Source organism: Streptomyces sp. NPDC054813 (assembly GCF_053611365.1).
The window spans coordinates 32,617-144,092 of record NZ_JBSHAF010000007.1; the positions used below are offsets into that span (position 1 = coordinate 32,617).

General features: G+C 71.2%; 103 protein-coding genes and 5 pseudogenes (1 of these 108 running past the window's edge). 57 read left to right on the forward strand and 51 right to left on the reverse strand.

The features are described from left to right. Positions 1-107: 107 nt before the first annotated feature. Positions 108-1,583: an MFS transporter gene (locus ACWGJB_RS15635; protein WP_453380707.1), complete on the reverse strand. Its 1,476-nt coding sequence runs from the start codon at positions 1,581-1,583 to the stop codon at positions 108-110. A gap of 86 nt (positions 1,584-1,669) precedes the next feature. On the opposite strand from ACWGJB_RS15635, the gene ACWGJB_RS15640 reads away from it, so the two are divergent. Next, positions 1,670-2,062: a MarR family winged helix-turn-helix transcriptional regulator gene (locus tag ACWGJB_RS15640; RefSeq protein ID WP_453380708.1), complete on the forward strand. Its 393-nt coding sequence runs from the start codon at positions 1,670-1,672 to the stop codon at positions 2,060-2,062. A gap of 9 nt (positions 2,063-2,071) precedes the next feature. Here the strand turns inward: ACWGJB_RS15640 and ACWGJB_RS15645 are convergent, their stop codons facing one another. The 4 genes and pseudogenes from ACWGJB_RS15645 to ACWGJB_RS15660 form a co-directional block, all read right to left on the reverse strand. After that, the gene (locus ACWGJB_RS15645; protein ID WP_453380709.1) at positions 2,072-2,806 is read right to left on the reverse strand and encodes a maleylpyruvate isomerase family mycothiol-dependent enzyme; all 735 of its coding nucleotides are present in this window, start codon (positions 2,804-2,806) and stop codon (positions 2,072-2,074) included. Positions 2,807-2,941: 135 nt separating this feature from the next. Further along, on the reverse strand, positions 2,942-3,646 hold the full coding sequence (locus tag ACWGJB_RS15650) for a CPBP family intramembrane glutamic endopeptidase (RefSeq protein ID WP_453381001.1): 705 nt from the start codon (positions 3,644-3,646) through the stop codon (positions 2,942-2,944). A 23-nt stretch (positions 3,647-3,669) separates the two neighbouring features. Beyond that, positions 3,670-3,780: pseudogene (locus tag ACWGJB_RS15655) on the reverse strand (arginine deiminase family protein); the annotation flags it as partial. Continuing rightward, positions 3,764-3,994, reverse strand: a pseudogene (locus ACWGJB_RS15660) (amino acid permease); the annotation flags it as partial. The pseudogenes ACWGJB_RS15655 and ACWGJB_RS15660, both read right to left, overlap by 17 nt. A gap of 184 nt (positions 3,995-4,178) precedes the next feature. Between ACWGJB_RS15660 and ACWGJB_RS15665 the strand changes: the two are divergent. Then, complete coding sequence (locus ACWGJB_RS15665) at positions 4,179-5,861, forward strand: alpha/beta hydrolase (protein ID WP_453380710.1); 1,683 nt, start codon at positions 4,179-4,181, stop codon at positions 5,859-5,861. Between the two features lie 67 nt (positions 5,862-5,928). On the opposite strand, the gene ACWGJB_RS15670 is transcribed toward ACWGJB_RS15665, so the two are convergent. Next, positions 5,929-7,080, reverse strand: coding sequence for an MFS transporter (locus ACWGJB_RS15670; RefSeq protein ID WP_453380711.1), 1,152 nt, complete (start codon positions 7,078-7,080; stop codon positions 5,929-5,931). 124 nt (positions 7,081-7,204) lie between these two features. After that, positions 7,205-7,852: a TetR/AcrR family transcriptional regulator gene (locus ACWGJB_RS15675; protein WP_453380712.1), complete on the reverse strand. Its 648-nt coding sequence runs from the start codon at positions 7,850-7,852 to the stop codon at positions 7,205-7,207. 57 nt (positions 7,853-7,909) lie between these two features. On the opposite strand from ACWGJB_RS15675, the gene ACWGJB_RS15680 reads away from it, so the two are divergent. From ACWGJB_RS15680 to ACWGJB_RS15690, 3 genes are all read left to right on the forward strand, one after another. Next, positions 7,910-8,587: a class II aldolase/adducin family protein gene (locus ACWGJB_RS15680; protein WP_453380713.1), complete on the forward strand. Its 678-nt coding sequence runs from the start codon at positions 7,910-7,912 to the stop codon at positions 8,585-8,587. Further along, positions 8,584-9,513 carry a carbohydrate kinase family protein gene (locus ACWGJB_RS15685; protein WP_453380714.1) on the forward strand — a complete coding sequence of 310 codons (930 nt, stop codon included), beginning with the start codon at positions 8,584-8,586 and terminating at the stop codon, positions 9,511-9,513. The genes ACWGJB_RS15680 and ACWGJB_RS15685 overlap by 4 nt, the downstream gene beginning before the upstream one ends. 182 nt (positions 9,514-9,695) lie before the next feature. Next, positions 9,696-10,091: a luciferase domain-containing protein gene (locus tag ACWGJB_RS15690; protein ID WP_453380715.1), complete on the forward strand. Its 396-nt coding sequence runs from the start codon at positions 9,696-9,698 to the stop codon at positions 10,089-10,091. A gap of 70 nt (positions 10,092-10,161) precedes the next feature. Here ACWGJB_RS15690 and ACWGJB_RS15695 read toward each other — a convergent pair whose 3' ends face one another. Then, complete coding sequence (locus ACWGJB_RS15695) at positions 10,162-10,941, reverse strand: DeoR/GlpR family DNA-binding transcription regulator (protein WP_453380716.1); 780 nt, start codon at positions 10,939-10,941, stop codon at positions 10,162-10,164. A gap of 123 nt (positions 10,942-11,064) precedes the next feature. On the opposite strand from ACWGJB_RS15695, the gene ACWGJB_RS15700 reads away from it, so the two are divergent. Both ACWGJB_RS15700 and ACWGJB_RS15705 read left to right on the forward strand, forming a co-directional pair. Then, entirely contained in the window at positions 11,065-11,958 is an 894-nt protein-coding gene (locus ACWGJB_RS15700) for an SIS domain-containing protein (RefSeq protein WP_453380717.1), read from the forward strand. Between the two features lie 2 nt (positions 11,959-11,960). Continuing rightward, the gene (locus tag ACWGJB_RS15705; RefSeq protein WP_453381002.1) at positions 11,961-12,818 is read left to right on the forward strand and encodes a class II fructose-bisphosphate aldolase; all 858 of its coding nucleotides are present in this window, start codon (positions 11,961-11,963) and stop codon (positions 12,816-12,818) included. Here ACWGJB_RS15705 and ACWGJB_RS15710 read toward each other — a convergent pair. Beyond that, positions 12,805-13,935, reverse strand: a complete 1,131-nt coding sequence (locus ACWGJB_RS15710; RefSeq protein WP_453380718.1) for a methyltransferase — start codon at positions 13,933-13,935, stop codon at positions 12,805-12,807. The two genes, ACWGJB_RS15705 and ACWGJB_RS15710, sit on opposite strands and share 14 nt — an antisense overlap. A gap of 67 nt (positions 13,936-14,002) precedes the next feature. Here ACWGJB_RS15710 and ACWGJB_RS15715 point away from each other — a divergent pair, with 67 nt between their 5' ends. Continuing rightward, complete coding sequence (locus ACWGJB_RS15715) at positions 14,003-14,653, forward strand: alpha-ketoglutarate-dependent dioxygenase AlkB family protein (protein ID WP_453380719.1); 651 nt, start codon at positions 14,003-14,005, stop codon at positions 14,651-14,653. A gap of 128 nt (positions 14,654-14,781) precedes the next feature. Beyond that, entirely contained in the window at positions 14,782-16,017 is a 1,236-nt protein-coding gene (locus ACWGJB_RS15720) for an ROK family protein (protein WP_453380720.1), read from the forward strand. Between the two features lie 4 nt (positions 16,018-16,021). Here ACWGJB_RS15720 and ilvY read toward each other — a convergent pair whose 3' ends face one another. Then, on the reverse strand, positions 16,022-16,876 hold the full coding sequence (ilvY, locus tag ACWGJB_RS15725; protein ID WP_453380721.1) for an HTH-type transcriptional activator IlvY: 855 nt from the start codon (positions 16,874-16,876) through the stop codon (positions 16,022-16,024). 89 nt (positions 16,877-16,965) lie between these two features. Between ilvY and ACWGJB_RS15730 the strand changes: the two genes are divergently transcribed. Next, positions 16,966-18,438 carry a ketol-acid reductoisomerase gene (locus tag ACWGJB_RS15730; protein WP_453380722.1) on the forward strand — a complete coding sequence of 491 codons (1,473 nt, stop codon included), beginning with the start codon at positions 16,966-16,968 and terminating at the stop codon, positions 18,436-18,438. Here ACWGJB_RS15730 and ACWGJB_RS15735 read toward each other — a convergent pair. The 3 genes from ACWGJB_RS15735 to ACWGJB_RS15745 form a co-directional block, all read right to left on the reverse strand. Further along, positions 18,435-19,343, reverse strand: a complete 909-nt coding sequence (locus ACWGJB_RS15735) for a phosphotriesterase family protein (protein WP_453380723.1) — start codon at positions 19,341-19,343, stop codon at positions 18,435-18,437. The two genes, ACWGJB_RS15730 and ACWGJB_RS15735, sit on opposite strands and share 4 nt — an antisense overlap. Further along, positions 19,340-19,924: a DUF4865 family protein gene (locus ACWGJB_RS15740; protein ID WP_453380724.1), complete on the reverse strand. Its 585-nt coding sequence runs from the start codon at positions 19,922-19,924 to the stop codon at positions 19,340-19,342. Before ACWGJB_RS15740 ends, ACWGJB_RS15735 begins: the two co-directional genes overlap by 4 nt. A 65-nt stretch (positions 19,925-19,989) precedes the next feature. Continuing rightward, positions 19,990-20,559, reverse strand: coding sequence for a TetR/AcrR family transcriptional regulator (locus ACWGJB_RS15745; RefSeq protein ID WP_453380725.1), 570 nt, complete (start codon positions 20,557-20,559; stop codon positions 19,990-19,992). 166 nt (positions 20,560-20,725) lie between these two features. Here ACWGJB_RS15745 and ACWGJB_RS15750 point away from each other — a divergent pair, with 166 nt between their 5' ends. Genes ACWGJB_RS15750 through ACWGJB_RS15760 form a run of 3 tightly spaced genes read left to right on the forward strand, consistent with a single transcriptional unit; the run spans position 20,726 to position 24,320 of the window. Beyond that, complete coding sequence (locus ACWGJB_RS15750) at positions 20,726-21,016, forward strand: SHOCT domain-containing protein (protein WP_362576199.1); 291 nt, start codon at positions 20,726-20,728, stop codon at positions 21,014-21,016. Further along, a complete protein-coding gene (locus tag ACWGJB_RS15755; RefSeq protein ID WP_453380726.1) occupies positions 21,013-21,762 on the forward strand; it encodes an ABC transporter ATP-binding protein in 750 nt (249 codons plus the stop codon). Before ACWGJB_RS15750 ends, ACWGJB_RS15755 begins: the two co-directional genes overlap by 4 nt. Then, positions 21,759-24,320, forward strand: coding sequence for an ABC transporter permease (locus ACWGJB_RS15760; protein WP_453380727.1), 2,562 nt, complete (start codon positions 21,759-21,761; stop codon positions 24,318-24,320). Before ACWGJB_RS15755 ends, ACWGJB_RS15760 begins: the two co-directional genes overlap by 4 nt. Before the next feature lie 150 nt (positions 24,321-24,470). Here the strand turns inward: ACWGJB_RS15760 and ACWGJB_RS15765 are convergent. Continuing rightward, positions 24,471-25,004 (reverse strand): annotated as a pseudogene (locus ACWGJB_RS15765) (ATP-binding protein); the annotation flags it as partial. A gap of 183 nt (positions 25,005-25,187) precedes the next feature. Beyond that, on the reverse strand, positions 25,188-25,511 hold the full coding sequence (locus tag ACWGJB_RS15770; protein WP_352222870.1) for a hypothetical protein: 324 nt from the start codon (positions 25,509-25,511) through the stop codon (positions 25,188-25,190). A gap of 360 nt (positions 25,512-25,871) precedes the next feature. On the opposite strand from ACWGJB_RS15770, the gene ACWGJB_RS15775 reads away from it, so the two are divergent. Continuing rightward, complete coding sequence (locus ACWGJB_RS15775) at positions 25,872-26,996, forward strand: PLP-dependent cysteine synthase family protein (RefSeq protein ID WP_453380728.1); 1,125 nt, start codon at positions 25,872-25,874, stop codon at positions 26,994-26,996. Positions 26,997-27,114: 118 nt separating this feature from the next. On the opposite strand, the gene ACWGJB_RS15780 is transcribed toward ACWGJB_RS15775, so the two are convergent. After that, positions 27,115-27,573, reverse strand: coding sequence for an SRPBCC family protein (locus ACWGJB_RS15780; RefSeq protein ID WP_453380729.1), 459 nt, complete (start codon positions 27,571-27,573; stop codon positions 27,115-27,117). 67 nt (positions 27,574-27,640) lie between these two features. Beyond that, the gene (locus tag ACWGJB_RS15785; RefSeq protein WP_453380730.1) at positions 27,641-28,456 is read right to left on the reverse strand and encodes a DeoR/GlpR family DNA-binding transcription regulator; all 816 of its coding nucleotides are present in this window, start codon (positions 28,454-28,456) and stop codon (positions 27,641-27,643) included. 293 nt (positions 28,457-28,749) lie between these two features. Here ACWGJB_RS15785 and ACWGJB_RS15790 point away from each other — a divergent pair, with 293 nt between their 5' ends. Then, positions 28,750-31,125 carry a hypothetical protein gene (locus ACWGJB_RS15790; protein WP_453380731.1) on the forward strand — a complete coding sequence of 792 codons (2,376 nt, stop codon included), beginning with the start codon at positions 28,750-28,752 and terminating at the stop codon, positions 31,123-31,125. On the opposite strand, the gene ACWGJB_RS15795 is transcribed toward ACWGJB_RS15790, so the two are convergent. The 4 genes from ACWGJB_RS15795 to ACWGJB_RS15810 all read right to left on the reverse strand — a co-directional run bounded on the left by ACWGJB_RS15795 (position 31,126) and on the right by ACWGJB_RS15810 (position 35,626). Then, positions 31,126-33,564, reverse strand: coding sequence for a right-handed parallel beta-helix repeat-containing protein (locus ACWGJB_RS15795; RefSeq protein ID WP_453380732.1), 2,439 nt, complete (start codon positions 33,562-33,564; stop codon positions 31,126-31,128). 175 nt (positions 33,565-33,739) lie between these two features. Continuing rightward, entirely contained in the window at positions 33,740-34,345 is a 606-nt protein-coding gene (locus tag ACWGJB_RS15800; protein ID WP_453380733.1) for an Rv1733c family protein, read from the reverse strand. A 528-nt stretch (positions 34,346-34,873) separates the two neighbouring features. After that, complete coding sequence (locus tag ACWGJB_RS15805; RefSeq protein WP_453380734.1) at positions 34,874-35,128, reverse strand: MOSC N-terminal beta barrel domain-containing protein; 255 nt, start codon at positions 35,126-35,128, stop codon at positions 34,874-34,876. Between the two features lie 42 nt (positions 35,129-35,170). After that, on the reverse strand, positions 35,171-35,626 hold the full coding sequence (locus tag ACWGJB_RS15810) for a DUF6643 family protein (RefSeq protein WP_453380735.1): 456 nt from the start codon (positions 35,624-35,626) through the stop codon (positions 35,171-35,173). A 276-nt stretch (positions 35,627-35,902) separates the two neighbouring features. On the opposite strand from ACWGJB_RS15810, the gene ACWGJB_RS15815 reads away from it, so the two are divergent. After that, positions 35,903-37,237: a TerD family protein gene (locus tag ACWGJB_RS15815; protein ID WP_453381003.1), complete on the forward strand. Its 1,335-nt coding sequence runs from the start codon at positions 35,903-35,905 to the stop codon at positions 37,235-37,237. Positions 37,238-37,252: 15 nt separating this feature from the next. On the opposite strand, the gene ACWGJB_RS15820 is transcribed toward ACWGJB_RS15815, so the two are convergent. Then, on the reverse strand, positions 37,253-38,446 hold the full coding sequence (locus tag ACWGJB_RS15820) for a glycosyltransferase (protein ID WP_453380736.1): 1,194 nt from the start codon (positions 38,444-38,446) through the stop codon (positions 37,253-37,255). A 39-nt stretch (positions 38,447-38,485) separates the two neighbouring features. On the opposite strand from ACWGJB_RS15820, the gene ACWGJB_RS15825 reads away from it, so the two are divergent. Both ACWGJB_RS15825 and ACWGJB_RS15830 read left to right on the forward strand, forming a co-directional pair. After that, entirely contained in the window at positions 38,486-39,277 is a 792-nt protein-coding gene (locus tag ACWGJB_RS15825) for a glutamate racemase (RefSeq protein ID WP_453380737.1), read from the forward strand. 89 nt (positions 39,278-39,366) lie between these two features. Then, positions 39,367-39,924 (forward strand): hypothetical protein, encoded by a 558-nt coding sequence (locus ACWGJB_RS15830; protein WP_453380738.1) that lies wholly within the window; start codon positions 39,367-39,369, stop codon positions 39,922-39,924. 75 nt (positions 39,925-39,999) lie between these two features. Here ACWGJB_RS15830 and ACWGJB_RS15835 read toward each other — a convergent pair whose 3' ends face one another. Next, positions 40,000-40,245, reverse strand: a complete 246-nt coding sequence (locus tag ACWGJB_RS15835; protein ID WP_453380739.1) for a hypothetical protein — start codon at positions 40,243-40,245, stop codon at positions 40,000-40,002. Positions 40,246-40,495: 250 nt separating this feature from the next. On the opposite strand from ACWGJB_RS15835, the gene lnt reads away from it, so the two are divergent. From lnt to ACWGJB_RS15855, 4 genes are all read left to right on the forward strand, one after another. Continuing rightward, positions 40,496-42,109 carry an apolipoprotein N-acyltransferase gene (gene lnt, locus ACWGJB_RS15840; RefSeq protein WP_453380740.1) on the forward strand — a complete coding sequence of 538 codons (1,614 nt, stop codon included), beginning with the start codon at positions 40,496-40,498 and terminating at the stop codon, positions 42,107-42,109. 67 nt (positions 42,110-42,176) lie between these two features. Further along, complete coding sequence (locus ACWGJB_RS15845; RefSeq protein WP_360491558.1) at positions 42,177-42,656, forward strand: NUDIX hydrolase; 480 nt, start codon at positions 42,177-42,179, stop codon at positions 42,654-42,656. Between the two features lie 54 nt (positions 42,657-42,710). After that, the gene (locus ACWGJB_RS15850) at positions 42,711-43,523 is read left to right on the forward strand and encodes a 3-hydroxybutyrate dehydrogenase (RefSeq protein WP_453380741.1); all 813 of its coding nucleotides are present in this window, start codon (positions 42,711-42,713) and stop codon (positions 43,521-43,523) included. A 76-nt stretch (positions 43,524-43,599) separates the two neighbouring features. Further along, positions 43,600-45,567, forward strand: a complete 1,968-nt coding sequence (locus ACWGJB_RS15855) for a helix-turn-helix domain-containing protein (protein ID WP_453380742.1) — start codon at positions 43,600-43,602, stop codon at positions 45,565-45,567. A 24-nt stretch (positions 45,568-45,591) separates the two neighbouring features. Here the strand turns inward: ACWGJB_RS15855 and ACWGJB_RS15860 are convergent, their stop codons facing one another. Beyond that, on the reverse strand, positions 45,592-46,962 hold the full coding sequence (locus tag ACWGJB_RS15860; protein ID WP_453380743.1) for an MFS transporter: 1,371 nt from the start codon (positions 46,960-46,962) through the stop codon (positions 45,592-45,594). An 829-nt stretch (positions 46,963-47,791) separates the two neighbouring features. Here ACWGJB_RS15860 and ACWGJB_RS15865 point away from each other — a divergent pair. From ACWGJB_RS15865 to car, 4 genes are all read left to right on the forward strand, one after another. Beyond that, the gene (locus tag ACWGJB_RS15865; protein WP_453380744.1) at positions 47,792-48,502 is read left to right on the forward strand and encodes a peptidylprolyl isomerase; all 711 of its coding nucleotides are present in this window, start codon (positions 47,792-47,794) and stop codon (positions 48,500-48,502) included. Between the two features lie 290 nt (positions 48,503-48,792). After that, positions 48,793-49,035 (forward strand): hypothetical protein, encoded by a 243-nt coding sequence (locus ACWGJB_RS15870; RefSeq protein ID WP_453380745.1) that lies wholly within the window; start codon positions 48,793-48,795, stop codon positions 49,033-49,035. 618 nt (positions 49,036-49,653) lie between these two features. Next, positions 49,654-49,863: a DUF6243 family protein gene (locus ACWGJB_RS15875; protein ID WP_093896585.1), complete on the forward strand. Its 210-nt coding sequence runs from the start codon at positions 49,654-49,656 to the stop codon at positions 49,861-49,863. A 538-nt stretch (positions 49,864-50,401) separates the two neighbouring features. Then, positions 50,402-53,971, forward strand: a complete 3,570-nt coding sequence (gene car / locus ACWGJB_RS15880) for a carboxylic acid reductase (RefSeq protein ID WP_453380746.1) — start codon at positions 50,402-50,404, stop codon at positions 53,969-53,971. Here car and ACWGJB_RS15885 read toward each other — a convergent pair. Next, a pseudogene (locus tag ACWGJB_RS15885) lies at positions 53,961-54,314 on the reverse strand (hypothetical protein); the annotation flags it as partial. The gene car and the pseudogene ACWGJB_RS15885 sit on opposite strands and share 11 nt — an antisense overlap. A 586-nt stretch (positions 54,315-54,900) precedes the next feature. On the opposite strand from ACWGJB_RS15885, the gene ACWGJB_RS15890 reads away from it, so the two are divergent. The 8 genes from ACWGJB_RS15890 to ACWGJB_RS15925 all read left to right on the forward strand — a co-directional run bounded on the left by ACWGJB_RS15890 (position 54,901) and on the right by ACWGJB_RS15925 (position 63,340). Further along, positions 54,901-55,803, forward strand: coding sequence for a LysR family transcriptional regulator (locus ACWGJB_RS15890; RefSeq protein ID WP_453381004.1), 903 nt, complete (start codon positions 54,901-54,903; stop codon positions 55,801-55,803). Positions 55,804-56,058: 255 nt separating this feature from the next. Continuing rightward, positions 56,059-57,219 (forward strand): CaiB/BaiF CoA transferase family protein, encoded by a 1,161-nt coding sequence (locus tag ACWGJB_RS15895; protein WP_453380747.1) that lies wholly within the window; start codon positions 56,059-56,061, stop codon positions 57,217-57,219. A 31-nt stretch (positions 57,220-57,250) separates the two neighbouring features. After that, complete coding sequence (locus ACWGJB_RS15900) at positions 57,251-58,018, forward strand: crotonase/enoyl-CoA hydratase family protein (RefSeq protein WP_453380748.1); 768 nt, start codon at positions 57,251-57,253, stop codon at positions 58,016-58,018. A 1-nt stretch (position 58,019) separates the two neighbouring features. Further along, on the forward strand, positions 58,020-58,766 hold the full coding sequence (locus tag ACWGJB_RS15905) for an acetoacetate decarboxylase (protein WP_453380749.1): 747 nt from the start codon (positions 58,020-58,022) through the stop codon (positions 58,764-58,766). Next, positions 58,763-59,731 carry a 3-hydroxyacyl-CoA dehydrogenase NAD-binding domain-containing protein gene (locus ACWGJB_RS15910; protein WP_453380750.1) on the forward strand — a complete coding sequence of 323 codons (969 nt, stop codon included), beginning with the start codon at positions 58,763-58,765 and terminating at the stop codon, positions 59,729-59,731. Before ACWGJB_RS15905 ends, ACWGJB_RS15910 begins: the two co-directional genes overlap by 4 nt. Before the next feature lies 1 nt (position 59,732). Further along, entirely contained in the window at positions 59,733-60,947 is a 1,215-nt protein-coding gene (locus ACWGJB_RS15915; protein WP_453380751.1) for an acyl-CoA dehydrogenase family protein, read from the forward strand. Between the two features lie 5 nt (positions 60,948-60,952). Beyond that, positions 60,953-62,182 (forward strand): CaiB/BaiF CoA transferase family protein, encoded by a 1,230-nt coding sequence (locus ACWGJB_RS15920; RefSeq protein WP_453380752.1) that lies wholly within the window; start codon positions 60,953-60,955, stop codon positions 62,180-62,182. A gap of 486 nt (positions 62,183-62,668) precedes the next feature. Next, entirely contained in the window at positions 62,669-63,340 is a 672-nt protein-coding gene (locus ACWGJB_RS15925; RefSeq protein ID WP_453380753.1) for an enoyl-CoA hydratase-related protein, read from the forward strand. Positions 63,341-63,597: 257 nt separating this feature from the next. Here ACWGJB_RS15925 and ACWGJB_RS15930 read toward each other — a convergent pair whose 3' ends face one another. The 5 genes from ACWGJB_RS15930 to ACWGJB_RS15950 all read right to left on the reverse strand — a co-directional run bounded on the left by ACWGJB_RS15930 (position 63,598) and on the right by ACWGJB_RS15950 (position 69,840). Continuing rightward, entirely contained in the window at positions 63,598-64,560 is a 963-nt protein-coding gene (locus ACWGJB_RS15930) for a phosphotriesterase family protein (RefSeq protein WP_453380754.1), read from the reverse strand. A gap of 6 nt (positions 64,561-64,566) precedes the next feature. Beyond that, positions 64,567-65,283: an SDR family oxidoreductase gene (locus ACWGJB_RS15935; protein WP_453380755.1), complete on the reverse strand. Its 717-nt coding sequence runs from the start codon at positions 65,281-65,283 to the stop codon at positions 64,567-64,569. A 140-nt stretch (positions 65,284-65,423) separates the two neighbouring features. Beyond that, the gene (locus tag ACWGJB_RS15940; RefSeq protein WP_453380756.1) at positions 65,424-67,814 is read right to left on the reverse strand and encodes an FAD-binding and (Fe-S)-binding domain-containing protein; all 2,391 of its coding nucleotides are present in this window, start codon (positions 67,812-67,814) and stop codon (positions 65,424-65,426) included. Between the two features lie 289 nt (positions 67,815-68,103). Further along, on the reverse strand, positions 68,104-68,943 hold the full coding sequence (locus ACWGJB_RS15945; RefSeq protein WP_453380757.1) for an enoyl-CoA hydratase/isomerase family protein: 840 nt from the start codon (positions 68,941-68,943) through the stop codon (positions 68,104-68,106). Between the two features lie 51 nt (positions 68,944-68,994). Beyond that, positions 68,995-69,840, reverse strand: a complete 846-nt coding sequence (locus ACWGJB_RS15950; protein WP_453380758.1) for a fumarylacetoacetate hydrolase family protein — start codon at positions 69,838-69,840, stop codon at positions 68,995-68,997. A gap of 15 nt (positions 69,841-69,855) precedes the next feature. Between ACWGJB_RS15950 and ACWGJB_RS15955 the strand changes: the two genes are divergently transcribed. Next, positions 69,856-70,122 carry a hypothetical protein gene (locus ACWGJB_RS15955; RefSeq protein WP_453380759.1) on the forward strand — a complete coding sequence of 89 codons (267 nt, stop codon included), beginning with the start codon at positions 69,856-69,858 and terminating at the stop codon, positions 70,120-70,122. Between the two features lie 263 nt (positions 70,123-70,385). Here the strand turns inward: ACWGJB_RS15955 and ACWGJB_RS15960 are convergent, their stop codons facing one another. After that, positions 70,386-71,306: a LysR family transcriptional regulator gene (locus tag ACWGJB_RS15960; RefSeq protein WP_453381005.1), complete on the reverse strand. Its 921-nt coding sequence runs from the start codon at positions 71,304-71,306 to the stop codon at positions 70,386-70,388. A gap of 143 nt (positions 71,307-71,449) precedes the next feature. Between ACWGJB_RS15960 and ACWGJB_RS15965 the strand changes: the two genes are divergently transcribed. From ACWGJB_RS15965 to ACWGJB_RS15985, 5 genes are all read left to right on the forward strand, one after another. Next, positions 71,450-71,527, forward strand: a complete 78-nt coding sequence (locus tag ACWGJB_RS15965; protein ID WP_350786652.1) for a putative leader peptide — start codon at positions 71,450-71,452, stop codon at positions 71,525-71,527. Between the two features lie 148 nt (positions 71,528-71,675). After that, a complete protein-coding gene (sfnG, locus tag ACWGJB_RS15970; protein ID WP_453380760.1) occupies positions 71,676-72,797 on the forward strand; it encodes a dimethylsulfone monooxygenase SfnG in 1,122 nt (373 codons plus the stop codon). A gap of 59 nt (positions 72,798-72,856) precedes the next feature. Next, positions 72,857-73,411, forward strand: a complete 555-nt coding sequence (gene ssuE, locus ACWGJB_RS15975; protein ID WP_453380761.1) for an NADPH-dependent FMN reductase — start codon at positions 72,857-72,859, stop codon at positions 73,409-73,411. Between the two features lie 4 nt (positions 73,412-73,415). After that, on the forward strand, positions 73,416-74,600 hold the full coding sequence (locus ACWGJB_RS15980; RefSeq protein WP_453380762.1) for an SfnB family sulfur acquisition oxidoreductase: 1,185 nt from the start codon (positions 73,416-73,418) through the stop codon (positions 74,598-74,600). A 35-nt stretch (positions 74,601-74,635) separates the two neighbouring features. Next, complete coding sequence (locus tag ACWGJB_RS15985; protein WP_453380763.1) at positions 74,636-75,778, forward strand: LLM class flavin-dependent oxidoreductase; 1,143 nt, start codon at positions 74,636-74,638, stop codon at positions 75,776-75,778. A gap of 33 nt (positions 75,779-75,811) precedes the next feature. Here ACWGJB_RS15985 and ACWGJB_RS15990 read toward each other — a convergent pair. From ACWGJB_RS15990 to ACWGJB_RS16005, 4 genes and pseudogenes are all read right to left on the reverse strand, one after another. Further along, a pseudogene (locus ACWGJB_RS15990) lies at positions 75,812-76,033 on the reverse strand (transposase); the annotation flags it as partial. Positions 76,034-76,075: 42 nt separating this feature from the next. Then, on the reverse strand, positions 76,076-76,600 hold the full coding sequence (locus ACWGJB_RS15995; protein WP_453380764.1) for a GNAT family N-acetyltransferase: 525 nt from the start codon (positions 76,598-76,600) through the stop codon (positions 76,076-76,078). Positions 76,601-76,745: 145 nt separating this feature from the next. Next, positions 76,746-77,651 carry a 3-hydroxyacyl-CoA dehydrogenase gene (locus tag ACWGJB_RS16000; RefSeq protein WP_453380765.1) on the reverse strand — a complete coding sequence of 302 codons (906 nt, stop codon included), beginning with the start codon at positions 77,649-77,651 and terminating at the stop codon, positions 76,746-76,748. Beyond that, the gene (locus tag ACWGJB_RS16005; protein WP_453380766.1) at positions 77,651-78,640 is read right to left on the reverse strand and encodes a 3-hydroxyacyl-CoA dehydrogenase NAD-binding domain-containing protein; all 990 of its coding nucleotides are present in this window, start codon (positions 78,638-78,640) and stop codon (positions 77,651-77,653) included. The genes ACWGJB_RS16000 and ACWGJB_RS16005 overlap by 1 nt, the downstream gene beginning before the upstream one ends. A 262-nt stretch (positions 78,641-78,902) precedes the next feature. Here ACWGJB_RS16005 and ACWGJB_RS16010 point away from each other — a divergent pair, with 262 nt between their 5' ends. The 3 genes from ACWGJB_RS16010 (at position 78,903) to ACWGJB_RS16020 (ending at position 82,325) form a co-directional block, all read left to right on the forward strand. After that, positions 78,903-80,180 carry an acyl-CoA dehydrogenase family protein gene (locus tag ACWGJB_RS16010; RefSeq protein WP_453380767.1) on the forward strand — a complete coding sequence of 426 codons (1,278 nt, stop codon included), beginning with the start codon at positions 78,903-78,905 and terminating at the stop codon, positions 80,178-80,180. An 81-nt stretch (positions 80,181-80,261) separates the two neighbouring features. Further along, complete coding sequence (locus tag ACWGJB_RS16015) at positions 80,262-81,479, forward strand: CaiB/BaiF CoA transferase family protein (protein ID WP_453380768.1); 1,218 nt, start codon at positions 80,262-80,264, stop codon at positions 81,477-81,479. Between the two features lie 66 nt (positions 81,480-81,545). Continuing rightward, on the forward strand, positions 81,546-82,325 hold the full coding sequence (locus ACWGJB_RS16020) for a crotonase/enoyl-CoA hydratase family protein (protein WP_453380769.1): 780 nt from the start codon (positions 81,546-81,548) through the stop codon (positions 82,323-82,325). 31 nt (positions 82,326-82,356) lie between these two features. Here ACWGJB_RS16020 and ACWGJB_RS16025 read toward each other — a convergent pair whose 3' ends face one another. Continuing rightward, positions 82,357-83,619 carry a PucR family transcriptional regulator gene (locus tag ACWGJB_RS16025; RefSeq protein ID WP_453380770.1) on the reverse strand — a complete coding sequence of 421 codons (1,263 nt, stop codon included), beginning with the start codon at positions 83,617-83,619 and terminating at the stop codon, positions 82,357-82,359. A gap of 105 nt (positions 83,620-83,724) precedes the next feature. Between ACWGJB_RS16025 and ACWGJB_RS16030 the strand changes: the two genes are divergently transcribed. After that, entirely contained in the window at positions 83,725-85,242 is a 1,518-nt protein-coding gene (locus ACWGJB_RS16030; protein WP_453380771.1) for a long-chain-fatty-acid--CoA ligase, read from the forward strand. A 131-nt stretch (positions 85,243-85,373) separates the two neighbouring features. Further along, complete coding sequence (locus ACWGJB_RS16035) at positions 85,374-85,871, forward strand: MarR family winged helix-turn-helix transcriptional regulator (RefSeq protein WP_453380772.1); 498 nt, start codon at positions 85,374-85,376, stop codon at positions 85,869-85,871. 37 nt (positions 85,872-85,908) lie between these two features. Here ACWGJB_RS16035 and ACWGJB_RS16040 read toward each other — a convergent pair whose 3' ends face one another. After that, positions 85,909-86,355 carry a MarR family winged helix-turn-helix transcriptional regulator gene (locus tag ACWGJB_RS16040; RefSeq protein ID WP_453380773.1) on the reverse strand — a complete coding sequence of 149 codons (447 nt, stop codon included), beginning with the start codon at positions 86,353-86,355 and terminating at the stop codon, positions 85,909-85,911. A gap of 114 nt (positions 86,356-86,469) precedes the next feature. Between ACWGJB_RS16040 and ACWGJB_RS16045 the strand changes: the two genes are divergently transcribed. Next, positions 86,470-87,075, forward strand: a complete 606-nt coding sequence (locus ACWGJB_RS16045) for a non-oxidative hydroxyarylic acid decarboxylases subunit B (RefSeq protein ID WP_453380774.1) — start codon at positions 86,470-86,472, stop codon at positions 87,073-87,075. Further along, entirely contained in the window at positions 87,075-88,583 is a 1,509-nt protein-coding gene (locus ACWGJB_RS16050) for a UbiD family decarboxylase (protein ID WP_453380775.1), read from the forward strand. The genes ACWGJB_RS16045 and ACWGJB_RS16050 overlap by 1 nt, the downstream gene beginning before the upstream one ends. Positions 88,584-88,669: 86 nt before the next feature. On the opposite strand, the gene ACWGJB_RS16055 is transcribed toward ACWGJB_RS16050, so the two are convergent. The 5 genes from ACWGJB_RS16055 to ACWGJB_RS16075 all read right to left on the reverse strand — a co-directional run bounded on the left by ACWGJB_RS16055 (position 88,670) and on the right by ACWGJB_RS16075 (position 93,620). After that, positions 88,670-89,641 (reverse strand): RNA polymerase sigma factor, encoded by a 972-nt coding sequence (locus ACWGJB_RS16055; protein WP_453380776.1) that lies wholly within the window; start codon positions 89,639-89,641, stop codon positions 88,670-88,672. After that, on the reverse strand, positions 89,638-90,654 hold the full coding sequence (locus ACWGJB_RS16060) for an RNA polymerase sigma factor (RefSeq protein ID WP_453380777.1): 1,017 nt from the start codon (positions 90,652-90,654) through the stop codon (positions 89,638-89,640). Before ACWGJB_RS16060 ends, ACWGJB_RS16055 begins: the two co-directional genes overlap by 4 nt. Positions 90,655-90,761: 107 nt before the next feature. After that, positions 90,762-92,123, reverse strand: coding sequence for a carotenoid oxygenase family protein (locus tag ACWGJB_RS16065; protein WP_453380778.1), 1,362 nt, complete (start codon positions 92,121-92,123; stop codon positions 90,762-90,764). Between the two features lie 125 nt (positions 92,124-92,248). Continuing rightward, a complete protein-coding gene (locus ACWGJB_RS16070) occupies positions 92,249-92,956 on the reverse strand; it encodes an alpha/beta hydrolase (protein ID WP_453380779.1) in 708 nt (235 codons plus the stop codon). Positions 92,957-93,032: 76 nt separating this feature from the next. Then, positions 93,033-93,620 carry a hypothetical protein gene (locus ACWGJB_RS16075; protein WP_453380780.1) on the reverse strand — a complete coding sequence of 196 codons (588 nt, stop codon included), beginning with the start codon at positions 93,618-93,620 and terminating at the stop codon, positions 93,033-93,035. Between the two features lie 151 nt (positions 93,621-93,771). Between ACWGJB_RS16075 and ACWGJB_RS16080 the strand changes: the two genes are divergently transcribed. Genes ACWGJB_RS16080 through ACWGJB_RS16100 form a run of 5 tightly spaced genes read left to right on the forward strand, consistent with a single transcriptional unit; the run spans position 93,772 to position 99,002 of the window. Then, the gene (locus ACWGJB_RS16080) at positions 93,772-95,028 is read left to right on the forward strand and encodes a sensor histidine kinase (RefSeq protein WP_453380781.1); all 1,257 of its coding nucleotides are present in this window, start codon (positions 93,772-93,774) and stop codon (positions 95,026-95,028) included. Continuing rightward, a complete protein-coding gene (locus tag ACWGJB_RS16085; protein ID WP_453380782.1) occupies positions 95,025-95,744 on the forward strand; it encodes a response regulator in 720 nt (239 codons plus the stop codon). Before ACWGJB_RS16080 ends, ACWGJB_RS16085 begins: the two co-directional genes overlap by 4 nt. A 35-nt stretch (positions 95,745-95,779) precedes the next feature. Beyond that, the gene (locus ACWGJB_RS16090; RefSeq protein WP_453380783.1) at positions 95,780-96,712 is read left to right on the forward strand and encodes an ATP-binding cassette domain-containing protein; all 933 of its coding nucleotides are present in this window, start codon (positions 95,780-95,782) and stop codon (positions 96,710-96,712) included. Continuing rightward, positions 96,709-98,229, forward strand: a complete 1,521-nt coding sequence (locus ACWGJB_RS16095) for an ABC transporter permease subunit (protein ID WP_453380784.1) — start codon at positions 96,709-96,711, stop codon at positions 98,227-98,229. Before ACWGJB_RS16090 ends, ACWGJB_RS16095 begins: the two co-directional genes overlap by 4 nt. After that, complete coding sequence (locus ACWGJB_RS16100; RefSeq protein WP_453380785.1) at positions 98,226-99,002, forward strand: ABC transporter permease; 777 nt, start codon at positions 98,226-98,228, stop codon at positions 99,000-99,002. Before ACWGJB_RS16095 ends, ACWGJB_RS16100 begins: the two co-directional genes overlap by 4 nt. A 28-nt stretch (positions 99,003-99,030) precedes the next feature. On the opposite strand, the gene ACWGJB_RS16105 is transcribed toward ACWGJB_RS16100, so the two are convergent. Next, complete coding sequence (locus ACWGJB_RS16105; protein ID WP_453380786.1) at positions 99,031-99,420, reverse strand: cold-shock protein; 390 nt, start codon at positions 99,418-99,420, stop codon at positions 99,031-99,033. A gap of 260 nt (positions 99,421-99,680) precedes the next feature. Here ACWGJB_RS16105 and ACWGJB_RS16110 point away from each other — a divergent pair, with 260 nt between their 5' ends. After that, a complete protein-coding gene (locus ACWGJB_RS16110; protein ID WP_453380787.1) occupies positions 99,681-100,481 on the forward strand; it encodes an SAM-dependent methyltransferase in 801 nt (266 codons plus the stop codon). Here ACWGJB_RS16110 and ACWGJB_RS16115 read toward each other — a convergent pair. Genes ACWGJB_RS16115 through ACWGJB_RS16125 form a run of 3 tightly spaced genes read right to left on the reverse strand, consistent with a single transcriptional unit; the run spans position 100,468 to position 103,150 of the window. Then, positions 100,468-101,049, reverse strand: a complete 582-nt coding sequence (locus ACWGJB_RS16115; RefSeq protein WP_453380788.1) for an HXXEE domain-containing protein — start codon at positions 101,047-101,049, stop codon at positions 100,468-100,470. The genes ACWGJB_RS16110 and ACWGJB_RS16115 overlap by 14 nt on opposite strands. Before the next feature lie 50 nt (positions 101,050-101,099). After that, positions 101,100-102,101 (reverse strand): DUF7405 family protein, encoded by a 1,002-nt coding sequence (locus ACWGJB_RS16120; RefSeq protein WP_453380789.1) that lies wholly within the window; start codon positions 102,099-102,101, stop codon positions 101,100-101,102. 14 nt (positions 102,102-102,115) lie between these two features. Beyond that, a complete protein-coding gene (locus ACWGJB_RS16125) occupies positions 102,116-103,150 on the reverse strand; it encodes a hypothetical protein (protein WP_453380790.1) in 1,035 nt (344 codons plus the stop codon). A gap of 159 nt (positions 103,151-103,309) precedes the next feature. Between ACWGJB_RS16125 and ACWGJB_RS16130 the strand changes: the two genes are divergently transcribed. Then, the gene (locus tag ACWGJB_RS16130) at positions 103,310-103,987 is read left to right on the forward strand and encodes a TetR family transcriptional regulator (RefSeq protein ID WP_453380791.1); all 678 of its coding nucleotides are present in this window, start codon (positions 103,310-103,312) and stop codon (positions 103,985-103,987) included. A 206-nt stretch (positions 103,988-104,193) separates the two neighbouring features. Here the strand turns inward: ACWGJB_RS16130 and ACWGJB_RS16135 are convergent, their stop codons facing one another. The 5 genes from ACWGJB_RS16135 to ACWGJB_RS16155 all read right to left on the reverse strand — a co-directional run bounded on the left by ACWGJB_RS16135 (position 104,194) and on the right by ACWGJB_RS16155 (position 108,299). After that, on the reverse strand, positions 104,194-104,550 hold the full coding sequence (locus ACWGJB_RS16135) for a hypothetical protein (protein ID WP_453380792.1): 357 nt from the start codon (positions 104,548-104,550) through the stop codon (positions 104,194-104,196). A 191-nt stretch (positions 104,551-104,741) separates the two neighbouring features. After that, a complete protein-coding gene (locus ACWGJB_RS16140) occupies positions 104,742-105,881 on the reverse strand; it encodes a hypothetical protein (protein WP_453381006.1) in 1,140 nt (379 codons plus the stop codon). 122 nt (positions 105,882-106,003) lie between these two features. Beyond that, positions 106,004-107,119 carry a dolichyl-phosphate beta-glucosyltransferase gene (locus tag ACWGJB_RS16145; protein ID WP_453380793.1) on the reverse strand — a complete coding sequence of 372 codons (1,116 nt, stop codon included), beginning with the start codon at positions 107,117-107,119 and terminating at the stop codon, positions 106,004-106,006. A 102-nt stretch (positions 107,120-107,221) separates the two neighbouring features. Beyond that, complete coding sequence (locus ACWGJB_RS16150) at positions 107,222-107,767, reverse strand: hypothetical protein (RefSeq protein WP_453380794.1); 546 nt, start codon at positions 107,765-107,767, stop codon at positions 107,222-107,224. Between the two features lie 10 nt (positions 107,768-107,777). Next, positions 107,778-108,299 carry a SigE family RNA polymerase sigma factor gene (locus ACWGJB_RS16155; RefSeq protein ID WP_453380795.1) on the reverse strand — a complete coding sequence of 174 codons (522 nt, stop codon included), beginning with the start codon at positions 108,297-108,299 and terminating at the stop codon, positions 107,778-107,780. 203 nt (positions 108,300-108,502) lie between these two features. Here ACWGJB_RS16155 and ACWGJB_RS16160 point away from each other — a divergent pair, with 203 nt between their 5' ends. The 3 genes in view from ACWGJB_RS16160 to ACWGJB_RS16170 are tightly spaced (at most 41 nt apart) and all read left to right on the forward strand, a layout consistent with a single transcriptional unit that may run on beyond the window. Continuing rightward, entirely contained in the window at positions 108,503-109,993 is a 1,491-nt protein-coding gene (locus tag ACWGJB_RS16160; protein ID WP_453380796.1) for a hypothetical protein, read from the forward strand. A gap of 41 nt (positions 109,994-110,034) precedes the next feature. After that, a complete protein-coding gene (locus ACWGJB_RS16165) occupies positions 110,035-111,252 on the forward strand; it encodes an AAA family ATPase (protein ID WP_453380797.1) in 1,218 nt (405 codons plus the stop codon). Continuing rightward, a protein-coding gene (locus ACWGJB_RS16170; protein ID WP_453380798.1) for a vWA domain-containing protein crosses the window boundary here: on the forward strand, positions 111,249-111,476 show its 5' end (the start). Its footprint extends 1,014 nt past the window's final position; the window shows 228 of its 1,242 coding nt (coding positions 1-228); its start codon is at positions 111,249-111,251; its stop codon lies off the right edge, out of view. The genes ACWGJB_RS16165 and ACWGJB_RS16170 overlap by 4 nt, the downstream gene beginning before the upstream one ends.

A 111,476-nucleotide genomic window follows, 5' to 3' on the forward strand; every position in this document is an offset into this window, starting at 1 on the left:
ACGGACCACTACACCGCTGATATTAAGCGCCGCGGCGCCGGCGGCCCCCCCCCGCCCCGCGGGCCCCCCACGTTCGGAGGCGTCCCCCTAGAGCCGCGCGTCGCGCGTCAGTCGCGCACGGACACGCGCTCCGCCTCCAGGGAGGTGGACTTGGCGATCACCACGCTCTGCTGCGGCCGCTGGGCGCGCAGCCCGGTGAGCGTGATCAGGAGGCCGGCGAGGGCCACGCCCGCGACCACCATGAAGCCGGGGCGGTAGCTGTCGAGCATCGCCTGCGGGGTCGCATGCGCCGGGGCGCCCGCTGTGACCACGGCGGTCACGACCGCCAGGAAGATCGCGCCGCCCACCTGCACCGAGGTGTTGAGGAGCCCGGAGACCATGCCCTGCTCGTGGTCGTCGACCCCGTTGGTGGCCTGGATGTTGAGCGAGGGGAAGACCAGCGCGCAGGCGGCGCCGATCAGCAGCATCGAGGGCAGGATCACCGCCGCGTACACCGGGTCCAGGTCGATGCGCAGGAACAGGGCGTAGCCGAGGACCATGAACGCGAAGCCCGCCGCGATCAGCCGCGGGGTGCCGAAGCGGTCCACGATCGCACCGACCTTGGTGGAGGACACCGCCACGAGGGCGCCCGCGGGCAGGAAGGCCAGGGCGGTGTGCAGCGCCGACCAGCCGAGCAGGGACTGCATGTACAGGGTGGTCAGGAACTGGAAACCGACGTAGGAGCCGAAGAAGGCGACCGCGCCGAGCTGGGCGCGGATCTGGTTGCCGGAGCGCAGCACGCCGAGCCGGATGAGCGGGCCGGGGGAGCGGCGTTCGACCCGGACGAAGACGGTCAGCAGGACGGCGACCGCGAGGAAGGACAGCAGGGTGCGGGCCGATGCCCAGCCCACCTGCGGGGCCTCCACCACGGTGAACACCAGGAGCAGCATGGAGGCGGTGCCGAGGACCGCGCCGGGGATGTCGTAGCCGTTGTGGTCGCGTTCGCGGGCGCTGCGCGGCAGCAGCTTGAGGCCGGCGACGAGCGCGATCAGGGCGATGGGGGCGGGCAGCAGCATGGTGAGGCGCCAGCTGGCCTCGGTGAGCAGACCGGACAGCACCAGGCCCATGGAGAAGCCGGTGGCGGCGCAGGTGGTGTAGATGGCGAGGGCCCGGTTGCGCAGCGGGCCCTCCGGGAACGTGGTCGTGATGATCGAGAGGCCGGCCGGAGCGGTGAAGGCCGCGCTGAGGCCCTTGATGAAGCGGCTGGCGATGAGCAGCGGGCCCGAGTCGACCAGGCCGCCGAGCAGCGAGGCGAGGGCGAAGACACCGAGGGCCACCAGGAACACCTGGCGGCGGCCCAGCAGGTCGGCGGTTCGGCCGCCGAGCAGCAGCAGGCCGCCGTAGCCCAGGATGTAGCCGCTGACGATCCATTGCAGCGTGGAGGTCGACAGCTGCAGGTCGGAGCCGATCGAGGGCAGCGCGACGCCGACCATCGACACGTCCAGGGCGTCCAGGAACATCGCGGCGCAGAGCACCAGCAGGGTGCCCCAGAGGCGGGGAGTCCAGCGTCCCTCGGAGACAGGGGCGGTGAGCGGAGAGGTCATGCCCACAGACACTACATGCACATGCATCGAATGCAAGCGCATTTAATTACGATGCAACAATCCCGTTTCTCTGCTACGGTGCGAGGATGGCGGCGAAGAAGCCCGAGCAGGCACTCGTGGAGCAGTGGCGGGACATCCTGACCCTGCACGCGCGCACCCAGTGCGAACTCGACCGCGCCCTGCACGGCCACGGCCTGTGCGCCAGTGACTTCGAGGTCCTCGACCTGCTCTCCGACGGTCCGGCGGAGGACGGCGGCTGCAGCTACCGCGTCCAGGAGATCGCCGAGCGGGTGCACCTGAGCCAGAGTGCGCTGTCCCGGCTGGTGGCCCGACTCGAGAAGGACGGCCTGGTCGAGCGGGCCATGTGCCCGGAGGACCGGCGGGGCGTGCGGGTGGCGCTCACCGGCAAGGGGCGCGCGCTGCACGGCGAGGTGCTGCCGGTGCAGCGCGCGGTACTCACCCGGATGCTGGCCGGCTAGAGCCGCCGGTCAGATCCCGGACCTGGTCCGCCACAGGTCGGCCAGTTCCGGGTCGCCGATCATCTTCGGCACCGGTACCCGGTTCCACAGTGCCAGGTACAACTCGTCGGCGGGGCCGGAGAGTTCGGCCGTCGCGCCCGGGACCGCGCCGAGTTCCGTGACGGGCGGCTCCGCGGACAGCCTTACGGTCCAGGCCGCGTCCCGGTCCGCGGCGCGCACCTGGAGCACCCGAGGGTACTCGGAGCGGACCCGGCTGCGGGAGCGGGCGTGGAAGCCGCGCAGCAGTTCGTCGATACCGTCGACCGCGAAGTCCGTGGCGATCGGGGAGACCGGCCCGCCCCGGGCGGCCTCGGCGTCGTACCGGTGCACGGTCGTCTCATGGGCCTGGCGGCGCAGCCAGAAGGTGAGTGGTGAGGGGACGGGGGCCGGGTGGAAGGTCCAGCACGTCACGTTCGGCGGCGCACCGGCCAGGGTGTCGACGAGGATACGGTGGCCGTCCCGGAACCAGGTGGTCAACTCGGTGCCGTCGAGGTCGGGCGGGTCGGGGATGGGCCGGGGTCCGGGGTGGGCGTCGGCGACGATCCCGGCGGCCCACCGATGGATGGTGCCCGTGTGTCGCAGCAGGTCGCGCACCTGCCAGTCCGGGCAGGTCGGAACCACGGCGTCGAGGCCCGCCACCACGGCGGCCGCGGCCAGTGACCGGCCCTCCCGGTCCAGGATCTGAAGATACTCGGCAGTCTCCATGCCGCGAGTCTGCCCGATACAACCAAGCACCCGTGCGGCAGGCTCCGGCGGCCACGCGCCGGTGCGGCAGGCCCCGGCGCCCGAGCACCCGTGCGGCAGGCTCCGGCTGTGCGTACCGTGTCGGCGTGGCAAGCCCTAGCGCAGCAGGAATCCCACCGCGTAGCCCAGCGCGTTGACCGCCCAGTGCAGGGCCATCGGTGCCAGCAGGGAGCCGCTGCGGTCGCGAAGCCAGCACAGCAGACAGCCCGCCACGGCAGTGAACAGCACCGCCCCGATGTCCACCAGGACCGCCCCGGCGACCGACGGCCCGAAGACCGAACCCAGCGTCGGCTTGTCCTTGTTGAGGTTCAGCGAGGGCAGGATGTGCCAGAGACCGAACAGCACGGAGGACAGGACGGCGGCCGTCGTCGCCGCGCGCAACCGGCGCAGCAGCGCGAACAGCACCCCGCGGAAGGCGATCTCCTCCAGCAGTACGGTTCCCACCGGCACCGCCACCAGCGCCTTGAAGGCGATCTGCGCCCCGCCCAGCGCATTGGTCCGCTGGTCGGCGAACAGCCCGCGGGTGACCGGGACCAGGGCCCCGCACAGATAGACCGCCGCGACGATCCCGATCAGGGCGACCGCCCAACGCACCCCGTCCGCAAGCGTGTCCCGGCCCAGTCCCAGCTCCGCCCAGCCGCCCCCGGCCCAGAACAGCAGCGCCACCAGGACCGCCGAGGCGGCGACCGCGGTCAGCAGGATCCAGGACCGGGCCCAGCGGTTGTCCAGCAGATTGGCCGCCACCAGCACGACCACCACCGCTGCCAGAGCGGCCCGGGTGGGTAGCCGGGGGAGCGGCATCTCCGGGTCCGGGCCGGGGGGCGTCAGAACTCGACCGGGTCGCGCAGCAGCGGGCAGGTCATGCAGTGCCCGCCGCCGCGTCCCCGGCCCAGTTCGGCGCCGACGATGGTGATGACCTCGACGCGCCAGCGTCTGGAAGACCAGGGCGAGCATCAGCATGCCGGCGCCCGCGATCACCCAGGCGATCAGCGCGCCCGCCACACCGGTCTCCTCGGCGAACCGGCGCGGCAGCGAGAACACGCCGGCGCCGACCATCGAACCGACCACCATCGCGGTCAGCGTGGGCAGCGTCAGCTTGGCCGCAGGTGGCGAGGAGCGGGGACTCTCGGTCGTCCGGGCCTGGGCCATGCCCACCACGATGAGATATCCCGTACTGCTCTGCACCTTTTGTCGCCCACGAGGGCGGACTCGGTGACCTTCCGGATGCGGCGGCGGGTGCGGTGGCCGATCGTGGTCCCGAGGTGGCCAAGTGGGTGTTGCGGGCAAGGCTGTGAATCGTACGAGGGGCTGGACCCGTCGGTTGACGGAGCGGGTGCGCCGGCACGCGGGCCCCGACCGGGTGGTCCGGCGGCGGCCGTGCTGGTGCGGAATCGCCGTGGCGGTCCTGTGCTACTGCCTGTCCCTCACTCCTTCGCTGCTTCCGCGCGCCTGGTGGCTCCAGGGACTCGTCGCCGGCGTCTCGGCGGTCGTCGGCTACGCCGTCGGCGCCGTACTGGAGATGCTCGCCCGGTTTCTGCTCCGCTGGGCGGGCTTCCGCATCCGTCCGCGGGTCCGCAAGATCGTCTGGGCGGCCCTCGGGGTCCTCGGGGCCGCCGCGGTCGTCGCCGTCACCGCCTGGAGCGTCCGCTGGGAGGGGCAGGTCCGGCGCGCGGTGACCCTGCCCCCGCAGGTGGTCTGGTGGCAGTGGGCGCTGGTCCCGGTCGTCGCCGCGCTCGTCGGCACGGTGCTGCTCCTGATCGGTCGTACGGTACGGCTCGGCACCCGCCTGGTCGCCCGCCCGCTCGGCGTGCACATCCCGCACCCGGTCGCGTACGCCACCGGGGTCGCCCTCGTCGCGTTCGTGATCGTCGGCATCGTCCAGGGCTTCCTGCTGCGCGGGGCGCTGGACGCGATCGAGAGCGCCGCGTCCCTCGCCGACCAGGGCACCGCCGAGGGCGTCCACCAGCCCGAACTGCCCACCCTCTCCGGCACCCTCCGGTCCGCCGCCCACTGGGACACCCTCGGTGCCAGGGGCCGCGACTTCGTCGGTACGGCCACCACCCGCGCCGACATCACCGCCTTCACCGGCCGCCCGGCCAAGGACCCGGTACGCGTCTACGTCGGCCTGCGCACCGCCGACACCCTCGACGAACGCGCCGCCCTCGCCGTACGCGAACTCGAACGCACCGGCGGCTTCTCCCGGAAGATCCTCGCGGTGATGGGCACCACCGGCACCGGCTGGATCAACGACCAGGGCAGCAAACCCCTGGAGTACATGTGGGGCGGCGACACCGCCGAGGTCGCCATGCAGTACTCCTACCTGCCCAGCTGGGTCTCCGCGCTCACCGAGGACGAGGCCGCCGACACCGGGCGTGCCCTCTACGACGCCGTCTACGACAAGTGGCGGACCCTCCCGGCGGACTCCCGCCCCCGGCTCCTCGTCTACGGCGAGAGCCTCGGCTCCTTCTCCATGGAGTCCGCCCTCGACGGCTCCCTGTCCACGCTCACCTCGGAGACCGGCGGGGCGCTGTTCGTCGGGCCGACCTACGACAACCCCCTGTGGAAGAAGGTCACCGCGCAGCGGCAGCCGGGCAGCCCCGAGTGGCGGCCGGTGGTCGACGACGGCGCGCATGTGCGCTTCGCGCAGGTGCCGACGGACTACGGCATCCCGCCCGCGCCCTGGGGAGAGCCCCGCGCGGTCTACCTCCAGAACGGCTCCGACCCCGTCGTCTGGTGGTCACCCGCCCTCGCCTTCCACCAACCGGACTGGCTGGACCGCCCGCGCGCCCGGGACGTCTCACCGGCGATGCGCTGGTACCCGCTGCTCACGTTCTGGCAGGTGGCCTGCGATCTGGCCGGCGCGGACAGCGTGCCGGACGGATACGGTCACCGGTACGGCACCATGCCGACGAGCGCCTGGGCCGAGATCACGCAGCCACCGGGCTGGACGGCCGCCGACACGGCGCGACTGTCCGGCCTGCTGGAGTCGGTACGGGAGCCGGGCTTGCTGGACTGAGTGGCGGGCGCCTCACCACTGCGGTGCGGCGGGCGCCTCACCACTGCGGTCCCGCGCCCCCGGCCCGTCACTTGCTCGTCGCGCCTATCAGCGTGGCCGCCCCCGCCAGCACCGCCACGCTGGTCAGCGCCGTCGGCAGCGATGTCCAGTCGGCGAGGAAACCGATCGCCGGCGGGCCCAGCAGCATGCCGCCGTAGCCGAGCGTGGACGCCGTGGCGACGCCCGACGGGCCGGCCAGCGCACCCGCCCGCTCCACCGCCACCGGGAACAGGTTGGCCAGGCCCAGTCCGGTGATCGCGAAGCCGAGCAGCGTCGCCCAGATCCAGGGCGCGAGGGAACCGAGGAGCATGCCGGCCGCCGCCGTGCCGCCGCCGAAGACCACGGTCCTGGACCGCCCGAGCCGCTCCAGCAGCCGCGTTCCGCTCGCGCGGCCGATCGTCATGGCCAGCGCGAAACACGTGTAACCGGCCGCCGCGAGACCCGGCGACGCATCCAGATCCTGCCGGAGATGGAGCGCGCCCCAGTCGGCCATCGCCCCCTCGCCGTAGGCGGTGCACAGGGCGATCAGGCCGAAGACGATCACCAGGCGGCGGGTGCGGGCGTCCAGGCGGCGCGGGGCGGCGTCGGTGTGCTGCTCGGCGTGGGGGACCGGGGTGTCGTACCGCAGCAGCGTCGGGGCGGTCACGGCCGTGATGATCAGGCCGATCACGGTGAGGACGAGCAGGTGGCGGGTGGGGGAGAGGGAGCCGGCGACCAGGCCGCCGAGCCCCGCCCCGATCATGCCGCCCAGGCTGAACGCCGCGTGGAAACTCGGCATGATCGGGCGGCCCAGGGCGGCTACCAGGTCGACCGCGGCGCTGTTGAAAGCCACGTTCAGTCCGCCGTATGCCGCGCCGAACACGAGCAGTACGGCGCCGAGTGCCGCCACCGAGTGGGTGAGCGGGGGCAGCGAGACGCTCAGCGAGAGCAGGGTCGCGCAGACCAGCGTCACCGGATGGCTGCCGTACCGGCGGCAGAGCCGGCCCGTGAGGGTCATGGTGATCACGGCGCCGGCCGAGACGCCGAGCAGCGCGAGCCCCAGCGCGCCGACCGAGGCATGGGTCTGGTGCTTGATGTCGGGGATCCGGACCACCCAGCCGGCGAAGACGAAGCCGTCCATGGCGAACAGTGCGGTGATGGCGATACGCAGGCGGGTGAGGGCGGCGGTACTACCCGGCACGGCGGTGTGCGAACGGGTTTTGTTTATTAGCGGCACAAAATCAGCCTAGGAGGGTGTGCCGGGGTGTCGCAAGGGGAGTGTCGGTCGTTGTGTCGGACGCTGGGTTCCCGTCGGGCGTACCCGTTCAAGCCTCCCCGTGGTGCTCCCTGATCGCCGCCAGGTAGCCGCGGAGTATGATCTTCGCCTCGTCGAGGAGGGCCGTGTCGCCCTCGGGGTCACGGCGGAAGGCCTCCTGGGCGAGGGCGTCGGCGGCGAGGACGGCGGCGTGGCAGGCCAGGCCGAGCGTCTCGGTGTCGGTGACGACTCCGAGCGCGAGCAGTATCTCCCGCACCCCGTCGGCCATGCGGCGCTTGTGCTCGCGGTCCGCCTCGCGGGCCCGGTCGGTCAGTCCGCGGCCGAACCACAGGGCCCGGAAGCCGTGTTCGGCACGGTAGAGCGCGGCGAAGCCGTCGATGAGCACACCCACCGGGTCGTCCCAGTGCTCGGTGCCCGCGGCGCGGACGAGATCGTCCATCGCCCCTTCGAGCCGGGTGAAGTACGTCGCCGCCAGCGCGTCGATGATCGCGTCCCGGTCGGGCAGGTACTGGTACAGCGAGCCGACCGACACCTTGGCCTCCGCCGCCACCCGGGTCGTGGTCAGCGCGGGCACGCCCTCGGCGACCAGAACGCGCTCCGCGGCCTCCAGCACTCGCGCCAACCGGGCTTTACTGCGGGCCTGTTGGGGAGTTCTGCGCAGGGCGCCCCCGGTCTCCCCGGCGGTCGGCTCGCTCACTCACGGCTCCTGGATCTGAACGTGACTTTGTTTCAGGTTTACGTTACCGTCACGGCCATGACGGTCTCAAGCTCCGCGCTGATCCAGGAGCGGGTGGCGGTGGCGGACGCCTGCAGTCGTCTGGGGGCGGCTGGCCTGCTCTTCGGTACGACGGGAAACGTCAGCGTGCGGGCGGGCGATCTGGTCGCGGTCACCGCGACCGGGGCGGTGCTCGCCCGACTCACCGCCGACCAGGTGACGGTGGTCGACCTCGACGGAAAGGTCGTCGCCGGGTTCCTGCAGCCGACCTCCGAACTCGACCTGCATCTGGGGGTGTACCGGCGTTACGGCGCCGGTGCGGTCGTCCACACCCACGCGCCGGTGGCCACCGCCCTGTCCTGCGTGCTCGACGAACTGCCCTGCATCCACTACCAGTTGCTCGCCCTCGGCGGCACCGTGCGGGTCGCGCCCTACGCCACCTTCGGCACCCCGGAACTCGCCGAGTCGGTACTCACCGCGCTCGACGGCCGCAGCGCCGCGCTGGTGGCCGGCCACGGGGCGGTCACCGTCGGCCCGACCCTCGACAAGGCCGTCGAGAATGCCCTGTTGCTCGAATGGGCCTGCGACGTCTATCAGCGTGCGGCGGCGATCGGAACGCCCCGCGTCCTCGACGAGCAGCAGCAACTCGCGGTGATCGAGGCCGCGATCGCACGGAACTACGGCACCACCCGATCGCTGCGGGAGGGCAGGCCATGAGGGTCGTCACGATGGGCGTGCACGTGCTGGACGTGCTGGTGCGGCCGGTGGAGGCGATACCCGAGGGGCAGGGCGCCACGCTGGTCGAGGACATCAGGATGACGGCCGCCGGGACCGCCGGCGGCACCGCGCTCACCCTGGCCAAGCTCGGCGCCACCGTGCAGAGCGCCGGGGCCGTCGGCACCGACGCGACCGGCGACCTGCTCGTACAGCTGCTGGCCAGGGCCGGAATCGACACCGGGTTCCTCGTCCGCCGTACCGACACCGCCACTTCGGCCAGCGTGCTGCCCATCCGCCCCGACGGCGGTCGGCCCTCCCTCCATCTGCTCGGCGCCAACATCACCTACGGCGTCGACGACGTGCCCTGGGACGCCCTCGCCGAGGCCGGCCATCTCCATCTCGGCGGACCGGAGTTGATCGGCGTCGAGGCCGCCACCCGCATCCTGCGTTTCGCCAGGGAGCACGGTGTGACGACCTCCGTGGACCTGCTCGCGCCCGGTGTGCTCGGCAGCTTCGAGCAGATCGCGGCGGCACTGCCGTACGTCGACCACCTCCTCCCCAACGACGACCAGGTGCTGGGCTTCTCCGGCGAGGGCGACCTGGTGGCCGGCGCGAAGAAGCTGGTCGGCGCCGGGGCCGGACTCGTCGCGGTCACCCGCGGCGGTGACGGTGCCCTGCTGGTCACCGCCGCGGGCACCGAGGTCGTCCCCGCCTTCGAGGTCGACGTCGTGGACACCACGGGCTGCGGCGACGCATTCTCCGCCGGATTCGTCTACGGCATGGGGCTGGGCCGCGGCCCACAGGAGTCCGCGGTGCTCGGCAACGCCGTGGCGGCACTGGTCGCCCAAGGCCTCGGCAGCGACCACGGGGACTTCGACCTCGCGGCCGCCGACGCGTTCGCGGCCACCGGTGCCAGACGTGCGTGAAACGTGACGTTCGCCACGCGAGTCCCGGACGTCCGAGAGGTGCCTTCTGTCCCTCGAACCACTGAAATCCTGCGGATATCCACTCACCTCGGGCATCTGTGTTCGGACGGAGTCCGGCAACAGCACGGTTAATAAATGCTCGCTGGTTGGTTACCGGAGAGTGAGCGGTCCATGATGGCCCCATGACGTTGGCCTCGCGCGCTCTGGCGCAACTGGCGACCTGGCCCGACCTGACCCAGGCGGTACCCAGCTGTGGTCTGGGTCAGGCCGTGAGTTCGTCGCAGGGCGAGATCGCGCACTTCCACTCGGAGCGCGATGTGGACCTGCGTCTCACCACCCATGCCATCCGGCACTTCGCCAAGGACCTCAAGAGCACGGGGGCGATCCGCATCGTCCCGGGCTCGCAGTGGGTGACCATACGACTCGACGCCGCGAGCGACGTCGATCTGCTGCTGACCCTGGTGAGCGTCGCCCTCCAGGCCCACCAGAGTTGGCCCGACCCGGCCGACCGGCCCGTGTTCGGCTGCAACGACCAGCGGGGCGCGGGGTTCGTCAGCGCGGACATCAGCGGTATCTGACTCGGCGCCGATGCCGGCGGTGTCCGACCTGGCGCGGACGCAACGGTGTCCGACGGGTTCCACGGCCGGGTCACACGGCCATGACCCGGATCCCCGCCTCCTCGAACCGACTTACCGTCTCCGGCGCCGCCGCCGTGTCCGTCACCAGCGTGTCCACCAGCTCCGCCGCGCAGATCCGGGCGAACGCCCGCCCGCCCAGCTTGCTGGAGTCGGCGGCGACGATCACACGGGCGGCACGCTCGCACAGCTGCCGGTTGATCGCGGCCTCCGCCTCGTCATGGGCCGCGGCCCCGTGGATGACGTCGAAGGCGACCACCCCGAGCACCGCCACGTCGAGGGTGATCTGACCCAGCACGCCGTCCGCGAGCGGCCCGATGAGCTCGTACGACTGCGGGCGCGCCACCCCGCCCGTCACCACGATCTTGAACTGGGGCCGCACGGCCAGCTCGTTGGCGATGTTGAGCGCGTTGGTGACGACCGTCAGCGCCGGCGTGCCGGTGGCGAGGTCGCCGCGCACGGCGAGGGCGCGGGCCACCTCCGTGGTGGTCGTACCGCCGGTCAGCCCCACCGCCTCGCCCGGCGCGACCAGTTCCGCCACCGCCCTGGCGATCCGCTGCTTCTCCGAGGCCCGCCTGGCGGTCTTGTAGCGCAACGGCAGCTCGTACGACACCCCGTGCACCACCGCCCCGCCCCGGGTCCGCACCAGCATCTGCTGCTCGGCGAGCTGGTCGAGGTCCCGGCGGATCGTCGCCGCCGACACCGCCAGCTCGGCCGCCGCCTCCTCGACCTCCAGACGGCCGCGCTCGACGAGCAGCTCGAGCAGCGCCTTCCAGCGGGCGTCGCGCGACATCCGCCGCCTCCGTTCCTCGACCTCCCCGCGACCCTAACCCACCCCGTCCTCGTCAGAATGCTTGATTGTGCTCGAAAGTTGCCTCTATCTTGCAAGAACAATCAAATCCGGGGAGGGTGCGGCATGACACATGTCGAGGACGAGCTGTACAGCCAGCCCGAGTGCTGGATACGGGCCGCCAAAGAGGCCGGGCTGCACGCGGGGGCGCTGCCGGCGGCGGGGGAGCGGGTCGCGATCGTCGGATGCGGCACCTCGTACTTCATGGCCCAGGCGGCGGCGGTACTGCGGGAGTCCTCCGGGCAGGGCGAGACGGACGCGTTCCCCGCCTCGGAGTTCCCGCACGGACGCTCCTACGACCGGGTGCTCGCCCTGACCCGGTCCGGCACCACCACCGAAGTGCTCGACCTGCTGGGGCAGTTGAAGGGGCGCGTGCGCACGTCGGCGATCACAGCCGACCCCGACACCCCGGTGCAGCGGGCCGCCGGCGACCTCGTCGTCCTGGACTTCGCGGACGAACGCTCCGTCGTCCAGACCCGGTTCGCGACCACCGCCCTCACCCTTCTCCGCGCCCATCTCGGCCTGCACACCGACGCGGTGGTCGCCGACGCCCGCACCGCGCTCTCAACTCCTCTGCCGCCTGGCCTGGTCGAGTGCACGCAGTTCACCTTCCTGGGGCGCGGCTGGACCGTCGGACTGGCCGGTGAGGCCGGGCTGAAGATGCGCGAGGCCGCGCTGGCCTGGACCGAGGCCTACCCGGCGATGGAGTACCGGCACGGCCCGATCAGCATCACCACCCGCTCCACGGCCACCTGGATGCTCGGCCCGGCGCCCGCCGGACTCGCCGAACAGGTCCGCGCCACCGGGGGACTGTGGATCGAGGGCGCCCTCGACCCGCTCGCCGAACTCGTCCGCGCCCAGCGCCTCGCGGTCGCCGCCGCCGCCGTCCGGGGCCTCGACCCCGACCAGCCTCGGCACCTCACCCGCTCGGTGATCCTCGCCCCGTCCGGGGAGGCGTGACCGTGCCGCTGGCAGCCACCGGTGAGCTGCTGACCCGGGCCGCCGAGGCCCGCTCCGCCCTCGCCGCGTTCAACGTCATCACCCTGGAGCACGTGGAGGCCGTCGTCACCGGCGCCGAGGCGGCCGGCTCGCCCGTGGTCCTCCAAGTCAGCGAGAACGCCGTCAAGTTCCGCTATGGACGGCTGCTCCCGCTCGCCCGCGCCGCCGTCGCGGCCGCCGAACGGGCCGGAGTACCCGTCGCGTTGCACCTCGACCACGTCCAGAGCGACGAACTGCTCTGGCAGGCGCCCGCGGCCGGCTTCAGCTCGGTGATGTACGACGCCTCCAGACTGCCGTATGCCGAGAACCTCGCCGCGACCGTGACGGCCGTCGACTGGGCCCACGCCCAAGGTCTGTGGATCGAGGCCGAGTTGGGCGAGGTCGGCGGCAAGGACGGCCCGCCGGTGGACGCGCACGCGCCGGGCGCCCGCACCGATCCCACGGAGGCGCGGGCCTTCGTCGCCGGCACCGGGGTCGACGCGCTGGCCGTGGCGATCGGCAGCGCGCACGCCATGACCACCCGCACCGCGGCCCTCGACCACGACCTCCTCGCACGCCTGTCCGCCGCCGTGCCCGTCCCGCTCGTCCTGCACGGCTCCTCCGGAGTCCCGGACGACGGCCTGGTCGCCGCGGTCGCCGGCGGTATCGCCAAGGTCAACGTCGGCACGGCGCTCAACATGGCGATGACCGCCGCGATCCGCGGCTTCCTCGCGGACCATCCCGAGGCGGTCGACTCCCGTAAGTACCTCAGCGTGGGCAGGGACGCGATGGCCCGGGAGGTCACAAGGATCATCGGTGTCCTGGGGACTACCCCCGCTTGACCGCCTTCAGCACGACGAACTTCGGGTCACTGGCGACCAGTTGGCTGTTGCCGAACAGCTTGCGCAGTTTCACGTGGTAGCCCAGGTGCCGGTTGCCGACCACCCACAGCTCGCCGCCCGGTCGCAGCGCCCGCTTCGCCCCGGTGAACATCCGCCACGCCGCCGCGTCGGTGGTCGCCTGGTGGGAGTGGAACGGCGGGTTGTTCAGCACCGTGTCCACGCTCCCGGCCGCGACCCCGGCCAGCCCGTCCCCGACCCGGAACTCGGCATGGCCGGGCACCCCGTTGGCCTTGTAGGTGGCCTCCGCCGAGGCCACCGCCTGGAACGACTCGTCGACGAACAGCACCTCGGCCGTCGGATCGGCCAGCGCCACCGCCGTACCGACCACCCCGTTGCCGCACCCCAGGTCCACGATCCGGCGACCGCCCCCGGGCAGATGACGGAGGAAGAACCGGGTACCGATGTCGAGCCGGTCGGCGCAGAAGACCCCCGCGTGATTGACGACCGTACGCCCGGAGACCGCGCCGATACCGTCCGGGAGCTCGTAGCTGTACGGCCACGGGTTCACCGGCCGCCGAAGCGACGGGTCCGGGGCGCAGTGGATCAGCCGGGCCTTCTGCTCGGCCAGCGAGGTACGGGTCGGGCCGAGGATCCGCTCGAACAGCCGCAGCGTCGACGTATGGATCTCCTTCACCATCCCGGTGCCGATCACCACCGTGCCCGCGTGCACGGCGGGCGCCAGCCTGAGCAGCTGGTCCTCCAGCAGCGCCAGGCTCTTCGGCACCCGCACCAGCAGCACGTCCACCCGCTCCGGCGGCGGGTCCTGGGTGGTGAGCAACCGCACCGTACCCGGCTCGACACCCGCGCGCGCCAGGTTCGCCCGGGTCGCCTCCTGGCTCAGGTACGAGTCGGTGATCTGCGTCGGCCGGTGCTCGGCCAGCGCCGTGACCAGCGCGCCCCAGCGGTCGCCGAGGACCACGACCGTGCCGGACAGCCCGGTCCGCTCCTCGGCCAGATGCCTCAGCAGATACGCGTCGGAGGCGTCCCAGGCACGCAGCCGGTCGCTCGGATCCTGGGGGAAGCGGGACAGCTCGTACTCGCCCCACGCAGTCGTCATACGGTCGCTCATCGTGCGTCCAGGCTAGCGGAGCCGCAGCTCAGACCCGGTCGGGCAGGATGGGGGCATGGAGGACGAACTGTTCCCGAGGGTGTGCGCCCAGGTCGCGCCGGGCGCCGTACACGTCCCCGACTGGCTGAGCGCGCCGGTCCAGCGCGAGCTGCTGGCCGTCTGCCGGGAGTGGGCCCGGCCGCCCGCCGGACTGCGCACGGTCCGCACGCCGCAGGGCGGCACCATGACCGCCCGCCAGGTCTGCCTGGGCTGGCACTGGTACCCGTACGCCTACGCCCGCAGCGTCGTCGACGGCGACCACAGCCCCGTGAAGCCGTTCCCGGCCTGGCTCGACGAACTGGGCCGCCGCGCGGTGACCGACGCGCTGGGCCCGCAGGCGGTGGGCGGATTGTCGTACGACATCGCGCTGATCAATTTCTACGATGCCGACGCGAGGATGGGCATGCACCGGGACGCCGACGAGCGGTCGGACGCACCGGTGGTGTCACTGAGCCTGGGGGACACCTGCGTGTTCCGCTTCGGGAACACCGGGACCAGGACGAAGCCGTACACGGACGTGGAACTCCGCTCGGGCGACCTGTTCGTGTTCGGGGGCGAGTCACGGCTCGCCTATCACGGAGTGCCGAAGGTGTACCCGGGCACGGGACCGGCGGAGCTGGGCCTGACCGGCCGTCTGAACGTCACGCTGAGGGTCAGTGGACTGTGACGTGCGCCGGCTGAAGCGCCCCCGAAGGGGCGCGGGGCTGAATCGACATGCGGCTCCGCCGCGTGGGCGCGACCAGCCACAACGCACCGGCACCGTCCAAGACTAAGGATCATGGCAGACTCCCTCTCATGAGCGGCAAGGCGGCCCCCGGCCCGACGGGGAACGGAACCTCGAAACCCCGGTTGGACCGAGGACGCGGCGCACTCGGCCCCGCACTGGAACTCGTGCACACCGGCCGCGCCCCCACCCGCGCCGTACTCACGGCCGAACTCGGCGTCACCCGGGCCACGGCAGGGGCCGTCGCCGCCGAATTGGAGGCGCTCGGCCTGATCAGGGTCGACGCGCACCCGGGCGCCGCGGCCGGCTCGCAGGGCCGCCCCTCGCACCGCCTGGAGGTCGCCGAGCACGGCCCCGTCGCGCTCGCCGCGCAGGTCCACGCCGACGGTTTCCGTGCCGCGCTGGTCGCCCTGGGCGGCCGGATCGTCGCCACCGCCCCCGGCTGCGAGGCCGTCGACGCCGACCCGGCGAAGGTGCTCGGCTCGGTCGTGGAAGCGGGCGCCGACCTGCTCCGCAGCACCGGCCTGCGCTGCGTCGGCGCCGGTCTCGCCGTGCCGTCCGCCGTCGCCGAACCGGAGGGCCTCGCCCTCAACCCCCTCCACCTGGCCTGGCCGGTGGGCGCGCCGGTGCGCCGGATCTTCGCGGAGTGCGTGCGCGCGGCCGGGATCACCGGCCCGGCCTTCGCGGGCAACGACGTGAACCTCGCCGCGCTCGCCGAGCACCGGCACGGCGCGGGCCGGGGCGCCCGCGATCTGCTGTGCGTGGCCACCGGGCACCGGGGCGTCGGCGGCGCACTGGTCCTCGACGGCCGTCTGCACACGGGGAGTTCGGGACTGGCCCTGGAGGTCGGCCACCTCACCGTAAACCCCGAGGGCCGGCCCTGCCACTGCGGCAGCCGGGGTTGTCTGGACGTCGAGGCGGATCCGCTGGCGCTCCTCATCGAGGCGGGCCGCGAGCCCGGCCCCGAGGTGTCGCTGCTCCGGCAGGCCGAGGACCTGGTCCGCGACCACTACACCGACCCGACCGTGCGCAGGGCCGCCGAGGCCCTGATCGACCGCCTGGGCCTGGGCCTGGCCGGCCTGGTCAACATCCTGAACCCGGACCGCATCATCCTCGGCGGGCTGCACCGCACCCTGCTGGACACCGACCCCGATCGGCTGCGTGCCGTCGTCGCCGACCGCAGTCTGTGGGGCCAGAGCGGTGGCGTACCGATCCTGCCGTGCACGCTGAGCCACAACAGCCTGGTCGGAGCCGCCGAGTTGGCGTGGCAGCCGGTCCTGGACGATCCGCTGGGGGCCTTGCGGTGACGGCCTACCACTGAGCCGTGAGGCTCCACAGCGCCGCCACCAGGGGCTGCCGCAGATCGGACCGCCGTACGCACAACCCGATCGGGAACCGCTCCGGCGCCGGAGCGGCCGGGACCACCGTCAGCCGGTCCCGCACCGCGCTGTGGTCCAGCACCAGCCGCGGCACCACACCCGTGCCGCAGCCCAGGGCGACCAGGGCCAACAGGGCTTCGTGGCCCTCCGGTTCGCAGGCGATGTGCGCGGGCCCGCCCCGCGCGCGGAACCAGCGGTCGGCCGCCTCGCGCACCAGGCCGCGGTGCGGCAGGACGAACGGGCCGTCGAGGCCCTGATCCGGGCGGTCGCGCGCGGTGACCAGAACCAGGTCGGTGACCGTGACCGTCCGGCTGACCAGCGCTTCCGGCAGCCGCGCCGGGATCCCGGCGACGGCCACGTCGGCCTCGCCCTCGTCGAGCCGGGCCAGCGCGGCCGCCGCGTCCCCGGTACGCAGATCGAGCCGCACTTGAGGATGTGCGGCCCGGAACGGCGCCAACAGGTCGGGCAGCAGGGCCTGGCAGGCAGTCACGGTAGCGAACACCGTCAGCCTGCCGATGAGTTCGGCCGGATCGGGGTGCTCGTCGCGGTAGGCCTGCCACAACTCCATTGCCTGTACGGCGTATTCGCGGAAGCGGTGGCCCTCGGCGGTCAGGGACACCCCGCGCGGGCCCCGGTCGAACAACCGGTGGCCCAGGTCGGCCTCCAGCCGCTGCACGGTCCTGGTGAGTGTCGCCGGGCTGACATGGCAGTCCAGGCTGGTCCGCCCGAAGTTCAGCGACTGCGTCAGATGGAGGAAGAGCCGCAGCTCACGCTGATCGTCCCGCACGCCTGTGACCAGGTCCTTTCATGATCCGCAACGGTACGCTGCGAAAGTTGCGCTTGCCGCAATGCTCGCCGGGACCCTACAACTCGACCATGACCCTGACGAACACTTACACCTCCCGTGTCTTCGCACTCGAAACCATGGACGTGCCCGGTGGCACGGAGACCATCCTGCGCGGCGGCCGGCACCTCTTCCCGTTGCTGCCCCAGGCGTTCGCCGGGGTCGGCAGGATCGGCGTCCTCGGCTGGGGCCCCCAGGGCCGCGCCCAGGCGCGCAATCTGCGTGACTCCCTCGCCGGTACGGACATCACGGTCGCGGTGGGGCTGCGCCCCGGCTCCGCCTCGGCCGCCGACGCCCGCGCGCACGGTTTCACCGAGGAGAACGGCACCCTCGGCGACTGGCTGGCCGTCGCCGCCGAGAGCGACCTGCTCCTGCTGCTGATCGCCGACGCGGCGCTCGCCGCCCACCACGAGGAGATCTTCGCCGTGCTCAAGCCCGGCGCGGTGATCGGGCTCTCGCACGGCTTCCTGCTCGGCCATCTGCGCGAGACCGGCGGCGACTTCCCCGCCGGGCACGGCGTGATCGCCGTCTGCCCCAAGGGCATGGGCGACTCCGTGCGCCGCCTCTACGAACAGGGCGCCGAGATCAACGGCGCCGGGATCAACAGCAGTTTCGCCGTCCACGCCGACCCGGACGGCCGGGCCACCGACCTCGCCCTCGGCTGGTCGGTCGCGCTGGGAGCGCCGTACACCTTCCGTACCACGCTGGCGAGCGAGTACCGCTCCGACATCGTCGGCGAACGCGCCATTCTGCTCGGTGCCGTGCACGGCATCGTGGAGAGCCTGTACAGCCACTACCGGCTGGCCGGGGACGACGAGGTGACGGCCTACGAGCGGTCCTGCGAGAACGTGACCGGGCCGATCGCCCGGACGATCTCCCGGGCCGGGCTCCGGGCCGTCCGCGAGGACCTCGACGCCGCCGGGCGCGAGGTCTTCGACCGCGCGTACACGGCGACGTACGGGCCGGCCCGTGAACTCGTCGCCGAGATCTACGACGAGGTGGCCGACGGCACCGAGCTGCGTAGTGTCATCCTGGCCGAACGGCGGCTCGGGAAGCGGGAGATGAGCCGGATCGGCGGTTCGCCGATGTGGGCGGCGGGGGAGCGGGTCCGTGCCCGGCGGGGCGAACGGGAGCTGTCCGTGGAGCCGTTCACCGCCGGTGTGTTCGTCGCCACGATGATGGCGCAGATCGACGAGTTCGCCGAGCGCGGCCACCCCTGGTCCGAGATCGTCAACGAGTCCGTCATCGAGGCGGTCGACTCGCTGCTGCCCTACATGCACGCCCGGGACGTGGCGTACATGGTCGACAACTGCTCCCGCACGGCCCGCCTCGGCACCCGCCGCTGGGGCCCCCGCTTCCAGGCGTCCTTCGAGCAGATCGCCTACCCGAACGCCGAACTCCCCGCTGACCAGACCCTGTTGGCCACCTTCGACACCCACCCGGCCCACGAGGCCCTGTCCGCCGCCGCGAAACTCCGGCCGTCGGTCGACATCTCGGTCGGCTAGCGCCAGTCGACGGCGAAGGCCCGGGCCGGGTTGTCGATGAGGATCTGGCGTATCTGTTCCGCACCCAGCTCCTCCTCCAGCCGCGGCCGGATCCGCCGCAGCAGGTACGGCATCCCGGGCCCGCCGTCCACCGACCGCGCCCCCGCCACCACGGTGTCCCCGCCGAGCAGCAGCCGGTCCCCGAAGCCGGCGTCGGCCAGGGCCCGGACGGCCTCCGGCATCCGCCAGTCGGTGGCGTGGTTGGCGCGGGACGGCCCGTCGAAGGCCAGCCAGCAGCCGGAGGCGGCGGCCTGCCGCTGGACGAGGAGGTCGGGGGAGCGGTTGAGGTGGCCGAGGATCACCCGGTCGCCGGGGACGTCCAACTCCCCACACAGCAGGTCCAGTACGTCGAGCGCGCCGGTGCCCAGCTCCAGGTGCACGGCGATCGGCGCGCCCGTCGCGTGGTGGGCCTCGGCCGCCGCCGTCATCGTCCGGCGGGCGTGCGCGTCGAGGGCGTGGAAGCCGCCCGCCACCTTGATCAGACCGGCCCGTACCCCGGATGTGCCGATGCCCTCGGTCAGCTCGGCGACGAAGACGCCGGCGAGCCGCCCGCCCAGCCCGTCGAGCAACTCCGGCGGGTAATGCGCCGCTTGGTGCAGTCCCGTCGCGCAGACCAGATGCACCCCGGTGGTACGGGACAGCGGGGGCAGGTCGGCGGCCCGCCGGCCCATCCCGTACGGCGTCCACTGCACGACGCTCGCCCCGCCCGCCGCGCGGAACGCCGACAGCTCCGCCCGCGCGGCGGTCGCGTCGTCCAGCTCCTGACCCGGGAGCACGGGACTGCGGAGGAAGAGGTGGTCGTGCGCGTCGCACACGCCCAGGTCCTCGGGCCGCACGTCGCCGAGGACCGTACGGACGGCGCTCACCACTGCCGCCCGCGCGGCAGCCGGTCCCGGCCGGGCTCCGACATGTGCAGCACCTGGAACACGTCCCCGTCGGCCTTCGGGGCGTCGTGCGCCCAGAGTGAGAAGTGGACCAGCTCCCAGCGGGCCGTGTCCACGGCGGCCGCCGCCAGCACGGCGCCGTCCTCGCCCGCGACCTGCCGGGTCTCCCGCACCACGTCCGCCATCAGCCCGGACAGCTCGGCCCCGGCCGCCACCGGCTCCCGCCGCCGGACCGCGAAGGCCGCACGCGCACCGGCCGCGCCGCCCTCCTCGTAGGCCAGGCCCGACCACTGCCGCGCCTCGGGCCGCCCGAAGTCGTTCACGAGCCCTTGGAAGGCGCCTCCCCACAGGAAGCGGTTCATGCCCTCGACGGTGTTCCAGAGGTAGAAGGGCGCGTACTGGTTGACCGGCGAGCCGTGCACACCGCGCTCGCGCAACAGGTAGGTCTTGAAGCCGAGTCCGTCCCAGTCGTCGAGCAGATGCCCGACACGGGCCACCCGGTCACGGACGATGCCCATGTCGTAATCGGCGGGCAGGGTCAGTTCGTACTGCAGGGCGTGCATGGCGGAAGCCTCTCTTCAGCGCTCGGGCCGTGGGGTGGTCGGCGGCGGACACGTCCGCACGTACGTCAGCTCCTCAGCAGCGACAGCAGTCCGCGCACGCCGGCGTCGAACGCGGCGGCCGAGCCGGAGGCACGGGCGAGGACGTATCCCCCCTGCACGGTCGCGAGGACCGTCGCGGCGATCTCCTCGCCGTCCACCTGCGGCGCGAACTGCCCCTGCTCCTTGCCCTCTTCGACGATCCCGGCGACCAGCTCCTGGATCCGGTCGAGCGTCTCGTCCACGGGTGCCCGCAGTTCGTCGCTCGCGATGATGTCCGGGTCCATGGTCAGCCGCCCGACCGGGCAGCCGCGCAGCACATCGCGCTCGCGCCGCAGATAGGCCTCGATCCGCTCGTACGGCGTGCCCGGCCCGGTGAGTACGCCCTCCGCGGTGGCCAGCAACTCCTCGGCGGTCCGCCGGATCGCGGCCAGGGCCAAGTCCGGCTTGCCCTTGAAGTGGTGGTACATGCTGCCCTGGCCGGCCCCGGCGCGCTCCAGGATGGCCTTGGGGCTGGTGCCGACGTAGCCGCGCTCCCAGAGCAACTCACGGGTGGACTCGATCAGACGCTCCGACGTGCTCATACAGATACTGTACATACTAGTAGTTACAGAATGCCAGTCCTGGCGGGAGCAGCCCGGCCCCCGCCGTGTACTCCCCGGGAGGTACGGCGACTGCCGCCGGCCGCACGACGACCCGGCCCCCTCCCCGGAGCCAGTCTCGATGCAACACACCGAGACCTTCCGGCAAGGGAGTTGAACCGAGATGGAGACCCTCGCGAACTGGGACGGCGGGCCCGGCCCGTGGATCCTGTTCTTCCCGCTGATCTGGGCGGCCGTCGTGATCGGCGTCGTCACCGTCCTGCGCCGCACCGCGTGGCGCGGGCGCGGCGGCCCCTGGCGTCCGGCGGACGCGGGACGCCCGGCCGGCGACTCGCCGCTCGCCGTCCTCGGCCGCCGCTTCGCCTCCGGCGAGATCGACGAGGACGAGTACTGGCGGCGGCTGTCCGTCCTGGAGGAGCAGTTCGGCCGCATCGGCAAGGGCGGCGCGGCATGACCACGACCACCAAGGTGCGGGCCGCGGCCCGGGTCGTGGGCGCCGTGAAGACGTACGGCGCCGGCGACACCGCCGTACGCGCTCTGGACGGCGTGGACGTGGCGTTCCCGGAAGGACGCTTCACCGCCATCATGGGCCCGTCGGGGTCCGGCAAGTCCACCCTGATGCACTGCGCGGCCGGCCTCGACACCCTCACCTCGGGCACCGCCTGGATCGGCGACACCGAGCTGGGCTCGCTCGACGACCGGCGGCTGACCCTGCTGCGCCGCGACCGGATCGGCTTCGTCTTCCAGGCGTTCAACCTGGTGCCCACGCTGACCGTCGCGGAGAACATCACCCTGCCGCTGGACCTGGCGGGCGGGCGCGGCGACCCGGAGTGGATCGACGCGCTCGTCGAGGTCGTAGGGCTGCGCGACCGGCTGCACCACCGCCCTTCCGAACTCTCCGGCGGCCAGCAGCAACGCGTCGCCGTGGCACGGGCGTTCGCCGGCCGCCCGGAGGTCGTCTTCGCCGACGAGCCCACCGGCAACCTCGACTCCCGCTCCGGCGCCGAGGTCCTCGGCCTGCTCGGCGACGCAGTACGGCGGACGGGCCGCACGGTCGTCATGGTCACCCATGACCCGGTGGCCGCCGCCCACGCCGACGAGGTCGTCTTCCTCGCCGACGGGCGCCTGGTCGACCGCATGGCGTCCCCGACCGCCGACACGGTCCTGGACCGGATGAAGGCCTTCGAGGTGCGGTCATGAACGCGTCCGTGCGGCTGAGTCTGTCCTCCTTGCGCGCCCACCGGCGCCGGTTCGCCGGCACCTTCCTCGCCGTGTTCCTGGGGGTCGCCTTCCTGGCCGGCACCCTGGTCATGGGCGACACACTGCGCGCGAGCTTCGACTCGATGTTCGGTGAGGCCACCCGCGGCACGGACGCCGTGGTGCGTGGCGCCGACGCCATCACCACACCGGGCGAGGCCCAGGGCGTACGACAGCCGGTGCCCACCTCCCTGGTGCGGACCGTCGAGCAGGTGCCCGGCGTCGCGGCCGCCGCGCCGAACATCCAGGGCACGGGCCAACTGATCGGCGCCAACGGCAAGCCCGTCGGCGGCAAGGGCCCGCCCACGCTCGCCGGCAACTGGATCACCGACCCGAAACTCAACTCCTACCGGATCGCCGAGGGTCGCGCCCCCGCCCGGTCCGGGGAGGTCGTGGTCAACCGAGGTGCCGCGAAGAAGGGCGGCCTGAAGATCGGCGACACGACCGTGCTGCGCACCCCCGACCCGGTCGAGGTGACGGTCGTCGGCCTCGCGACCTTCGGCGGCGAGGACGGCATGGCCCAGGTGACCTTCACCGGCATGACACGGGCCGACGCCGAGAAGTACCTCACCGCCAAGCCCGGCGAGGCGTCGGGCATCCTGGTGCGGGCCGGACCCGGGGTCGGCCAGCAGGAGCTGGTCGACCGGCTGACTCCCGTCCTGCCCAGAGGAGTCGAGGCGATCACCGGCCAGGAGTCGGCGCAGGAGAACACCGACATGATCTCCAGTCAGTTCCTGACCGTCTTCACGACCTTCCTGCTCGTCTTCTCCGGGATCGCCCTGCTGGTCGCGACCTTCTCCATCCACAACACCTTCGCCATCGTCGTCGCCCAACGCACCCGGGAGAACGCCCTGTTGCGCGCCCTCGGCGCCTCCCGCCGCCAGGTGACCGCGGCGACCCTGACCGAGGCGAGCGCCGTGGCCGTCGTGGCGTCCGCCGCCGGGCTCGCGGGCGGCATCGGGATCGCCGCCGGGCTGCAGGCGCTCTTCCCGGCGATCGGATTCCCTTTCCCCGACGGCGACTTGGTGATCAAGGCGCTCTCGATGGCCTTCCCGCTCGCGGTCGGTGTCGTCGTCTGCCTGGGCTCCGCGCTGCTGCCCGCCGTACGCGCCGGACGCACCGCCCCGCTGGCAGCCCTGCGCGAGACCGCCGTCGACTCCTCGGGCACGTCCGGCCTCCGTGCGGTCGTCGGAGCCGGCCTGGGCGCCCTGGCCGTCGCCCTCGCCCTCACCGGCGTCCTGGTCTCTCCGTCCCTCTGGCTCGCGGGACTCGGCGCGCTGCTGGCCCTGGTCTCCTTCGTGATCCTCGGCCCGGTCGCCGCCACCACGGCCGTACGGCTGCTCGGCGGCCCCCTCGGCCGGCTGCGCGGAGTGACCGGCGCCCTGGCCCGCCGCAACGCGCTGCGCAGCCCCAAGCGGACCGCCGCCACCGCGAGCGCGCTGATGATCGGTGTGGCCGTCGTCTCGCTGTTCACCGTGTTCGGCGCGTCTCTGAAGGCGACCATGGACCAGACCGTCTCCCGGTCCTTCGCCGGCGACCTCGCCGTCAGCAACCCGTCCTTCGGCGCGGGCGGCAGCGGACTCAGCCCCCGTCTGGCCCCGGTGCTCCAGCGGCTCCCGGAGGTGGACACCGCCGTCGGACTCGGCCGCGGGGTCGCCGAAGTGGACGGCAGGGGACGGGCACTGACGGTCACCGACCCCGCCGCCCTCGCCCGCACCTTCGACCTCGGCACCGTCCAGGGCTCACTCACCCGGCTGGGCGCCGACGGCATCGCCGTCACCCGGACGGAGGCCGACCGGCAGCACCTGCACACCGGTGACACCGCCCGGCTCACCTTCACCGACGGCAAGGAGCAGGACTTCACCGTCCGCGCGGTCTACGGGCAGTCCGAACTCGCCGGTGACTACGTCATCACCCGTGCCGCCTGGGCCCCGCACCGCATCCAGGACTCCGACACCCTGGTGGCCGTCACCCTCAGGCCCGGGGTGAGCGCGGCCACGGGCAGGGCGGCGGTGACGAAGGCGGCCGCACGGTACGGCAACCCGCAGGTGCAGTCCCGGGACGAGTACGCGCAGTCCTCGGCCGGTGGCATCGACATGATGCTCACCCTGGTCTACGCGTTGCTCGCACTCGCCGTCCTCATCGCCCTGCTCGGCATCGCCAACACCCTGACCCTCGCGATCCACGAACGCACCCGGGAACTGGGCCTGTTGCGGGCCGTCGGCCAGACCCGCCGCCAACTGCGGGCCATGGTCCGCTGGGAGTCGGTCCTGGTCGCCGCCTTCGGCACGGCCGGCGGACTCGGCCTCGGCGCCTTCCTCGGTTGGGTCCTGGTGAGGGCCTCGGACGGCACTAGCGACACGGCGTTCGCCTTCGCCGTCCCGCCCGTCCGACTGCTCGTCGTGGCGCTGGTGGGCCTGGCGGCGGGCGCCCTGGCGGGTCTGCGCCCGGCCCGGCGGGCGGCCCGCCTGGACGTGCTGCGGGCCATCGCCGTGGAGTAGCGCCCGGGAGGGAAACTCACCGCCCGCTCAACTGGCGACAGCCGAGCGGGCGGGAGCGTGTGCGGTGTCCGGGGCACCGGCGGTCGCGGGTACGACGGCGGAGGCACCGTCGGCCACGTGTGCGGCAGCGGAGGCACTGGCGCCGACCCGTGCGGTGGCGGAGGCGCCGACGGGCGCGTGCCCGGCGGGCGCCCCGGTGGCCGCCGCCCCCGCCGCTACGACATGCCGGGGGGGTGCCGGTTCGGCCGTGCGCGGTTGCGGGCGGGCCGTCATCGGCGTGACGGCCGGCGCGGGCAGGGTGAACCACACGACCTTGCCGTCGTCGTGCGGCCGCACTCCCCAGCTCTCGCTGACCGCGGCCACCATCGCAAGGCCGCGTCCGCAGGTGGCCATCGATGCGACGTCCGCCCCGTCCTCGACCACCGGGAGCCGCGGATCGTGGTCACGGACCGACACCGTGAGCCGGTCGAGCTGGAGCTCGATCTCCACGGTGCAGTTCTTGTCGGGCTGGGCGTGCTGGTGGACGTTGGTCAGCAACTCCGTCACACCGAGCGCGGCCCGGTCTATCAACGGGTCCAGGCGCCAGTAGCGCAACTGTGCAGATACGATTCTGCGGACCTGGCCGATCCGCGAGGGCAGGGCTTGGAGCTCCACCGAGCAGTGTCTGATTGGGTGTTCGATCACGACTGCGACTCCCCGACGTGAGGTCCGGAAGAACACGGAGAACGGATCCAGCAGGGTGCCGCCGTCCAGGGGGCCGCCTGCTGTCGTGGCCGGCGGGCTGGTTCGCAGCGTTATCGCCGGTAAACCCAGAGTGACGTGAGACAAGCGTGACCCAGTGCGTACGGTCCCGCAACTCGCCGTGGTTCAGTGGTCACGCCCGGCAGCCCGCCGTACCGCCTCGATGAAGCGGCGCGCCGCGGGCGGCCCGGGCTCGCCCGGCGCCGGATCGTGGTCGCCCAGGGTGAGTGAGTAGCGCTGGCCGTTGAGGTCGGCCAGGGCCCGGTCCTCCGACGCGAACCATGGCTTCGAGGCCCGTACCGCCTGTACGGGCGCGCTGTCGATCTCGCTGCCGTAGCTGGTCAGCAGCTGCAGCCTGCCGTCGCTTATCCGGACCTGTCCGGCCCGGGTGAGCGAACGCAGCCGCTTGTCGATCCGCACGCCCTTCGCCGTGAACTCCGGCTCCGCCATCCTGCCCCGCCCCTTTTCGAGTACCTCGGTCACCGGCCCGCAAGCTTGTGGCCCCCGGCCGGCGCGCTCCGGCTCGTGTTGTGATCCAGTGTGCGCCCCCGTTCGGGACGTTCGTCCCGTCCGGTGGCAGTCTGCCCGCCCTCGACGAGGAGCACCAGTGCGCACGGGACGCCGGGCGGCGGGCGCCCGGAGCACTCGCGGCAATGCGCCCCCCGAAGGATTCGAGCCACTGTTCCCCAGGGGGCCTTTGAGGCGCTCAAAGATGCGTTTATGCAGGTGAGAAGCTATGAGAAAGATGTCTATGATCGGTGCGTCGGCCACACTCGGACGCCGTTCGGCGCCCAGCGCAAGGAGCCCGCCGTGAGCACCACCCCGCAGATCCGAACCGGCGCCACCCTCGATGTCGACCACAGCGACGCCGAGTACCGCGACTGGCTCAAAGAAGCCGTCCGCAAAGTCCAGGCGGACGCGAACCGCTCGGCGGACACCCATCTGCTGCGTTTCCCGCTGCCCGAGGCGTGGGGCATCGACCTCTATCTCAAGGACGAGTCGACCCATCCCACAGGAAGCCTCAAGCACCGGCTGGCCCGCTCGCTCTTCCTCTACGGTCTGTGCAATGGCTGGATCCGGCCGGGCCGTCCCGTGATCGAGGCGTCCAGCGGCTCGACGGCGGTCTCCGAGGCGTACTTCGCCAAGCTGATCGGCGTTCCCTTCATCGCCGTCATGCCGCGCACCACCAGCTCCGAGAAGTGCCGGCTCATCGAGTTCCACGGCGGGCAGTGCCACTTCGTGGACGACTCCCGGAAGATGTACGAGGAATCCGCGCGCCTCGCGGTGGAGACCGGCGGCCACTACATGGACCAGTTCACCTACGCCGAACGGGCCACGGACTGGCGCGGCAACAACAACATCGCCGAATCCATCTTCCGCCAGCTGGAGTTGGAGCGGTTCCCGGAGCCGGCGTGGATCGTCGCCACGGCAGGGACCGGCGGTACGTCCGCGACCCTCGCGCGCTACGTCCACTACACCCTGCGCGATACCCGGATCTGTGTCGCCGACCCCGAGAACTCCTGCTTCTTCGAGGGCTGGACCACCGGCGATCCGGACGTCACCTGCGACTGCGGGTCGCGGATCGAGGGCATCGGACGGCCGCGGATGGAACCGAGCTTCGTGCCCGGGGCCGTCGACCGGATGATGAAGGTGCCGGACGCGGCGAGCGTGGCGGCGGTGCGGGCGCTGGAGCGGGCGATCGGGCGGAAGGCGGGCGGTTCCACCGGGACCGGCCTGTGGAGCGCGCTGAAGATCGTGTCCGAGATGGTGGCGGCGGGGCGCACCGGGAGCGTGGTGACGCTGCTGTGCGATCCGGGGGACCGGTATCTCGACAAGTACTACTCGGATTCCTGGCTGGAGGAGCAGGGGCTCGACATCGCTCCCTATGCGGCCGCGATCGAGAGCCTGCTGGCGAGCGGGGTGTGGCCGGAATGACGGGGGTGCCGCGGGCCGCCTGAAGCTTCGGGGCGTACAGGGCTGGTCGCGCCCGCACGGCGAAGCCGCTGTCCGACACGGCCCCGCGTCCCCGAAGTGCCGCTCCGGATCGCGGCGTTCACAGCCTTCTGTCCAAGGCGCGTATCCCTTCGCGGATCGCCCGGCCCATGCCCGGCGCCGCCAGCCGACACATCGCCCGGAACAGCGGCGTACCGTCCAGTGCGAACGTCATCCGCACCCGCGTCCCGGTGCCGGACGGCACAAGACGCCACTCCTCCAGCCATCCGCGGGCACCCGGTACGTTCGCCAGGTCCACCCGGTAGGCGTACACCTCGGGCGCCTGTGCCGCGAGCACCGTCTCCTCGAAGCGCACGCCGCCTCGGAGCCGCACCTGGCGGCCGTGCTCCGTCGGACGGACCGACTTCACCCCTGTGAGCCACTGCGACCAGCCGGGCACGTCCTCCGCCAGGGCCCGGAAGACCGTCCGAGGCGCTGCCGTCATCTCCCGTCCGAACACGAGCCGTACGGGTGCGGTCTCGACGAAGTCGAGTCCCACCGGGCGCAGTTGGTGAGCCACCGGGCCGACCTCCTCGTGAGACGCTGTCCCGAAAAGGTAGCTGACGGCCCGTCAGCTGTCTGTACCCTCAGTCGGTTTCGCCCGCCACCACCAGCCGGCGCAGGTGCTCGGAGATCTCCGCACGCGCCCCGGCCGGCAGCCCGGCGTCCGTGATCAGCGTGTCGACCTGCTCCAGCTTGGCGAACGAACTCAGGCCGACCGTGCCCCACTTGGTGTGGTCGGCGACCACCACGACCCGCCGGGCCGACTGCACCAGGCGGCGGTTGGTCTCCGCCTCCGCGAGGTTCGGCGTGGACAGGCCGGCCTCGACCGATATGCCGTGCACACCCAGGAACAGCAGGTCGAAGTGGAGCGCTCCGATCGCCTGGTCGGCCACCGGGCCGACCAGCGAGTCGGACGGGGTGCGCACCCCGCCGGTCAGGACGACGGTCGCCGCGCCCTGCCGCTGCCCGGAGACCCGCTGCGCCGCGTGGAAGACGTCCGCGACCCGCACCGAGTTGGTCACCACGGTCAGGTCGGGTACCTCAAGGAGCTGATGGGCCAGTGCGTACGTCGTCGTACCGCCGGACAGGGCGATCGCGGTACCCGGCACGACCAGCTCCGCGGCGGCCCGGGCGATGTCCTCCTTGGCGGTCAGCTCCAGCCCCGACTTGGCCTCGAACCCCGGTTCGTGCGTGCTCGCCTCGACCACCGGCACCGCACCGCCGTGCACCTTCTCCAGCACGCCCTGCCGGGCCAGCGCGTCCAGGTCCCGGCGTACGGTCATGTCCGACACACCGAGCTTGCGGGTCAGCTCGTTGACCCGAACGCCACCCCGGCGCCGGACCTCGTCCAGGATCAGGGCGCGGCGCTGCTCCGCGAGGAGGTTCTGGTTCTCGCTCACGTACGCTCCGGTCCTCTCGCCTCAAGCCGTCCGACACGCCCTGCGTACCGGCTCCGACCAGGACATTCCGCCCGGCTCCGGTGCGTGGGCGCCCCATCCTTTCACGGGACCACTCCGGTTGCGCCACTCCCTGTGTCGGTGCGCACATGTCATTCGGTCACCACGTGTTCCCTCAGGTGTCACACACAACGGGGAGATTCCGTGGCGAGTGGTGTGTGTCACATCGGAATCGGAGATCCTGAAGCCCGCACGGACACAGACCATCGGCGCGTCACGGGGGAAGTGGGCGAAGAGTGGAACGCGCACGGGAACGTACCGCCGACGCCCCCGCGGAGCGGCCGGCGGCCGGGCAGGGCGGTTCTGTCCAGCGGCACATCGGCGGGAGGCGCGAATCCGTCGAGCGGTCCGCCGTGCCGGAGATCGACCTGGAACTGCTGGTGCATGGCGTCGGCGGCAGCACGCCCGAGAAGATGCTCGGTGACCCGCGCACGGTGCGGATCACCGGCGACGACACGGCGGCCGTCTTCCGGCGCGCGGTGGACGTCGACGCCGAGTCCCGGCCCGGCGACTACGGCGACCGCCCGGTGCCCGAGGCGTACGTCTGGTGCAACCTCACCTCCGGCAACGCCTCCCGCGCCCTATGGCTGCTGCTCCTGCCGTTCATGGTCGTCAACCTCGCCCACTGGATGCGCCCCGCCGCCCAGGACCGGCCGCGCACCGTCCGCGTCTACGGCCTGCTGGTCCGGCTCGCCGGGCTCACCCTGACGGTGCTGCTGGTCGCCGCCGCCTGCGAGGTCGCCCTGGACCTGGCCGCCTGGCAGTGCGCGGGCGTCACCGCCTGTGCCCGCCGGCACTCCTGGCTCGTTTTCTTCTCACCCACCGGCTCCGCCGGCGGCTGGTGGAGCGCCCCCGGACGCCGGCTCGCCCTGGCCGCCCTGGTACCCACCGCGCTGACCGGCCTGCTCTGGTACCTCTCGCACCGCACCTGGAGCGCCTACGAGTCCACCCGGCCCCTGGCCCACGACGCCGAACCCGGGCACACCTCCCTCGGCAGCCCCGGCTTCTGGTACGGGCGCCGGCTGGTGGCCCGGCTGCGCGCCGCCCACACCACGGCGGGCCTGCTCACCGTCGCCGCCGCGGTCCTCGCACCGGCGGCCGCCTTCGACCGCCGGGCCGGCGGACCCGCCGTACTCGACGCGACCGGGTGGCTGCTGTCCGGTGCACTGGCCGCCCTGGCGGTCGCCGCGGTGTGGGTGGTCTGCCGCCGGGGCCGCAGCGAGAACCTCCTCGACCAGGAGCTCGACCGGCGGCTGGTACGACGCCTGCCGCTCGGCACGCTCGCCCTGCTGGTCCTCGTCGCGCTGTACGCCGGCTGGTCCCGGCCGGGATGGCGCTCCGTGGGGCGGCTCGCCGGGGATCCGGCCTTCGGCGGCCTGGTGTTGGCCCAGGGCGTGCTGGTGATCGTCCTCGGGGCCGTCGCCCACTACCTGCACCGCCGGCTCCCCGATCCACGTGCCACGATGCGCGGTCTCGGCGGCCCCGCGGTCGCGCTGCTCGCCTGCGCGCTGGGCGGGGTGATCTCGGGCGGGGTCGCCCAGCGGGTCTCCGACTGGCTGGACGGCACCGGAACCTCCATCGCCGGGCCGCCGGTACTGCTGACCTGGCAGGCCTCCGCGATCCCGCCCGTCCTCGTGGTGCTGCTCGCCGCGGTCGCCTGCCTCTCCTGGCGCACCTCGCGGCTCGGCCACGCCGAACGCGCCGCCGTCGGCCTCGACCACGCCGGCGAGCTGGAGGACACAGCACGCACCCGCCGTATCGCCGGGGTCCGTGCCATGGCGGCCCTCACCGACCGGACGCCGCTCGTCGTCACCGTGCTGTGCGCCGCGACGCTGGTGCTGGGCGCCGGGGCGCTGGTGGGCGCGCTCGCCACCGGGAAGACACCGGACGCGGCCGCCGACCGGACCTACGCCCTGGTGCACGGCGCGGCCCAGGCATCCCAGGCGCTCGGCTCCTGGCTGGTCGGGCTCGGCTTCATACTCTTCGTCACCTGGGGCCGGCGCGCCTACAAGGACGCCGCCGCCCGGCGCACCATCGGCATCCTCTGGGACGTCGGCACCTTCTGGCCGCGCGCCGCCCATCCCTTCGCCCCGCCCTGCTACGCCGAGCGCGCGGTCCCCGACCTGACCTGGCGCATGGACACCTGGACCCGCCGCACCGGCGGCCGGCTGGTCATCTCGGGCCACTCCCAGGGCAGCGTCCTCGCGGCCGCGGCGGCCTGGCAGCTGACCCCGTCGGTGCGCAAACGGGTCGCCCTGCTGACCTACGGCTCCCCGCTGGAGCGCCTCTACGGCCGTTGGTTCCCCGCCCACTTCGGCCCGGCCGAACTCGGCTCCCTGCACCGCGAGGTCGCCTGCTGGCGCAACCTCTACCGCCTCACCGACCCCATCGGCGGCCCGGTGCGGATCGCCGACGGCGACGGCCCGGCCGTCGACCACACGCCCCTGAAGGACCCCCTCGCCTACGGACGCACCCCGGGACACCCGCTCCCGGCCCCGATCCTGGGCCACTCCGACTACCAGGCGGACCCGGTCTTCGCCGAGGAACGGGAACGGCTGCTGGCCCGGCTGCGCCCGGAACTGCCCGGGCAGCGGCCGCAACCGGCGGGCTGATCAGGTGAGTTCCGGAAGGTCCTCCGCGTACAGCAGGGTGAGGTCGTCGGTGCTCGGGTCGGCGAGCTGGGCGACCCGGCTCGCGTGCCGTTCGACCATCGCCTCGAACGTCTGCCGGGCGGTACGGCCGTTGCCGAACGCGGGGCCCTTGGGGAGCACCGTGAAGTACGTCCGCAGCGCCTCGAAGGCGCCCGGCGCCAGCCGGTACTCGTGCTCGTCGGCCTGCTGTTCCACGATCCGCAGGAGTTCGTCCGGGCCGTAGTCGCTGAAGGTGATGGTCCGGGAGAACCGGGACGCCACGCCGGGGTTGATCGAGAGGAAGCGCTCCATCTCCTCCGTGTAGCCCGCGACGATCACCACCACGGCGTCCCGGTGGTCCTCCATCAGCTTCACCAGCGTGTCGATGGCCTCCTTGCCGAAGTCCCGCCCCGCGTCCTCCGGCGACAGCGCGTACGCCTCGTCGATGAACAGCACACCGCCGTGCGCCCGTTGGAACGCCTCCTGGGTGCGGATCGCCGTGGAACCGATGTGCTCACCGACCAGGTCGACCCGGGACACCTCGACCAGATGGCCTTTCTCCAGCACTCCGAGGGAGGCGAGGATCTCGCCGTAGAGCCGGGCGACCGTCGTCTTTCCGGTGCCGGGGGAGCCCGTGAACACCAGGTGCCGCTTGACCGAGGCGGCCTTCAGACCGGCCTGCTGACGGCGCCGGCCGACCTCGATCATGTCGGTCAGCGCACGGACCTCGCGCTTGACGCTCTCCAGGCCGACCAGTGCGTCGAGTTCACCGAGCACCGCCTTGGAGGTGCGGGCCGGCTCCTCGGGTGCGGCGGGGGCGAGGAGCGGTTCCTGTTCGGTGCTGCGCTGGCCGGGGATCGCGCCCAGCAGGCCGGCGCTCTGGTGTGCGGTCTGCACGGCCGGCTCGTGCGCCGCGGGAGGGCGCAGGCTGCCGCTCTCGTCGCTGGTGCAGTCCTCCACCACCGGGCCGGTGCCGGAGCCCGCGTCCGGGCCGCCGTCGGCGAACTCGTAACCGCCGCGTGCGCACCGCTCCGTACGGCACTTGCGCAGCGTCGTACGGCAGCCGTCGATCACATGGAAGCCGTAGCCGCCGCTGCCGGTGACCCGGCAGTTCTGGAAGGTGCCGCGGCCGCCCGCCGACACATAGAAGCCCGCCTCGGCGGGGGAGTCCACCGTGCAGCGCTCGATGGCCGGGTCGGCGCCCTTGGTGACGATCACTCCGGTCTGGGTGCCGTCCACCGTGCAGTTGTTGAGGGTGCCACCGCTGCCGTGGTCGCGGAACCAGGCTCCGGTGGCCGCGTCCCGGATCCGGCAGTCGTCCAGCTGCGCGGTCGCCCCGTCGCTCACCGACACCGCTGTGTTGCGCACCTGGGAGAGGTCGCTGTCGACGACGTCCGCGCGGGAGCCGCGGTCCAGCACGAACAGCGCGTCCGGTACGTCGTGCACCCGGCAGGAGTCCAGGACCACGGTGGCGCCGTCGCTGACCCACACCGCGGGATAGTCGCCCGTGCTGTCGAAGATCTCGCACTGGTTGGCGTCCACGCGGGTGCCCGGATCCCACACCGACAGCCCGTTGCGCCCGAACTGGCGCACGGTGGTCCGCGTCAGGGTGAGCACCGAGCGCGAACGCAGGTCGACCGCGTTCTCCGGGATGTCGTGGATCCGGCAGTCGGCGAGGGTGAGTACCGCGTCGGTGTCGAGGGTCACGCCGTCGGCGGTGGTGCGGTGCACATCGCAGTCGGTGAGGTGCGCCGTGGCCCGTGCGGTGACCTGCACGCCGGAGCCGCGCACCTCGTAGATCTCACAACCCACTGCCTCCAGCGCGGAGTTCTCACCGGTCGCCGTCACTCCCGTGCCCGAGGCGTGGTGGATCCGGCAGCGCTCCAGCCGTGGGTGGCCGCCGCCGCGCACCGCCACGCCCGCCTGACCGGCCGCCACGACCTCGCACTCCTCGAACACGCCACCGCCGCCGTCGAGTACGGCGATGCCGATGCCGGCCGGGTTGTCCACCGTGCAGCGCCGCACGGTCGGCCGCGCGCCGCCGCGCACCTCGATGCCGGCGGCGGAGCGTGTGACGATCCGCATGTCCAGCAGCTCGGGGGTGCCCTCCTCGACGAGCAGCGCGGGCGCGGCTGCGTCCTGGCCCTCGACGTGCAGGTCCTGTACGACTGCCGAGGCCCGTACGGTCAGCGGCACCCCGTCCGCGGGCGCGATGCGCACCGAGCCGGGCGAGCCCTCCGGGCCGCGCAGCGTCACGGCGCGCTGGACGACGAGGTTCTCCCGGTAGGTGCCGGGCGCGACCGTCAGGACGTCGCCGTCCGCGGCGGCCTCCAGGGCGGCGGCGAGCGATGCGTACTCACCCGTGCGGCGCCGCCACCTCGATGTGCCGGTGTGCGTCACCTGGACCGTGCCCTGTGCCATGGCGTTGCTGAGCCCCCACCTCGTCGTACAGATCGCTTGCTCGCCTCGGGGCGGCCACCTCGGAGGATGTCCGGCCACTGCGGTCCGCTCGCGCGCGGGTCGTTACCGAATGCGCTTCGGCCGGTCCACCGTAGCGTGCGCCGAGGCGGTGCATTGACCAGAGAGAGAAAGGCCCTCAGCTGCCGGTGCCGGCCTTGCCCCAGTCCGGTCCCGCCCGGTCCCAGGCCTGGTCCCAACGTGCGTATCTGCGACGGACCATACGCCAGACGATCATCCGTCTGACGCTGTCGATCAGACCCGCGGTGAGCAGGGTCGCGCCGAACCCGGCCAGCACGGCGTGGGTCGTCGCGGTGGCGGAGTCCAGCGGGCGGGCCGCCAGCAGACCGTGCCGGTCCGTCCAGATACCGAAGTGGTCGCCCTTGTGCGGGGACTTGATGGTCGTCAGGGTCGCGCCGTGCTGCCGGGTGCCGTCCGGGGCGGTCCAGTCGGCGAGGACGCGGCTGCGGGTGTCGTGTGCGCTGGTGGCGTCGGGGTCGGGTTCGACCAGGGAGCCGCTCAGCTTCCGTACGACGGTGGCCGTGACCAGATGCCGGTCGTGGTGCTGCTGCCGGACGGACCGCTGGAGGGTGTCCTGGGCGGCCGCGCCGACGAGCGAGCCGAGCACGGGCGCGGCCACCACGATCAGCAGCAGCGCCACCAGGGCCACCCAGGCCTCGACCAGGTCGGTCGCACGGCGCAGCGGATTGCGCCGCCAACGCCACAGGCCGCGGATCGCTCGCACCGTCCACCACCCCCTTCCGCTCCGTGATAACCCCCGCCCGAGCCGTTCATCCGCGAGCCCGGCCGAAGAGAGAGCGAAATCACCCCCGGCAAGGGCTCTCAGGAACTTCTCACGACCCCCAACGACCGGGCCGCGGGCTTGGGTTCCCGCAGGGGCGGAGATCACTCGGGTCCGAGTCGAAGCCGGCTCGGGGGGAGATTCACGGGGAGCGGGCGGGCCCAAGCCGGCGTGGTCGCCCCGTGCGATCAGGAAGGGGGGCGTCGAGCGGGGCCTGCGCGGTGATCAGCGGCGGACGGCCGTCGGCGAGGCGCACGGCCTCGCCCGGCAGCGCGTGGTCCGGGTCGAGCGGGCGGCGGGGGCGTTTGTGCGGACGTGGCGGGTGGCGGTTCCCAGATGGTCGCCACACCAGGCATGCGAGGCCCCGGCCGCGAGGACCGCCTCCCCCTTCGTACCTCCCCGTTCGTATCTCCCCGTTCGTGCCGAAGACGGCCAACGGCACTGTGGCTGCCGGCTCCGGGACCGGAACCTTCAGCGGGGCCTGCCCGGGCGCGGACGGGCGGATGCCGCCACCGGACGGCAGCTCGGCGGCGGTCCGCGCGAGGCGCAGGGTGCGTGCAGACCCGGGTGCGCGCGCTGGGTGACGACCTTTCCCCCGTCGTCGATCAGAGCCCAGCGTCGGTCACCGGCCGGCCTCCAGGGCTCTGCGACGGCCTGCCGGGGCGAGAGGCCCCGGAGCGCCTTGACCGGGTGTACAAGCGTCGACCGCAGTTCGGCGATCCCCATGACGTCATCGTGCCGGGCGGCACCGACATCAGGGGATGCCGATCAGTAGCCGCGGTACTGCTGCTGTTGCTGGTTGTTGTACGGGTCCTGGTACGGAGCCGTCGGCGCGGGGCGCGGAGCCGCCGGGCGCATCGCCTCGTACCCGGTGCCGCCCATCATCGGACGCTGCGGCTGCGGCTGCTGCTGGCCCGGGTAGCCGCGCGGTGCCGTCGCCTGCTGGGGGATGTACGCCGTGGGCACCTGCTGCAGCGGAGCGGGCTGCTGCATCTGCGGGTAGCCGTAGCCGGGGGCCGGCTGGGAGGGGCCCGCCGGGAGGGCGGGCAGTGCCGACGGGAGCGCGGGCAGGTTCAGGCTGCTGGGCGCGTCGTAGGCGGGGGGGACCCGGATCGGGGCGATCTGCGGGGTGCCCCGCTCGGCCACGAGGGAGTCGTAGATCGGAGTGTCCGGGAAGGAGGCGGAGTAGTAGCCGCCGCCATAGGTGGAGCGGGGGGAGGTCATGGCACATAAGTTAAGCCCACGATGTGCTGGTTGGGGAGACCGATAAGAGGGTTGTTTTCCGTGTCGGCAGTGACGCCGCATCCCCAATCCGAGCGAACTCGGCAAAAAAGGACGGCAATCGACGTTCTGATCGCGTAAAGGCCGAGTTCCGCGCTGGTTACCGGCGGTTGGCCAGGGATCTTCCTGTGCCGCTCATGGGACTTCCCTGTCCTCGGGAATAGGTTGTGCGGGTAGGGATGACCTGGGACCGCCGGGCGCGCCCGGCATGCCGACGTGATGGGGGCGGACATGACAATGTCGAAAGGATCCAATACACCGGTGCCGACCACGGCACTGCGTGTCGAATTGGGCTGGCGCTCCGGTCCCGGTGCCCCCGACGCGGACGCCTCGGCGTTGCTGCTGGTCGCCGGAAAAGTGCGCTCCGACGGTGACTTCGTCTTCTACAACCAGCCCGCACACGCCTCCGGCGCGGTCCGCCACGAGGGCAAACGGCACTCCGGCGGCCAGGTCACCGACACCCTTTTCGTCGACCTCGCGCGCGTGGAGGCCCCGATCGAGAAGATCGTCCTGGCGGCCTCCGCCGACGGCGGAACGTTCGGCCAGGTCCCCGGTCTCTACATCGAGGTGCGGGACGCGGCGGACGGGAATGTGGTCGCCCGGTTCGACAGTGCCGGCGCCACGGTGGAAACCGCTTTCGTCCTCGGTGAGTTGTACCGGCGCCAGGGCGGCTGGAAATTCCGGGCCGTGGGACAGGGCTACAGCAGCGGGCTCGAAGGGCTCGCCACCGACTTCGGGATCTCGGTGGACGAACCACAGCACCCGGTGTCCCCGCCCGTGCCCCAGGCCGCCCCGGCCGTCACGCCCACGGTGACCGCGCCCCTCGCCGCCCCGGTGCCCCCGCCGCCCGGCAGCCTCCCCTTCCCGCAGCACCCGGCGCCGACCTCCGGCGGCCTGCCCGTCCCGCCGCCCCCGCCGGCCGCGCCCGTGCGCCTGTCCAAGGTGACGCTGACCAAGGCGGCGCCCTCCGTCTCCCTGGCCAAACAGGGCGGCACCTCGGGCGCGCTGCGCGTCAACCTCAACTGGCAGGTCCGCAAGCAGTCCCCGGGCGGCTGGGGCGGCCGGCACGGCGGGTCCGACCTCGATCTCGACCTGTGCGCCCTGTACGAGCTCGCCGACGGCCGCAAGGGCGTCGTCCAGGCACTGGGCAACGCCTTCGGCTCGCTCGGCAGGCCGCCGTACATCCATCTCGACGGCGACGACCGTACCGGTGCCGTGGCGAGCGGTGAGAACCTCACCGTCAACCTCGACCACAAACAGGACTTCCGGCGCATCCTGATCTTCGTGACCATCTACCAGGGCGCCAGGTCCTTCGCCGACCTGCACGCCACCGTCACCCTCCAGCCCCAGCACGGCGCCCCGATCGACTTCTCCCTGGACGAGTGCACGGTCCCCTCGACCGTGTGCGCGCTCGCCCTGCTCACCAACACCGGCGGTGACCTGGTCGTACAGCGCGAGGCGCGCTATCTGGTGCCGGATCGCGGGGTGAGCCCGCAGCGGACCGTCGACCGGGCGTACGGCTGGGGCATGAACTGGACCCCCGGCCGCAAGTGACCGTGAGGGAGCGGATCAGCCCTCGTCGGCCACGGCGCCGGGACGCGCGTACGTACGGCCCTTCCAGGCCGCCCCGCGCCCGCGGTAGTGCTGTACTGCCGAGTCGACCGTCATCAGGAGATAGAGAAACGCGGTGAACGGCAGCAGGGGGGCGAGCCGGAGCGGCTGCCGGTAGTAGCGGAGCATCGGCACGTACGTCGCCGTCATCACCAGCCAGGCCCCCGCACCGACGAGCGCCGCCGCCGCGTTGCCGGTGACCGCTCCCGTCAGCACCGCGGCCGGGGGCACCAGGTACACCAGCGCGAGACCTACCACCGTGCCGAAGAGCAGCAGCGGATTGTGCCGCAGCTGCGCGTACGCGCTGCGGGAGACCATCCGCCACAGGTCGTGCAGGCGGGGATAGGGCCGCACACTGTCCACCCGGTCCGCGAGCCCCAGCCAGATGTGCCCGCCGGAACCCTTCACCGTGCGGGCGAGCGCCACGTCGTCGATCACGGCGTCCCGGATCGCGTCCGGGATGCGCGCCTTCTCCGCCGTGTCGGCGCGCAACAGCACACAGCCGCCCGCCGCGGCCGCCGTACGCGACCCCTTCCGGCCGATCCGGCGGAACGGGTACAGCTGGGCGAAGAAGTAGACGAACGCGGGGACCACCAGCCGCTCCCACAGGCTCGCCACCCGCAGCCGGGCCATCTGCGAGACCACGTCGAAGCCCCCGGTGCGCGCCGCCGCCACCAGCAGCCGCAGGCTGTCCGGCTCGTGTGCGATGTCCGCGTCCGTCAGTAGCAGATACTCGGGGCCACGCGCGCGTGCCAGCGAGATGCCGTGCCGTACCGCCCACAGTTTGCCCGTCCAACCGGCCGGGGGCTCGCCGGGCGAGGCCACGGTCAGCGGCAGCCCGCCGTGGCGCGCGGCCAGCTCCCGGGCCAGTTCCCCGGTGCCGTCCGTGCTGCCGTCGTCCACCAGGAACACCTCCGCCCGTCCCGGGTAGTCCTGCGCCAGCAGCGACGGCAGACTCAGGGGCAGCACGGCCGCCTCGTCCCGGGCCGGCACGACCAGGCACACATCCGGCCACTCCCCGAGATCGCCCCGGGGCGGCAGCCGGACGTCGGTGCGCCAGAAGAACCCCTGGCAGAGCAGCAGCCACAGCCAGGCGGCGAGGGATACGGCGGCGGTCCACACGATGGCGCTCACCCGCGCAGTCTGCCCCATGGGACCTGCCACCAACGGCCCATCGTCTATCGTGGCCGGGTGAAGATCGCGCTCATCGACTCCGGCATCGGCCTGCTGGCGGCCACCGCAGCGGTACGACGGCTGCGCCCCGACGCCGATCTGGTCCTCTCCTTCGACCCCGAGGGCATGCCCTGGGGGCCACGCACCCCCGAGGGCATCACCGAGCGCGCCATGGCCGTCGCCGAGGCCGCCGCCGCCCGCCGGCCCGACGCGCTGATCATCGGCTGCAACACGGCGACCGTGAACTCCCTGTCGGCACTGCGCGCCCGCCTGGAACCCGGCATCCCCGTCATCGGCACCGTCCCGGCCATCAAGCCGGCCGCGGCCGGCGGCGGCCCCGTCGCGATCTGGGCGACCCCCGCGACCACCGGCAGCGCGTACCAGCGGGGCCTCATCGCGTCCTTCGCCGACGGCGTGCCGGTCACCGAGGTGCCCTGCTGGGGCCTCGCCGAGGCCGTGGAACACGCCGACCAGGCGGCCGTCGACGCCGCCGTGAGCGCGGCGGCCGAGCTCACACCGGACGACGTGACGACCGTCGTCCTGGGCTGCACCCATTACGAACTCCTGGCGGAACGTATCCGCGCCGCCGTGCAGCGCCCCGGCGCCGCGCCCGTCGTCCTGCACGGCTCCGCCGGGGCGGTGGCCGCCCAGGCGCTGCGCCGGATCGGTGCGCAGCCCGCCCCCGACGCACCGGCCACCGGGACGGTGACGGTGCTGCTCAACGGCCGCGAGGGCGAGCTCCCGGAGGCCGCGCTCGGTTACGCCGAGGCCCGCCTGCTGCGAACGGCCAGCCACGCCGCCTCCCAGTGAACCCTCCGGGGCCGCGGATACCGCCGATGTGAGCAGTCACCCTCCGCGACGCGGTGCCCGCGCAGCGAAACGTGAGTAATCTCGTAGACATGAGGGACCACCCCCACGACCGCTCCCCGGACGAGGACGCCCCGCACCCGGATGTCTGGACGGGGCGCGCCACCAACCGGGTCCAGTGGCTGATGGCGCTGGTCGGCGCGGCCTGCATGGCGCTCGGCGTCGAACTGGCCGTGGATTCGGCCTGGACCTCGGGGATCGCGCCGCTGGTGATGTCGGTCGTGGGCTGCATCGCCGCCGGGCTGCTGGTCCTCTTCGGCACCCTCGCCTTCGTGCATGTCGATCTGAAGCTCGACAAGGAGTGCCTCGAAGTCCGGTGCGGCCATATAGGGGTACCGCGCCGTCGTATTCCGCTCTCCCATGTGGCCGGCGCCGACTTCACCCCGCAGATCACGCCGCGAAACTGGGGCGGCTGGGGCTATCGCTGGCGGCCCGAGAAGGGCACGGCCGTCGTCGTCCGCCGTGGCGAGGGCATCGTGCTGCGCCTGTGGGACGGCCACACCTTCACCATCACGGTGGACAATGCCGAGTCGGCGGTCCGGGTCATCAGGGAACGCCTGCGGACGATCACACCCGGCACCGCGCGCTGAGGTAGCCGACGGGACTGTGTGGCTCGGACACATGTGTGCCCGCCGTATGGATGTCGGCGTCCGCGCAGGTCGGTTTCAACTCGGTGGGACACCCGCCACCCATGGCCGGGCCGTCGCCAGACCCGCCAGCAGGCCCGCGCCCGCCGACACCGTCGTGAAACTCAGGGCGTTGCCGACCGCGGAGACCGCGGCCAGTGCCGTGAGCGCCGCGCCCGCGGTGAGCACGACCACGGCCAGCACCGCCAGCAGTACGCCCTCGGGCCGTCCGTCACGCCCGGCAGCCGAGAGCAGCGGCCACACGGCGCACGCTCCCAGCACCACGACGCCCACCGCGTCAGAAACGTTTCGTCTGTCGTTGTCCGCATCCGTTCCGGCAGCGGACGTCATCCCGGTCGACCCCACCGTCGCCCCCCGTACCCGGTCCCCCGACCTGTGGCAGGCCCCGCCGCCCGCCTCGGCTCACCGTAACCGGTGATGCCCGCTTTGTGGACGACTTGAGCGGGAACGGTGTGATTCCTGTATGCCGGGACCGTGCTGTCGGCCGCGAGGCCGCCCGCCGTACACTCCCGGAGTGACCGCCACCGCAACTTCCGTCGCCCAGTCGGACCAGCTCACACCGCGCCCCGCGCCCCGCGCGCGCGGCCTGCGGCTGCTGCTCCGTCTGGTCCCGGCCGCCACTGCCGCGCTCAGCGGAGTGCTGCTGTACGTCAGCTTCCCGCCGCGCACCCTGTGGTGGCTGGCCCTGCCCGCCTTCGCCGGATTCGGATGGGTGCTGCGCGGCCGCACCTGGAAGGCGGCCCTCGGCCTCGGCTATCTCTTCGGACTCGGCTTCCTGCTGCCCCTGCTGGTGTGGACCGGCGTCGAGGTCGGCCCGGGGCCGTGGCTCGCGCTGGTGGCGATCGAGGCGATCTTCGTCGCCCTGGTGGGTGTGGGCATCGCCGCCGTGTCCAGGCTGCCGGCCTGGCCGGTGTGGGCGGCGGCCGTGTGGATCGCCGGTGAGGCGGCACGCGCGCGCGTGCCGTTCAGCGGCTTCCCGTGGGGCAAGATCGCCTTCGGCCAGGCGGAGGGCGTCTTCCTGCCGCTCGCCGCGGTGGGCGGCACCCCCGTGCTCGGATTCGCCGTCGTGCTGTGCGGATTCGGTCTGTACGAGGTGGTGCGCCTGGCCGTCGAGGGGCGCCGCACGCGTGGGATCCGGCGCGGTGCGGCGGCCGCGGCCCTGCTGAGCGTGGCCGTCCCCGTGGTCGGCGCGGTCGCCGCGAGGACGCTGGTGAGCGACAAGGCGGAGGACGGTTCCGTCACCGTCGCGGTCATCCAGGGCAATGTGCCGCGCGCCGGCCTCGATTTCGCGTCCCAGCGACAGGCCGTGCTCGACTACCACGTGAAGGAGACGCTCAAGCTGGCCGCCGACGTCAAGGCCGGCAAGGTCGCCAAGCCGGACTTCGTGCTGTGGCCGGAGAACTCCTCCGACGTCGACCCGTTCGCCGACGCCGACGCGGCCGCCGTGATCGACGAGGCCGCCACGGCGATGGGTGTGCCCATCTCGGTCGGCGGGGTCGTCGAGCGGGGCGGCAAGCTCCTCAACGAGCAGATCCTCTGGGACCCGGTCAAGGGCCCGACGGCGACGTACGACAAGCGGCAGATCCAGCCCTTCGGCGAGTACCTCCCGCTGCGCGGTCTGGTCGGTGCCATCAACAAGGACTGGACCAGCATGGTCCGGCAGGACTTCAGCCGGGGCACCAAGCCCGGTGTGTTCGACATCGACGGCACCAAGGTCGGCCTCGCCACCTGCTACGAGGCCGCCTTCGACTGGGACGTGCGGGACACCGTCACGCACGGCGCCGAGATGATCTCCGTGCCGAGCAACAACGCCACGTTCGACCGCAGCGAGATGACCTACCAGCAGCTCGCCATGTCCCGGATCCGTGCCGTCGAGCACAGCCGGACCGTCACCGTGCCGGTGACCAGTGGCGTCAGTGCGATCATCATGCCGGACGGGAAGATCACCCAGAAGACCGGCATGTTCGTCCCCGCCTACCTGGTCCAGAAGGTGCCGCTGCGCACCTCCGAGACCCCCGCGACCAAGCTGGGCATCCTGCCCGAGATCGCGTTGGTGCTGGTCGCGGCGGGTGGGGTCGGCTGGGCTGTCGGCGCGGGGCTGCGCTCCCGGCGCGCCGGTGACGCGTAGCCGTACACCCGCTGTATGCCCCGTGGCCCCGGCCGGTTCGGGAGAACCGGGCGGTTAGGGTCGGGGCATGGCCACTCCTGACTTCATCCACGCGATCCGGGCCTCCGCCGGCCACCAGCTGCTGTGGCTGCCCGGGATCACCGCCATCGTCTTCGACGACGAGGGCAGAGTGCTCCTGGGCCGTCGTACCGACACCCGCAAGTGGTCGGTCATCGGTGGAATTCCGGACCCCGGGGAGCAGCCCGCGGCCTGCGCCGTGCGGGAGGTCTTCGAGGAGACGGCGGTGCGCTGTGTCGCGGAGCGGGTGGTGCTCGTCCAAGCGCTGAACCCCGTCACCTACCCGAACGGCGACGTCTGCCAGTACATGGACATCACCTTCCGCTGCCGGGCTGTCGGCGGCGAGGCCCGCGTCAACGACGACGAGTCGCTGGAGGTGGCCTGGTTCGACGTGGACGCGCTGCCGGAGCTGAACGAGTTCGGTGTGTTCCGGATCAAGCAGGCCATGTCGGATGCACCCACATGGTTCGACGCTACGACTTTCAGCTGAAGTATGTGCGCTGACCCTATGTGGTCCCGGGGGAGGGCCGCCTAGGGTCGGATCATGAGCTCGCCCAGCGCCCTCCCCGGCCCCCACGCGCCCGCCCTCGACCTGCGCGGCCGCACCGCTCTTGTCACCGGTGCCGCCGGCGGCATCGGCCGCGCCTGCGCGCTGCGCCTCGCGGCCGCCGGAGCCGAGGTGAGAGCCGTGGACCGGGACGCGGCCGGGCTGGCCGAACTGAGCGAGGCGGCCGGACGGGTCGCGGGCCCGGCGGGCGGTGCCGTCGAGCCGTACGTCCTCGACCTCACCGATCTGGACGAGGCCGAGCGCGCTGCCGCCGGCACCGACGTTCTCGTCAACAACGCGGGCATCCAACTGGTGCGCCCCATCGAGGAGTTCCCGCCGGACGTCTTCCACACCGTGCTGACGGTGATGCTGGAGGCCCCGTTCCGGCTCATCCGGGGCGCGCTTCCGCACATGTACGGGCAGGGCTGGGGGCGGATCGTGAACGTGTCCTCCGTCCATGGGCTGCGCGCCTCCGCCTTCAAGTCCGCCTATGTGGCCGCCAAACACGGTCTGGAGGGACTCTCCAAGACGGCCGCGCTTGAGGGCGCACCCCATGGCGTGACCTCCAACTGTGTGAACCCCGGTTATGTGCGCACCCCACTGGTCGAGAAACAGCTCGCCGACCAGGCCCAGGCGCACGGCATCCCCGAGGAACGGGTGCTGACCGAGGTGCTCCTGACGGACACCGCGGTGAAGCGGCTCCTCGAACCGGAGGAGGTCGGCGAGGCCGTGGCCTATCTCTGCGGTCCTCAGGCGTCCTTCGTCACGGGCACCTCGCTGGTGCTCGACGGCGGCTGGACGGCCCACTGAAGGGCCGGGCAGCCGCCGGTCCGCGAGTTTTCCACAGGTCCGACGGGCCGCGGTGACGATGCGGAATCCTGTGACCATGTCGCGCAATCACGTGCAGTCCGCCAGGCGGCCGGCCCCGGCAGAAGCGGTCGGCGCCCTCGCCGAGGGTGCCGAGGTGCCCTCCGGCGCCGAGTCGGCCTACCTCGCACTGCTGGCCAGGGGCGCCCCGGCGGAGGCCTACGAGCAGCCGCTGCTGGTCGCCCGTGCCGAAGGCCGCCCGCCCGAGCTGATCGCCGCACTGGAGCGGGCCAGACTCCTCGCGCTGCGGGTCCGCACCGAGCTGGAGGGCAGACGGCGGCGTGAGGCCGAGCTGTCCGCGCTCTTCGAGACCGCGCACGACCTGGCGGGACTGCGGGACGTGGACGCCGTACTCCAGGCGATCGTCCAGCGCGCCCGCTCCCTGCTCGGCACGGACGTCGCCTACCTGAGCCTCAACGACCCGGCGCGCGGCGACACCTACATGCGGGTCACCGAGGGCTCCGTCGCGGCCCGCTTCCAGCAGCTGCGGCTCGGCATGGGGGAGGGGCTCGGCGGGCTCGTCGCACAGACCGCGCGGCCCTACGTCACCGACGACTACTTCAAGGACGACCGCTTCCAGCACACCCTCACCATCGACGCCGGGGTGCGCGACGAGGGCCTGGTCGCCATCCTCGGGGTGCCGCTCATGCTGGGGCCGCACGTCATCGGCGTGCTGTTCGCGGCGGACCGGCGGGCGCGGGTCTTCGAACGGGAGCAGATCGCACTGCTCGGCTCCTTCGCCGCACTGGCCGCGGCCGCCATCGACGGGGCGAACCTGCTCACGGAGACCCGTTCGGCCATGGCCGGCCTGGAGCGGGCCAACGAGATCATCAAGGACCGCAGCGCCGTCATCGAACGGGCCTCGGACGTCCACGACCGGCTCGCCGAACTCGTGCTGCGCGGCGGCGGAGTCCATGACGTGGCCGCAGCCGTCTCCCAAGTCCTCGGCGGCACCGTCGAGTTCACCGACACCGCGGACGCCCGCTCGCTGGCGACCTCGCGCACGGAAGGGCACGCGGTCCGGCACGGCGCCGACTGGATCGCCGCGGTCGCCGCCGGCGGCGAGCTGCTCGGCGCGCTGGTGCTGCGCGGCCACCCCGGCCTCGACCCCGTCGACCAGCGCACCCTGGAACGCGCCGCCATGGTCACCTCGCTGCTCCTGCTGGCCCGCCGCTCCGCCGCCGAGGCCGAACAGCGCGTGCGCGGCGAGCTGTTGGACGACCTCCTCGACGCCCGCGACCGCGAACCGCGCCAACTGCGCGACCGCGCAGCCCGGTTGGACGCCGACCTCGACGCCACCCATGTCGTGCTCGCCGCCCGGCTGGACGGCCCGGCGGCCGCCGCCGAGGACGAGGCGGCCGCCCGCCGCCGGCTCTGGTCGGCCGCCTCCCACCTGGCCACCACCCGGCACGGCCTGGCCGCGGCCCGCGACGGCGGCACCGTCCTGCTGCTGCCCCTCGACCCCGGTGACACCGCCGCCGACGTGGCCCGGCGCACCGCCCGCCACCTCGGCACCGCCGTCCACCAGCCGGTGACCGTCGGCGCCTCCGCGCCCGTCGCCGACCTCGCCGCCAGGCCCGACACCGTGGCCGCCGGCTATGCCGAGGGCCGCCGCTGCCTCGACGCGCTCCACCTGCTCGGCCGGGGCGGAGACGGCGCCGCCGCCGAGGACTTCGGCTTCCTCGGCCTGCTCCTCGCCGGCGAACGGGACGTCGCCGGATTCGTCGAACGCACCATCGGCCCGGTCGTCGCTTACGACGCACGGCGCGGCACGGAGCTGCTGCGCACCCTCGACGCCTACTTCGGCTGCGGGATGAGCCCGGCCCGCACCAAGGACGACCTCCATGTCCACGTGAACACGGTGGCCCAGCGGCTCGAGCGGGTGGCCCACCTCCTCGGCGACGACTGGCAGAGCCCCGCACGCGTCCTGGAGATCCAACTGGCGCTGCGCCTGCACCGGTTGGGGGCATCGACGGAGCGCCGCTGATCCCTGGGAACCAGCGGCGCACGCTCACCCGGTGTGCGCGTCGGCCCTGCTGCTCGCCGTCACGGTCCCGGTGCCGTCGTCGGCCAGGTCGCGCCGCCGGGTCTCCTTCGCCGCGGCCACCGCGACCAGGGTGAGCAGCGATGCCGCGATCACGTACAGGGCGACCGGGGTCGAGCTGCCGTAGTCGGACAGGAGCGCGGTGGCGATCAGCGGAGCCGGTGCCCCGGCGGCGACGGAAGCGAACTGGGCGCCGACGGAGGCGCCGGAGTAGCGCATCCGGGTCGCGAACATCTCGGAGAAGAAGGCGGCCTGGGGCGCGTACATCGCGCCGTGCAGCACCAGACCGACGGTGACCGCGAGCACCAGGTACCCGAACCGCCCGGTGTCCACCAGGGCGAAGAACGGGAACATCCACAGCCCGATGCCGGCCGCGCCCAGCAGATAGACCGGTCGCCGCCCGACCCGGTCGGAGAGCGCGCCCCACGCCGGGATCACGGCGAAGTGCACGGCGGAGCCGATGAGCACGGCATTCAGGGCGGTCTGCTTGGAGACATCGGCGGACGTGGTGGCGTACACGAGGATGAAGGCGGTGATGACGTAGTAGCTGATGTTCTCCGCCATCCGCGCGCCCATCGCCACCAGCACATCACGCCAGTGGTGCCGCAACACCGAGACGAGCGGCGGCTGTTCGGGCGCTCCGGCACTCCGCCGGGCCTCGGCCTGTGCCAACGCCTCCCGGAACACGGGCGATTCGTCGACGGAGAGGCGGACCCACAGACCGACGACCACCAGGACACCGGAGAGCAGGAACGGGATCCGCCAGCCCCAGCTCACGAAGGCGTCGTCCGACAGCACGGCGGTGAGCAGCGACAGCACACCGGTCGCGAGCAACTGCCCGGCCGGTGCCCCGGTCTGCGGCCACGACGCCCAGAACCCGCGCCGGCGTGCGTCCCCGTGCTCGGACACCAGCAGCACGGCGCCGCCCCACTCGCCGCCGAGCGCGAACCCCTGCACCAGCCGCAGCAGGGTCAGCAGCACGGGCGCCGCGCCGCCCACCGTGGCGTGCGTCGGCAGCAGCCCGATGGCGAAGGTCGCCCCGCCCATCAGCAGCAGGCTCAGCACCAGCAGCCGCTTGCGCCCCAGCCGGTCCCCGTAGTGCCCGAACACCAGCGCGCCGAGCGGCCGGGCCGCGAACCCGACGGCGTAGGTCAGGAACGACAGCAGCGTGCCGACGAGCGGGTCGGAGCCTGGAAAGAACAGCTTGTTGAAGACGAGGGCGGCCGCGGAGCCGTACAGGAAGAAGTCGTACCACTCGATGGTGGTGCCGATGAGGCTTGCGGCGACGATGCGCTTCAGGTTGGTGGGTGTCGGCGGAGCGGATGCTGCGGAGGCCATGTGCGCCACTTCCTCGTGTGCGGTGGGGACGGGTACGTGTCGGCACACGGTAGGAAGATGCAGTTCAGGGGCACATGTGGGGGGGCAACACAGTTCGGGGGTTGGCTATGCGTGCAGCCACCATGCCGGCTCACGGAAGGGCGGTTCACAGGCTCGAAGATGGCCGTAACGAGTGCTGTCCGGGACGCGCAGTTCGGGGTGATTTGACGGTGCGGTGCTGACTCCCGTGCTGGTTTGGTGCTGACTAAAAGCCCACGTCATCACCCGTCATCACCCGTCTTCACCTGTCCCGTGCTGACTTGGTGCCGACTACGCTCCGTTGAACTCGGGCATCTCGGATTGATCGGCTCAGAGTCGTTGCGTGGTAGGTGACCGGGCTGAGAGACCGAGCCCGGCTGGGATCCAGGTCGAGCGCCAGCCCGCGATTGGCTCCGTCCACACCGCTCTCGGTCTGCCGGAACGCTGGCCGACCGGCGACGCCTTCCCCCGGAGTGACCCGAGATGACGGCAGCGGCACCGTCAGTCTCGACAGCGGCGCCCCGGGGAGATCACCTCATGTGCACGGCAGCGTTCGGTGGGGGCCTCTGCGTGGACTGGGGAGGCCGCTCGACCGGGTTCGGGGAGCATCCGTCGTGCACCGGGTGGACGCCCTGATCGGCCAGCCGACGCTGTGCTGCATCCGAACGAAGTGGCCTGCTGCCGCGGGCCGAAGGCTGGGAGGTGGATTTGGCTTGCGGGCGGGTTCTCGCCCGCCGGGCCGCGCTTTAGGCTGCGACCGCTCCGAAATCTGGCGATCTTTTGGAGGGTGTGCAGGATGAACCGAGCTCTCATGACCGCATGGGTGGCAGCAGCGTTGGTCGTGTCCGGGGGCAGCACCACCGCCTCCGCATACGATGCCCCGCCGCGAACCACGCACGGTCCTTGCCAGTACACGCAGACCCCGGACGAGCCGGCGGCGCGGCGGGTTCCCCTGCCGCCCGACCCGCGGCACACCCCCAGTCACGGCACGGTCGGTATGGCTGTCCGGACCAGCCAGGGCCCGCTCCCGCTGAGTCTGGACCGGGCGAACGCGCCTTGCACGGTCCAGAGCTTCGTGCACCTGGCGCGGCACCGGTTCTACGACCGTACGGTGTGCCATCGGCTGACCGCGTATCCGACGCTGAAGGTCCTGCAGTGTGGCGACCCGACCGGCACTGGCGAGGGCGGGCCGGGGTACGAGTACAAGGACGAGCTGCCGGTGGACCTGCCGCCGGCGCCGAGCGATCCGACCGGCGTCCGTCGCCTTTACGGGCGCGGTTTGCTGGCGATGGCCAACGCCGGTCCGAACACGAACGGTTCGCAGTTCTTCGTCGTCTACGGCGACTCCGCGCTGCGACCCAACTACACGGTGTTCGGCACCGTCGGTGCCGCCGGCCTGAAGACGCTCGACAAGATCGCTGCTGGTGGTATCGAGCCAACTACGCAGGACCCGGCGCCTGTCGACGGCACGCCCGTGCTGCGGACCGAGCTGCTCGACGTCCGGCCGTCCTGCCGGCCCTGATGAACTGCGGTGCGGTCACCGTGGGTCCAGCGTGCCTGGTCTCACGGTGATGTGAAGGAGCCGTTGCCGACGTCCGCCCAGGTGACGTCGCCGATGCAGTCGTAGAAGGTGACCGGGTCAGCTGGGAGGAGGTTCACATGTAGGTCAGGCCGCCGCCGTTCGAGCCGATGACCACTTGCCCTCCTAGGATCTTCGTGGAGCGACTTCTGGGAGCGGAGTATGGAGCGGGCCCTACGCCGCCGAGGACTGGTTCACGTGCCCGGCACGGTGCCGCCCGCTGCAGCGCGAGCGTGGTTCGGCGAAACGCGGCGGACGCCGTACGGCGAGGGCGAGCGCTGAGCAGCCGGCCGCAGGCCGCCTCCGTTCGCGACGTCGTGCAGGACTGGTGGCGCGATCAGGCCCCGGCCACCGGCGTCACGGTCCGCGACGACATGCGTCAGGAGGTCTTCCGCCCGCTCCCCATCCACCTCGGCGCGCTGGACGAGACCCTGAAGCGGGGCGGCGAAGCCGCCGATACCCGCATCGACGTCTAGCTGACGGTTCAGGACGGCACGCTGCACGTCTGGCTCGGCCTCGACAGGGTGGACGTCCGGGCGGCTTGCGATGATTTCGCCCGCCTGCTGTCGCACACCCCTTCCGTACAACGACTGCCTGGTCGGTGACGACCATGTACTGCTGCGCCTGCACGGCGATCTCGAGACAGATCCCCTTCATCCCTTGGCCGCCGCAGGCATGGATGCCTACGCCTCCGGGCCGAAGAACCGGCGACGGCTCATTGGGCAAGTCGCCGACGGGCCTGCGGAAGCACAGGACAAGCAGCCGTATTCGTGAGCCCGTAACGCGAGCCGGGCCACGTTCTTCGCTCCGCTTCAGCGTGGCAAGGGCGTGACAGGAATGGCGCTGCAGAGCCCCCGCTGGGCCTGGAAGGAAGCGGCTGCCCCTGGGCGCTCACCGAAGGCCCGGCCGACGCCGAGACGGCGAAAACTTGGTATGCAGAGCCGACCGGACCAGGTAACGTCTTGCTCATGTTCTTCCAGACGCCGATTTACGAGTGAGAGCGTGATGGGCCCCTGCTGACGTCCTTCGACGTCGCCGTGCCCGTCCCCCGTCGATGAATCCGTAGATCACTTCACAACATTCCGGGAGAACCCGTGAGCAAGAACATCAACAACCCCGTGGGCATGGGCGGCGGCCAGCGCAAGAAGCTGTCCCGCGCCGAACGGCAGAACAACGGTCCGCACCGCAACCTCGACCGCCAGGGTGCCGCCGACCAGAAGGCGGAGCTGGTGCGCAAGATGCGCGAGAAGGCAGGCACAGCCGAGGGCGCCGGGCAGACGGGCGACAACACCGCACAGAGCTGACGCACCGCCACCGCAGGGCGGCACCGCAGGGGGCAGGGCCCGGACCGCGACACGTGGCCCGGGCCCTGCTGACGTACCGGGCGCGGCCTGCCCCGCTCAGCTCTCTGCCGAGCACCCGCGTCTCAGCCGACCAACCGGGGCAGCCGCAGATTCAGCAGCCCCGTCAGCGCCACCCCCCGAGCTGTACCAGCAGCGTCACCACCAGTGCGTTCCCCGCGCCCGGCCCGGGCGACACCGCCTCGCTGAGTTGGCCAGCGTCGACGCGCGCCAGCGGGCCTCTTCGAGTCTGAGTCGGGTGCAGTAAGCCGTGGAGAGAGGTTCGAGTTCCGGAGGTCTGAGTCCCACTCGCCCTGACCTGCCTTCCCGCGCCCTCGCCGCCCGACCGGACCGCCGGCCCGGGTTCCCGTCACCGTTCCCGCTGGGCGTCGCACCGGCCGTCCGTCGGCCGATGCGACGACCGCATCCGATGTGATGGCCCTCTCATCTGACGATACAGTTACATATCAGCACAAAAGCCTTACCGTGCGAGGGGATGGCCATGGCGGGTGGTTCGCGGGCTCCGACGGGCGACAACGGCGTGACGACAGACCTCCGGGAGGAGCGCCGAGCCGCTCAGTTGTGTGTCGGCGACCAGCAGCTTCGCGAGGCCCTGCCACTCGAGTCGGTCGCTCAGGCCATTCGGCGGCCGGGACAGTCCATGGCCTCGATGACGGCCATGGTCATGGATGCCTACGCCGACCGGCCCGCCTTGGGCGAACGCGCCCGGGAAGCGGTCACCGACCCGGTCGCCGGCCGGACGGAACTGCGGCTGCTGCCGCGGTTCGACATGATCACCTACCGCGAACTCGGCGACCGTACCGAGGCGGTCGCGGCGGAGTGGTACCACGACGAGCACTATCCCGTGCACCAGGGCGACTTCGTGTGCGTCCTCGGCGGCACCAGCGCTGAACAAGCGGTGATCGACCTGGCGTGCTCCCGGCTGGCCGCGGTCTGTGTGCCCCTGCAGGGCAGCACGTCCGCGGCCGGCCTCGTGTCGATCCTCGCGGAGACCGGGCCGCATCTGCTCGCCGTCAGCATCGACGTGCTGGACACCGCGGTCGACCTGGCCCTCGACAGTCCGACGGTCGCGAGGGTGGTCGTGTTCGACCACCGTCCGGACGCCGATGACGAGCGCACGAGGATCGAGGACGCGCGCCGCCGGCTCGCCCAGGCCGGCCGGCGGACGTCACTCGACCCGCTGGACGACGTGATCGAACGCGGTCGTGCCCTGCCCGCCGCGCCCATGCCGGAACCCGACCCGGACCGGCTGAGCCTGCTCGTCTACACCTCGGGCAGCACCGGCACGCCGAAGGGCGCGGAATACACCGAACGCCTGGTCTGCCGTCTGTGGCAGAGCTGGTTCGAAACTGCCGACAGGCCGTGCGTCACCGTCAATTACATGCCGTTGAGTCACCTCTTCGGGCGGACGGCGCTGTTCAGCACGTTGGCCCGCGGCGGCATCAACCACTTCGTCGCCCGCAGCGACCTGTCCACCCTTTTCGAGGACATCGGCCTGGCCCGCCCCACCGAACTCCTCCTCGTGCCCCGCGTGTGCGACATGCTCCACCAGCGCTTCCGCAGCGCGTTGGACGACGCGGGCAATGTGGACGAGACGGGGAGGACCGAGGAGATCAAGGCGCGGCTGCGCGAGGAGTTCCTCGGCGGCCGGGTGATGTGGGCCGCGGTCGGTTCCGCGCCCCTGTCCGCCGAGATGAGGGAGTTCGTCGAGACGGTCCTCGACCTCCCCCTGCACGACGGCTACGGCTCCACCGAGGCGGGCCCGATCACCGTGGACCACAGAGTGGGCAGGCCGCCCGTCCTGGAGTACAAGCTGGTGGACGTGCCCGAACTGGGCTACATGCTCACCGACATGCCGTATCCGCGCGGCGAGCTGCTGGTCAGGTCGGAGACGCTCATCCCCGGCTACTACAAGCGCCCCGACGTGACCGCCGACGTCTTCGACGCGGACGGCTTCTACCACACCGGTGACGTGATGGCCGAGGTCGGGCCGGACGAACTGGTCTACGTCGACCGCCGCAAGAACGTGCTCAAGCTGGGCCAGGGCGAGTTCGTCGCGCTGTCCCGCGTGGAGGCCGCCTTTGCCACCGACCCGCTGGTGCGGCAGATCTTCGTCTACGGCAACAGCGAACGTTCGTACCTGCTCGCCGTGATCGTGCCCCCCGAGGACGCGCTGAGGGGCGACGGCGATCTCGCGGCGCGGCTGCACGAGTCGCTGCGGCGGACCGCCGCCGAAGCCGGCCTCAACGCCTACGAGATCCCCCGCGACTTCCTGATCGAGACCGAACCCTTCAGCACCGACAACGGTCTGCTGTCCGATACGCGCAAGCTGATGCGCCCCCGACTGACCAGTCGTTACGGCCCGCGGCTGGAACAGCTCTACACCGAACTGGCCGACCGGGAGAGCGCCGCGCTGAGCGAGCTGCGTCACCGGGGCGCCGACCGGCCGGTGCTCGACACCGTCCTCAAGGCCGTCGGGGCGGTACTGGGCGGCCAGGACTTCGCGGACCCGGACGCGCACTTCACCGACCTCGGCGGGGACTCCCTGTCCGCGCTCACCCTGTCGGAGCTGCTGGGGCAGATCTTCGGGTTCGAGGTGTCGGTCGGCGTCCTCATCAGCCCCGCCAACAACCTCCGGAAGGTCGCGGAACACATCGAGTCCGAGCGGGGCTCCGGCTCCCGGCGGCCGACGTTCGCCGCCGTGCACGGCGCGGGCAGCACCCAGGTCGAGGCCGCCGACCTGACCCTGGACCGGTTCATCGACGCCCGGACTCTCGCCGCCGCGCCCACGCTGCCGCTGCCCGACGGGCCCGTGCGCACCGTCCTGATGACCGGTGCCAACGGCTATCTGGGCCGCTTCATGGCCCTAGACCAGATGGAACGGCTGGCACCCACCGGCGGCCGGCTGATCTGCATCGTGCGCGGCGCGGACGCCGAGACAGCGTGGGAGCGGCTGGAGTCCGTCTACGACAGCGACCCCGAGCTGCTCGCCCGCTTCAGGGAGCTGGCCCGCGGACACCTGGAGGTGCTGGCCGGCGACATCGGCGAGGTCGGCCTGGGCCTGGACGAGACGACCTGGCAGCGGCTGGCCGACACCGTCGACCAGATCGCGCACCCGGCCGCGCTGGTCAATCACGTGCTGCCGTACGAGCAGTTGTTCGGACCCAACGTGGTCGGCACCGCCGAGCTGATCCGCCTGGCGATCACCGGCCGCATGAAGCCGGTCACGTTCCTGTCGACGGTCGCGGCCCTCGTCGGCCCGCTGTCGTCGGCCGACGAGGCCGCCGACATCAGGACGGTCAGCCCGCTGCGGGAGCTCGGCGACGGCTACGCCAATGGGTACGCGACCAGCAAGTGGGCCGGCGAGGTGCTGCTGCGGGAGGCGCACGACCTGTGTGGTCTGCCGGTCGCCGTCTTCCGGTCGGACCTGATCCTCGCGCACACCCGGTACGCCGGGCAGCTCAACGTGCCCGACGTGTTCACCCGTCTGCTGTTCAGCGTGATCGCCACCGGCATCGCACCGGACTCCTTCTACCGCCTCGACGCCCAGGGCCACCGCCAGGCGGCCCACTACAACGGTCTGCCGGTCGACTTCACCGCGGAGGCCGTCGACGCCCTCGGCGCGCGGGCGACCCGCGGTTACCGGACGTTCAACGTGTTCAACCCGCATGCCGACGGGATCTCGATGGACAGCTTCGTGGACTGGCTGATCGAGGCCGGCTACTCCATCACGAGGATCCACGACTACGACGAGTGGTTCGCCCGGTTCGAGACCGCGATCCGGGCCATGTCAGACCAGCAGAAGCAGTACTCGGTGCTGCCCCTGCTGCACGCCTTCGCCCGGCCCGCGGCGGCAGTCAACGGCGCGGGCTTCCCCACGGAACGCTTCCAGGAGGCGGTGCGCGCCGCAGGGGTGGGCCCGGACAAGGACGTCCCGCACCTCGGCCGGGAGCTGATCCGCAAGTACGCGAGGGACCTGCGGTCGCTGGGCATGCTGTCGCTCCCCGGGCCGGACGCCATGGACGCCGTCGAGGGGTCCCTCATGAATTAGGCTCCGGCCCGTGATCGGTGGTAACGCTGCGTAGTGTCCACCGGAGGAGGACGCGGTGGCGGAGCAGGGGGAACCCGGCACGGCCGTGCATCTGGCGCATGATCTTCTTGGTGCGGGTGTTGACGCCCTCGGTGCAGCCGCTGTGGTACGGGAGGGCGAGTCCGGCGTCAACGGCAGCACGGTCGAGCTCGAGGCCGTTCGCGAAGGAGTCAAGGTGGGGCGGTTCGACGGCGCGAACTGCGGTGATCCAGTCGGTGAATCTGGCGTCGTTGCCCTGGGCAGAAGTCAGTAGCTGCGCGAACTCGGCGGTTGGACAGGCGAGTTCGGTCATCTCGGGGCAGGTGTCCAAGGTGGAAGCTGGCTGCGTCGGAGACTTCCGCGATGTGAATACATTCTGTAACTGCTGGACGCGAGCCTGGCTGGAGCGCCACAGGGTGCGTCCTGGAACGTCGAGTGGGTCTCTACCGGCACGGCACGATACCGGTGCTGGTTCGGTGCTGGTTCGGTGCTGGCTCGAACGCCCGAGATCAGCCAAACCCGCTGGTCCTAGCTCCGTTCGAGTGAGTTTTCGTACCACTCGATGGTGGTACCGATGAGGCTCGCGGCGACGATGCGGGGGAGGTGGGCGGGTGGTGGGGGAGCGGAGGGTGCCTGGGATGCCATGTGCGCCACTTCCTTGTGAGCGGTGGGGACGGGTACGTGTCGGCACACGGTAGAAACATGCAGGTCAGGCGCACATGTGGTGGGGCAACATAGTTCGAGGGTTGGCTATGCGTGTCAGCCGCCATGCCGACTCCCGCGCGGACTGGCCGTCGCCGTCTTCGTGCGGAGGTCGGCGCCCGGAATCAGCGCGCACCGCACGGACCGCCGCGTCGATGAGCCACTCCCGGAAACGGGCCGGCGGCAGGGGTTAACGTGACTGGGTGGAGATGTTCCATTTGCGATATTTCGTGGCGGTCGCCGAGGAGCTGAACTTCTCCGCCGCGGCCCGCCGACTGCACATGGCCACCTCGCCGCTGAGCCAGCGGATCAGGGACCTCGAGCGGGAGCTCGACCAGCGGCTGTTCGAGCGCGACACGCATCGCGTCTCGCTCACGCCCGCGGGTGAGGCGCTGCTGCCGCTCGCCCGGAACGTACTCGATGAGTTCAACTCCATTCCGTGGCGGCTGCGCGAGGTGACCGGGACCGAGCGCAGCACCATGTTCGTGGGCATCCCTCCCGGGGTGCACCCTGCACTCAGGTCGCTCGTCGACACGCTTGCCGAGCGCGTCAGCGAGACGTGCGAACTCCTGCGCTGGCCCGGCAGCTCCAAGGCGCTGGTCGTCGGTGTGCACGAGGGCAGACTCCCGTTCGCGCTGGTCCATCTACCGATCAGTGATCCGGCACTGGATCAGCTGTCCGTCCTGTCGGAGCGGCTGGGAGCGTTGGTGCCGGCCGATCGGTTCGCCGGGCGGGACTCCGTGGCGCTGACCGAACTGGCCGACCTTCGTTTCGTCGTCCCGCCCAAGGAAATCAGCCTCGCTTATTTCGATCAGCTCGACCGGGAAATGACTGAGCGAGGTATCAAAAGACGCATCACCTTGACCGACACCGGGTACGGCGGAGTCGCTGAAATTGTTTCCAGCGGGATTGCCTTCTATTTCACGATAATCGACCCGGAAAGCCCCATGCACGGCTATGCGAAGGCGAATACGAAGGTTCTGCCGTTCACAGATTTCAAGCCGCGACTGGAGACCGTTCTGATCTGGCGCCGCGACCGGGCCCGCGGCGGCGACCTCGATGAACTCGTCGAAGCAGCCCGCGAGGTCTTCGGCGCCCCGCTCCACCTCTGAACCGCGTGGCCGGCACGCGTTAGACACCGTTTCCGCGCTCGTCGCCCAGGAACGACGCTCGAACGCCGGGGGCCCGAGCCGCCTTTCGCGGTTGAGGCGATCCCCGTCCAGGCCGCCCGAATTACGCCCCAGTGGCCACCCGTCTCGGTGTGACCGCTGCGGTCACACTGATATCAGCAACTCGATAATTCCGTGATCCGTTATTCGCGGCTAGCGTTCTTTGGCATAGCCAACCAAGGTGCGAAAGGACGCGAAATGGCGGACACAGAGACCTCCGGGCCGCTCGCCGGCGTGCGGGTCATCGACCTCGCGACCGTGGTGATGGGTCCGTACGCCGCCCGAATCCTCGGAGATCTGGGCGCCGATGTCATCAAGATCGAATCTCCCACGGACTCCCTTCGGGTGGGTGAGTACCGCAACACCCCGGGCATGACCCCGCTGCACCTCAACGTCAACCGCAACAAGCGCAGCGTGACCCTCGACCTGAAGGACGACAGCGAGCACGCCCAGGCCGTGAAGCTCATCCACACCGCCGATGTGCTGATCACCAACATGCGCCCCCGCGCGCTCGCCCGACTGGGCCTGACCTACGAAGACCTCGCCGACACCAACCCCGGCCTCGTCTACGCGCAGGCAGCGGGCTTCCGCAGCGACTCGGACCGGGCCGACATCGCCGCCTACGACGAGACCGTGCAGGCCGCCTCCGGGCTGGTGGACATCGTCAACCGCACGCTGGGCACGCCGCTCTACCTGCCGACCATCCTCGCCGACAAGATCTGCGGCCTGACCATCGCCTGCAGCGTGCTCGCCGCCCTGGTGCACCGGTACAGGACCGGCCACGGTCAGCGGATCGAGATCCCGATGACCGACACCATGATCGCCTTCAACCTGGTCGAGCATCTCGCAGGGCACACGTTCGAGCCGGCGTCGGGACCCACGGGCTACCTGCGGTCGCTGGCGGAGCACCACACACCGCGACGCACCAAGGACGGCGTGGCCGCCCTGATCCCGTCCAACCCGCAGAACTACCGCGACCTCTTCGCCGCCGCCGGCCGTCCCGACCTGGTCGCGGACCCACGGGTCAACGGGACCGTCGTCGACCCGCTCGACGCCGACGACCTGTCCGTCCTGGTCGACGAGTGCGCCCCGGCCCTGACCACGGCCGAGTGGGCCGAGACATGCGCTAAGCACAGCATCGCGATGGGACCGGTACTGGAGCTGGACCACGCGCACGAGGACCCCTACGTCCGCGAGGGCCACCTGATCGAGACCGTCGTGCACCGGACCGAGGGTCCGGTCCGCACCACCGGGATCCCGGTGAGGTTCTCCGCCACCCCCGCCTCGATCCGCCGCCTGGCTCCCGTGCCGGGCCAGGACACCGCGGAGGTCCTCGCCGAGCTGGCAGCAACCCGCTGAGCCCTAACGAAGCATCAGGAGCAACACAGTCATGAGCACCAAGGAAGTGCGTGTCCAGCAGGTCGGCTCCACTTTGCTGATCACGATCGACCGCCCCCAGGCGCGTAACGCGGTGAACGCCGCGGTCGCGGCGGGACTCGCCGCGGCACTGGACGAACTGGAGGCCGACCGCGCGCTGCGGGCCGGTGTCCTCACCGGAGCGAAGGGCAACTTCAGCGCCGGCATGGACCTCAAGGCCGCCCTGATCGGCGAGTCGCCCGCGATCCCCGGCCGCGGGTTCGGCGGCCTGACCGAAGCCGAACTGACGAAGCCGCTGATCGCCGCCGTGGAGGGCCCCGCCGTGGGCGGCGGGTTCGAACTGGCCCTGGCCTGCGACCTGATCGTCGCCGCCGCGGACGCGCGGTTCGGCCTGCCGGAGGTCAAGCGCGGTCTGATCGCCGGCGGCGGTGGCGTCATCCGGCTGCCCAAGCGCATCCCGTACCACCTGGCGATGGAGTTCCTGCTGACGGGTGAGCCGGTGAGCGGGAGCCGTGCCGGAGAGCTGGGCCTGGTGAACCGGGTCACCCCGCCGGGCGAGGCGGTGGCCGTCGCCCTCGAACTCGCCGACGAGGTCGCGGCCAACGCCCCGCTCGCGCTGGCCACGGTGAAGAGCGTGGTGAAGGCCGCCGAGGGTGTGCCGGAGTCGGACGCGTTCGACGTACAGCGCAGGGCGATGGGGACGCTGATGGCCTCGGCCGACGCACGCGAGGGCATGACCGCCTTCGCCGAGCGCCGCGCCCCGAAGTGGACGGGGAAGTGACATGAGGATCGAAGACGTACGCCGTCACGCCACCACCCCGCTGACCCGCCCGGCGTTTCCCCGTTCCACCGCCTGGTTCACCGACCGCGAGTACCTCAACATCGTCTACCGCACCGACCCCGAGGCGCTGCGGGCCGTCGTTCCCGAGCCGCTGCGGATCGAGGAGCCCCTGGTCCGGTTCGAGATCATGAAGATGAACGACGTCACCGGGTTCGGCCCCTACACCGAAGGCGGCCAGGCGATCCAGGTCAGCTTCGAAGGCGAGCAGGGCGAGTACCTGCACGCGATGTACCTCGACAACTTCCCGGCGACCGCGGCCGGACGCGAGGTGAGCGCCTACCCGAAGGTGCTCGGCGCACCGAAGCTGTACGTCGACAACGACGTGCTGGTCGGCACCCTGGACTACGGAACGCTGCGGGTCGCCACCGCGACCATGGGCTACAAGCACCACGCGTTCGACACCTACGACGCCGAACAGCAGATCACGGTGCCGACCTTCATGCTCAAGGCCGTCCCCGGCTACGACGGCGCCCCGCGCGTCCTGGAGCTGGTCCGCACGCAGATCACCGACGTGGTCGTCAAGGCCGCCTACACCGGCCCGGCCAGGCTGCAGCTGTTCGAGCACGTCCTCGCCCCGCTGGCCGACCTGCCCGTCCTGGAGATCGTCTCCGCCAGCCACATCCTCACTGACCTGACGCTCGCCCCGGTCAAGCCGGTCTTCGACTACCTCGAGGGAGACGCGCGATGACGCACCCGTTCCGTACCGCCGCAGTGATCGGCGCGGGCACCATCGGACTCTCCTGGACGGCACTGTTCGCCGCGCACGGCCTGACCGTCCGGGTCAGCGATCCCCGCCCCGACCTGCCGGAAGCGGTCTCCGAGGCGCTCGCCGCGTTCGGTCCGCACCTGGCCGGCCAGGGCCTGGACACCGAAGACCTCGCCGACCGCGTCCACCTGGCCCCCGACGTCACCGAAGCCGTCCGGGACGCGGACATCGTCCAGGAGAACGGGCCCGAGCGCCTCGAGTTCAAGAAGGAGCTGTTCGCCCGGCTGGTCCGGGAGACCCCCGCACACGCACTGCTGCTGAGCTCGTCGTCGGCGATCCCGGCGACCGCTTTCACCACGGATCTCGAGGGCGCCGACCGTGTCCTCGTCGGACACCCCTTCAACCCGCCCCACCTGCTGCCGCTCGTCGAGGTCGTGCCCGGCGAACGCACCGGCGAGGAGGCCGTGCAGGCCGCGGTCGACTTCTACACCGCCGTCGGCCGCACCCCCGTCGTCGAACGCCGGGAGATGCCCGGCTTCGTGGGCAACCGCCTCCAGAGCGCGCTCAACCGCGAGGCCGTCCACCTCGTCCAGCAGGGCGTCGTGACCCCCGAGGACCTGGACACCGTCGTCACCCACTCGCTCGGCATCCGCTGGTCCACCGTCGGGCCGTTCCTCGGCTCGCACCTGGGCGGCGGCCCTGGCGGCTACCGCCACATGAGCGCGCACATCGGTGAGTCCATGCAGCGGCTGGTCCTCGGCCGACCCTCGCAGGACCCTGAGGACCGGGAGCGAGTCGTCCAGGCGGTGGAGCAGGCGTACGCCGCCACGCCGTACACCGACCTCGCCGAAGCCCGCGACCGCCGGCAACTCGCCGTCCTGTCCGCCCTGGAAGACATCCGCCGGAACGAGAACCAGCTCAAGAACCGCAACAAGAAGGAGAACTGAGATGACCACCACCGCCGCACCCGTTGCGCAGCTGGACGACCAGCTCACCGCCGACTTCTACCTGTACGAGTCGCTGCTGTCGGACGAGGAGCGCAAGATACTGCTCAAGGCCCGTACGTTCATGCGTGATGAGGTCAAGCCGCTGGTCAACGACGCCTGGAGCAAGGCCGAGCTGCCTCAGGAACTGATCGAGAAGTTCCGCGGCAGCGGACTGGTCGCCCTGGCCTACGAGGGCTACGGCGAGCACCAGCCGGCCGTCAGCCACCTGCTCAGCGGGATGCTCGCCATGGAGCTGGGCCGCGTCGACGCCTCGTGCGCCACCTTCTTCGGTGTCCACAACGGGCTGGGCTTCTACTCCATCTACTACGGCGGCGACCAGGAACAGCGCGACCGGTTCCTGCCCGCCATGGCCACGATGGAGAAGATCGGCGCGTTCGCCCTGACCGAACCCGACGGCGGATCCGACGTTTCAGGCGGCATGCGCACCACCGCCAGGCGCGAGGGCGACACCTGGATCCTCAACGGCGCGAAGAAGTGGATCGGCAACGCCACCTTCGCCGACTACGTGGTGGTCTTCGCGCGGGACGTGGAGGACAACAAGGTCAAGGCCTTCGTCGTCGAGAAGGGCACCCCTGGCTTCGAGCCGGTGAAGATCGAGGGCAAGATCGCGCTGCGGATCGTACAGAACGCCGAGATCACCCTGACCGGCGTCCGCGTGCCGGAGGCGAACCGGCTGCAGAACATGAAGGGCTTCCGGGACGTCGGCGAGGTCCTGCGCCAGACGCGCAGCGGCGTCGCCTGGCAGGCCCTGGGCGTCATGATCGGCGCCTACGAACTCGCACTCGACTACGCCAAGGGGCGCGTCGCCTTCGGCCGTCCGATCGCCAAGTTCCAGCTGGTCCAGGACCTGCTGGTCAAGTGCCTGGGCAACATCACCTCCTGCTGGGGCATGCTGGTGCAACTCGCCCGGCTGCAGGACCAGGGCATCTTCCGGGACGAACACTCCGCGCTCGCCAAGGAGTTCGTCGCGGCCCGGATGCGGGAGGTCGTCGCCTGGAGCCGCGAACTCTTCGGCGGCAACGGCATCGTCGTCGAGTACGACGTCGCCCGGTTCTTCTCCGACGCCGAGGCGCTCTACTCCTACGAGGGCACCCACCAGATGCAGACGCTCATCGTCGGCAAGTCCATCACCGGCCACAGCGCCTTCGTGGGGTGACGACCATGACCACCGAATCCGTCTTCACCGGCCTGAAGGTGCTCGACGCCTCGACCTTCATCGCGGCGCCCGCCGCGGCAACCATGCTCTCCGACTTCGGAGCGGACGTCATCAAGATCGAGCCGCCGGGGAGGGGCGACCCCCAGCGGCGGCTGAGCTTCGTGCCGCCCAGCCCCCGGGCCGAGGCCAACTACGGCTGGCACCTCGCCAACCGCAACAAGCGCGGCATGGTGCTCGACCTGAAGTCCCCGGCCACCACCGAGGTCCTCAAGCGGCTCGTCCAGTGGGCCGACGTGGTCATCACCAACTTCCCGCACGGCACGCGCGAGAAGCTGCACCTCGGCTACGAAGAGGTCGCGGGCTGGAACCCGCGGGTCGTCTACGCGGACATCACCGGCTTCGGGGATGCCGGTCCCGACGCCCGGCAGCCGGGCTTCGACCTGACCGCCTTCTGGTCACGCAGTGGCCTGCTGGCCTCCACCCGTGACGCGGGAGCCCCACCGACGGTGCCGGTCTGGGGCAGCGGCGACTACACGACGGCGGTCGCCATCTACGCGGCGATCACGACCGCCCTCTACCACCGCGAGCGGACCGGACAGGGGGCCAATGTCGGAACGTCGCTGCTCGCCACGGGCGTCTGGGCCACGGGAACACTGGTGGCCGGCGCCCTCGCCGGCGGCACGCCGTTCGAGCTGCACGACCGCAAGGCCCCCGTGAACGCACTGACCAACCCCTACCTGACCGCGGACGGCCGATGGATCATGCTGGCGACCTCGGCCGTGCACTGGCCGGCACTGGCGCGGGCCATCGGACGCCCGGAGCTGATCGAGGATCCCCGCTTCATGGATGTCGAGAGCGCCGGGAAGAACGCCGCCGCCCTCAGCGAACTGCTCGTCGCGGAGTTCCGCTCCCGGCCCTTCGCCGACTGGGAGGACGCCCTGGCCCGGGAGCGTGTCACCTACGGCCTCATCCAGACACCGGAAGAGGCCGCGCGGGACCCGCAGCTGCGCGCGAACGACATCGTCGTCCCGCTGGAAGGGGTCAGCGGACTGGAGTACACCGTCAGCAACCCGGTCAGCCTCCGCGGGGTGCCGAAGGTCCCGGCCAGGCGGGCCCCGGAGCTGGGTGAGCACAACGACGAGATCCTCGCCGAGCTGGGATTCGCTGCGGCCGACATCGCTCTGCTGCGGGCCAGCGGAGCGATCTCCGGCAGGCCGGAAGCGGAAGCCGCCTGACGAGCACGGCGCCCGCAGCGGCCGGTGTCACGCGCCACCAGCGCCGCGTTGGCCTGCCGGCGAACACCGGCAACCGCCCGGCGACCGGCCATGCCCCCCCGGCCGGGCGGCGCACGAGACCCGGCTGACCGACAAGGCCGGCAGGAAAAGCCAATGGCACCTTCCCGCACGATGAGGCGGCGAGGTGCCGTTGCCGTGTCCGGATGGGGCGGTTCGGGAAGCTGCTGCGGGTCGTGCGGGATCGAGGCGGGGACGGTCCCGGCGGCGGCCGGTCTTGCGTGGGCCGAGAGGGCGTCCTGGCCAACGACGAAGCCCCACCGTCGGTCGGCGAGGTGACCGCGGGTATGGGTTTGACTGCTGGGTTTGACTGCTGCGGTCATACCGGTGGAAGCGAGTCGGTAATTCCGTCCCGCGCGGGAAGCGCGCAGGGTGGAGTCATCGAGTCCGGCTTCGCCGCGAGGTCGGCACCACCCCCGGGAGCAGCGCATGCCCACCCTCCACCGTCAGGAAAACGTCTTCGTACTCGATCTCGGAGACGGTGAGAATCGCTTCCACCCCGACTGGCTCACCGCCGTCGACACCGCTCTGGACGAGGTCGACAAGGCAGACGGGCCACGGGCCCTGGTGACCGCCGCGACGGGCAAGTTCTACTCCAACGGCCTGGACCTGGAGTGGCTGAGCGCCCACCCCGACCAGCACGAGAGCTACACCACCTCCGTCCACAAGCTCTTCGCCCGCATGCTGTCTCTGCCGGTGATCACCGTGGCCGCCCTGCAGGGGCACACCTTCGCCGCCGGTGCGATGTTCTCCCTCGCGCACGACTTCCGAGTCATGCGCGCGGACCGCGGCTTCTGGTGTCTGCCCGAGGCCGACATCAAGATCCCCTTCACGCCCGGCATGTGCGCCCTGATCCGGTCCCGCCTGGCGCCGCAGACCGCGCACGAGGCCATGGTCACCGGTCGCCGCTACGGCGGGTCGGATGCCGCGGCCGTGGGCATCGTCGACCAGGCGGTCGCCGAGGATGCCGTGCGCTCCGCGGCCGTGGCGATCGCCGAGGCACAGCTGAGCAAGGCCGGCGACACCCTCGGCACCATCAAGGCACGCATGTACGCCTCGGTCCTGGCCACCCTGCCCCGCACGGACAGCCTGGCTGACTGACCCAGGGACTCCCACGAAGACCACCCCAGCGGCGTCTGCCGTGGCTCCGCGGCCACCGACCCTGTCGGCGCCTGCTCCACCTCATGCCGCGACAGATCCACACGCGCCCGGCCCACGTACCCCGTCACCGCAGCCTCGAACGCCCCGGCGGTCGCGCGCCGCCGGCGACGCTGAGCCCCGAACTCCTCGCCCCAGGGACCCGCGGGCTTCGCGCCCGTGACACCGCCGAGGTTCAACGAGCGGGCGCTGTTTCGGTCTCAGCGTTCGAAGTAGCGGCGGGGGTTGTGGATCAGCATGGTGTCGATCTGCTCCTCGGTGACCCCGCGTGCGCGCAGTGCCGGCAGCACGTCGTCACTGATGTGCGTGAAGACCCAGCGCGGGTTGGCCGCCTGGATACGATCCTCGGGCACCCAGTCCAGGTGGCAGGCGGCGTCGTGGGAGAGCACCAGGCGGTCCGTGTATCCGCGGGCCACCAGCGCAACCACCGTCTCCACTCGCTGCTCGAACGGCAGGGCGTCATCCAGGCCGAACCGGTCCATGCCCAGGAGCGAACCGGCGTCGGCGAGTGCGGTGAGGTAGTCCAGGTCGGTGGTGTCGCCGACGTGCCCGATCACCACCTTGGTCAGGTCCACGCCCTCCGCGGCGAGGAGCTTCTGGGCCACCAGACCCGACCGGTTCGCCACGCTGGTGTGTACGGTGATCGGCGCGCCGGTGATCCGGTGGGTGGCGGCAACGGCCTTCAGGACGCGCTCCACGTCGGGGGTCAGCCCTGGCCGGTCGATGGCGCACTTGAGGAAGGCCGCGCGGATGCCGGTTCCGCCGATGCCTTCCTCCAGGTCGGTACGGAACATCTCCAGCAGCGGCTCGGCACCGTCGATCCACCGTCCGGGGCCGTTGTACTGGAAGAAGAACGGCAGCTCGGTGTAGGTGTAGTAGCCGGTGGCGGGGACGATGTGGAGGTCGACCTGCTCGTTGACCCGGGCCACGCGTGGGAGGTAACGGCCGAGTCCGAGCACGGTGGGGTCCACGATCGTGTCGATCCCCCGGGATTTGAGGGCCCGCAGCTTGGCGACCGCATCCGCCACGCGCTCTTCCTCGTCCCACCGCTGCGGGTAGTTGCATCGCAACTCCTCGCTGAGTACGAAGACGTGCTCGTGCATGAGCACCCTGCCCAGCCGTGAGGAGTCCACCGGGCCGCGCACCGTGGGCACCACGCTCATCGCGAGTCACTCCTTGGGGAACTCCAGGTTCGGGTAGATCGCCGCCGGATCGCTCGACAGCAGGGCCTTGATCCGTCGGGTGGCGTCGTCGGCGAGGACTTCGTACGCCCCGGCCGCGACGCCGTCGAGGGCGAGGTCCACCACCTCGGCGGGGTCGCTCTTGGGCTGACCCTGCGTCCTCGCCGCCAGTTCGGTGTCCACGGCGCCGACGTGCAGCGCGGTGACGAGCGTTCCCTGTCGGTGGAGAGCGAGTCGCAGCGCGTTGGTGATCGACCATTCCGCGGCTTTGGACGCGTAGTAGCCGGCGCTCTCGGGATTGCTGACGCAGGAGCCCCTGGAGAGCACGTTGAGGATGGCCCCGCCTCCGCCTCGGGCAAGGACCGGTGCGAACGCGCGGCACATCTGCAGGGGTCCGAGCACGTTGGTCTCCAGCTGCCGGCGTACGTCCGCCAGGTCGCCGTCCAACACGTGGCTGTAGATCGCGATCCCGGCGTTGTTGACCAACAGCGTGACATCGGGGGCCTGTTCAGCCGCCGCCCGCACCGCCCGCGGGTCGGTGACGTCGAGCTCGATCGGCACCGCTTCCGGCGTGTGTACGGTGTCGGGGTCGCGGGCGGCGGCGTAGACCTTGGCCGCGCCCCGCCTCAGCAGCGCGGCAACGAACCGTTCCCCCAGGCCGCGGTTGCCTCCGGTGACCAGCGCCACCGCTCCCTCGATCCGCATGACGTGCTCCCTTCGTCGTCAGGTTGGGTGCAGGAGGGGTGGAGGCTCGGCCCGCTTCGAGCGGGGGTCGATACAGCGCAACTCGGCACCGTCGAGAACGTCTTCGATCAGAACGGTCGAGGTCGTTCAGGAATGCCTGCTCAGGAGGGTCTGGTGAGTTCTTCGAGGAGGAAAACGAAGGACTCGTACGGCCGCCCGGTAGCGTGTCGAAGACCCATTTCGCACGTGCGGTTCGCCGAGAGGTACGCCTGGGCCGGAGAGGCGTCGAGTCCGGCCTTCTCGTCCCGTGTCGCGGAGACCACCAACTCCGGGTGGAGCAGACCGCGGTCTCCCGCGGTACCGCAGCAGGTGGTGCCGACGGGCACCATGGCCGTGTCGGCCAGGAAGGACGCGATGGTCTGGAGGTCCCGGTTGAGTTTGAGGTGGGTCGTGGAACACGTCGGATGCAGTGCGACCGTCTGGAGCTTGCGGTTCACCGAGAGACGCGGAAGCAGGTCCCGGCACCAGACGATCGAGTCCTGGATGTTCATGGCCTCCATGTGAGCGCGCCGCGCGTCATCGACGTGCTGGGCGACATCATCGAGCAGCCCGTGGGTGCAGGACGCGGCATCGATCACGATCGGGAGCGAGCCGTGATCGCTCCACCGCCACAGGGCGTCGCAGATCGCCTCCGCCATCCACAGGTGTCCGTCGGTGAGACCCTTGCTCGCCCAGGGCGTCGAGCAGCACAGTCCGTGCACGTCGTCGGGTATCCACAGGGGCATGCCGGCGCGGGCGGAGAGCGTGACGAACGCCTCTGGGAGTGACGGCGTGGCCGGCTTGTCGGGGTCGCGCCCGAAGATGCGGTTGATGCAGGTCGGGAAGTACACCGCACGCGCGGACCGCCGTTCGGTATGCGGGAGGCGGGCGGGTGCCGGGCGCGGCATGGAACCCGGTACCGACGGGACGAGATCGCTGCTGGCGACGAATCGTGCCGCGTTGGTCAGCTCCGTGAGGACCTTCACGTCCATGCGGGACTGGACGCCGTGGACCGCCGACATCCCTGCGCGTGCCAGTCTTTCGACCTTGTCCCAGTGCTTGGCCGCCGCCAGCCCGGCGCGCTCACGGGAAGCGGTGGACTCGGCACGGCGGAATCCCTTCATCAGGTCCCCGGTGTTGATCTGCACGGGGCACGGGATGGCACACGTTCCATCGGCGGCGCACGTCTCTATGCCGTCGTATTCGTATTCGGCCTGCAGCCGTGCGAGCACCGGAGAACCCTCGGGTTGCCGGGCCATCTCCCGGCGGAGGGCGATCCGTTGCCGAGGGGTCGTCGTCACATTGCGACTGGGGCACACGGCCTCGCAGAACCCACACTCGATGCACAGGTTCGCTGCTTCTTCGATCTTGGGCGTGGATTTGAAACCCTTGAGGTGGATTTCCTCGTCGGCCGTCAGGATGACGTCCGGTCCGAGGATTCCGTGTGGATCGGCGAGACGCTTCAGCCGCCACATGATGTCGGTCGCTTTGGCGCCCCACTCCTGTTTGACGAAGGGCGCCATGTTGCGCCCGGTGCCGTGTTCGGCCTTGAGTGAGCCGTCGTACTTTCCGATGATCAGCTCGACCAGGTCGGACATGAATGCCCCGTAGCGCTCCTTGTCGGCTTCCTCGGTGAATACGGGAGTCAAGGTGAAGTGCAGGTTGCCGTAGGCGGCGTGGCCTGCGACCCCGGGGAGGAATCCGTGCTTGCCGAGCAGTTGTTGGAGGTCGTGGGCACCCTCGGCGATACGCGCGGGAGGGAAGCACACGTCTTCGTTGATGACTGCGCTTCCTTCCGGTCGCAGGTGACCGACGATGCCGAGCAGGCCCTCGCGCACCCGCCAGTTGCACTCGATGAGTTCCTCGTCCCGAGTGAATTCGATCGGATCCAGCAAGGTGGTGTCCGCGACAACTTCGCGGACCCGCTGCTCGGCGTCGTCGAGTGCATCGGCCTCGCCGCGGAACTCCACGAGGAGAGCAGCCGCCTTGGGATCGAGGGTGCGCCAGTAGGCGGGGGCGCCCTGGTATGCCTGCGCCGCCACGGTCAACGCGGGCGCCATCAGCAACTCCACCGCCTCCGCGCCCAGGCCGACCAGCGCGGGGACCAGACGTGCCGCCGCATCGATGGATTCGGTGGCGATCCACGTCACCGTGGTCAGCCCGGGGGCAGGGAGGGTGTCCAACACGACCTCGGCCATGAAGGCCAGGGTTCCTTCCGAACCGACGAGCAACCGACGGAAGATCTCCAGTGGCGTCTCTGCGTCGAGAAAGGCGTTGAGGGCGTATCCGGTGGTGTTGCGGATGGTGTATTTGTGCCTGATCCGCTCGACGAGTTCCTCATCGGCGAGTATTTCCGCACGCAGGGCCAGCAGACCGTCGGCCAATTTCGGCTCGGCTTTTCGGAACGCGGATTCGGCGTCGGGGGATTCAGTGTGGATCGTGGTTCCGGAGGGGAGCACGAAGGTGATCGCGGATACGCAGTGGTAGGCGTTCCTGGGCAGCGAGCACCGCATGCCTCCTGCGGAAGAAGCCGGTAGGGGCTCGCGTCGGAGGCATAGCGCGCCAGATCCGAGAGCCGGTGCAGGACTTGCTCGGAGCCCAGCAGTCCGGTGAGATCGCGGGCAAGGCCGGCCGGTGAGCCACCGAGGTGTTCGACGCCGACCGCATCGGGCTGCACCGGCCCGTCCGGACGTCCGATGCGGCCGGCCTCGGGGGTGAAGAGCTTTCTCATGCGACGGCCTCCAATGGCCCGGCGGGGCATTGCGGTGTCCGTGGCGGACCAGGGCAGGGTCCCCTTGTTGTTCAGGCGGACGGCGGGCCGGAGAGATTCGTCAGGAAGTTAACATCCAACTCGCCTTCAAATTTTTCGGCGCCGGCCTTCATTGCTTCCTTGATGCGCGCCTTCGTCACGTCGCTGGCGACACTCAGATCGGACTCGTGGGCCTCCACCAGAAGCCCCTCAGGAAGCGAACCGTATACTCCGGCATCCACGGCCGCCTTGGCGTGTGCAATGGCATGCGGAGGAAAGGTTGCGATACGGCGAGCCAACCTCTCGACAAAAGGCGTCAGCTCGTCCGCCGGCAGTGCCCGATTGATATAGCCGTAGAGTTCTGCCACGTCTGCCGGGATGTCATCGCACCCCAGGAGCACCTCCAAGGCGCGCCCCCTCCCCATGAGCAGCGGCAGTCTCTGCGTGGAACCGCCGCCCGGAACGAGGCCCATCGCTACTTCCGGTTGGCCGAAGATCGCCTTGCCGAGGGCTGCGAAACGCATGTCCATGGCCAGCGCGATCTCACTGCCTCCGCCCCTGGCCCGGCCCTCGATCTTTGCGATGCTCACCTTGGGCATGTTCCGGAACCGTTCGCCGATCACCTGCGTGAGACGAAAGCTGGGCGTATGGGAAACGGTGGACGGAGCCGCTCCAACCCGGCCCAGGCCGGAGTGCGCCATGAAGAATTCGGGAATCGCGCTCTGCAGGACCACGACCCGGACGCTCTCATCCGCCTCGAGTTCCCTGCCGAGCCTGTCGAACTCCGGTGAAAGAAATTCGTCAAGGAGATTTATCGGCGGGTAATCGAGGGTGACGAATGCCACCCCGGAATTAAACTCGAACCGGAAATATCTGTAATCCGAGTATGCCATGGGCCCTGCCCCTTTCGGGATGATGGCCGATAGCGGATCGCCGCTCCCGGTTCAGGCGCTCACGAAACGCTGGCGAAGCTCGCCGATGCCGGTTACATAACTGATCAGCTCCTCGCCCGGCTGCAGCCAGCGCGGCGGGTTGCGGCCGATGCCGACGCCGGCCGGGGTGCCGGTGAAGATCACGTCACCGGGCAGCAGCGCCAGGGTCGCTGACAGGCCCTCGATCAGCTGGGGAACCGAGAAGATCAGGTTGCTGGTGCGGGAGTGCTGCACGGTCTCACCGTCGATGGCGCAGCCGAGCTCGAGGTCGTCCGGGTTCTCGAACTCGTCCACGGTAACCACCCACGGCCCGATCGGGGCGAACCCGGGCAACGACTTGCCCAGGCTGAACTGCGGCGCGGGGCCCTCGATCTGCCGGATCCGTTCGGAGAGGTCCTGGCCAGCGGCCAGCCCGGCCACGTAGGACCACGCGTCGGCGGCGGACACCCGCTCGGCGCGTCGGCCGATCACCGCGACCAACTCCACCTCCCAGTCGGTGTGGCCGCCCTCGGGCAACGTCACCGTGGTGAACGGTCCGCTGATCGATGTGCGGAACTTGGTGAACACCGGTGGGAACTTGTCCGGAGTGTCCAGCTTGGTCTCTTCGGCGTGCTCGCGGTAGTTCACGCCGATGCCGAACAACTGGGGCGGCGCCGGGGTCGGCGACCCAAGATCGGCGGGATCGAAGGTGGACGCGCCGCTCAGCTGGGTGTCCCTGCCCCAGTCCAGGAAGTCTTCCCAAACGTGGTAGACCGCCTGCGGCTCAGGTCCGAACCTGCCGTTACTGGCCTTCTCGACATCGACCACACCCTGCTCGGTGAACAGAGCCAGTCGGCCGGAGAGGTTTCCGATACGCACTGCCGCTCCCTGGACATGGACGAGTTGACCTGGATGAGCGCCCGAAACGATCACTCAGGCTGGACGGCCGAAGCGATCCCCGTAGCGGCTGTGCACCACCCGCGCACTGATCCAGAGCGTCAGGACAGCGCACGGATGCCGCTGCCGGCCGACGCGATCGACGGCACGATCGCCACCCCGGGGGCCGACCTGTTCCTGGTGACCGTCCCTACCTGCCAGACGGGGGCTGAACTGGGCATTTATGGGGCTGGAGGCCCAATGAAATCGGTTATCTCTGCGTAATCCACGGTAAAACGGTCGACCGGAGGCAGCCACCCAGTCCTCAACCCACGGGCATCTGCATGGACCGGATACCTCAGGTCGAACTCGTCGGACCCGTTGCTTCCAGATCTCGATCGCCTCCCCGGCCGGGCACGTGGGTCAGCAGGCAGGGGAGAGACGGACCGCAATGACGGGGAGATCCCGGTGCTTGGGATGCCAGGTGCACCACTTCCATGTGTGCGGTCGGGACGGGTGGGTGTCGGCACATGCCAGGAAGAGGCAGGTCAGGGTCGCCGCGCGACCGTCCCGCCCAGGTCGCGGGCCCGGTGCACGAACGTCTCCAGCAGGTCCCGCGCCGCCTGCGGCACCGCCTCGGCCCGTCGGCGCTGGAGCGTCAGCACCACCTCCGTGGCGTCCCCGGCCAGCGGCCGGTACACGATCGTCCCGGCGCGCTCCAGCGGGTCCCCGACCACACTGAAGTCCGGCAGCACCGTTGCCCCGAGCCCCTCCGCGACCATCAGCTTCCCCATCTCGGCACCGTCGGTGGAGTACGAGAAGACGGGGGTACGGTCCGCCAGCAGCCGGTGCACATAGCGGTGCATCACATAGCCCGTGCGCATGGCGATCAGCCCCACGGCGAGCAGGTCGTCGACCGACACCTCGGTCCGGCCGGCGAGCGGGCTGTCCGGCCGTACGCACACCACCGGACGGCCGCGCAGCAGCTCGGTGGCCTCGAAGCCGGCGGGTACGTCGTCGCCGTCGAGGTGGTTCACCAGTCCCAGGTCGAGACCGCCCTCGGCGAGGCCCCGGTGGATCTCCGTCTGCTGTGCGCCCACCACCTCGACCTGGGTGAGCGGATGCGTGGCCCGGAAGTCCCGCAGCACCGGGATGAGCAGGGGCACGGTCGCCGCGTTGACCGTGCCGACGCGCACCATACGGCTGATGCGGTGCTGCTCGCCCGCCGCCACCCGCAGCCGGTCCACCGCCTCCAGCACCTCGACGATGCGCGGCATCAGCTCCTGTCCGGCCGCGCTCATGGTCGCCCCGGTGCGCTTGCGCTCCAGCAGGTCGACGCCCAGCTCCCGTTCCAGGTTCCGGACGGTCTCGCTCAACGCGGGCTGCGACAGACGCAGTTCGTCGGCCGCCCGGCGCAGTGAGCCGAGCCGGGTCACGGCCGCTATGTATTCCAGCTGTTCGGTCCGCACCCCGGCAGAATGCGTCGCCATTCGGCGCGTGTTCAAGGGTTTCCCTGTCACATGTTCGTGAAATTCAATGGTCCGCGATACGAGACCGGTCGGGTTTTCCTTGACGGCTCTCGGAGCCGGCTGCCACCATCGACGGCATGAAGATGCGACTGGACCTCACGCGGCGACGCCACGTCGACCTCGCGCGCGTCTCCAGCGCCTCCTGTTGCGCCGCGGCCTGATCACCGGCCCACGATCCGCCGCACCCGCCTTTCCGCGCCCTTCCGCCTGAATTCACCGTGCCTGCGCACCGATCGCATCGATCGTATTGATCGCATGGTGCGCCCTTTGAATTCCGGTGTGCCCGAAAACTCGCAACAGGAGTTCCGCATGCCCGCCGCGCCCTTGAAATTCGCCTACTGGGTCCCCAATGTCAGCGGAGGACTCGTCACCAGCAAGATCGAGCAGCGCACCGACTGGGGGTACGACTACAACCGAGAACTCGCCGTGCTCGCCGAGAACAACGGCTTCGACTACGCGCTCAGCCAGGTCCGCTACATGGCCAGTTACGGCGCCGAGTACCAGCACGAGTCGACCGCCTTCAGCCTCGCGCTGCTGCTCGCCACCGAGCGCCTGAAAGTGATCGCCGCCGTCCACCCCGGTCTGTGGCATCCGGGCGTGCTCGCCAAGTTCGGCGCCACCGCCGATCACCTCTCGAACGGCCGGTTCGCCGTGAACGTCGTGTCGGGCTGGTTCAAGGGGGAGTTCACCGCACTCGGCGAGCCCTGGCTGGAGCACGACGAGCGCTACCGCCGAGCCGAGGAGTTCATCCGCGCCCTGCGTCAGATCTGGACCGAGGACCACACCGAACTCGCCGGCGACTTCTACCGGTTGCGGGACTTCTCCCTCAAGCCCAAGCCGCTCAACACCTCCGAGCGCCCGCACCCCGAGATCTTCCAGGGCGGGAACTCCACCGCCGCGCGCACCATGGCCGGCCGCGTCTCCGACTGGTACTTCTCCAACGGCAAGGACTTCGACGGGGTGACCGAGCAGATCAACGACGTCCGCAAGTCCGCCACCGAAGCCGGCCGTACGGCACCGGGGTTCGGCCTCAACGGCTTCCTCATCGCCCGCGACACCGAGGCCGAGGCCCGCGACACCCTCCGCGAGGTCATCGCCAAGGCCGACAGCGAGGCCGTCGAGGGCTTCGGAGCGGCCGTGAAACAGGCCGGCCAGTCCAGCGCGGACGGCAAGGGCATGTGGCAGGACTCCACCTTCGAGGACCTCGTCCAGTACAACGACGGTTTCCGTACCGGGCTGATCGGCACCCCCGAGCAGATCGCCGAGCGCATCGTCGCCTACAAGCAGCTCGGCGTCGACCTCTTTCTGCTCGGCTTCCTGCACTACCACGAGGAGGTCGAGTACTTCGGCAAGCGCGTGCTGCCCCTGGTCCGCGAACTGGAGGCCGGACTCCCGGACCGCGCGCCCGAGCCCGCCCCGGCCCACGCCTGACCGTCCCCCGCCGGGCGCCCGTCCCGTACGGGTTCCCGGGCTCCCAGAAAGAGGCACTCATGGCCACCGTCCTCTCCGTCTCCGGCAGCCCCTCCGCCTCCTCGCGCACCGCCCGGCTGCTGCGCCATCTGGACCAGCGGCTGATCGCCCACGGGCACGAGGTGATCCCGCTCGACATCCGCACCGTCCCCGCCGAGGCCCTGCTCGGCGCGGACTTCCGGCACCCGGCGATCGTCGAGGCGACCGAGCTGTTCGCCCGGGCCGACGGAGTGGTCGTCGGCACCCCGGTCTACAAGGCGTCGTACTCCGGTGTGCTCAAGGCCCTGCTGGACCTGCTCCCGCAGTACGCGCTCACCGGCAAGACCGTGCTGCCCCTGGCCACCGGCGGTTCCACAGCGCATGTCCTCGCCATCGACTACGCGCTCCGCCCGGTGCTCAGCTCCATGGGCGCCGCCCATATAGTCCAGGGCTGGTTCACCCTCGACAAGGACATCACCGTACGCGAGGACGGCACGCTTGCCCTCGCACCGGCCGTCAGCGAGGCGCTCCACCCGATCGTGGACCAGTTCTCGGCCGCGCTCGGCCGGCGGCCCGTTCTCGCCGCGGCGGGCTGAACCGATGACCGCACATGTCATCACCGACGAGGCGGAGGCCCTCGCCGTGGCGGCGGCTCTGGCCGAGGAGTTCCGGGCCGGGGCGGCCGAGCGGGACGCCGAACGCCGGCTGCCCCGCGCCGAGCTGGACCGGCTGTCGGCCTCGGGCCTGCTGGCTGTGACCGTCCCCGCCGAGTACGGGGGAGCGGACGTCGGCGCGCTGACCCTCGCCGAGATCTTCCGGCTGCTCGGCTCGGCCGACGCGAGCCTCGCCCAGATTCCGCAGAGCCACTTCGTGTACGTCAATGTGATACTCCGTCAGGGAACCGAGGAACAGCGGAAGTTCTTCTTCGCCGAGCTGCTCGCGGGCGGCCGGCTCGGGAACGCGCAGTCCGAGGCGGGCACCAAGCACGTTCAGGACATCCGGACCCGGCTGGAACGCACGGAAGACGGCTCCTATGTGCTGCAGGGCGTCAAGCACTACTCCACCGGCGCCCTCTTCGCCGACTGGATCCCCGTCCTCGCCCGCGCGGAGGACGACAACCTGCATGTCGCGTACGTCCCCCGGGACGCGCCCGGCCTCACCGTCGTCGACGACTGGGACGGCATGGGGCAGCGTACGACCGCCAGCGGGACGGTCCGGCTGGACGGCGTTCCGGTGCCCGCCGACCGGGTGCTGCCCCACCACCTGACCTTCCAGGGTCCGCAACTCCACGGGGCGGTGGCACAGTTGCTGCACGCCGCCATCGACGTGGGGATCGCCGGGGCCGCGGTGGCCGAGGCGGCGGAGTTCGTGCGCACCAAGAGCCGGCCCTGGTTCGAGAGCGGCGTGGAGACCGCCGCCGAGGACCCGTTGCTGATCCAGCGGTTCGGTGAAATCGCCCTCCTGACAAGGGCGTCCGAGGCGCTGCTGCGGGAGGGAGCCCGCGCCGTGGACGCGGCGGCCGTCCGGCTCACCGACGAGTCGGCCGCCGAGGCGTCCATCGCCGTGGCCGCCGCGAAGGTGCAGGCGGCCGAGGCGGCCGTGGCCGTCGCCGGGGCGCTCTTCGAGGTGTCCGGGACCCGCTCCGCGCTCAACTCCCTGAATCTGCACCGGTACTGGCGGGACGCCCGCACCCACACCCTGCACGATCCGCCGCGCTGGAAGATCCAGCACATCGGCCGGTACGTGCTCAGCGGCACCCTGCCGCCCCGCCACGGCCTGCTGTGACGCCCCAGGGCCCCCTCTCGATCGGAGAAACCCTCGTGTCCCTCACCTTTCACTGGTTCCTGCCCACCAACGGGGACAGCCGCCATGTCGTCGGCGGCGGTCACGGCACCCCGGCGACGGCCTCCGGCCGGGACCGGCCGCCGACGGTCGCCTATCTGAGCCAGATCGCCAAGGCCGCGGAGGACCTCGGCTTCGTGGGGGCGCTCACCCCCACCGGCGCGTGGTGCGAGGACGCCTGGCTGACCACGGCCATGGTCAGCCAGCACACCGAACGGCTGAAGTTCCTGGTCGCCTTCCGGCCGGGCTTCGTCTCGCCCACGCTCGCCGCGCAGATGGCGTCCACGTTCCAGCGGCAGACCGGGGGACGGCTGCTGCTCAACGTGGTGACCGGGGGCGAGAGCCACGAGCAGCGGGCCTACGGAGACTTCCTCGACAAGGACGCGCGGTACCGCCGTACCGGAGAATTCCTTGAGGTCGTACGGAAGTTGTGGGAGGGCAAGACCGTCGACCTGGAAGGCGAGCACCTTCGGGTCGAGGACGCGAAGCTGGCCCGGGTGCCGGACCCGGTTCCCGAGGTGTACTTCGGGGGGTCCTCACCGGTCGCCGGGGAGGTCGCGGCCCGGTACGTGGACGTATACCTCACCTGGGGCGAACCGCCGGCGCAGGTCGCCGAGAAGATCGCCTGGATCCGCAAGCTGGCGGCGGAGCAGGGGCGCACCCTGCGGTTCGGGATCCGGCTGCACGTCATCACCCGGGACACCTCGGAGCAGGCCTGGGCCGAGGCGAACCGGCTGCTCGACGGGTTCGACCCGGAGACCGTACGGTCGGTGCAGACCGGGCTCGCGCGCAGCGAGTCCGCGGGGCAGCAGCGGATGCTGGCGCTGCACGGCGGCCGACGGGACGCGCTGGAGATCCATCCCAACCTCTGGGCGGGCATCGGGCTGGTGCGCGGCGGCGCGGGCACCGCCCTGGTCGGCTCGCACGAGGAGGTCGCCGCGCGCATCAAGGAGTACGCGGCCCTCGGCATCGACGAGTTCGTGCTGTCCGGGTATCCGCATCTGGAGGAGGCGTACTGGTTCGGGGAGGGGGTGCTGCCCCGCCTGGCCGCGGAGGGGCTGTGGCGCCATCCCTCCGGGAGGAGCGACGCCCCGTCGGCCCAGGTGCCGTTCGCGTCCTGACGGTCCGCAGGGTTGGGTGAGGATGCGCTTCCAGGTGCCGTTGCGTTGCCAGCGCCGGAACAGGCCGTAGGCCGTCTCCCGCTCGCCGTAGCGGGCGGGCACATCGCGCCAGGGGGCACCGGGCCGGGCCCGCCACCGTATGCCGTTGATCAGCTGCCGTCTGGACCAAACCGGCGGCCGTCCCGGCTTCTTACCCACCGGCAATAACGGCTCCAGTCCGGCCCACTGCTCATCCGTCAAATCTCCGCGACCCACGAGTGGATCATGGCAGATCTTGATCCACCTCTAAACCGGGGCTCAGCAGAGCTCGCCCGCCAGCAGCCCCATCGTGAACATGTCGTACCACTTGCCGTCACGGCGGAAGACCTGACGAAGACGGCCCTCCTCAACGAAGCCGACCTTCTCGTAGACCCTGCGCGCGGCATGGTTCTCGGTAACCACGGTCAGCGTCACCTTGTGGAGGCGCATGTCCTCAAAGCCGTAGCGGCAGATCGTCCGCACCGCATCGGTGGCGTATCCGCGGCCCCAATACGCCTTCTCGCCCAGGTAGATATCGAGTTTCGCGATGCCCTTCTCCGGGTCCGCGTCGTTCAGCATGACCAGGCCGATGAGCTGGCCGTCGGCCAGCGCCTCAATGCCAAGGAGCAAGTCGCCATAGGCGTTGCGGGGGCGCTCCTCCAGCCACTTGCGGACGCGCTCCACCGGCTGGGCGTACGTGTCGTCCATCCACTGCATGACCTGAGGGTCGTGGTTCCAGCGCCACAGCGCGTCGCCGTCCGCGGGACCCATCGCCCGCAGTTTCACCAGTTCTCCAAGCGCCATGCTCACCGACCCCTTGTGCGTCTCGTGATCATCTTACGAATCACGAAGTGGTACCACGGTCGGGATCGCACGCTCAATCGGTTTCGGCGGTGCCGAAACCAGGTCCGGAGCATGTTCGGGAGGAAGCGCCGGCTGTAAAACACGCCTAGGTGTTCAGCATGGCGCGGGCGATGCCCGTCAGGTTGCCCTGCGCGGCGAGGATCTCCTTCCGGTCCGATCCGTCGAGACCCGCCGCGTAGACGCTCCCGGCCAGATCGGTCACATACATGTGGTCGCCGTCGGGGTCGAGGGCGATGCCGATGCCTTCCATGAGGTGGGTCAGAAGGATCTCGGACGTCCACTGACCGTCCGGCGGATCGAGCGGGGAACGGTTGACGGTGTTGCCCTTCGGCGGGTCCCCGCGGTCCGTCCAGTACAACGTCCGCTCATTGAGGTCGACTTCGAGGTCGATGGGTTCGGGCAGTTCCTCGAACAGCACCTCGATGTCGGTGCGCCTGGCCGCCGTCTCCCCGACGGGCACGGCGAGTCCGGCCCGCAGGATCCTGCCGAGTCCCGCGTCGCTGGGGCCCTTCTGGGACCAGTAGAGGTTTCCGCCGACGGGATCGACGGTGACGCCCACGCACCACTTGGTCTCGTCGCGGCTGTCCTCATCGCCCTGCCCGGTCTGTACGAGGGTCTCGATGTTCGAGCCGTCGAGGTCGCAGCGCATGACCCGCATGCCCTCGCGGTCACCCCAGTACAGCTTCCGGTCCGTGGCCTCCAGGTGGAGCTGTTTCGGCGTGTGCGTGGCGCCCTCAGGGACGATCGTCGTCCGGTTGCCGCCGTCCAGGTCCACGCGCTCGATCGAGCCGTCGTTCTCCGACGGCACACCCATGTTCGTCCAGTAGATGTGCCCCGCCGACATGTCGACGGCCACTCCGTCGGGGATCCGGCACCCGCTGACGAGAACCTGCTTGTCGGAGCCGTCGGGGTTCACGGAGAACAGCCGGCCGCCGCCGCTCGCCTCCAGCACGAACAGCCTTTCCTGGTCGCCCCTCACGTTCCCGCCCATCACGTTCCCTCCTTCGCGTCCGCAGTGGCCGCCGTGCCGGTCGGACCGGACGGGTCGTGCTGCGCGCGCACGGCCAGCAGGGCCGAGAGCATGGCGTCACGCCGGGCGGCCAGGTCGTCGACCGAGTGGCCGTCCGCCTCCTTGAGGACACCGCTCACGATGGTCTCCTGGAGTTCGGGCGTGAACTCGGGGTTGCCCAACTTCTTCCAGGACTCGACCATCACCGGCATGAGGGTCTCCATGAAGTGCTGGATGCCGCCCTCGCCGCCCCCGAGGTGCCACAGCAGATGGGGACCCATGACGCCCCAGCGCAGCCCCGGCCCCCAGGACACCGCGTCGTCGGAGTCCGCCACGTCGAGCACGCCCTCCTGCACCAGGTACACGACCTCCCGGTACAGCGCGGCCTGGATGCGGTTGGCGACGTGTCCGGGCAACTCCTTCTTCAGATGGATCGGTTTCTTGCCGATCGAGGCGTAGAAATCCATGGCGTACCGGACCGTCTCCGGAGCGGTCCGCGTGCCGCCGACGACCTCGACCAGCGGCACGACGTGCGGGGGGTTGAAGGGGTGACCGATGACGGTCCGTTCCGGATGCCGGCACTCGGCCTGCATGACGCTCATCGTGATCGTCGACGAACTCGACGCGATGACGGCGTCCGGGGGTGCGGTGGCGTCGATGTCGGCGAACAGCTTGACCTTGAGCTCCGGGCGTTCGGGGGCGTTCTCCTGCACGAAGTCGGCGTCCGAGACGGCCTGACGCATGTCCGCGGTGAAACCGAGGCGTTCGGGCGAGGCGCCGGGCGCGAGTCCGATCGAGGCGGCCGTGTCCCACGCGCCTTCCACGTACGACCGCAGGGCCGCCTCCGCGGTCGGGGCCGGGTCGGTCGCCGTGACGTCGAAACCACGGACGAGATAGTGCGTCGCCCAGCTCGCACCGATCGTCCCGGTCCCGACGATCGCCACACGGTGGACGGGCCTGTGCGTTGCCATGAGTGATCACTGCTCCTGACGGTCCGAGAAGGGCGGTGTGCCTGGGGCAACCCTCGACCGACCGGAGGGCCGGCACATCGGGCCGCGCGCCCAGGATTCCGACGCTTCCTTGGTACCGCGGCACATGGGGTGTTCCGCGTTGGTACACGGACACCAAATCGGTGGACAACGTGGTGTTCCGCGCCCAGTGGCTGTGCCTGCGCTCCCTCCTAGCGTCGTTCGTACTGGCTCCATCGGACCTCCCGATCGGAAGGAACGGCAGATGAAGGCGACACACGGCGCACCGGTCGGCCAGGGCCAGGCTCTCCCGAGCCCCAACGGAAACTCGTCCGGGATCGAGCCGCCTGTGCTGGGCGGACCGGAGTACTCCGACTACTTCCTTCTCGACAAGCTGCTCACGGACGAGCAGCGGGCCCTGAAGACGAAGGTCCGCGAATTCATGGACCAGGAGGTCCTGCCGGTCATCAACCCGTACTGGGAACGTGCGGAGTTCCCCTTCGAACTGGTGCCCAAGCTGGCGGGGCTGGACATCGCGGGGTTCCAGATCTCCGGTTACGGCTGCCCGGGGATGAGCAATGTGACGGCGGCCCTGGTGATCCTCGAACTGGCCCGCGGCGATCTGAGCATGTCGACCATGATGGGCGTCCACTCGGCCCTGGCCATGACGTCGATCGCGCTGCTGGGTTCCGAGGAGCAGAAGGAGCGCTTCCTGCCGCCGATGGCCCGTATGGAGAAGCTCGGCGCCTTCGGCCTGACCGAGCCCACGCACGGCTCGGACGTGGTCAAGCTGGAGACGACCGCACACCAGGACGGCGACTCCTATGTCATCAACGGCCACAAGAGGTGGATCGGCAACGCCACCTTCGCCGACTACTCGATCATCTGGGCCCGCGGCGACGACGGGCACGTGGGCGGCTATGTGGTCGAGAAGGGCACGCCCGGGTTCGACGCCCAGGTCATCAAGGGCAAGACGGCGTTGCGCTGTGTGCAGAACGCGCAGATCTCCCTCACCGACGTCCGGGTGCCGGCCGCGAACCGGCTGGCGAACGTCCACACCTTCCGTGACACCGAGAAGGTCCTGCTGGCCTCGCGCTTCTGCGTCGCCTGGGAGTCCATCGGCGCCGCCGTCGCCGGCTACGAGACGGCACTGGCCTATGCCAAGCAGCGCAAGCAGTTCGGGATGCCGCTGGCCGCGTTCCAGCTCGTCCAGTACCGGCTCTCCCGGATGCTCGCGGACATCACCGACATGCTGTGCATGCAGTTCCGGCTGAGCCAGCTCCTCGACGAGGGCGAGTACTCGATGCCCCGGGTCGCGCTGGCCAAGATGCACTACACCGAGCGGGCCCGGGCCATTCTCGCCGACGCCCGCGACATGCTCGGCGGCAACGGGATCCTGCTCGACTACCACGTGGCCCGGCACCTGTGCGACATCGAGGCGATCGACACCTACGAGGGCACCGACACCGTGCAGGCGCTGATCGTCGGCCGTGACATCACCGGCTACAACGCCTTCGCGCCCGTGGCGCCCAGCCACCACTGACCCGGCGCGTGCCGCGGCGCCCCGCCAGGGCGGTGACCCCCTCGGGCGCCGCGCGCGACCCATCGAGGACAAGGAGTCGTCATGAGCAACACGCCCCTGCTGGAGGGACTGCACGTCGTCGATCTCGCGAGCTTCATCGCCGGGCCCGCCGCGGCCACCATCCTCGGCGATTTCGGCGCCGACGTCGTCAAGGTGGAACCACCGGGCTCCGGCGACGCCTACCGATCGCTCAGCCGTATGCCACCGAACCCCCGTGTCGAGGGCGTCAACTACCCCTGGCAGCTGGACAACCGCAACAAGCGCAGCATCGCCATCGACCTGAAGTCGCCCGACGCCCGGGCCGTCGTCGAACGGCTGGTGAACTGGGCGGACGTCCTGGTGACCAACTTCCCGCCGCGCACCCGCGCCAAGCTGGGGCTGGAGTACGACGACCTGGCCCCGCTCAACGCCCGGCTGATCTACGCCGATGTCACCGGCTTCGGCGAAGAGGGCCCGGACGCCCACCTGCCCGGCTTCGACGTGACCGCGTTCTGGGCGCGCAGCGGCCTCATGGACGTGACGCGCCAGCACGACGCGCCGCCGGCCATCAACGCGTTCGGATCGGGCGACCACCCGACGGCGATCAGCCTGTTCGCCGGGATCATGACCGCGCTGTACCGGCGGGAGCGGACCGGCGAGGGCGCACGTGTCACCGCGTCACTGGTCGCCGAGGGCGCCTGGGCGGCGGGCATGTGGCTGCAGGCCGTACTGGTCGGCGGCAAGGCACCCCGGCCGGTCGACCGGACCGATCCGCCGAACGCGCTCGCCAACGCCTACCGCACCGCGGACGACCGCTGGCTGCTGCTGGCCTTCGCCAACGAGGACAAGCAGGTACCCCTGTTCCTCCAGGCCATCGGCCACCCCGAGGCCATCCAGAACCCGCACTACGCCGACTCGCAGAGCCGCCGCGCCCACGCCGCCGAGATCGTCGCCGTGCTGGACAAGACGTTCGCGGCCCGTCCGCTGGCCGAGTGGCGTGAGGTGCTCGACGCCGCGGGACTCACCTACGGAGTCGCCCAGACGATCGACGAGTTCGCCCATGACCCTCAGCTCGTCGCCAACCGGATCCTGGTGCCGATCGACGACGGCAACGCGGAACCGCACCTGACGATCGACAGCCCCGTGCGGCTGGACCAGGAGCCGAAGGTCCCCCCGCGCCCGGCCCCCGACCTCGGCGAACACACCGATTCCGTACTCCACGACCTCGGCTTCGACGCCGCCGGGATCGAGGAGCTGCGCAAGGCCGCGGCCGTCGGCTGAAGCCGGCGGCCACGGCGCGAGGGAATGTCACGGCCAGCAGCGCGAGGGAGAGAAGGGAAACACGTCATGACCACGGACTCGAACACACCGACCGTACGGACCGAGGAGATCGACGGCATCTTCGTGATCACGATCGACCGGCCCCAGGCCCGTAACGCCATCGACGGGGCCACCGCACGGGCCCTTGCAGCCGCCGTCGACTACCTCGAGGCCCACGAGGACCTCAGGGTCGGCATCCTCACCGGCGCCGGCGGTGTCTTCAGCGCGGGCATGGACCTCAAGGCCTTCGCGGCCGGAGACCTGCCCATCATCGAGGGCCGGGGCTTCGCGGGCATCACCCGCGCCAAAATCTCGACCCCGCTGATCGCCGCCGTCGAGGGCTACGCGCTGGGCGGTGGCACCGAGATGGCGCTCGCCTGCGACATGATCGTGGCCGCGCGGAACGCCACCTTCGGCCAGACCGAGGTCCGCTACGGCATCGTGCCGCCCGAAGGGGGCATGGTACGGCTGCCCGAGCGCATCCCGCACAACATCGCGCTCGAACTCCTGCTCACGGGCGAGTCGCTGCCCGCCGAGCGCGCCGAGCGGTTCGGCCTGGTCAACGAGCTCACCGAACCGGGCCAGGCCCTGACACGGGCCCTGGAACTGGCCAGCAGCATCGCGCTCAACGCGCCCTTGGCCATCGAGGCCGTCAAACGCGTCGTCAACGAACGGCGGGCCTTCCGTGAGCAGGACGCCTTCGTCGACCAGGACCTGATCACCGCACCCGTACTGGCCTCCCAAGACGCCCAGGAGGGCGCCCACGCCTTCGCGGAGCGGCGACAACCGCACTGGCAGGGCCGCTGACCCGACAACAACCCCAGAGCGCCCGGCCCCTTCAGTCCGCTCTCGTGCGCAGGAGCGCCGAGCCGAGGTACTGGACGGCGCGCAGCGCGATCTCCAGATCCGTGTGCTCTTTCTGTACCGGATGGCCGATCATTTCCTCGGCTTTTCGGATGCGGTATTGCACGGTGTTCTTGTGCAGAATCTGCGCTGCGGCGGTGGCGGTGTAACTGCAGCCGCTGTCAAGGAAGATCTGAGCGGTCTCCCTGAGCCGCGCGCTGTTCTCGTCGTCGACGGCCAGCGGACCGAGAACGCACCACACCCAGGCCCGGATGTCGTCGATGTTCGTGGCCATCAGGGCGATGGGGGCGACGGTGGAGAACTCGGTGAACCGGGGGACCGGGTCGGCCACCGCCGCGAGTTCCTGCGCGCGCAGTGCCTGCCGGTGTGTCGTGCGGAAACCCTCGACGCCGTACCCCACGCTCCCGGCGCATATGTGCAGGGAAGGGTCGGCATGCTCCAGCACGTCCGACACCTCGTACCACGGGACGTCGCTGTTCGAGCCCAGCGGAAGCCAGGCCCAGGACACGATCGCGTCCCGGGGGACGAACAGCGGCCTGGAGGTGCAGCCGAGCCGCTGGGCGATCTCGTCGGTGATCCGGTGCAGCCGGGCGAGTCCGGCCCCCTCGTCGGTCAGGGTGGGCAGCCACGCCACCAGCCCGAGATGATTCTGCCGAAGCCGGTAACCGAGCGACGGTTCCACCCAGTTGAGGTCGACGTCGCTCGCGGCGAGGATGTCGCGCACGCGGGCGGCGCGCGCCGCGGTCTGGCTGAGCAGCCAGTTGTCCCGTTCATGTTGGTAGATCGCGATGACCTGCTCGGTGACCTGGTCGATGTAACCGAAGCTCACGTGCAGCATGCGCCGGTTGGTCGTGACGGCCAGCTCGTCGTCGGCGTTCTGCCGGTTGAGCTCGTCCAGACACCACTGCAGAAAACGCCAGTGCCCGATCCTGTAGGCCCTGATCAACGCACTGAGGGGAATTCCCCGCTGAGCCAGTCTCCTCGCGTACTCAAGCGCGGCCGCGGGCGCCTCGACCTTCTCCAGAGAGATGTCGTTCTCGAAGACATGCAAAAGCGTGCCGACGTTTTCCGTGACGCTCGCCTGCATCATTTTGACAATGGTCGAGTCGCCCCTGAGTTCCGCAATCTCGGCAAGAACATACTGCCCGATATCGTTGCCGACCTCCGGGAGATGTGACCCTACGTTCGCCGCGACCACAGACAGTTGCCTTGCGGCTTCTGGGTGCTCCGGAGTCATTTCTCAAAGCTACTCGCGGAATGGTCCAGCGGCACCAATTCAGGCCCCGGGGTCGTATCGCGGGCCCAGTGATTTCCGTGCGCCGCACGCCTAGCGTCGGCTCACATGAACCTCGCACACCACGTGGTCGACGGCGCTCGGACGTATCCGGACCGCCCCGTGCTCCGCCTCGGGGACGCCACCCTCTCCTACCGCATGCTGGACCGGCGCAGTGCGTGGACGGCGGGGCTGCTGCGCGATCACGGCGTGCGGCCCGGCGACCGGGTCGCGATCATGCTGCCCAACGTGCCGGAGTTCGCCCTCGTGTACTACGGCGTACTCCGGGCCGGTGGCATCGTCGTCCCGATGAATCCGCTGCTCAAGTCCCGCGAGGTCGCCCATCACCTCGGCGACTCGGACGCCCGGCTGCTGTTCGCCTGGCACGACTTCGCCGACGAGGCACACGCCGGTGCGCGCCAGGCCGACGCGGAGGCGGTCGTCGTCGGTCCCGACTCGTTCGACGAACTGCCGGACTCCGCCCCGCCGTCGGCAGCCATGGCGGACCGTCATGACGACGACACCGCGGTCGTTCTCTACACCTCGGGGACGACCGGCCAGCCGAAGGGTGCCGAACTGACCCATGCCAACCTCGCCGGCAACTGCCACATCGTGGCCACCGAGTTGCTCGGTCTCACGGCCGAGGACGTGATCTTCGGCGGGCTGCCGCTGTTCCACGCCTTCGGCCAGACCTGCACCCTCAACGCCGCCGTGGCCTCCGGCGCGTGCCTCACGCTGCTGCCGCGCTTCGACGCGGCGCAGACCCTGGAGATCGTCGAGAAACACGGGGTGACGGTCTTCGCCGGGGTGCCGACGGTGTACAGCAGGCTGGTGCGGGAGCCCGGCAAGGAGGTCTACGACGTCTCCCGGCTGCGGGTGTGTCTCGCCGGTGGTGCCGAGTTGCCCGTCCAGGTGCAGCTCGACTTCCGGACCGCGTTCGGCTGCGCCGTACTGGAGGGTTACGGGCTGTCGGAGACCTCGCCGGTCGTTGCGGCCAACACCCTGCGGGCCGGACCCAGGCCCGGTTCGGTCGGCGTCCCGATCCCGGGTGTCGAGGTGCGCGTGGTCGACGCCGACAACGGCCGGGAGGTACCGCGGGGGGAGGCCGGCGAGATCGCGGTCCGCGGGCCCAACGTGATGAAGGGGTACTGGGGGCGCCCCGCGGAGACGGCCGCCGTGATCAGGGACGGCTGGTTCCGCACCGGCGACCTCGGCCGGCTGGACCAGGACGGATACCTCTGGATCGTCGGACGGCAGAAGGACGTGATCATCCGGGGCGGGTACAACGTGTACCCCCGCGAGATCGAAGGCGTGCTGTACGAGCACCCGGCGGTCGCCGACGCGGCGGTCATCGGCATCCCCAGCCCCGATCTGGGCGAGGAGGTGGGCGCGGCGGTCGTGCTCCGGCCGGGGGCCCGGACGACCGTCGAGGAACTGCGTGCGTACGTCAAGGGGCGGGTCGCCGCCTACAAGTACCCGCGGAAGGTGTGGCTGGTGGACGCCCTGCCCAAGGGGCCCACCGGCAAGATCCTCAAGAAGGAGATCGTTCCGCCGTCCGGGGTTCTCGGCGCGCCTGGTCGGCCCTGATCACCTCGGATCACATGAACGGGCAAGCGATCCGAGGTGATCGAGCGGCCCGCGCCCGGCCGGCACGGCGCCGCGCTCGAACCGGTGCCGCGGGCCTCTGTCCGGCGCGCCGAGGCTGATACGCTCCCGAAATGACCACCTCCGACGCGTCGCCGCAGACCGGCGAGCAGGCCGATCCCTGGCTCACGCCGGCCGAACTGGCCTCATGGATGTCGGTGGTACGGCTCATCACCCGGCTGCCCTGGGCCCTGGACGCCCAGTTGCAGCGGGACGCGGACCTGAGCATGGTCGAGTACATGGCCCTGGCCATGCTCTCCGAGGCCCCTGACCGGACTCTGCGCATGAGCACGCTGGCCGAGGTCGTCAACTCGTCGCTGTCCAGGCTGTCGCACCTGATGAAGCGGCTGGAGAAGCGCGGTTACGTCCAGCGTGAACCGGACCCCGAGGACGGGCGTTTCACCAACGCCGTCCTGCTGCCCGACGGCATACGGAAGCTGGAGTCGGCCGCGCCCGGCCACGTGGCCCACGTCCGGCACCTCGTCGTGGACAACCTGTCCCCCGAGCGTCTTCGCCGGCTGGGTCAGGATGCCGAGCGCATCGTCCAGCGCATCGACTCGCCCGTGCGCTGAGCATGCCGCGATGACTTGAGGATTAACGCGAAGGGCGCTACTGGGTGCGGCCCGCGTCCCCGAGTTCCTTGAGCAGCAGGGTCAGCGTCGCGAGGCGGTCGGGGCCGAGGAGCTCCTCGATCCAGCGGCTCGTCTCCCGCACCTGCTCGCGGCCCAGCGCCGCCCGCTCGCGCCCGGCGTCGGTCAGCGCGATCAGCTGCCTGCGGCGGTTGTCGGGATCCGTGTTCTTGGTGACGAGGCCACGCGCCACAAGCCGGTCGAGCAGGGGAGTGAGCGTCGACCGGTCGACCGCGGCGTGTGCGCCGAGGGACTTCTGATCGAGGCTTCCCTGTTCGTCCAGGACATGGAGCACGGCGTACTGCGGCGGTGTGAGGTCGCCGCCGCAGTGCAGCTGCCACGAGGCGTTGACCGCCTGCGAGGCCCGTCGTAGCTGGTGGGCCATGCCGTCTTCCAGCGTTCCGTCGTACCGCGCTCCCGTCGTCATACGTCCAGATTACCTCCGTCCACTGTCATTCCGTACGCGGAGTGTTTGCCATCGCAAGCCTGGTGTTCTACATTGATCCGTGTACGGAATTACCGTGTACGGAAGGTGATAGGCATGCCGCGACGGGTGATCTTGGGGATGACCGGGGCGACCGGCGCCGTCCTGGGCGTCGAACTGCTGCGGCTGCTGCGGGAGCAGCCCGACGTGGAGACCCATCTCGTGCTGTCCCAGTGGGCCAGGGCGACGATCCATCTGGAGACCGACCTCTCGGTCCGCGAGGTCACCGACCTCGCGGACGTGACCTACGCGTGGAACGACCAGGGTGCGGCGATCTCGTCCGGGTCGTTCCCGGTGGACGGCATGATCGTGGCGCCGTGCAGCATGAAGACCCTGGCCGGGATCCGTACCGGGTACGCGGACGGTCTGATCCCGCGGGCCGCCGATGTCACGCTGAAGGAGCGACGTCCTCTGGTGCTGGTGCCCAGGGAGACCCCGCTGAGCGAGATCCATCTGGAGAACATGCTGGCGCTGGCCCGGATGGGGGCGCGGATCGTGCCGCCGATGCCGGCCTTCTACAACCGCCCGGACACGATCGACGACCTGGTCAGGCACCTCGCCGTCCGGGTGCTTGACCAGCTCGGCATCCAGGTGCCGTCCGCGCAGCGCTGGGACGGAATGCCCCGTCCGGCCGCATCGACTTCGAAAGGTGCAATCAACTGATGTCCGAAACCACTGATTTCCGGTCCTACCTCGCCCGGCTCGAGGAGCTGGGCGACCTCCAGCGCATCTCCCGGGTGGTCGACCCGGACCTGGAGGCGTCCGCCGTCACCCGGCGTTCCACCGAGAACGGCCGCCCCGCCCCCTTCTTCGAACACCTCAAGGGAGCCCGCGAGGGCTTCCGCATGGTCGGCGCCCCGGGCGCCCTGTCGAGCATCCCGGGGCATCCGCTGGCCCGGATCTCCCTCTCGCTGGGCCTGCCCTACACGACGAGCGCCGCCGAACTCGTCGAGCGGCTCGCGCAGGCCGGCACCGGTGAACTGCTGCCGCCCAGGCGGGTGACCGGCGACGGAGCGCCCTGCAAGCAGCACGTCCTCACCGGCGACGACGCCAGCCTGGACCGGTTCCCGATCCCGGTCGTCCACGAGGGCGACGGCGGACCCTACGTCAACACCTGGGGCGTGATCGTCGCCCGGACCCCCGACGGCCGGTGGACCAACTGGTCGATCTCCCGGATCATGATGATCGACGGCCGGCACATGACCGGACTGGTCCTGCCCGGCCAGCACCTCGGCATGATCTGGCGCGAGTGGGAGGCCCTCGGCCAGCCGATGCCCTACGCCCTGTTCCAGGGCGGCGACCCCGGCGCCGCCGTCGTCGGCGGCATGACCGTACCCACCGAGGTCGACGAGGGTGCCTACCTCGGCGCACTCCTCGGCCGCCCCGTCGACGTCGTCAAGTGCGAGACCAACGACCTCGAGGTACCGGCCTCCGCCGAGGTCGTCATCGAGGGGTACCTGTCCGCGACGCGGGATGCGGTCGAGGGGCCGTTCGCCGAGTTCCACGGCTGGGCCCTGCCCGAGACCTCTCCCCAGCCGCTCTTCGGCATCGAGGCGATCACCTACCGCGAGGACCCCATCTGGCCGCTCGCCCCCGCCGGCCGGCCCGTCGACGACTCCCACGTGGCACCCGCCGCCGGGATCTCCGCCGAGGTCGTCTCCGAACTCCGCAAGGCCGGACTCCCCGTCACCACGGCCTGGTTGCCGCTCCGCGCCGCCTGCTTCTGGACCGTCATCACCGTCCCCTCCAACTGGCGTGACCTGATGCCGGGCATGGACACCGCCCGCTTCGTCCACCGCATCGGCGAGGTCCTGAACGGCACCCGGGTCGGCCGGCTCTCCCCGGTGGTCTACGTCCTCGACGACGACGTGGACCCCGCCGACGACTCCGACCTGCTGTGGGCACTGGCCACCCGTGTGCATCCCACCCTCCGTCAGGAGCAGTGGCACGGCCCGATCATGCCCTGGTACCCATGCTTCACCGAGGAGGAGCTGCACAGCGGCTGGGGAGCCGTCGTCGTGCACGACGCGTTGCTCCCCGCCGAAGGCCACGGCCGTGCCCGGCAGGCCACCTTCGACGGTGTCTTCCCGGCCGACGTACGCGCAAAGGTGCTCGCCGCCGAAGCCGAGGCCGAGGCCGGAGTCGGTGCGGGAGCCGCCCCGGGCGCCTGACCGGAAGCAGCACCGGGAGCAGCTCTGACGGGTCACAGCACCGGGAGCAGCTCCGTCGGTCACACCACCGGCAGCAGCTAAGACCGTCACACCACCGGGAGCAGCTCCATGGTCGGCAGCGGCCGGGGACGGAAGAGCCGCAGCCGGTGCACCCGCCCGGCCCCGTCCAGCGTCATCAGCCAGGCCACCGACGGCGGGCAGTGCTCGGGGTTGTCGGACGGATTGACGATGTCCATCTCCCAGACGGCCAGCGTCCGTCCGGCGACGGCATGGGCGAGCCGCTGGCGTACCCCGGCCTCGATGTCGCCGTCCATGGCACGGGCCAGGAGGTCGCCGCCGCCGACCCGGTCGTTCCCTCTGAGCAGGGCGATCTCCGGGGACCAGCGTTCCGTGAGGAGCCGGGCGAAGTGCCCGCTCTCGGCGGCGGCCAGCGTCTCCCGGGCCTGGGCGCTCGTCTCGCGGGTACGCCGGTCGGTGTCGCCGTGCGCGGCGTCCGCCGTGGCGGCGAGCGCGGCCGCGAGCTTGGCCCGGCCCTGGCTGAGCCGGCTGCGGACGGTGCCGACCGGGACCCCGCAGGCATGGGCGATCCGCTCGTAGGAGCTGACCTCCGTGGTGAAGTGACGCAGCACCAACGGCAGTCGCAGCACCGGGGTCAGCTCCTCGAGGGCCTCCCAGACCCAGTCCCGCAGCGCGCTCTGTTCGAGCCACTGCTCCGGACCGGGCTCCGCCGCCGGCAGGTGCAGGTCCTCGTCCACCGGACGGGCGGCGACCGTGGCCCGCAGCAGGGAACGGGCGGCGTTGCGGACGATCATCCGCAGCCGGGCGCCGACCGCCCCCGGATCGCGGACGTCGCCGATCCGCCGCAGCGCGGTCAGAGCCGCCTCCTGCAGTACGTCCTCGGCGTCCGGGCCCGGTCCCAGGATGCTCAGCGCCACCGCGCGCATGCCCGCACGATGGCGTTCGAGCAGCAGGCCGAGGGCGGCCACCTCGCCGGCCTGCGCGGCAAGAGTGAGCGCCGTGTCCTCGGCGAGCGCGGCCTCGGCGGTCTCCCGGATCATGCGGGCCGCCCGGCGCCGACGGAGCGCGCCGAACCGTCGGGGGTGTCCGCCGCGGTCGAGGCGTCGGTGGCTGCGGCGGTCCGCCGGTGGAAGACCACGCGGAGGCTTCGGACCCTTCTGTCGGGTTCGCGGATCATGAGCCAGGCGAGGTTCGCCGGGCAGGGATTCGGGATGCCGTCGGGGTTGACGGTCGCCATTTCCCAGATGGTGATGTCCGGACTGGCCACCACATGGCGCAGGTGCTGGGTGATCCCGCTCCGCCGGGTCCGCTCCATGGCCGGGAAGGGGTGGCAGCGTTCGCCCGGCGTGCGGAGTATGCCGACCAGTTCGGTCTCGGCCGGCCACAGCTCCAGGATCTCCCTGGGCTGACGGCCGCGCAGCGCGCCGTCCAGCGTGAGTTCGGCCTCCCTGCGGCTGTCCTCGACGACACGGGACGCGTCGTCGTGGGCCTCCGTGGCGGTCCTCAGCAGTACCTCGGCGAGCTTTCCCCGGGCCTGGCTGAGCCGGCTGCGGACCGTGCCGAGCGGTACCTCGCAGGCATCGGCGATCTCCTGGTAGGAGGTGATGCCGCTGAAGTGCCGCAGCATCAGCACCAGCCGCAGCTGCTGGGGCAGTTCCGCCATCGCGTCCCAGATCCAGTCCCGCTGGGCGTGCCGGTCGACGACCTGCTCCGGGTGCGACGGCTCGTCGGTACCCGGGCTCTGCCGGTCGAGGCAGTCCAGACCGGGCGTCTCGCGGCCGGGGCGCAGCCGCATACGGGAGGTGTTGCGCACGATCGCGCGCAGCCAGGCGCCGACGGCCGCCGGATCCCGTACGTCGCCGATCCGCCGTAGAGCGGTGACCACGGCGTCCTGTACCGCGTCCTCCGCGTCGGGGCCGTAGCCGAGCAGGCTCAGCGCCACCGCGCGCATCGGCGCCTGGTGGCGGGCCAACAACAACCCGAGGGCCGCAGTCTCTCCGGACTGTGCCCTGCGGGTGAGTTCCTCATCCGTGGGGGGATCGAGAAACGCCATGAAGCGAATGCCTCCGTGCGGACGTGTCACTGATGGTGGGGGGACTCTCGCACAGGCGGGTACGCCGGGCACCACTCCCGGCGTACCTTCTGTGACGGAGTTGCCTGCTAGGCCTCTTCGGTGAGCTCCGGCAGCCAGCTTCCGTGAAAGCCGGCCGGGACGGCGTACGGCAGTTCCACCACCGCCTGGACGGAGAGTTCCCGTGCGTCGAGGACGAGCAGTTCGCCGGCCTCGCCGTCGTCGTTCGAGACGAGCGACAGCAGCCAGCCCTCGTCCTCGCTCCCGCCGTCCGCCGCCGGGACGAACACCGCCTCGCCCGCGTAGCGGGCGCCGGGCGTCGCATGCAGCTCGCTGCCCCCGCCCGTCAGGTCGTGCTTGGCGATGCCGTCGCCCGAGACGGTGTACAGGTAGCGGTTCGCGCGGCCGGTGAGGGTCTCGTTGTGGGTGGGGAACTCGGCGTCCCGGTCGTCCAGCTGGGACTCGGTGACCCGTCCGGTCGCCGGATCCAGCACCCAGCGGTACAGCACGGCGGTCGCGCCGGTGTGACCCGGTTCCGGTACGACGGCCGGGCCGGTGGGCCCGCCGATGTCGCCCCAGGCGTGGTCGAAGCCCAGGTGGTCGTAGCGCACCGCGTCGAGGACGATCCGCCCCCGCTCGTCCTCGTGGGCGTTGCCGACGTGGAAGACGTAGCAGGGGTCGATGTCGAACCAGCGCACGTCGGTGCTCCCGGGCGTGCGGGACATGATGCCGAGCCGCGCGCCGTAGCCGTCGTCCCAGCGGTAGGGCATGCCGCCGCGTCCGGCGAGGCCCGGGTCGAAGACGACGGGCAGGTCCATCCAGACGATGTGGTGCTCGGTGATGGCGAAGTCGTGCATCATCGTCGGGCCCGGCACCGCTATCGGCCGGCTGTCGAGCAGCTCTCCTTCCGCGGTGACCCGGTGGTAGGTGAGAAAAGGCGGGGCAAACCCGGTACCGAACAGGTGCAGTTCACCAGTGATCGGATCCTCTTTCGGGTGGGCGGTCATCGAGGTGGTCAGCCGGCCGCCGAAGTCGTAGGGGCCGACGGTCTCCAACGAGGGGGTGACCCAGTAGGGCAGGCCGACCTCGCACAGGGCCAGTACGGTGTCCGCGTGCCGGATGACATGGGTGTTGCCGGGCGTCGCGGCCAGGTCGACGCTGCCGTCCCCGCGGACGAACGGATGCCCGTCCAGCTCACGGGTGCGGATCCACCGGTTGCGGTACCACTCGGCGTGGCCGCCGCGCAGCCGGATGCCGTGCAGCATGCCGGGGCCGGTGAACCAGTGCCCCTTGTCCTCGCCGGGCAGCGGGTTGGGGCCGTTGCGCAGGTAGCGGCCGTCCAGTTCGGGCGGAAGGGTGCCGCGCACGGTGAGGTCGCGGGCACTGTGCTCCTCGGGGACCGGGGCGAAGCGGCCCCGCAAGTACAGGGGGAGGGTGGTCTCTTGGGTCATGCTGCTTTCCTTGTCGGGTCCGGCAGGGCGCTGCCGGCCGCGTTCCGGATCAGGCCGGGCCGCCGCGGCGAGGGGTTCCGCGGCCGTCCGCGGAGGCCCGGGTGGACGGTGGCCGGGGTGGACGGTCAGGCGGTGTTCGCGTTCGCCGCGGCGGCCTGCTTGACGAGCGCGGCGACCTCGGCGGGCTTGGAGACGTAGACGGCGTGGCTGCCGCCGGTCTCGGTCACCGTCGCGCCGGCCCGTGCGGCCATGGTGCGCTGGACCGGCGGCGGGATCATGCGGTCGTCGGTGGCGACCAGGTAGAAGCTCGGCCTGCTCCGCCAGGCGGGCCGGGTGACCGTCCCGCCGAGCGCGTCCAGACCCCACGGGACCTGCGAGGCGGCCAGGAACCGGGCCTCCTCCTCCGGCAGGTCGCCGGCGAAGGACGCGGCGAACCTCTCCCGGTCCAGGAAGAGGAACCCGTCCTGCGGCGGCAGGATCGGCGGCACCGGAGCGCCCGGCGCCGGGTCGGCGAGGAGGGTGTTGACGGACTCGTCCTTGTCGGGCACGAACGCCGCGACGTAGACGAGCGCGCTCACGTTGTCGTGGTTGCCGGCCTCGGAGATCACCGCGCCGCCGTAGGAGTGGCCGACCAGCACGGTCGGGCCGTCCTGGGCGTCGAGGGCCATCCGGGTGGTGGCGACGTCGCCCGCCAGTGAGAGCGTGGGGTTCTGGACGACGGTGACGCGGTAGCCGTCGGCGGTCAGCACGTCGTACACCCCCTTCCAGCCGGATCCGTCGACGAATCCGCCGTGGACGAGGACGACGTTCTTTGCTTCGGGGACGGTGGTCATGACGTGGTGGCTCCTTCGTGAGACGGGTCTACGGTCGTTCGTGGCCGCGTCCGCCGGGTGACGCGGCGGGGACCGGTCACTGGGGTACGGAGGACAGGCCCTGGGACTCCAGCAGGCGCCGCTGGGCCCGCTCGGGGTACACCTTCGTGAAGACGATCGGGCCGACCAGGCCGACGACATGGGCGGTGATGCCCACCCACGCCGGGGCGTCCACCGCGTTGCCGATGGCCAGGCTCACCGCGATGAAGGTGAAGCCGGCTCCCCAGGCACTGGTGATGTGGTTGTTGACCTGGAGGAACTCCGGCATGTCCCAGTACTCGCGGGGCGTCTGGCGCTTGGCGATGCCCAGCGTGAAGGGACGGCGGATCGCGAGGGAGCCCCAGGCGGTGGCGCCCAGCCAGACGAACGAGAGGACGTCGGAGTGGTCCTGGAGCGACGAGTCCGGGTCCGCGACGGAGACGGCGCCGATGACGACGAAGTACACGATGGTGCTGGCCTCGAGGATCAGCGCGTCGAGGTCGACCCCTCGACGGAGGTCCTGGAGCAGGAGGAGCAGCCCCGAGGCGAGACCGCCGAGCGCACCCCAGCGCCAGTCGACGACGCCCGAGACGACGCCGGCGACGATCCAGGGGACGAAGCCGCGCAGATAAGCCACAAAACCCATTGAGTGTTCCTTGCTGAATGGACGGGACGGCCCCGGAGGGGGGTTGCTCCGCAGCCGCTCGGTGAACCGACGCGGACTAGATGCAGGGCGAGAGCCAAAGTTCGACGCGCGAAGTGTGACCCTGGTCACAGCGCGGTGCCGGTGGCCGGACGTGCCCGCTGCCATACTGGCCGGCGTGATGCGTGCGGGGGCATGGCGGGACGGTCGGCGTCGGACGCTGCGCCGCGTCACGCAACGGCCGTACGCCTGGGCCGTGTTGCTCGGCCTCCTGGCGGTCGCCGAGTCCCTCGCGGAGTTCGTCGCCGGGCACGGCTCCGTCCCCCGGATGTTCGCGGACCGGGCCTCCGGAGCCGGTGGAGTTCAATTCACCCTGGTATTGGGGCTGTTCTGCCTGTCGACCGCGCTACCGCTGGTGTTCCTGCGCCCGTTGGCGGCCGCCGTCACGGTCACTGCCGCGAGCCTGGGCTCCTTCACGATCCTCCACACCCTGACGGTCGCCGGCTTCGCCGCCCAGACCGTCGCCCAGTACCGGCTGGCCCGCACCGGTTCCGCGCTGTCCGCGCTGCTCCTCGGCGCGCCCTTCCTCGTCCTGGCGCTGGCGCCGTCCGCGGACACCCGGGAGGTGCTGCTCGCGGTCCTCGCCCCCTGCGCCTCCTGCGCCGGACTTGCCGGGCAGGCCGCCGCGCGCGACCGTGAACACACCGCCGTACGCCGGGTCATGGCCGTCACCGAGTGGGAGAACGCGGCGCGCGGCGAGCGGGCCCGGATCGTCCGCGAACTCCACGACGTCGTCGGCCACCACCTCTCGATGATCGCCGTACAGGCCGAGACGGCCCGGGTGGCCACCCCGGGCATGTCCGCCCAGGGCGCCGAACGCCTGCTCGGCATCGGGGACACCGCGCGCGCCGCGCTCACCGAGATGCGCCGGCTGCTCGGTGTCCTGCGCGAGGACACCGAGCCCGGCACCGGCGGCGATCGCAGTCCCCAGCCGGACCTCGGCCACCTCAACGAACTCCTCGACGAGGCCCGTACGGCCTCCGGCGCCGCCGTCCGCCTGGTGCTCAGCGGCTACCCCCGTGCCCTCGGCCCCGGCGTCGAACTCGCCGTCTACCGCATCGTCCAGGAGTCCCTCACCAACGCCCGCAAACACGCGCCGGGCGCCGCCGTGGACATCGAACTGCACTACGCCGGCGACTGCCTGCGGCTACGCGTCCGCGATAACGGCCCCGGTCCCGCTGCGGGTCGACCGGCCGACGGCCACGGCCTGTTGGGCATGCGGGAGCGGGCCGCAGCGGTGGCCGGCGAGGTCCGTACCGGCACGCCGGACATCGGCGGCTTCCTGGTGACGGCCCGGTTCCCCGTCCCACCGCCCGACGGCTTCGAGGCCCGCACGGAGGAGAGCGCGTGAACGACACCGACTCGCCGATCCGCGTCGTGATCGCCGACGACCATCTGGTCGTCCGGACCGGCTTCGGCGCGCTGCTGGACTCCCAGCCCGACTTCACCGTCGTCGGCACCGCGTCCGACGGCACCGAGGCGGTCCGCGTCTGCCGCGAGACCCGCCCGGACGTCGTCCTCATGGACATCCGCATGCCGGGCCTGGACGGCATCGAGGCCACCCGCCGACTCCTCGGCACCGCACCGGAGCGGCCGGACGGACCGCACGTCCTCATCCTCACCACCTTCGACCTCGACGAGTACGTCTACGACGCCCTGCGCGCCGGCGCCAGCGGCTTCCTTCTCAAAGAGGTCACCGCGGAACGGCTCTTCGACGCCGTACGGGTCGTGGCCGCCGGCGACGCGCTGCTCGCACCGGGCATCACCCGCCGGCTGATCAGCGAGTTCGCCCGGCTGCCGGCCCGTGCCGCCGCGAGCACCCCGCAGGGCCGGCCGGGCCCGCTCACCGCCCGCGAGACCGAGGTGCTGCTGCTCGTCGCCGAGGGGCTGTCCAACCCGGAGATCGCGGCCCGGCTCGTCGTCGGCGAGGAGACGGTCAAGACCCACGTCAGCCGGATCCTCGCCAAACTCGGGCTGCGCGACCGCACCCAGGCCGTGATCGCCGCCTACGAGTCGGGACTGGTCGTCCCTCGCGTGAGGGACGGGAAAGCTGGCTCCCATGGGTGACGCGAGCGGCCTTCGTACTTCCTAGCCTGGCGGGCATGGAAACGACGATCGAGGTCAGGGACTTACACAAGCGCTTCGGGAGCGTGCGGGCGCTGGACGGGATGGAGTTCACCGTCCGACCCGGACAGGTCACCGGCTTCGTCGGCCCGAACGGTGCCGGCAAGTCCACCACGATGCGGGTGATCCTCGGCCTGGACCGGCCCCACCGGGGCAGCGCTCTGGTCGGCGGCCGCCGCTACCAGGAGCTGCGCTCTCCTTTCACCCATATCGGGGCGCTGCTCGACGCCGCCGCCGTCCAGCCCGCCCGCACCGCCCGCCACCATCTGCTGTGGCTGGCGCACTCTCAGGGCCTGCGCGCCGGACGCGCCACCGAGGTGCTCCGGCAGGTCGGCCTGGCGGACGTGGCGAACCGGAAGGCGGGCGGCTTCTCGCTGGGCATGCGACAGCGGCTCGGTATCGGTGCCGCCCTGCTCGGCGACCCGCCCGCGATCATGCTCGACGAGCCCTTCAACGGTCTTGACCCCGAAGGCTTCCGGTGGATGTGCGGCTTCCTCGCCTCCCTCGCCGGGGAGGGCCGGGCCGTTCTGGTCTCCAGCCACCTCATGGGCGAACTCCAGGACACCGCCGACCATGTGATCGTCGTCGGCCGGGGCCGGGTCGTCGCCGACATGAGCGTGCGCGAACTGCTGGAGTCGGTCTCCCGGGGCCAGGTCACCCTGCGCACCTCGGAGCGCACCCGGGCCATGACCGTCCTTGCCCGCTCCGGCGCCACCGTCAGCTCCACCGGACCCGACACGGTCACCGTCGCAGGGCTGGCCGCCGAGAACGTCGTCTCGCTCCTGGCCGGCCACGGAGTCCCGTTCGCCGAAGTCGCCGCGCACCGCGCCTCCCTCGAAGAGGCCTACATGGAACTGACCCGTGATGCCGTCCAGTACCGTGGCACCCTGCCCGAGGAGGCGGCCCGATGACCACCGCCGCCCTCGGCGGGTTCGGCGCGCTGCTGCACGCCGAATGGACCAAGTTCCGTACCGTGCGCGGCTGGTGGGTGAGCTGCGGCGCCGCCGTCCTCCTCGTCTGTCTGGTCGGACTGCTCGCCACCGCCGCCGGCAACGCGGCAGCCGACGGTGGTTCGGCCCTGCCCGTCGGCCCCGGCGGCGAAGCGGTCAACGACAACTTCTCCTTCGTGCGCCAGCCACTTCAGGGCGATGGCACCCTCACCGTCTCGGTCACCGCGCTGACCGGTGTGATCGCCGCCGAACCCGGCAGCACCGAACCCGGCCTCGCGCCCTGGGCGAAGGCCGGCATCATCGTCAAGGACGGCCTGGAACAGGGCTCTTCGTACGCGGCGGTCATGGTCACCGGCAGCCACGGCGTGCGGATGCAGTACGACTACACGCACGACATGGCCGGGCCCGCGGACCCGGTCTCCACGCGGTCGCCGGGCTGGCTCAGACTGCGGCGCGCGGGTGACGTCCTCACCGGCTACCGGTCGGCCGACGGCCGTACCTGGACCGAGATCGGCACCGCACGGCTCACCGGGCTCCCCGACACCGCACAGGTCGGGCTGTTCGTGACCTCGCCGGCGGTCGAGCAGTCCACCGGGACCGGCGCCGGGTTCGCACCCGCGGTGGCCACCGGGACCTTCGGGCGGATCGCCCTGGGCGGGCACTGGACGCAAGGCGGTTGGCGGTACCGGCAGGTGGGCGAGAGCGCCGGGGTCTCCGGAAGTTACACCCAGGACACCAAGGGGCGGGCCACCCCGTCCGGTACCGGGTTCGCGGTTACCGGGGCCGGGGACATCGCCCCGGTCGTGGGCGGTCCGGCCGCCAGCGGTGTGCGCAGCATCGAGAACTTCCTGGTCGGCGCGTTCGCCGGGCTCGTCGTGGTCGTGGTGGTCGCCGCCGGATACATCACCGCCGAGTACCGGCGCGGACTGATCGGCGTCACCCTTGCCGCCAGCCCCCGCCGCGGCCGCGTCCTGGTGGCCAAGGCGCTCGTGGTGGGCGGGGTGGCCTTCCTCGCCGGAACGGTCGCCGCCGCCGTGATGGTGCCGCTGGGCGGACGGCGCTCGCGGGCCGCCGGGTTCCCGGTGCTCACCGTGCCGGCCGGCACCGAGGCGCGGGTCGTCGTCGGCACCGGCCTGCTGCTGGCCGTGGCTGCCGTCTTCGCCCTCGGCGTGGGCACGATCCTGCGGCGCGGCGCCGTCGCCATCACCGTGGTCGTGGTCGGCATGGTCCTGCCGTACCTGCTGGCGACGTCCTCCGTGCTGCCCGACGGGGCCGCCGAGTGGTTGCTGCGGGTCACCCCGGCCGCCGGGTTCGCCGTCCAGCAGAGCCTTGTGCGGTACGACCAGGTGGTCACCGTCTATGCGCCGTCCTCGGGTTACTTTCCGCTGACGCCCTGGGCCGGTTTCGCGGTCCTGTGCGCCTACGCGGCCGTCGCGTTCGGCGCCGGGGTCGTGCTGCTGCGCCGGAGGGACGTGTGAGGCGGGCCGGGCACGCGGAGTGGACGAAGCTGCGTACCGACGTGGCCGGCGTCTGGCTGCTGCTGGGCGTGATCGCGCTGACCGTGGCGGTGGGTGCCGGGGTGGTGTCGACGTCCCGGTGCGACGCCGCCGGCTGCGGCGGTGACCCCGCGCGGCTGAGCCTGACCGGGGTCATGGCAGGGCAGGTCGCGGTCGCCGTCGTCGCCGTCCTCATGGTCGGCAACGAGTACGGCACCGGCATGATGCGCACCACCCTCACGGCGGTCCCGCGGCGGCTGATGGTGCTGTCCGCCAAGGCCGCCGTCCTCACGGCGGTGACGGGGGTGGCCGCGACCGTCTCGGTGCTCGGCTCGCTGCTGATCGGGCGGCTGGTGGGGCCGGGCCGGGGGTTCACCGGGGCACACGGATACCCGGCCCTGTCGCCGGCCGACGGACCGACCCTGCGGGCCGCGGTCGGCTCGGTGCTCTACCTGGTCCTGATCGGCCTGCTGAGCCTGGGACTGGCGCTCGCCGTGCGGAGCTCGGCCACCGCGATCGGCATCGTCCTGGCCCTGCTGTTCGTCCTGCCGATCCTCGCCCAGGTGATCGCCGACCCGGACTGGCAGCGCCATGTCCAGCAGATCGCGCCGATGACGGCTGGGCTGGCCGTCCAGACCACTGTCGGCGTCGGCACCCTCCCTGTCGGCCCCTGGCAGGGACTGGGCGTACTGGCCCTGTGGGCGGTCGCCGCCCTCACGACGGGCGGATGGCTGCTCCGCTCCCGCGACGCCTGAGCCAGCCGCCTTGCCTGCCGTGGGCGGGTCAGCCCTCGATCCAGCCGTGGTTCTTCGCGAACTGGGCCAGTGCGCCGCGGACCCGCACGATCTCCTCGGCGGTGAGCGTGGGTGCCGACGCCAGCAGCGTCTCGGTGACCTCGCGGGTGAACTCGTCGGCGCTCAGCAGGTCGCAGAGCGAGTCGTCGTCAGGACCGAGCGTCCGGACGTCGGCTCCCCGGGCGAGCCGGACACCGGACGCCTTCGGTCCGCGCTCGCCGCTCTCGATCTCGAACTCCACGGCCACGCCCTGGCGGACGTAGGACTCCGGCATCTGCATGTCGTTCACATGCAGGAAGACGTCCTCTCCGCCACCGTCCGGAGCGATGAACCCGTACCCGCGCGTGCTGTCGAACCGCACCACACGACCAGTAACCATGAGAAACCCCCAACCAAACCCGGGCCACCTGCCCGGACACCTGGGCCAGATGGTAGCCAGGTCGGTCCGGGTCGGGCGACTCCGCCACCGGCCGGTCCGAGCGGGTGGCACCACCGTGGCGACCGTGACGTCGTGACAGGGACGAACGCCGTGCGGTCCGTAGCCGGAACTCGGTGCACGGGCACCGAAGTTGATATGGAAAGCTGTCGCCAGCCGTCGGTGTGCCAAGGGGGGCCGGGCGGTCATCGAGAGGAGCACACGTGACGCAGGACGGTACCCGCCCCGTGGAGATCGACACCAGCAAGCCGCACCCCGCGCGGATCTACGACTACCTGCTGGGCGGCAAGGACAACTACGAGGTGGACCGCAAGGCCGGTGACCAGCTCGCCGCCGTCGCGCCCGAGGTGTGGATCTCGGTGCGGGCCAACCGCGGCTTTCTGCAGCGCGCCGTCCGGCACGTCATCGACAGCGGGGTCCGCCAGATCCTCGACGTCGGCACCGGGCTGCCCACCTCGCCGAACGTGCACGAGATCGCCCAGGAGGCGGCCGCGGACGTCCGCGTCGCCTACGTCGACAACGACCCGATCGTGAAGGCGCACGCCGACGCGCTGCTCAACCGGGCCGGCACCACCAGCATCGTCCTCGCCGACCTGCGCGACCCGAAGTCCGTCGTCGAGCACCCCGAGGTCCGCCGGATCATCGACTTCGACCAGCCCGTCGCCCTGTTCCTCGTCGCCATCCTGCACTTCATCCGCGACGCGGAGCAGCCCGAGCGGATCGTGGCCACCCTGCGCGACGCGCTCCCGGCCGGCAGCTTCCTGGTGCTCTCGCACGCCACGGACGACTTCGCCGACGACCGCAGCGAGGCCCAGGCCGTCTACAACAACGCGACCGCCACCATGAACCTGCGTCCCCGCGCCCGGATCGAGCAGTTCTTCGACGGTTTCGGCCTGGTCGAACCCGGCCTGATCCAGGTCCCGTTCTGGCGCCCGGACACCACCCCGCCGGAGGGCTCCCAGGAGATCGGCTTCTACGGCGGAGTGGCCGTCAAGAAGGGCTGATCCGCCGGTCGTTGTTCGTCCCCCGGCGCAGAAGCCGTCGCGCCACCATGTGCGTTCCGGCCGTGGCCGCCGCGGCCGGCGCCGGCCCCTGTAGCGCCTCGCGTGAGCGTTTGGGACGCAGGACACCGGCTCGCCGCAGTCGGCCGCGAGCCCACAGCGTGAAGGGGACGACCACCAGCGGTGAGGTGACCGCACCGGGCGTGTATCCACGTACGGCGGCGGCCTGGGCCAGATGCACCAGGGCGTGCAGCCCGGACCCGTTGAGAGCCCCTTGATAGAAGGCGGAGCGTCCACCGGTGCGGTGCCGGTGGGCAGCAGCGGTGGCTACCACCACAGCCATCCCGACGACGGCCGTTGCGAACTCTCGCCCGTCAAGGGACTCCAGCCGCTGCCACATTCGTTCCGGCACTCGCGGAAACCGCTGTCGCAGCCCGGGCACTCGCCCGCGTGCCCAGCCCGGCACCGTCGCCACTTCCTCCAGATCGTGCACCGCCCACGCAGCCAGCAGCCCGAAGGTCACACCGGCCCCGACCCGTGTGCCGCCATCGCCCCCATCATGTCCACTCATGGCCAAGAAGTGTGTCAGCACGCACCACGCACTTCCGGAGAGCCCCTGAGTCAGACGAGGAACTCGGCGAGCGGGAAGGAGCGATGGCGACGTGGTGGAACCAGATAGTTCTGCCGGTGGGTCGTGTTCAGGACCGAGTTGATGCCGGCGTGGGGACTGCGCGGTGCGACAGGGAGGGTCCTGTCGGGATAGTGGCCGTCCATCGAGAGCCGAACGAGATTGAAGATTGCTGTCGTCGGCTGGAACTGAATGAAGTGCAGCCCGGCCGCCGGCTTCTTGCTGTAGTGGTCTCCCGTCGGATCGGATGTGTAGTGGAACGGATTGTCCAGCGTATCGAAATCGCCGCGCACGGGGATGGTCGTACCCGTGGGGTAGGCCTTCCCGTAGTTACTGGTCTTCGGCGATGTGGTGCTGTCCACCTCCGACATGCTCCCAGTGTGGCCGTACCCGTGGTATCGCTGGACCCCTTGCGCCACCTGGGCCTCACTTTGACCTGGCGGTTGGAGGGCGAGCGTACCCGGTGCGGGCGCGGGTGAGAGGCCGGGATGGAGCATTGCCTGGACGCGATCCGAGTACTGAGGGAAGTTCTGTTCGTACCAGGTCACCAGATCTTGAAACAGGTGGGAGAGATGCATGGTGGTCCCCTGTTTGAAGTAACCGTTGGGCCACTGATCGGTGAGGCCAGGCAGGGTCTCCAGATTGGCGATGACGCCAGGTCCCATATTCGAATCCAGGGTGGTAGCGAAGCCGAGGAATCCCTGTGCCTCCCGAGGAATCGACTTCGCACCGGGGATATTTGCTGCCAGCGCCAGCTTGCTCGGCAGGCCCTGTTGCCCGTAGAAACCGCCCCCGGAGAAGCCCTGGCGGATACTCGTCACCTTGAACAGGCTGCCCGCCCGGTTGCTTCCAGGCCCGAAGAGGGCGTTGCTGGCGGCTTTGATATTGGCGAGCGAGTCACTGCGGAGCAGCACGGCCACGTCATTCTGTTCCAGGCGGACCGGACCGAAGCCAGGCGGGGGCTGGTCGCTGGGGAACGTCCTGGCCTCCTGCACCGCATAGGGTGCGTCTAGCGCGTATGTGACAAGGAGTTGCGCACCCGGCCGCGCACGATCTCGGCCAGGCGGCCAGCCTGCTCATCCGCGGCTTGGGGTCCGTTGCCGGTCAGCAGGGAGTGGTCGGCGTCCCAGATCACCTTGGCGGCCGCGGGATTGAGGGTGAGGCTGACGTCGTAACCGGCCTCCTTGAGCGCCACGTCGACGTAGTAGGTCAGGCGCGTGCGTTCGCCGGGCACCTTGGGGTACTGGAACCCGAGCATCGCCTTTTCGCCGTACTTGGGCACGGTGGTGATCCGTGCACCCTTGAAGGCGTGGTCGAGATCAGTCGTGATCTTCCCGTCGCCGTCGACCCGGTAGCGCGCCGAGGTGAGGGCCACCGGGGCATGGCAGATGAGTGATATCGGGACGTCGACTTCGCGCAGTGTGTGGAGCAACTCCCCCATCCACGGGTTGTCGTGGAAGTCGACCATCGGGGCGTGTCCGCCGGGCATGTGGACGAAGGCCAGGTCTGCCAGCGAGAAGCCGGATGCGGGATCGCGGTGTCGTTCGATCAGCTGCTGGATGGACAAGTACTCGCGCTGCGGCAATGCCTCGAAGCCGGCGACGACATCGCCTCGGACGGAGGTGGCCTCCGCGTCGGTCCTGGGAAGCGGCTCGGAGACCGGGATACGGCCGAGAAGCCGGTGGGCCAGGGCGAGTTCGGTCTCACGACGCTTGAGGAGGTCCGGATTCTTCTCACGCAGCTTCTCGGGGCTGAACCGCTCGACTCCGCTCTGCATGGTGGTGCGGGCGGTGGCGAGACCGAGGTTTCCGCCCGCCTGGAAGTTGAGAGCGAGTCCGTTGACGTCGAGCTGGGGCAGCCGGCCGTCCGGTGTAGCCAGGATGAAGTCGCAGTGGCTCTCGAACTCCGCCATCACGGCGGCGAGCTCCACGAGGAAGAACCCGGTCGGTATCCCCGGGTGGCCGGCGGGCTCACTCAGCGGGAGCCGGCGTGCCGACGACAGGACGATCAGGGCCTTGGGCCGGGGGGTGGTGGATTCAGTCACGGTCTTTCCTGTTTGTTCGGAGTTGCCTTCGGAGCGGGGGCTTTCACGCCGGCAAGGGCCTGACGTTGAACCGGCCTCACCTAACAGACCGGCGGCCTCTTCGAGCATAAGAGACCTTCGGTCTCTACACAAGGGACCGCAGGTCTGTAACGTATGGGTATGAACACGTTCCAGCGCGCCAGAAGCGAGGAGCAGCGCGAAGTCCGCCGCCGGAGCATCCTGGAGGCAGCGGCGACCATGCTCAGCGAGATGCCGGTCTCAGCCGTGACCCTCAACGAGCTCAGCCGCCGCGTGGGACTGGCGAAGTCCAACGTCATACGCTATTTCGAGTCGCGAGAGGCGGTCCTGCTGGACCTCCTGGAGAGTCTGACCCGCGATTTCCTGGCAGAGGTGGTCGATCAGCTGCCCGCCTGCATCGACCGGACCGGTTCCGCGATCGCGAGAGCCGAGTCGGTGGCATCAGGTCTGGCCACATCGTTCGCGTCCCGGAAGATGCTCTGTGAATTGCTCAGCGCCCAGGCCGGCATCCTGGAGCACAATGTCTCCGCCGAGGTGGCCGCGAGATACAAGCGAGGGGCCCATGACGGTCTTGCCGGTCTGGCCGGCATGCTGCAGGAGATCCTGCCCGAGCTCGGCGACCGAGAGGCCGCCGAAGCAGCCAGCATGACGATCGTTCTCGTCGGAGCGTTGTGGACGCACAGCCATCCGGCGGCGGCCGTGCGGGCCGCCTACGCCACCGACCCGAGTCTCGTATTCCTCCGTACACCCTTCGCTGCGACGCTCGAGCGCTCGATCACGATCTTCCTGATCGGCCTGATGGCCCATCCCGATCGGTGATCCCGGCCGAACCGACCGAGCGCGGGCTCAAGCGCTCTGCATCCGGAGGCGATCGAGATCCCCGATGCGCTCCGTGGCCTCCGCCGGAGAGGCTTCGTCCGGCGGAGGCTGGTGAACTGGTGCCGGCGTGGGACGCGGTGCCCCGCACTACCGGGCGGAGTTCACCACGGTCGATGATTCGACGACAGGGAGACGGCGGCTTTCGCTCAGTGGCGGCCGGTCAGAAACACCGAACGCAGCGTCAGGCGGTCCGTGGCGGGGTTTCCGTGCGGACGCAGCGTCCAGGAATCGCCAGTGCAGTCCGGCTCGGTGAACACCATCACCCATTCATCGGTGTTGTTGTGCGGGGCGAACGCGGGCTCGGAGCTGCCCGGGTCCGCGACCTCGGGCAGCGTGATGCAGCCAGGGCCGCCCGGGTCATGGAGAGTGGCCGACCGGGGCGAGCCGTCGAGGCCCACGAACTTGTAGGAGAAGTCACCGGTGGCGGCGCTCGCGGAGGCCGGCAGGGTGACGACGAGAGCGAGCGCACCGAATGCGGCGGCCGCGGTGTGGCGAAGGCGCATGAAAACCGTTTCTGTCTGAGGGTGACTCCCCGAGGAGCCCGCGGACCCAGGACGTATCCGGGCCCGCCGCGTACTCCATCCCCGAGCAACGGATCCCGATACGTGATGTCACCCCTCCGAGGCATGATAAATCGATCCTTCGGATGCCATATCAGTGAATCGTCCGTCCGCCTCTGATCCGCCGGGCACCCCTAGGGCACCCCGAGTTCGAACAGCGCGTACCCCGCGTACGAGCCGGAGGCCAGTGCCGCGAGGCCCAGCACGAGGCACTGGCAGGGCAGGCCGACCCGGCGCAGTGCGACCGCGAGCGGGACGAACAGCGGGAAGGCGGGCAGCAGATAGCGCGAGACGTTCGCGAAGTACTGCTGGCTGCCGAGCACCAGCGCCAGGGTGAGCACCGTGTGGACGACCAGCGCCGCCGGCGGCCGCAGCCGGATCAGCAGCGGCAGCAGTGCGAGGTCCAGCAGCACGACACCGACACCGATCACGTCCGCGAACGGGAGCGCGAAGAGATAGCCGAAATGGCCCACGGCGACCGACGTCAGGACGTCCAGAGTCTGCCTGCCGTAGTCGAACTCGTGCCCCCACGCGGCCGACTGGAGCCTGAAGTAGCCGCCGTAGTCGCCCATCCGGTGGCCCACCCAGCCGAGGTAGCCGAGCAGGCCCAGCGGGGCGACGAGCATCGCGGTCAGCGGACGGGCGACACCGTCCTCGCGGCGACGCAGCGCGAGCAGCCCGGCCAGGGCGAGCGCGGCGATCAGGGCCGCGGCGGTGGGCCGGTTGAGCCCGGCCGCGAAGGTCAGCACACCGGCCGTCAGCCAGCGGCGGGTCAGTACCGCATACAGGGCCCAGGCGGCGAGGGCCACGTACAGCGAGTCCGAGTAGACCGCCCACTCCACGCCGGAGCCCGGCCACACGGCCCAGAGCCCGGCCGCCGCCAGCCCCGCCCGACGGCCGCCGAACCAGGCGGCGACGGCATGGATCCCCAGCGCCGCCACGAACGAGGCCACCACCGACACCAGCAGCCCGGCACCGAACGGGCCGAGACCGGTGACCTCCATGGCCAGCCGCATCAGCGCCGGGTACAGCGGGAAGAACGCGGCCGAGTTGCCCTGGAGGGTGATCAGGCCGGTGGCGCCGGGGACCGGGACCAGCGCGGGGTGGTAGCCGTGCAGGGCGATCTGCTGGTACCACCAGCCGTCCCAGGTGCCCAGCACGTCCCAGGTGTGCGCGCCGCCCCCGAAGCGCGGATGCTTCCTGCGGAAGTCCCCGGCCGAGTCCAGCAGATACATGAACGAGCCGAAGCCGATGAGCTTCAGGACCCCGTACATCGCGAGGACCGGGCCGTAGCGGCGCAGCCACCGCCGGAGAACAGGGGTCTCCGGAGCACCGGGAGCGGGGGCCCCGGTCAGGGCCCGGGGCGTGATCGTCACAGGTGTCGTCACAGGCGTTTTCACGAGGCCGCGGACTCCGTCCGGTTCCGCCGGAGCGGCAACATCCCCGGCACGAGGGCCAGATGGGCGGCGGTCAGTACGGCGATTTCGGCGCGGTGCCCGGCGGCGGGCACGGTGTGCCGCAGGGCGGCGAGCGAACCGGAGGTGAGGGCCAGCCGGACGGCCAGGGCGGGCAGCGGAAGCGCACCGAGGGCCATCTGGGCGAGGGTCCAACAGGCCAGCAGTGAGAGGGAGTTGGCCATCTGCTCCCCGGTGGCCGGGCGCACGGCCGCGTACAGCAGGAGATGTCCGAGAGCCGTGACGACCGCCGGTGTCGCGGACCGCCGTTCTCGCCGGGCCGTCGGCAGCGCGCCCCGGGCCAGTGCCCAGCCGACCCGCGCGATACCGCGCAGATCGGCCACCGCGGTGGCCAGCAGCGCGACCCGGCTGTCCGGGTCGTCCACCCAGTCGACCGGCACCTCGTGGATGCGCAGCCCGGCCCGCTCGGCGACGACCAGCAACTCGGTGTCGAAGAACCAGCCGGAGTCCCGCACCAGCGGCAGCAGCCGCTCGGCGGCGTCCCGGCGTACCGCCTTGAAACCGCACTGCGCGTCCGAGAACCGGACCGAAAGGGTGCAGCGCAGCAGGACGTTGTAGCAGCGGGAGACGATCTCCCGCCTGGGACCGCGCACCACCCGGGAGCCGGGCGTCAGCCGGGTGCCGATGGCCAGGTCGGAGTGGCCCGAGAGCAGCGGGGCGACGAGCGGCAGCAGCGCCGCGAGCCCGGTCGACAGGTCCACGTCGAGATAGGCGAGGACGGGTGCCCGCGATCGCGACCAGGCGGCCCGCAGCGCCCGGCCGCGCCCCTTCTCGGCCAGCCGTATCCATTCCACCTCGGGCAGTTCACCGGCGAGCCGGGCGGCGATCAGCGGGGTGGCGTCCGTGCTGGCGTTGTCGGCGACGGTGATACGGAAGGGGTAGGGGAACGTCTCCCGCAGATGGGCATGGAGCCGTCGCACGCTCGGCTCCAGGTCGGTCTCCTCGTTGAACACCGGCACGGCCAGGTCCAGGACCGGCTCGTCGTGGTAGGTCGGGAGTGGGGGAGCCGGGGTCGGCGAGGTGGCTTTGGGAGACATGAACTGACTGCGTTTCATGGTGTTTTTTCGCATTCGTACTCGCTCTCGGGGCGCGCCGAAGGCACACCCGGCGGGGAGGGATGAGGGACGGAGGGCTGCTCGCTACCCGGCCGAGCCGGCCGAGGTCGACGGGTCGGCTCCCTCGGTCGTGGGCGCCGACGGAGGGGACGAGGTGGGCGTGGAGTCCCCGGACGTGTCCGTGGACGCGCTCTCCGACGAGGTCGCGCCCGAGTCCGGGGTGGTCGTCCCGGACGGCGTCGACGAGGCCGAGTGACCGCTTGTGGCCGAGACGGTGGCCGAGGGCGTGGAGGTGTCCTCGGGCGGCGGGGCCGAGGTCGTGGCGCCGGTGGCCGGTGCGGTGGGGGAGGGGCTCGGCCCCGGTGTCGTACCCGTGCTCGGGCCGGGGCTGGTCGCGGGCCACGGGTGCGGCGCGCCCGGCTCGCCATGGACACCGGAATGGGGCCACAGGAAGAGACCGAGGCCGAGCCCCGCGGCCGCGAGGACACCGCCGGCCGCCCGCCGGGCCGCGCGGGCCCGCCGCCGGGCCTGCACACCGGCCCGCAGCCGGTCCCGGTGCCTGGGCTCGAACGCCGCCGGTTCCCGTTCGCCGTGCATCAACTGCGTCAGCTGCCGCTCGAAGTGATCCATGGCTTCTCCCTCACCCCACCGGCTCGACGACGTCGGCCAGCAGCCGGCGCAGCCGGGCCACACCGCGTGCCGCGTGCGACCGGGCCGTGCCCACCGGGCACCCCAGCACCTCGGCCACCTGCCGGTCGGGCAGGTCCTGGTAGTAGCGCAGGACGACCGCGGCCCGCTGGCGCGGGGTCAGCAGGGCGAGCGCGGCCTCCAGACGGGACCGCTCGGCGACGGCCGCCGACAGGTCGCCGGCCGCCGCGACCTCGGGCAGATCCTCGACGGGGCGCTCGCCCCACCAGCGGCGCCGTGCCGAGCGCGCGGCCGCCCGGGCCAGCACCTTGCGGACGTACGCCTCCGGTGCCTCGTCGGCGATCTTCGGCCAGACGAACCACAGTCTGACCAAGGACTCCTGCAACAGATCCTCGGCCCGATGCCGATCGCCACCGGTGAGCAGACGGGCCAGATGGAACAACCCCGACCAGCGGGCCGCCACGAACTCGTCGTACTCACCGGCCCGAGCCTGCTCCGTTCCCTCGGTTCCCACGGTCCCCGCTCTCCCCGGCTGCCTACACCTGGGAAAAGGCCCTGGGAGCGACGGAACGCTGCACTCGGCCGAGGTGATCCCGGTCACGTGCCGACCGCCGCGTAATTGCGTGGCCGACCGGGGCGCCGCCGCCGTATGCTCCCCGCGATGACCACTCACTCTGTTCACAGATCGGGGGTCCCGTCCACGCAAGGTGAGTGCTGATGGCCACTCACCCCGTGTACGAGGACACCCGGCTCTTCCTCTGGCGGCGGGTGCGCGAGTTCGCCGTGCCGCCCGCCATGATCGAAACCGCGACCGTCCGGCGCGCTGCCGGGGACTGGGCGGGGGCGTGTGCCGCCGCCGGTTTCGACGTCGACCTCAACCTGCGTGACCTGGGCCGTACCCGGGGCCGGGACGTCATGGAACGGGTCCGTGCCGACCTGCGACGGCTCGCCCCCGACCTGCTGCGCTGGCACCTGCCGAGAATCGCGCCCGACGGGCTGCTGCGGCCCGGGCTGACCATGCCGCTCGCCGGCTATGGCGTCGGGCAGGGTTCCGTGGAGCTCGTGGCCCGGACACCGCCGGCCTGGGCCGACGCAGGGCAGCGGATCAGCCTCGCGCTCTGGGACGGAAACCTGGGCGAGCCCGCCGCCCGGGGGCATCCGCATCCGCGCCCCAGCCGCCGGTTCCGCTTCGACCTGCACCGCCATCTGTGGGACGCGGGCGCCGCCGGCGACCTGCGGACCCGGTCCGGCGGCGAAGGGGCGTGCACGGGCTTCGCCGTCGAACCGCGTACTGACTTCGGCTTTGCCGTTGAACCGCGTACCGACTTGGGCTTCGTCGTCGAACCGCGTGCCGACTTGGGCTTCGCCGTTGAACCGCGCACCCACTCGGGCTTCGCCGTTGAACCGCGCACCCACTCCGGTGCCGGTCCGGCGTCGTCGTCGTGTGCCACGGACCGTTGGGCGGACGAGGCGCGGATCGTGCTGCGTGCCGAGGGGCGGGACAGCGGAACCGTCGCCGTGCACCTGCGCGGTCGGCAGCGGCTCGCCCTGCACCTCGCGGCCGACGGGACGGCGACCACGAGCCCCGGCGGGCACACCGGTTCGCTGCCCGTGCTGCCCGACGCGGCGACCTGGACCCTCCCCGACCTGGAGCTGCTGCACGCCGGGCTGATCGACGCCGGGCGGCTGCATCCGCTGGTCGCGGAGGCGCTCGTACCCGGATACGCACCGGCCGCCCGGATGCCGCACCCGGATCCGGGCGGGCAGCCACGCCTCGTGGAGTGCCGGGGTGTCCTCCACCGCATCGGCCTGGTCGACGGGGTGCTGTCCCCGCTGGACCACGCCCCGGACGAACTGCGGCGCGAGGAACTGCTGGTGGCGCTCGGCGGCCCGCCGCTGCCCTGTCTGCGGGTGATCGACGAGGCACACCGCCGCCCGGACTGCCTCACCGGCGTACGCGAACGGCTCGACCACGGGGACATCGACGGCGCGCTCGCCGTCGTCGAAGGACTGCTGGGGCCCGAAGCCGTGCTGCGTGACGGCCCGTTGAAGGACGAACTGGAGTCGGCCGCGCGCCGGCGCATCGCGTACGGCCTCTACCGGGCGGGCCTCGCCGGACCCGGCACCGGCCCCGTCCGTACCCGGCAACGGCGGCGACCGCGCTCCCGCGACCCGCGCCTCGGCCCACGCCCCGCCACCTGGCGCTGACCCACACCCACTTGCTCACTCACATCCCAAGGTGATCAGACATGCCCATGCGCGTTTTCGCTCAACTCGACGTCGCGGATGACCTGTTGAAGCTGCTCGGCGACTCCGCCACCGAACCCCGCCCCGACACCCAGCTGGAGGCGCTCACCCTCGCCGTAGCCGCCGACCTGCCCGTCCTTCTGTGGGGCGAGCCCGGCATCGGCAAGACCGCCGCCCTGACCCAGCTGGCCGACTCCCTCGACCTGCCGCTGACCACGGTGATCGCCAGCGTGCACGAGCCTTCCGACTTCTCCGGGCTGCCCGTCGTAGGGGACGACCCTGCCGTCCAGGGCGTCCCGATGGCTCCGCCGGACTGGGCGGTACGGCTGGTGAAGGCCGGCCGGGGTCTGCTCTTCCTCGACGAGCTGTCCACCGCGCCGCCGGCCGTGCAGGCCGCCCTGCTCCGGCTCGTCCTGGAACGACGGGTCGGCGCCCTGCGACTCCCGCCGGGGGTACGGATCGTGGCGGCGGCCAACCCGCGGTCCTCGGCGGCCGACGGCTGGGAGCTGAGCCCGCCGCTGGCCAACCGGTTCGTGCATCTGCAGTGGGCCCACGACCATGAGGTCGTGGTACGCGGTCTGGGCGGCACCTGGCCCCGGGCGACCCTGCCCCGGCTCGACCCGGAAAGGCTCTCCGCCGCCGTGGACTTCGCGCGCCGCGCGGTGTGCGGTCTGCTCGCCACCCGCCCCACGCTCGTCCACCGGCTGCCCAGCGGTGAGACGCGCAGGGGCGGCGCCTGGCCCTCGCCCCGCAGCTGGGACATGACCCTGCGGCTGGTCGCCTTCGCGCACGCCGCCGGCTCCTCCCGGGACGTGCTCTCCCTGCTGGTGCGGGGCACGGTCGGGGACGGCCCGGGGCTCGAACTCCTCGCGAGCGTGGACCGGATGGAGCTACCGGACCCCGAGATCCTGCTCGCCGATCCGGGCGCCGCCGAGCTGCCCGAGCGCGGCGACCTGCGCCAGGCCGTGCTCGACGGCGTGGTCGCCGCCGTGCGCGAGCGGCCCGACCGGGCCCGCTGGGACGCGGCCTGGGCGCTGCTGGTCCGCGCGCTGGACACCGGTGCCCCGGACCTGGTGGTGGTACCCGCCACCACCCTCGCCTCGCTCCGCCGGGAGGACTGGGACGTGCCCGAGGCCGTCGAACGCCTCGCCGGAGCCGTCTCCGTGTCCCGTCGGGCCGAACGGGCCGCCCAGCGCGTCGCCGCGAAGGCCGGACGATGAGCACCGCACCGGGCGGGGCACTGGACCTGGAGAAGCTGTACGCCGCCCGGCTGCAGGCCGCCCGGGCCCGGCCCTACCTCGCCACCGCGCTGTTCGCCCTGCACGTGGTGGAGTCGCGGCAGGTGCCGACCATGGCCGTCGACGCCCACTGGCGGTGCTATGTCTCGCCGGCCTTCGTGGACCGGATGCCGGTGCAGGACCTGGCCGGCGTCTGGGTGCACGAG

Bases quoted from the DNA above. Each gene is read 5' to 3' on its own strand.
- ACWGJB_RS15730 (WP_453380722.1), top strand. From the start codon at position 16,966: ATGACCCTGACGAACACTTACACCTCCCGTGTCTTCGCACTCGAAACC.
- ACWGJB_RS16145 (WP_453380793.1), bottom strand. From the start codon at position 107,119: ATGTCTCCCAAAGCCACCTCGCCGACCCCGGCTCCCCCACTCCCGACC.
- ACWGJB_RS15925 (WP_453380753.1), top strand. From the start codon at position 62,669: ATGCCCACCCTCCACCGTCAGGAAAACGTCTTCGTACTCGATCTCGGA.
- ACWGJB_RS15680 (WP_453380713.1), top strand. From the start codon at position 7,910: ATGACGGTCTCAAGCTCCGCGCTGATCCAGGAGCGGGTGGCGGTGGCG.
- ACWGJB_RS16010 (WP_453380767.1), top strand. From the start codon at position 78,903: ATGAAGGCGACACACGGCGCACCGGTCGGCCAGGGCCAGGCTCTCCCG.
- ACWGJB_RS15910 (WP_453380750.1), top strand. From the start codon at position 58,763: ATGACGCACCCGTTCCGTACCGCCGCAGTGATCGGCGCGGGCACCATC.
- ACWGJB_RS15860 (WP_453380743.1), bottom strand. From the start codon at position 46,962: ATGGCCTCCGCAGCATCCGCTCCGCCGACACCCACCAACCTGAAGCGC.
- ACWGJB_RS16020 (WP_453380769.1), top strand. From the start codon at position 81,546: ATGACCACGGACTCGAACACACCGACCGTACGGACCGAGGAGATCGAC.
- ACWGJB_RS16060 (WP_453380777.1), bottom strand. From the start codon at position 90,654: ATGGCGTTTCTCGATCCCCCCACGGATGAGGAACTCACCCGCAGGGCA.
- ACWGJB_RS15865 (WP_453380744.1), top strand. From the start codon at position 47,792: ATGACCGCATGGGTGGCAGCAGCGTTGGTCGTGTCCGGGGGCAGCACC.
- ACWGJB_RS16050 (WP_453380775.1), top strand. From the start codon at position 87,075: ATGTCCGAAACCACTGATTTCCGGTCCTACCTCGCCCGGCTCGAGGAG.
- ssuE (WP_453380761.1), top strand. From the start codon at position 72,857: ATGGCCACCGTCCTCTCCGTCTCCGGCAGCCCCTCCGCCTCCTCGCGC.
- ACWGJB_RS15640 (WP_453380708.1), top strand. From the start codon at position 1,670: ATGGCGGCGAAGAAGCCCGAGCAGGCACTCGTGGAGCAGTGGCGGGAC.
- ACWGJB_RS15920 (WP_453380752.1), top strand. From the start codon at position 60,953: ATGACCACCGAATCCGTCTTCACCGGCCTGAAGGTGCTCGACGCCTCG.
- ACWGJB_RS16095 (WP_453380784.1), top strand. From the start codon at position 96,709: ATGACCACCGCCGCCCTCGGCGGGTTCGGCGCGCTGCTGCACGCCGAA.
- ACWGJB_RS16135 (WP_453380792.1), bottom strand. From the start codon at position 104,550: ATGCGCCTTCGCCACACCGCGGCCGCCGCATTCGGTGCGCTCGCTCTC.
- ACWGJB_RS15810 (WP_453380735.1), bottom strand. From the start codon at position 35,626: ATGACCTCCCCCCGCTCCACCTATGGCGGCGGCTACTACTCCGCCTCC.
- ACWGJB_RS15890 (WP_453381004.1), top strand. From the start codon at position 54,901: ATGTTCCATTTGCGATATTTCGTGGCGGTCGCCGAGGAGCTGAACTTC.
- ACWGJB_RS15905 (WP_453380749.1), top strand. From the start codon at position 58,020: ATGAGGATCGAAGACGTACGCCGTCACGCCACCACCCCGCTGACCCGC.
- ACWGJB_RS16030 (WP_453380771.1), top strand. From the start codon at position 83,725: ATGAACCTCGCACACCACGTGGTCGACGGCGCTCGGACGTATCCGGAC.
- sfnG (WP_453380760.1), top strand. From the start codon at position 71,676: ATGCCCGCCGCGCCCTTGAAATTCGCCTACTGGGTCCCCAATGTCAGC.
- ACWGJB_RS15930 (WP_453380754.1), bottom strand. From the start codon at position 64,560: ATGAGCGTGGTGCCCACGGTGCGCGGCCCGGTGGACTCCTCACGGCTG.
- ACWGJB_RS15715 (WP_453380719.1), top strand. From the start codon at position 14,003: ATGGAGGACGAACTGTTCCCGAGGGTGTGCGCCCAGGTCGCGCCGGGC.
- ACWGJB_RS16160 (WP_453380796.1), top strand. From the start codon at position 108,503: ATGGCCACTCACCCCGTGTACGAGGACACCCGGCTCTTCCTCTGGCGG.
- ACWGJB_RS16055 (WP_453380776.1), bottom strand. From the start codon at position 89,641: ATGATCCGGGAGACCGCCGAGGCCGCGCTCGCCGAGGACACGGCGCTC.
- ACWGJB_RS15855 (WP_453380742.1), top strand. From the start codon at position 43,600: ATGTCGCGCAATCACGTGCAGTCCGCCAGGCGGCCGGCCCCGGCAGAA.
- ACWGJB_RS15770 (WP_352222870.1), bottom strand. From the start codon at position 25,511: ATGGCGGAGCCGGAGTTCACGGCGAAGGGCGTGCGGATCGACAAGCGG.
- ACWGJB_RS15635 (WP_453380707.1), bottom strand. From the start codon at position 1,583: ATGACCTCTCCGCTCACCGCCCCTGTCTCCGAGGGACGCTGGACTCCC.
- ACWGJB_RS15645 (WP_453380709.1), bottom strand. From the start codon at position 2,806: ATGGAGACTGCCGAGTATCTTCAGATCCTGGACCGGGAGGGCCGGTCA.
- ACWGJB_RS16040 (WP_453380773.1), bottom strand. From the start codon at position 86,355: ATGACGACGGGAGCGCGGTACGACGGAACGCTGGAAGACGGCATGGCC.
- ACWGJB_RS16025 (WP_453380770.1), bottom strand. From the start codon at position 83,619: ATGACTCCGGAGCACCCAGAAGCCGCAAGGCAACTGTCTGTGGTCGCG.
- ACWGJB_RS15695 (WP_453380716.1), bottom strand. From the start codon at position 10,941: ATGTCGCGCGACGCCCGCTGGAAGGCGCTGCTCGAGCTGCTCGTCGAG.
- ACWGJB_RS16000 (WP_453380765.1), bottom strand. From the start codon at position 77,651: ATGGGCGGGAACGTGAGGGGCGACCAGGAAAGGCTGTTCGTGCTGGAG.
- ACWGJB_RS16005 (WP_453380766.1), bottom strand. From the start codon at position 78,640: ATGGCAACGCACAGGCCCGTCCACCGTGTGGCGATCGTCGGGACCGGG.
- ACWGJB_RS16105 (WP_453380786.1), bottom strand. From the start codon at position 99,420: ATGGTTACTGGTCGTGTGGTGCGGTTCGACAGCACGCGCGGGTACGGG.
- ACWGJB_RS15995 (WP_453380764.1), bottom strand. From the start codon at position 76,600: ATGGCGCTTGGAGAACTGGTGAAACTGCGGGCGATGGGTCCCGCGGAC.
- ACWGJB_RS16065 (WP_453380778.1), bottom strand. From the start codon at position 92,123: ATGACCCAAGAGACCACCCTCCCCCTGTACTTGCGGGGCCGCTTCGCC.
- ACWGJB_RS16115 (WP_453380788.1), bottom strand. From the start codon at position 101,049: ATGAGTGGACATGATGGGGGCGATGGCGGCACACGGGTCGGGGCCGGT.
- ACWGJB_RS15830 (WP_453380738.1), top strand. From the start codon at position 39,367: ATGAGGGACCACCCCCACGACCGCTCCCCGGACGAGGACGCCCCGCAC.
- ACWGJB_RS15980 (WP_453380762.1), top strand. From the start codon at position 73,416: ATGACCGCACATGTCATCACCGACGAGGCGGAGGCCCTCGCCGTGGCG.
- ACWGJB_RS15740 (WP_453380724.1), bottom strand. From the start codon at position 19,924: ATGCACGCCCTGCAGTACGAACTGACCCTGCCCGCCGATTACGACATG.
- ACWGJB_RS16045 (WP_453380774.1), top strand. From the start codon at position 86,470: ATGCCGCGACGGGTGATCTTGGGGATGACCGGGGCGACCGGCGCCGTC.
- ACWGJB_RS16150 (WP_453380794.1), bottom strand. From the start codon at position 107,767: ATGGATCACTTCGAGCGGCAGCTGACGCAGTTGATGCACGGCGAACGG.
- ACWGJB_RS15895 (WP_453380747.1), top strand. From the start codon at position 56,059: ATGGCGGACACAGAGACCTCCGGGCCGCTCGCCGGCGTGCGGGTCATC.
- ACWGJB_RS15900 (WP_453380748.1), top strand. From the start codon at position 57,251: ATGAGCACCAAGGAAGTGCGTGTCCAGCAGGTCGGCTCCACTTTGCTG.
- ACWGJB_RS15795 (WP_453380732.1), bottom strand. From the start codon at position 33,564: ATGGCACAGGGCACGGTCCAGGTGACGCACACCGGCACATCGAGGTGG.
- ACWGJB_RS15805 (WP_453380734.1), bottom strand. From the start codon at position 35,128: ATGGGGATCGCCGAACTGCGGTCGACGCTTGTACACCCGGTCAAGGCG.
- ACWGJB_RS15955 (WP_453380759.1), top strand. From the start codon at position 69,856: ATGGACGAGTTGACCTGGATGAGCGCCCGAAACGATCACTCAGGCTGG.
- ACWGJB_RS16090 (WP_453380783.1), top strand. From the start codon at position 95,780: ATGGAAACGACGATCGAGGTCAGGGACTTACACAAGCGCTTCGGGAGC.
- ACWGJB_RS15760 (WP_453380727.1), top strand. From the start codon at position 21,759: ATGAACGCGTCCGTGCGGCTGAGTCTGTCCTCCTTGCGCGCCCACCGG.
- ACWGJB_RS15710 (WP_453380718.1), bottom strand. From the start codon at position 13,935: ATGACGACTGCGTGGGGCGAGTACGAGCTGTCCCGCTTCCCCCAGGAT.
- ACWGJB_RS15915 (WP_453380751.1), top strand. From the start codon at position 59,733: ATGACCACCACCGCCGCACCCGTTGCGCAGCTGGACGACCAGCTCACC.
- ACWGJB_RS16015 (WP_453380768.1), top strand. From the start codon at position 80,262: ATGAGCAACACGCCCCTGCTGGAGGGACTGCACGTCGTCGATCTCGCG.
- ACWGJB_RS15945 (WP_453380757.1), bottom strand. From the start codon at position 68,943: ATGGCATACTCGGATTACAGATATTTCCGGTTCGAGTTTAATTCCGGG.
- ACWGJB_RS15815 (WP_453381003.1), top strand. From the start codon at position 35,903: ATGGGGGCGGACATGACAATGTCGAAAGGATCCAATACACCGGTGCCG.
- ACWGJB_RS16075 (WP_453380780.1), bottom strand. From the start codon at position 93,620: ATGGGTTTTGTGGCTTATCTGCGCGGCTTCGTCCCCTGGATCGTCGCC.
- car (WP_453380746.1), top strand. From the start codon at position 50,402: ATGGCGGGTGGTTCGCGGGCTCCGACGGGCGACAACGGCGTGACGACA.
- ACWGJB_RS15755 (WP_453380726.1), top strand. From the start codon at position 21,013: ATGACCACGACCACCAAGGTGCGGGCCGCGGCCCGGGTCGTGGGCGCC.
- ACWGJB_RS15650 (WP_453381001.1), bottom strand. From the start codon at position 3,646: ATGCCGCTCCCCCGGCTACCCACCCGGGCCGCTCTGGCAGCGGTGGTG.
- ACWGJB_RS15685 (WP_453380714.1), top strand. From the start codon at position 8,584: ATGAGGGTCGTCACGATGGGCGTGCACGTGCTGGACGTGCTGGTGCGG.
- ACWGJB_RS16130 (WP_453380791.1), top strand. From the start codon at position 103,310: ATGAACACGTTCCAGCGCGCCAGAAGCGAGGAGCAGCGCGAAGTCCGC.
- ACWGJB_RS15820 (WP_453380736.1), bottom strand. From the start codon at position 38,446: ATGGGGCAGACTGCGCGGGTGAGCGCCATCGTGTGGACCGCCGCCGTA.
- ACWGJB_RS15850 (WP_453380741.1), top strand. From the start codon at position 42,711: ATGAGCTCGCCCAGCGCCCTCCCCGGCCCCCACGCGCCCGCCCTCGAC.
- ACWGJB_RS16070 (WP_453380779.1), bottom strand. From the start codon at position 92,956: ATGACCACCGTCCCCGAAGCAAAGAACGTCGTCCTCGTCCACGGCGGA.
- ACWGJB_RS16035 (WP_453380772.1), top strand. From the start codon at position 85,374: ATGACCACCTCCGACGCGTCGCCGCAGACCGGCGAGCAGGCCGATCCC.
- ACWGJB_RS15935 (WP_453380755.1), bottom strand. From the start codon at position 65,283: ATGCGGATCGAGGGAGCGGTGGCGCTGGTCACCGGAGGCAACCGCGGC.
- ACWGJB_RS15690 (WP_453380715.1), top strand. From the start codon at position 9,696: ATGACGTTGGCCTCGCGCGCTCTGGCGCAACTGGCGACCTGGCCCGAC.
- ACWGJB_RS15965 (WP_350786652.1), top strand. From the start codon at position 71,450: ATGCGACTGGACCTCACGCGGCGACGCCACGTCGACCTCGCGCGCGTC.
- ACWGJB_RS15750 (WP_362576199.1), top strand. From the start codon at position 20,726: ATGGAGACCCTCGCGAACTGGGACGGCGGGCCCGGCCCGTGGATCCTG.
- ACWGJB_RS15845 (WP_360491558.1), top strand. From the start codon at position 42,177: ATGGCCACTCCTGACTTCATCCACGCGATCCGGGCCTCCGCCGGCCAC.
- ACWGJB_RS15940 (WP_453380756.1), bottom strand. From the start codon at position 67,814: ATGCGGTGCTCGCTGCCCAGGAACGCCTACCACTGCGTATCCGCGATC.
- ACWGJB_RS15700 (WP_453380717.1), top strand. From the start codon at position 11,065: ATGACACATGTCGAGGACGAGCTGTACAGCCAGCCCGAGTGCTGGATA.
- ACWGJB_RS15745 (WP_453380725.1), bottom strand. From the start codon at position 20,559: ATGTACAGTATCTGTATGAGCACGTCGGAGCGTCTGATCGAGTCCACC.
- ACWGJB_RS16140 (WP_453381006.1), bottom strand. From the start codon at position 105,881: ATGTACGGGGTCCTGAAGCTCATCGGCTTCGGCTCGTTCATGTATCTG.
- ACWGJB_RS15720 (WP_453380720.1), top strand. From the start codon at position 14,782: ATGAGCGGCAAGGCGGCCCCCGGCCCGACGGGGAACGGAACCTCGAAA.
- ACWGJB_RS16165 (WP_453380797.1), top strand. From the start codon at position 110,035: ATGCCCATGCGCGTTTTCGCTCAACTCGACGTCGCGGATGACCTGTTG.